The following is an 87076-nucleotide window of genomic DNA, read 5'->3' as shown; positions in this document are numbered from 1 at the left end:
TATTCGTTGACTGACCCACCGCATTCGCGAGCAAGCCCGCTCCCACAGGGATCCAGGGTTACCCGTGAATCAGGAAGGGAACAGCTCGCTCAGCTTCATCGCCAGCATCATGTCGCCTTCGGTGCGCAGCTTGCCGCCCATGAAGGCTTGCATGCCGTCAGTAGAGCCGTCGACGATGCCTTCCAGGGTTTCGCTGTCCATGACCAGGGTCACTTGGGCGTCCGGGTTTTCGCCTTCCTGCAGCTCGCAGGTCTTATCTTTGACGACCAGGGAAAAGTTCTTGGTGTCGTCGATACGGAAACCGAACACCAGGTCCAGACCGTCAGCGGCGGCTGGGTTGAACTTGGCTTTCATTGCTTCTACAGCTTTGGCTACGTCAGTCATGGTTTCGATCCTTTAGGGTGGAGTCCAGTGACCTTGGGGTCACGGTTGGCCGCAGTTCATCGGAAGGTGATGAGCTGCGGCGCCTTCAACAGTTGCAAGTGGGTATGGCTGTTGAAGGAAGCCAGTGCCACCTCGCGACCGCGGAATTTCAGCTGGTTGAGCGAGGTGTTAACAATTTGCCAGTTCAGTTCGAACGCCTGGGCGGCGGGCATTCGGGTAATCAGGTGGAGCAGGGCGGTGATGGTGCCGCCGGAGGTGAACACCGCGATCTTCTGCGTGTTTTCCGCCGCTTCAAGAATACGTTGCAGGCCGCCTTGGACACGCTTGACGAAACCCAACCAGCTTTCCAGCCCTGGCGGGTCATAGGTGCCGGCCAGCCAGCGTTCAATGATCAAGGCGAAGATGCGCTGGAATTCGCTGCGGTGCTGCGCGGCATTACGCAGGATCTCCAGGGCTTCGGGTTCGGTGGTGAGCAGGTCGGGGAGCAGGGCGCGGATGATCGCCTCGGCATCGAATTCGTTGAAAGCGCTGTCGACTTCCAGCACCGGTACCGGCAGGCCCAGGGCGCTGTATTGTTCGAAGGCGGCGGTGGCGGTGTGTTGCTGGCGGCGCAGGTCGCCGGCCACGCAGCGATCGAAGACCAGGCCCATGTCCACCAGGTGCCGACCGAGCACTTGTGCCTGCTCCACGCCGATGGGCGACAAGACGTCATAGTCGTCTGCACCGAAGGAGGCCTGGCCATGTCGAATCAAATAGATGCTGCCCACGTCCGTTTTCCCGGTACGTTGAAAGTCTGGCGAGGTTATGAGGATGCCTTCAAGCTGTCAATGAAAAAACATACGCTTGTTTTAAAAGTGCGTTGGAGGGCGCCTGGTGGCGGTTTGAGCACTGGCTCACAGCAAGCCCCGTCGGTATGCTGGGGTCATCCGCGCCTGGCGCACTGCACTTGTAAGGAGAACTATGGATTTTCTGGCCGAATACGCGAGCTTTCTGGCGAAGACCGTCACCCTGGTGGTCGCTATTCTGGTGGTATTGATCAGCTTCGCGGCGTTGCGCAGCAAAGGTCGTCGCAAATCCGCCGGCCAGTTGCAGGTCAGCAAGCTCAATGATTTCTACAAGGGCCTGCGTGAGCGCCTGGAGTCGAGCCTGCTCGACAAAGACCAGCTCAAGGCGTTGCGAAAATCCGAAGGCAAGGCTGAAAAGAAGAAAGGCAAACAGAAAGCCGAGGCCAAGCCACGGGTGTTTGTGTTGGATTTCGACGGCGATATCAAGGCTTCGGCCACTGAGAGCCTGCGCCATGAAATCACCGCACTGCTGAGCCTGGCCACGCCAAAGGACGAAGTGGTACTGCGTCTGGAAAGCGGCGGCGGCATGGTCCACAGCTACGGCTTGGCGTCTTCGCAACTGGCGCGTATCCGTCAGGCGGGCGTGCCGTTGACCGTGTGCATCGACAAGGTCGCAGCCAGCGGCGGTTACATGATGGCGTGCATTGGCGAGAAGATTATCAGCGCACCGTTTGCCATCCTCGGCTCCATTGGTGTGGTGGCGCAGTTGCCTAACGTCAACCGCCTGCTGAAAAAACACGACATCGACTTCGAAGTGCTGACCGCGGGTGAATACAAACGCACCCTCACCGTGTTTGGCGAAAACACCGAGAAGGGCCGCGAGAAGTTCCAGGAAGACTTGGACATCACTCACCAGTTGTTCAAGAATTTCGTCTCGCGTTATCGCCCGCAGCTGGCAATCGATGATGTCGCGACCGGAGAAGTGTGGCTGGGTGTTGCGGCGCTCGACAAGCAATTGGTCGATGAGCTGCAAACCAGCGACGAATACCTGGCCACCAAGGCCAAGACCGCCGAGGTGTTCCACCTGCATTATGCCGAGCGTAAGAGCTTGCAGGAGCGGGTTGGCTTGGCGGCGAGTGGCTCGGTGGACCGGGTGCTGTTGACTTGGTGGAGCCGGTTGACCCAGCAGCGGTTCTGGTAACCCGACGTTGAATGTTGGTAATCCCATGCGGGCATTGTAGTGAGCGGGCTTGTCCCGCGCTGGGTGGCGAAGCCGCCCCAAACCCAGGCACTTCAGTTCTAGCTGAAAAAACTCGGTGCCTGAGTTGGGGCGGCTTCGCCACCCAGCGCGGGACAAGCCCGCTCACTACATACCAATGCCCCACATTGGTTTGGCGTTGATGGTTAAGGCTCGAGTACCACCTTTAAGGACTTGTCGCCGCGCTCCATCACCGCAAACGCTTCCTTGAAGTCTGCCAGGGCGAACTTGTGGGTGACCACGTCGCGCATGTCGATCTTGCGGTTGCCGATAAAGTCGATGGCGCGTGGGTACATGTAGGGCCCCAGGTGCGAGCCGAGCACGTCCAGCTCCTTGCGGTCGCCGATGATCGACCAATCCACTGTAGCCTCGTCATTGAACACGCTGAACTCAACGAAACGCCCCAGCTTGCGCAGCATCGCCAGGCCCTGGTTGACCGCTTTGTGATGGCCGGTGGCTTCGATGTAGATGTCGCAGCCGTAGCCGTCGGTGATTTCACGGATCTTCGCCACCACGTCGACTTCGGCCGGGTTCCACACTTCGTCTGCACCCATGCGCAGGGCGAGCGCGGTGCGTTCGGGTTTCATGTCCAGCACGATGAGTTTTTTCGGGTTACGCATGCGCACTGCGCCGATGATGCCCAGCCCCAGCGTGCCAGCGCCAGCAACTACCACCACGTCATCGAAGTCGACATTGGCGCGCTCTGCAGCATGCAGCGAGCAGGCGAGGGGTTCGATCAGGATGGCTTCGTCCGGAGCAATGGCGTCCGGGACTTTGTGGATGATGCCTTCCTTGGTGAAAATCATGTACTGGGCCATGGCGCCCTGCACATTGTTCTGGAAGCCATACAGGTCGTGTTTCTGGCACATCCAGTACTGGCCGTGATTGCAGAAGCGGCAACCCCAGCACGGTACGATCTGCTCGGAAATGACCCGGTCACCGACCTTCACGCCGCGTTTTTCCGCGTCGGGGCCCAGGGCGACCACGCGGCACACGAATTCATGGCCGGGGATCATCGGCGGTTTCACATAGCGCGGTTGCTCGGCATCGCCCCAGAACGAAGGCGCGCCGCGATAGGTCTTGATATCGCCCATGCAGATGCCGCACAGCTCGACCTTGGTGAGGATTTCGTCGGGGCCGGGCACAGGTACATCGACGGTTTCCAGTCGATAATCTTCCGGGCCATAGCAGACCACTGCCTGCATGGTTTTCGGGATGACCGGGAATAGTTGTGCTTGCGAACGTTCGGTAACGGTGGACATGGCGGGCCTCGGGGCAAAGGTGAGCTCATCGCTCCTGTGCGCACACGGGAGCGATCAACCGGCAACGTTTTATTTGGCGCCGCTGACTTGCTTGTACAGCGCGTCGGCGTTGGCGTTGGTCACGGGCACCCAGGGCAGGATGTAGTTCTTCGCGGTGCCATCGGCCCATTTCACGTCTTTGGCGTAGCGCTCCCAGATCACCGATTGCGGTTTGTAGTCCTTGCCGGCGAGTGCGCGCAGGGCTACATCCAGCGCGCCTTGGGATTGGGCTTGGGCGTCTTGCAGGAAGGTGGTGACTTCGTCTTTTTTCGCCGCTTGGATCGCATCCGGCATGCCGTCGATGGAGGTGACCGGTACGTCCTTGGCGGTCAGGCCGTGGGATTTCAGTGCCTGTATGGCGCCTAGGGCCATGTCATCGTTTTGCGCGATCACGCCGTTGATGCCTTTGGGGTGGGCATTCAGCCAGTCTTCAGTGAGTGTCATGGCCTGGGCGCGGTCCCAGTTGGCGGTCTTTTTCTCGATGATCTTGATGTCCGGGTGCTTGCCCAGCACTTCCAGTTCGCCTTTTTCCCGATCGATCTGCGCCGACTGGCCGATCGGGCCCTGGATAATCACCACGTTGCCTTTGCCGTTGAGCTTGTCGACCATGGCTTGGGCCTGCAGGCGGCCGCCTTCCACGTCGTCGTTGCCCACATAGGGTACGGAGGCATCGGCTACTTTCGTATTGGAGGCGATGACTACCACGTCGTTGCTCATGGCTTGCTTCACTGTGCCCACGCCGGCCTTGGTGTCGATGGGCACGAACAGGATGGCGTCGTAGTGCTGGGTCACCATGTTTTCGATCTGGTTGTTCTGGGTCAGTGCGTCGTAGTTGCCGTCGAATACGGTCAGTTGCACGGTACCGTCTTTGACGGCGGGATGTTCCTTGAGCTCGCGCACCCAGTTCTGCATGAATTGACCCTTGAGGCCGTAGACCGCGGCGCCGACCTTGTAGGTCTTGCCGTCGGCAGCCAGGGCGATGCTGCTGGCGAGGAGGGAGAGGGCCGCAGCGGCGGCGAAGGTCGTACCAAGTTTCATGATGAGAACCCCAATTATTGTTGTAGTCAGTTGTTCATTCATTGCCTTGTTGTGATCATATGTTTATCAGATGAAAATCTGATCAGTCAAATGCTTTCCCATAAAACAACGAAATAGGCCTTTTTAGGGGGCTATAACGATTTCTGTTCGTGGCTTGGCACGTTACTTGTTATTTTTGGTCTGATATTAATTTCATTGTTCGATCATATGATCGTGCGAGTTTTTCCGGTTTTACAGATTTTGTAATAGTTTTGCGTTGTGGGAGATTTCGCTTTCGCCTGTACGATTCAGGTCCTTTTGTCATCGCAGGATTTGCATGAACACCCTCTCGGAGCCTCCCAGTCGTCTTTCCTCAAGACAACCGCTGCCGCTGTTCCCGCTGAAGCACCCCGTATTCCGACTGCTAGTCTTGTCCCGGTCCCCTGACCGTGCGTTGCCGTGTCTGGCATTCTGAAATTCGATTGAAGAGACTCTATAAATGGAATGGTTAGCGGATCCAACGGCCTGGCTCGGCCTGTTGACCTTGATTGTGCTGGAACTGGTTCTGGGCATCGACAACCTGGTGTTTATTGCGATCCTGGCGGACAAGTTGCCGCCGGAGCAGCGTGATCGTGCGCGCTTGATCGGTTTGTCCCTAGCACTGCTGATGCGCCTGGGCCTGTTGGCGAGTATTTCCTGGTTGGTGACCCTTACCCAGCCACTGTTCGAGGTGTTCGACAAAAGCTTTTCCGGCCGTGACCTGATCATGCTGTTTGGTGGTGTGTTCCTGCTGTTCAAGGCCACCATGGAATTGCACGAGCGCCTGGAGGGCCATGTCGCACAGCGAACCGGCAACGTGGCCTACGCGATGTTCTGGCCAATCGTGGCGCAGATCGTGGTGCTCGACGCGGTGTTCTCCCTGGATGCGGTGATTACCGCCGTGGGCATGGTGGACGAGCTGGCGGTGATGATGATCGCGGTGATCGTGTCCATCGGCCTGATGATCGTGGCGAGCAAGCCGTTGACCCGCTTCGTCAATGCACACCCGACCGTGATCATGCTGTGCCTGGGCTTCCTGATGATGATCGGTTTCGCGCTGACCGCCGAAGGCCTGGGCTTCCATATTCCCAAGGGCTACTTGTACGCGGCCATTGGTTTCTCGATCCTGATCGAAGTGTTCAACCAGATTGCCCGCGCCCGCCGCAAAAAATCGGCGCAAGGTGTGTTGCCGGTGCGTGAGCGCACTGCTCACGCGGTGATGCGTTTGCTCGGCGGCCGCAGCCTGGCAGTGGAAGAGGTGGGCGAAGACGTGGCCGATTTGCTTGGCGAGTCGGATGCTGCACAAGGTCCGCTGTTCGACCGACGTGAACGCGTGATGATCAGTGGCGTGCTGCAACTGGCCGAACGGCCGATTCGCACGCTGATGACGCCGCGGGCCAAGGTCGACTGTATCGATCTGGCGGACGATCCCGACACTATCCGCTTGAAACTGATGCATTCGTCCTATTCGCGCCTGCCTTTGATCCGCAACGGTGCCGTCGATGAGCCCTTAGGCTTTGTGCAAAAGAAGGAGTTGCTCAAGGAGTACCTGGCCGGCAACGAGCCCAACCTGGAGCACTTGGCACGCCGCGCGATCAACCTGCTGGAGAGTTTTTCGATCCTTAACGCCTTGGAGCAGATGCGTCAGGAGTCCACGCACATTGCGTTCGTGATCAACGAATTCGGTGACTTCATGGGGGTGTTGAGCATGACCGACATTCTCGAGTCCATCGCCGGTGAGTTGCCGGATGCCAGCGAGATCGAGGGGCCGGATATCGTCGAAGAGGGAGCGGGTTTCCGCGCCAATGGCGCGTTGAACCTTAACCACGTGCGCCAGCGCACAGGCTTCAACGCGGTTGCAACTGAGGATTATCAGACCCTGGCAGGCTTGGTGATCAGCCTGCTGGACCGCTTGCCGGTGGTGGGCGACAGCCTTGTGCATGAGGGCTGGCGCCTGACTGTCGCGGCGGTGGAGGAGCGGCGGGTCACGCAGGTTCGCCTGGAGCCCGCTGCCGGGCATAACGTCTGAAGATTTCTGTGAGTGTTTGCTCCTGGGTTTCCCAGGAGTCGAACCCCTTGAAGACTTCCATGACTTTGCCCTCCACGTGCGTGACCAGTGTGGGCGTGCTGTTGATTTCCAGTGGCAGCTTGGGGGTCTTGGCTGTCTCGAGCACCATGCTTTTTATAGTGGAGTCATAGGTGTCGGCGATGGGCTCGAAAAGCTTCACGGCCTTTGCGCACGGCGCGCAGTCCGGCATAACAAACAGTAAGAAAACGATCCGATTCGATGCCAGCACCGACTGGTAGTCCTCGATGCTGGTGATGACGTCTTTGGCGATTCCCATGGTGATCTCCCTATCGGCAGCGGTGTTTGGCCAACGCTAAGCCGGAAGGTCACTACCGTCTACTGTCAACCTTTACAGGTCCCCCTCACGTTCCACGCGTTCCCGCGCCTTGCGTGCCTGGCTCGCACATTTCTTGTATTCCAAGTTGTCCCTGGAGGCCTTCGCTTCGCGATAGCCGTGGTGATTCTGGCTCGTGTAGTGGGTGCTCAAGGCTTCGTTGAGCTTGCGCAGTTCTTCCTTGCAGTCACGACGATCGTTGCTGGCAGAGGCGCCGGCGGCCACCAGGAAGGCCAGCAAAAACAGGCTGAGACGTAGCTTCATCAGGGCGGGGTCCTTATCGGCATGAATGTGCCAAGGCTAGCCCAGGGCAGGGATTTTTCCAGGTTGGGCGTGCACTGCACGGGTGCGCGGTAACACTGTTATGGCGCACTCAAGTGGGGCCGATCACCGCTGTGTGGGGCCTTGGGTAGCACGCTCATTCCAAGTGATGGCGCAACGCCTCATCGCCGAAAACATTCATCCAACTGATTCCTAACGAATTTATTCCAAGCATATTTTTCTGTTAGCGCGTGTGGCACACTTTCTGCTGTCTATTCCGTTGTTACATACTAAGTTCCGGTATAGCGGAATACACAACTCCTGGAGTGCTTGTCATGCATCACCGACCTTCCGTGTTTAAAGCGTGTGTTTTTCTCTTCGCCGCATCGGCTTCCCTCGCCAGCCTCGTGCAAGCGGCGGACAGCAAGCTCGATAACGTGCTCAAGCGTGGGCACCTGATCGTGGGTACAGGCAGTACCAATGCGCCGTGGCACTTCCAGGGAGCGGATGGCAAGTTGCAGGGGTTTGATATCGACATCGGCCGCATTGTGGCCAAGGGTTTATTCAACGACCCGAGCAAGGTCGAGTTTGTGGTGCAGTCGTCCGACGCACGCATTCCCAACCTGCTGACCGACAAGGTCGACATGAGTTGCCAGTTCATTACCGTCACTGCCAGCCGCGCGCAGCAAGTCGCGTTTACCCTGCCGTACTACCGCGAAGGTGTGGGCCTGCTGCTGCCGAACAACAGCAAGTACAAAGAGATTGAAGACCTGCAGGCAGGCGGCGATGGCGTGACCGTGGCGGTGCTGCAAAACGTGTACGCCGAACAGCTGGTGCATCAGGCCCTGCCCAAGGCCAAGGTCGACCAGTACGACAGCGTCGACCTGATGTACCAGGCCGTGAACTCCGGCCGCGCCGACGCCGCCGCCACCGACCAGTCCTCGGTCAAATACCTGATGGTGCAGAACCCCGGCCGCTACCGCAGCCCGGCCTACGCCTGGAGCCCGCAGACCTACGCGTGCGCCGTCAAGCGTGGCGACCAGGATTGGCTGAACTTCGTCAACACCGCGCTGCATGAAGCCATGACCGGTGTGGAATTCCCCACCTACAAGGCCTCGTTCAAGCAGTGGTTCGGCGTTGATCTGCCGGAGCCGGCGATCGGTTTCCCGGTTGAGTTCAAGTAATTCGTGAAAGCCGGGGCGCCGCGAACGGCGCCCCATTCAGGTACTGTCGACCATGAACTATCAGTTGAACTTTGCCGCCGTCTGGCGCGATTTCGACACCTTGCTGTTGGGGCTCGGCCTGGGCCTGGAACTGGCATTGCTGTCGATCGCCATCGGCTGCGTGATCGGCCTGCTGATGGCGTTTGCCATGCTGTCCAGGCACCGTGCGCTGCGAATCTTCGCCTCGGTGTATGTGACGGTGGTGCGCAATACACCGATCCTGGTACTGATCCTGTTGATCTACTTCGCCTTGCCCAGCCTGGGCATCCGCCTGGACAAGATCCCCTCGTTCATCATCACCTTGTCGCTTTACGCCGGTGCCTATCTGACCGAGGTGTTCCGCGCCGGGCTGTTGAATATTCCCAAGGGCTTGCGTGAAGCCGGGTTGGCGATCGGTTTGGGTGAATGGCGTATCCGCGCCTACATCACCGTGCCGGTGATGCTGCGCAACGTGCTGCCTGCGCTGTCGAACAACTTCATTTCGCTGTTCAAGGACACCTCGCTCGCCGCCGCCATCGCGGTGCCGGAGCTGACCTATTACGCCCGCAAGATCAACGTCGAAAGCTATCGGGTGATTGAAACCTGGATGGTCACGACTGCGCTCTACGTGACTGCCTGTTACCTCATCGCCATGCTGCTCCGCTACCTGGAACAGCGCCTGGCGATCCGTCGTTAAGCGAGGTTTCCATGTACGAATCCCCAAGCTGGCTGCATGAGTTGTGGATCGCCCGGGAGACGCTCTGGGCGGGCTTCCAGGCCAGCGTGTATGTCTCGGCGTTGGCCATTATCTTTGGCACCCTGATCGGCATTGTCGCCGGGTTGATCCTCACCTACGGCAAATTCTGGATGCGTGCGCCGTTTCGTCTGTATGTCGACTTGATCCGTGGCACACCGGTATTTGTACTGGTGCTGGCGTGTTTCTACATGCTGCCGGCGCTCGGCTGGCAAATCAGCGCGTTTCAGGCCGGTGCGGTCGGGCTGACGTTGTTCTGCGGCTCCCACGTCTCGGAAATCGTGCGCGGCGCGCTGCAAGCCATTCCCCGTGGGCAACTGGAAGCGGGCAGGGCGATTGGCCTGACGTTCTACCAGTCCCTGGCCTACGTGCTGTTGCCCCAAGCGTTGCGCCAGATTCTGCCGACCTGGGTCAACTCCTCGACGGAAATCGTCAAGGCCTCGACCTTGCTCTCGGTAATCGGCGTGGCCGAGCTGCTGCTGAGCACCCAGCAAGTGATCGCACGCACTTTCATGACCCTGGAGTTCTACCTGTTCGCCGGTTTTCTGTTTTTTGTCATCAACTACGCCATCGAATTATTCGGGCGCTACATTGAAAAGCGGGTGGCCTTGCCATGAACCAACCTCAAACAACCCAACCGCTGCTGAATATCCGCGGCCTGCGTAAACAATACGGCGAAGTCGAAGTGCTCAAGGGCGTCGACCTGTCCATGCAGCGCGGCAATGTGGTGACCTTGATCGGCTCCAGCGGCTCGGGCAAGACCACGCTGTTGCGCTGCGTCAACCTGCTCGAAGAGTTCCAGGGCGGCCAGATCACCCTGGATGGCGAGTCTATCGGTTACAGCGAGATTGCCGGCAAGCGCGTGCGTCATCCTGAACGGGTGATCGCCCAGCACCGTGCGATGACCGGCATGGCGTTCCAGCAATTCAACCTTTTCCCACATTTGACGGCGTTGCAGAACGTTACCCTCGGCCTGCTCAAGGTCAAGAAAATGGGCAAGGACGAAGCCATCGCGCTGGCGGAAAAATGGCTGGATCGCGTGGGACTTCTAGAGCGTCGCAACCACTTCCCCGGCCAGCTTTCCGGTGGCCAGCAACAGCGTGTGGCGATTGCCCGTGCGATTGCCATGAACCCGAGCCTGATGCTGTTCGACGAAGTCACCTCGGCCCTCGACCCCGAGTTGGTGGGCGAAGTGCTCAGCGTGATCAAGGGCCTGGCGGAAGAGGGCATGACCATGTTGTTGGTTACCCACGAGATGCGTTTTGCCTATGAAGTCTCGGACAAAATCGTTTTCATGAACCAGGGCCGCATTGAAGAGCAGGGTACCTCGAAGGATATTTTCGAACGTCCGCAATCGCCGCGCCTGGCGGAATTTCTCAAGAACATTCGTTTTTAATCAGGAGCCTATTTTTATGAGCATCACTCGTTACGGTGCCGGCAGCACAGCCGGTGGTGGCCAGCCACGTCCTTTCGCCCGCGCGGTGGAAGCGGACGGTTGGCTGTACGTCTCAGGCCAAGTGCCTGCGGTGGACGGCGAAATCATCACCGGCGGGATCATCGAGCAAACCCGCCAGACGATGCGCAACGTGGTGGCGATCCTCGAAGAAGCCGGCTACGAACTCAAAGATGTCGTGCGCGTCGGCGTATGGCTGGAAGACCCCCGGGACTTCTGGAGTTTCAACAAGGTATTCGGCGAATACTTCACCCCGGAACACGCCCCGGCACGTGCCTGTGTGCAGGCGAACATGATGGTCGATTGCAAGGTCGAGATTGATTGCGTGGCCTACAAGAAAAAAGGCTAAATGCCCCCCACTCTTGAGACCACCCGAGATCAAATGTGGGAGCGGGCTTGCTCGCGAAAGCGGTGTGTCAGTAAATGCATCTATAACTGATCCACCGCATTCGCGAGCAAGCCCGCTCCCACAGGGGATATGTGTTGATAGCAACATTTTGACCGGACCGAAAACCGCCATGACCGAAGACACCATCAAACGCCGCGCCAAAGGCCTGGACCGTGCATTCGATATCCTCGACTTCCTCAAGGAAATCGGCCAGCCCCTGCGCCCGAATGATATTGCCAGCGGCATTGGCAGCCCCAAATCCACCGTCTACGAATTGGTCGCGTCCCTGCTTGAACGACGCATCTTGGAAACGGTGGGCAAGGACGGTCACGTCTACCTCGGCCGCCAACTGTACTTTCTTGGCCAGGCGCACCTGCGCCATTTCGACCTGACCCGCGAGGCCGACCACGCCTTGCAGGAGATCGTCAGCCTGACCCACGAAACCGCGCAGATGTGCCTGCTCAACGGGCGCAAATACACGGTGGCGCTGATGCGCGAAGGTGAGCGGCATTTTCGGATTTCCTCGGACATCGGCGAAAACGCACCGATCCCCTGGACCGCCTCCGGACGCCTGCTGCTGGGGCATTTGAGCGACCAGCAGATCATCGACCTGATCGATCCCGACGACTTCATCCTGCCGGATGGCCAGCGCTTGCCGCTGGAGACCTTCCTGGCGCAAATCCGTCAGGCCACCCTCGATGGCTTCTTTTCCTTCGACAGTGTGGCCGACACCTTTACCCATTGTTTTGCCGCCCCGGTGCGCGACGCCCAAGGCATCAGCATTGCGACCCTGTGCATCGTCGCCCCGCGCGCCGATGCGGTCAAAAACTACAACGACTATCGCCGGGTGTTGATCGACAGCGCCAACAACCTGGCCCGGCGCATCAACGAATAGGAGTTTTCCCATGTCTGCCATCAATGCCGTTGAAAAGGGCGCCGCCGCCGTCGGTGCCCACCTGGTCCGCGACGTCAGCTTGCCAGCCTTGGTGCTGCACCGTGACGCCCTGGAACACAACATCCGCTGGATGCAGGACTTCGTCAGCAAGAGCGGCGCCGAACTCGCGCCCCATGGCAAGACCAGCATGATGCCGGCACTGTTCCAGCGCCAGATCGCAGCGGGTGCTTGGGGCATCACCCTGGCCAACGCTGTACAGGTCCGTGCTGCCTACGCCGGCGGTGTGCGCCGTGTGTTGATGGCCAACCAACTGGTGGGCGCGCCAAACATGGCGTTGATCGCCGACCTGTTGGCCGACAAGGATTTCGACTTCCACTGCATGGTCGACCACCCGGACAACGTCGCTGACCTGGGCCTGTTTTTCGCCGCTCGTGGTTTGCGCCTCAACGTGATGATCGAGTACGGCGTGGTCGGTGGGCGTTGCGGTTGCCGCAGCGAGCAGGAGGTCCGTGATCTGGCCAAGGCGATCAAGGCCCAGCCCGCCCTGGCCCTTACCGGTATCGAAGGCTATGAAGGTGTGATCCATGGCGAGCACGCCATCAGCGGCATCCGTGAGTTCGCCGCCAGCCTGGTGCGCTTGGCGGTGGACCTGCAGAACAACGGCTCTTTCGACCTGCCCAAGCCCATCGTCACCGCGTCGGGGTCGGCCTGGTACGACTTGATCGCCGAGTCGTTCGAGGCGCAAAACGCCGCCGGCCGCTTCCTCAGCGTGTTGCGCCCGGGCAGCTATGTGGCCCACGACCACGGCATCTACAAAGAGGCGCAATGCTGCGTGCTCGACCGTCGCAGCGACCTCAGCGAAGGCCTGCGCCCGGCGCTGGAAGTTTGGGCGCATGTGCAATCGATGCCCGAGCCGGGTTTTGCGGTGATCGCCCTGGGCAAGCGTGACGTCGCCTATGACGCCGGTTTGCCGGTGCCACTCAAGCGCTACAAGGCCGGTATCCTGCCGGCGGAAGGTGATGACGTGGGGGCGTGCAAGGTCACGGCGGTGATGGACCAGCACGCATTCATGACCGTGGCGCCGGGGGTGGAGTTGCGTATTGGCGACATTATCTCGTTCGGCACTTCGCACCCGTGCCTGACCTTTGACAAGTGGCAAGTGGGTTGTCTGGTGGATGAGCAGTTGCAGGTGATTGAGTCTTTGCGTACTTGCTTTTAGACCGAGTTGCGGCCATCGCAGGCAAGCCAGCTCCCACATTTTGAATTGTGAATACCTTCAAATGTGGGCGCTGGCTTGCCTGCGATGGGGCCCTGAACAACACCCGAGAACCCGCCATGACCCCCGAACCCCACATCGCCCTCATCGGCGAATGCATGATCGAACTGCAACACCGCGCCGACGGCAGCCTGCACCAAAGCTTCGGCGGCGACACCCTGAACGCGGCGGTCTACCTGCGCCGCGAGCTGGGCGACACCGCTCACGTCGACTACGTCACCGCACTGGGCGATGACAGCTTCAGTGACGCCATGTGCCAACAGTGGGCGCAAGAAGGCCTGGGCCTGGGCAGGGTCCAGCGCCTGCCCGGGCGTTTGCCAGGTTTGTATTGCATCCAGACCGATGCCAATGGCGAGCGTAAATTCCTCTATTGGCGTAACGAAGCCGCCGTGCGCGAGTGCTTCACCACGCCTGCGGCCGAGCCGATCCTGGCCGCCTTGCCGGACTACGACGTGGTGTATTTCAGCGGCATTACCCTGGCGGTACTGGGTGAACTCGGCCGTGAGCGTTTGCTGCAAACCCTGATCGAAACCCGTCGACGCGGGGGCAAGGTGGTGTTCGACAACAACTACCGACCGCGCTTGTGGGCCAGTGTCGAGGCGGCACGGGCGGCGTATCACCAGGTGTTGGCCGAGGTGGATATTGCCTTGTTGACCGAGGATGACGAGCGCGCGCTGTTTGGTTATGCCGACAGTGAGCAGGTGTTCGCGGCGTATCCGGGAATTGCTGAGGTGGTGCTCAAGCGCGGGGCGGATGCGTGTTTGATCCGTTGTGCCGGGGAGCGCTTTGCCGTGCCGGCGCTGAAGGTGGAGAAGGTCGTGGATACGACGGCGGCGGGGGATTCGTTCAGTGCGGCGTATTTGGCTGGTCGGCTCAAGGGTGGGTCACCCGAGGAGGCTGCTTTGGCTGGGCATCGGTTGGCGAGCCGGGTTATCCAGGTGTCGGGGGCTTTGATTCCCAGGTGAATGGCCGCCTGCGGCGGTTCGGGAGCAAGCCCCCTCCCACAGTTGACAGCGTTTTAACTGAAAGAATGCAGTCGAATGTGGGGGCGGGCTTGCTCGCGAAAGCGGTCTAAAGCCAACCCCTCAATCCCGGTAAAACACCTGCACCAAGTGATACCCAAACTTACTCTTGATCGGCCCGTGAACCACCTTCACGGGCTTCTTGAAAATCACCGCATCAATCGCCCCGACCATCTGCCCAGGCCGCACTTCACCCAGATCTCCACCACGCTTGCCAGACGGGCAGGTGGAGTACTTCTTGGCCAGCACGTCAAACGCCTCGCCCTTGGCAATGCGTTGCTTGAGTTGTTCGGCTTCTTCGCTGGTTTTCACCAGGATATGACGGGCTTGGGCTTTCATTGATCTCTACCAGGTGTGCGACGGCGCGCGATTATGCCTGAACTCATTCGTCCACGCTGATCATGCTGCGGATTTTCGTGGCCAGCAGGTCGATGGAAAACGGTTTGGCAACCATGTCCATGCCGTCTTCCAGAAAGCCCTGGCGCTCAGCGGCTTTCTCGGCGTACCCGGTCATGAACAGGACCTTGAGACCGGGCCGCTGCTGACGGGCAATTTCCGCCAACTGCCGGCCGTTCATGCCCGGCAGGCCGACATCGGTGACCAGCAAATCCACGCGCAGGTCCGACTCCAGCAGCGGCAGTGCCGCCCGTGCGTCCGCCGCCTGGTGCGCGGTGTAGCCCAGCTCATCGAGCACATTGACCACCAGCATGCGCACCGCCGGGTCGTCCTCGACCACCACCACCGCCTCACCCTCCAGCGCCAACGGGGGTTCGCTTAGGTGCGGCGGCTGGCTGCTTTCCAGCGACGTACCGTACAGGCGCGGCAGGTACAGGCGCACACACGTGCCGTGGCCCGGTTCGCTTTGAATGGTCACGTGGCCGCCGGACTGCTGGGCGAACCCGTAGATCATCGACAGCCCCAGGCCGGTGCCCTGGCCGATGGGTTTAGTGGTGAAGAATGGGTCGAACGCCTTGGCCAGGATCTTCGGCGCCATGCCCGTGCCGTTGTCGCACACGCCCAGCATCACGTAGTCGCCAGCCTTGACCGGTTCAAGGGTGGTGATGTCGGTGCCGTCCAGGTAACTGTTGGCGGTTTCAATCAGGATTTCACCGCCATCGGGCATGGCATCGCGGGCGTTGATTACCAGGTTGAGCAAGGCGTTTTCCAGTTGGCTGGCATCGGTGTTCACCGGCCAGATGTCGTGGCCGAGTTGCACCTTGAGCGCGATATGCGCGCCCTTGGTACGCCGGAACAAATCTTCCAGAGACGTCACCAATTGGTTTGGGTTCAGCGGGCGTCGATCCAGCGACTGGCGGCGTGAGAACGCCAGCAAGCGATGGGTGAGGGCGGCAGCACGATGGGCGGACGACACGGCGGCATCGGTAAAACGCCCGATCTCATCACTGCGCCCGGCGGCGATATAGCGCTGCATCAGGTCCAGGCTGCCGATGATGCCGGTGAGCATGTTGTTGAAGTCATGGGCGATACCGCCGGTGAGTTGGCCGACCGCTTCCATTTTCTGCGCATGGCGCAGGGCGTCTTCGGCGCGCTCGCGCTCGTACATTTCGTTTTGCAGGCGCTGGTTGGCCTCGGCCAGCGCCTGGGTGCGCTGGGCCACGCGTTCCTCGAGGTTTTCGTTGAGGTGGCGCAGGGCTTCTTCGGTGAGTTTGCGTTCGGTCTCATCGATCACAAAGATGTAGAAACCATTCACCGAACCGTCATTGCTGAAGCGCGGCAGGTACTTCATTAAGGCATGCCGCGGCCGGCCGTCGCGGTGCGGTGTGACGGTCATGAAACTGCAGGCCTTGCCCTCGAGCGCGGCGGCAATCTTGTCCGCCCGCCCGGCATACACCTCGTCGCCGAGCACTTCGCGGATGGTCTTGCCGTACAGCTCCTGGGGCGTCCTGCCGTACCACTCCAGGTACGCACTGTTGTTCAGGCGGAAACGCTGTTCGTGGTCGACATAGCCGATCAGCACCGGCATGGCGTTGATGATCAGCTGCAACTCTGTCTGGCTTTGGCGCAGGGCTTGCTCGGTGTGCTTGCGTTCGGTGAGGTCCAATGCGGCGCCGAGGAACCGCGCCGGGCGGCCTTGATGGTCCTTGTAGCAACGGCCCCGGGCAAACACCCAGCGCACGTTGCCGTCGGCCTGCAGCAGGCGGTATTCCTCAGCGTATTCGGTGCCGAAGGTGATGCAATGCTTGATGCTGCGCGTCACCGTGCCGCGGTCTTCGGGGTGCACGCCTTGCAAGTAGTCGCTGATCGGCAGCAGGCCTGCATCGCTGGGGGCGACGCCGTGCAGGTAGGCGAAATGCGCGTCGGCAATAAAGCGGTCTTCGCCGATATCCCAGTCCCAGGTGCCTACGGCGTCAGTGGCCGCCAAGGCGAGTTGCAGGCGTTGTTCAGTGTTGTGCTGGGCCCGGCGGCGTTCGTTGGTTTCGATGGCGGTGACCAGGATGCCAGCCACCTTGGCGCTTTCATCGCGGACCGGGCTGTAGGTCAGGTCCAGCCAGATCTCGGTGTCGCGATTATTGCGTTGCAGCACGAAGCGCTGCTCGCTGAACGTGCGCACCTCGCCGCTGAGCACTGCGTCGTAGACCGGCGCGGCAAAGCTTTCCAGCTCCGGCCAGGTCTGGTGCGCGGGCTTGCCCATGGCGTCGGGGTGTTTGTTACCCGCCAGCAGCGCGAAGCCGTCGTTATAGAGTTGCGTGAGTTGGCTGCCCCACAGCAGCAGCATCGGCATCGGCGAGTGCACGACGATATCCACGGCAGTGCGCAGGCTTTGTGGCCAATCATTGGCCTCACCGAGTGGGCTTTGCGCCCAGTCCAGCCGCGCAATTAAAGCGGCGGCTTCGCTACCGGTGGATGTTCCCTTCATGATGTAAAAGCCCTGAGCGTAACGCTTTGAAAGATGACAACACCCATTATCCCGTGACTTGGGAATGAGTGACTACCCCCGAAAAATAGCATGCATTCGGGGTTTGTCTTCAAAACCGTGCGCCAAGGCTGAAACCTTTCATCCTTCAGCCAGTTCAGGGCGATCGCGAAACTGCTCCAGCGCCTGCGGGTTCGCCAGGGCGTCGGTATTCTTCACGGGCTCGCCGTGCACCACATTGCGCACCGCCAATTCGACGATCTTTCCGCTGATGGTGCGGGGGATATCGGTGACAGCGAGGATCTTCGCCGGTACATGGCGGGGTGTGGTGTTGGCGCGGATGACCTGGCGAATGTGTTGCTCCAGGGCTGCGTTCAGTTCGACACCGTCGTTGAGGCGCACGAACAGCACCACACGAACGTCGTCCTGCCAGCGTTGACCAATCGCCAGGCTTTCCAGCACCTGTGGGACTTTTTCCACCTGGCGGTAGATCTCTGCCGTGCCGATGCGTACGCCGCCCGGGTTGAGCACGGCGTCGGAACGCCCGTGAATCAACAGGCTGCCATTGGGCCGCTGTTCGGCGTAGTCACCCTGGGCCCATACGCCGGGGAACTGGCTGAAATACGAGGCGCGCAGTTTCTGGCGCTCCGGGTCGTTCCACAGGCCGATCGGCATGGCCGGGAAATGCCGGGTGCACACCAGTTCGCCTTTTTCGCCGATCAGTGGCTGGCCCTGGTCGTTCCACACCTCAATGGCCATTGCCAGGCTCTTGCACTGCATTTCGCCGCGCCGCACCGGCAACACTGGGTTGCCGATCACAAAGCAGGAGACGATATCGGTGCCGCCGGACATGGAGGACAGGCACAACTCGCCCTTGATCTCGCGATACACGTAGTCGTAGCTCTGCGGTGACAAGGGTGAACCCGTTGAAATCAGGCCTTTGAGGCTGCCCAGGTCGTGGGTCAGGCGCGGTTGCAGGCCGGACTTTTCCAGCGTGGCGAGAAACTTGGGGCTGGTGCCGAACACGCTGATCTTTTCCGCGTCGATCAGGTCGATCAGCCGCTCGGGGCCTGGATGAAAAGGCGAACCGTCATACAGCACCGCCGTAGCGCCGATGGCCAGCACCGACACCAGCCAGTTCCACATCATCCAGCCGCAGGTGGTGTAGTAGAACAGGCAGTCCTCGCGCGACAGGTCGGCGTGCAGGCCGTGTTCCTTGAGGTGGGTGAGCAGCACGCCGCCGGTCCCATGGATGATGCATTTAGGGATGCCGGTGGTGCCGCTGGAATAGAGGATGTACAGCGGATGATCGAACGGCACGGCGACGAATTCCGGCTCGCCACCGGCTTGGTAGAAGTCCTGCCACAGGGTGATGCTGGCGTGGGTGCGGTAGTCCTCGACTCGCGCCTGGGGCCGTGCATAAGGCACGATGATCAACTGTTCCAGGGACGGCAGGCGCTCGAGGATTTCATTGAGCTTGGCGGTCTGGTCGATGTCCTTACCGGCATAGCGGTAACCGGCGCAGGTGATCAGCACTTTGGGTTCGATCTGGCCGAAACGGTCGATGACGCCCTGGGTGCCAAAGTCGGGCGATGAGCACGACCAGATCGCGCCCAGGCTGGTGGTCGCGAGCATGCCCACCAGGGTTTGCCAAGTGTTGGGCATGCACGCGGCAACCCGGTCGCCCTGGGTGACGCCGGCAGCGCGCAGGCTTTTTTGCAGGCCGGCCACGTGGGCGGCCAGTTCGGCGTAGGTCAATTGCTCGCGCTGGCCATCTTCGCTGATGGCGACCACCGCCGGGTGATCGTCGCGGCGGCGCAGCAGGTGCTCGGCAAAATTCAGGGTGGCGCCGGGAAACCAGTGGGCGCTGGGCATCTCGGTGTCTTCGATCAGCACCGCCGTGGGCGGGCTGCGAAATTGCACGTCGAAGAACGCCACGATCGCCCTCCAGAAATCCGGGCGCTGGTCGATGCTCCACTGGTGCAACGCCGGGTAGTCGCTGAGCTCCACGCTGTAGCGTTCGTTGATGTAGCGGCGGAACTGGTCCATGCGCGTCTTGGCGATGCGTGCTGGGGAGGGTTGCCAGAGGATGTCGGACATACGCAAGTCTCTTATTCTTCTACAAATCTATCCAGCAAAATCGACCCAATGTGGGAGCGGGCTTGCTCGCGAATGCGGTGTGTCAGCCAGAAATTTGTTACTGACCCACCGCATTCGCGAGCAAGCCCGCTCCCACATTTAGATCTCCTGTGTGTGCACGATGGGGGTCTACTGTGCCAGCCAACCGCCGTCGATATTCCACGCCGCACCGCGCACCTGGCTACCCGCCTCGCTGCACAAAAACAGCACCAACTCACCCAGCTGCGGCGGCGTGACAAACTCCAGTGACGGCTGCTTCTCCGCCAACAAATCATGCTGCGCCTGCTGCGGGTCGATGCCATTGGCGGCGCGATCATCAATCTGCTTCTGCACCAGCGGCGTCAGCACCCAGCCTGGGCAGATGGCGTTGCACGTGACGTTACTGGTCGCGGTCTCCAGGCCGACCACTTTGGTCAGCCCGATCACGCCATGTTTGGCCGCTACATACGCCGCCTTGCCCACCGAACCGACTTGCCCATGCACCGACGCGATATTGACGATACGCCCCCAGCCCTTGGCTTTCATGCCTGGCAAGCTCAAGCGCGTGCTGTGGAACACCGAGGACAGGTTGATCGCGATGATCGAGTCCCAGCGCTCAGCCGGGAAGTCTTCCACCGCCGCGACGTGCTGGATGCCGGCGTTATTCACTAGGATATCCACGCCGCCGAATTCACGCTCGGCGTAGGCGATCATGTCGGCGATCTGCGCCGGGTCGCTGACGTCCGCCGGGTGATGGCCGACCTTGCCGCCAAACGCTTGCACTTGCGCGATCACCGCGCTGGCGTCGCCAAAGCCGTTGAGGATCAGATTGGCCCCGGCCTTTGCCAGGCTCAACGCGATACCCAGACCGATGCCGCTGGTGGAGCCGGTGACCAGGGCGGTCTTGCCGTTCAATGTCGTCATGAAAACCTCACACAATGCCGGTGGCGTAGAAAGTACCGATCACCACGAACACCGCGAGGGTCTTGATGATCGTGATGCCGAAAATGTCCTTGTAGGCTTCGCGGTGGGTCAGGCCAGTCACCGCCAACAGCGTGATCACCGCGCCGTTGTGGGGCAGGGTGTCCATGCCGCCGCTGGCCATGGCAGCCACCCGGTGCAGCACTTCAAGGGGGATATTGGCCGCATGGGCCGCCGAAATAAAGCTCTCGGACATGGCCGCCAAGGCAATGCTCATGCCGCCCGACGCGGAGCCGGTGATACCGGCCAGCAGGGTCACGGTAATTGCTTCGTTGACCAGCGGGTTGGGAATGCCTTTGAGCCAGTCTGCCAGTACCAAAAAGCCTGGCAACGAAGCAATCACCGCGCCAAAACCGTATTCCGAGGCGGTGTTCATCGCCGCCAGCAGCGCACCGCTGACCGCACTTTTACTGCCTTCGGCCAGCTTGCTTTTGATCGCCTTCCAGCCAAACACCAGCACCATGATGATGCCCACCAGCAACGCCGCCTGCACCGCCCAGATTGCGGTCAGCTTGGCGATGTCGGTGGTGACCGGTGTGCTCATGCCCGGCAGGCTGAGGCTGTGGGTCTTGCCGTACCACTGCGGGATCCAGTGGGTGAACAACAGGTTCATCACCCCCACCAGAATCAGCGGCGACAGCGCGATCCATGGGTTGGGCAGGGTCAGGTTTTCAGCGGTTTCGGGCTCGTTGCGCAGCTCGGCGCCATAGCCTTCGCCCGCGCGCTGGGCTTTGTTGCGCTGACGCGCCAGGTAGAGCATGCCGGCGCAGAACACGAAGATTGTGCCGATCAACCCCAGCCACGGCGCGGCCCAGGCGGTGGTGTTGAAGAAAGTACTGGGGATGATGTTCTGGATCTGCGGCGTGCCGGGCAGGGCGTCCATGGTGAACGAAAACGCACCGAGGGCGATGGTTGCCGGGATCAGCCGCTTGGGAATATTGCTCTGGCGAAACATCTCCGCCGCAAACGGGTACACCGCAAACACCACCACGAACAGCGACACGCCGCCATAGGTGAGCAGGGCGCAGACCAATACGATCACCAGCATCGCCTGGCGCGTGCCGAGCAAACGGATCGCGGCGGCGACAATAGAGCGCGAGAAGCCCGACAACTCGATCAGCTTGCCAAACACCGCACCGAGCAGGAACACCGGGAAATACAGTTTGATAAAGCCCACCATTTTCTCCATGAACACCCCGGTAAAGGCAGGGGCGACGGCGGACGGGTCGGTGAGCAGGACAGCGCCGAGCGCGGCGATGGGGGCGAACAGGATAACGCTATAGCCACGGTAGGCAGCCAGCATCAGCAGCGCCAGGGCTGCCAGGGCAATGATCACACTCATGGTGTGTCTCCATCGGATTGTTATTTTTGTGGGGTGAGGCTTTGGAGGAGGCCTATAGCGAGATGTGTGCCAAGATTTTAACTGATTGAAATATATAGATAATTCATGTTTTTTTGATGGCGATCTTGAACTGAGTCTCTATTTTGAGACAGATGAAGATCCAATGTGGGAGCGGGCTTGCTCGCGAATGCGGTGTGTCAGTCAAAGGATTCTTTACTGGTACACCGCATTCGCGAGCAAGCCCGCTCCCACAGTGTAATGTCTTTATATGTAGATCGGTGTCTCTTTATTGAGACTCGCTGATCCCCAGCGCCACCATTTTCTTATACAACGTCGACCGCCCAAGCCCCAGCCGCTTCGCCGCCTCCACCACATTCCCCTCACACGCCTCCAACGCCGCCCCGATTACCTGCCGATCAAATCGCTCCCGCGCCACACTAAAACTCTCCCCCTCGACCGGCACCACCGTACTGCCACGCTGCACCGGGGTGAACGTACCAATCGCCGCACGAATTTCCCGGGCATCCAACACCAAGTCATCACTCAACAACGCCGCGCGCTCCAGCACGTTACGCAGCTCACGGATATTCCCCGGCCACGCATGCTGCGCCAGCAACGCCAACGCTTCATGATCCAGTTCATGCTGGCTGCGCAGTTCCTCAAGGATCGCCTCACTCAACGCCGGGATATCCTCCAACCGCTCACGCAACGGCGGCACCTGGATTGGGAGCACATTCAGCCGGTAATACAGGTCCGCACGAAACTCACCGCGCTTGATTGCCGCTTCCAGGTCCATCGACGTGGCGGCTATTACCCGCACATCGCTGTGCAGCATCTCGTTGGAGCCTACTGGCTCAAATTCTTTTTCCTGCAATACCCGCAGCAATTTGCTTTGCAGCGGCAGGGGCATGTCCCCGATCTCGTCGAGGAACAGCGTGCCGCCTTGGGCGATCTGGAATTTACCGGGACGGCCCTTGCGGTCAGCACCGGTAAACGCGCCCGGTGCGGTGCCGAAGAACTCGGCTTCCAACAGGTCTGCGGGAATCGCCGCGCTGTTGACGCTGACAAAGGCCTTGTGCGCCCGCGTGGAGGCGCCGTGAATCGCCTGGGCGAGCAACTCCTTACCCGTGCCGGTTTCCCCCAGTAACAATACCGGCGATTCGGCACTCGCACTGCGCCGCGCCCGGCGTTTCACTTCAAGGCTGGCGGCGCTGGTGCCGATGAAGTGCGCGAAGTTGTATTTGCTCTGGCGCGAACGCAGCAATGAGCGGGTGGAGGCCAGCTCCTGTTGCATGCTCAGGTAACGTTCGATCAATGGCGACAGGTTGCGCAGCTCATCAAACAAGGCAAAACCAATCGCCCCGATCACCGCGCCTGCGTCGTTGTGGATCGGCAGGCGCATCACCACCAGCGGGCCTTTGGGCGTGTCCTGGATATCCAGCAGGATCGGCTGATCATTGCGCACCACCTGGCGCAGCAGGCTGTTGGAAATCACCTGTTCGCAGGGCTGGCCGATGGCTTCATCGGCGCTTTTCAGGCCGAAACGCTTGGCGTAACGCTCGTTCATCCAGACAATATTGGCGTCGCGGTCGACAATCACCGTGCCCTCGCTGGACTGCTCGATAATCTCGAACAGCGACTGGATGGCCAGGCCGCGAACCTGTTGGTAATCCTTGAGGTTATCGGTGATGTTCATGCTCATGCCACCCACACAAAATATAGATAGGATCGCGGTCCTGTGGGAGCTGGCTTGCCTGCGATGGCGCCCTTCAGATCGCTATCGCAGGCAGCCAGCGCCTACAGGGGAATGTGCGCCGCGGCTAAAAGCTCTTTGGTATAGGCATGCTGCGGCGAATCAAACACCTGGTGGCTCGCGCCGGCCTCCACCACCTTGCCGTCCTTGATCACGATCATGTCGTGGGCCATGGCGCGCACCACCGCCAGGTCATGGCTGATAAACAGGTAAGTCAGGCCGTATTTCTCTTGCAGTTCACGCAGCAGTGCCACCACTTGTTTCTGCACCGTACGATCGAGGGCCGAGGTGGGTTCGTCCAGCAGCATCAGCGCCGGCTTGAGCACCAGGGCGCGGGCGATGGCGATACGTTGGCGCTGACCGCCAGAAAACTCATGCGGATAACGGTGCCGGCTGGCAGGGTCAAGGCCCACGTCCTTGAGCACCTGAACCACCTGTGCATCGCGATCGGCCAGGCTGCACGGCGCGTGCACTTCCAGGCCTTCGCTGATGATCTGCTCCACGGTCATGCGCGGGCTGAGGCTGCCGTAAGGGTCCTGGAACACCACCTGCATCTGCTTGCGCCATGGGCGCATTTGCTGGTTATTCAGCGGGTCGAGGGCTGCACCCTGGAAGCGGATGCTGCCGCTGGAGTCGAGCAAACGCAGGATCGCCTGGCCCAAGGTGGATTTACCCGAGCCAGACTCGCCGACGATCCCCAGGGTCTTGCCGCGCTGCACGCTGAGGCTGATGCCATCCACCGCACGCAGATAGGTTTTGCGCCGAAACAGGCCGCTGCTCAGCGGGAATTGCACGCTCAGGTCGTCGACCTGCAACACCGTCTCGCGCTCATCGCTGCACAGCGCATCACCGGCCGGTTCAGCATCCAGCAGCAGGCGGCTGTAAGGGTGCTGAGGCGAATTGAACAGGGTCTGGCAGTCGGCCTGTTCGACAATCTCCCCGGCGCGCATTACGCACACGCGTTGGGCAATGCTGCGCACCAGGTTGAGGTCATGGCTGATCAGCAGGAGCGACATGCCCAGGCGTTGCTGCAAGGACTTGAGCAGCAGCAGGATCTTGCGCTGCACGGTCACGTCCAGGGCGGTGGTGGGTTCGTCGGCGATCAGCAACTCCGGCTCGCAGGCCAGGGCCATGGCGATCATCACCCGCTGGCGTTGGCCACCGGAGAGTTGGTGCGGGTAGGCCTTGAGCCGCTCCTGGGGTTTCTGGATGCCCACCAGCTCAAGCAATTCGAGGATGCGCGCCTGCGCCGCCTTGCCGCCCAGGCCCTTGTGCAGCAGCAGGGTTTCGCCGATCTGCTTTTCGATGCTGTGCAGGGGGTTGAGGGAGGTCATCGGCTCCTGGAAGACCATCGCAATGCGGTTGCCGCGCAGCTTTTGCAGGGTAGCCGCTGAGGCACCGATCAATTCCTGGCCTCGATACTTCACCGAACCTGTGGTTTGCGTACCGGCTTCGGGCAGCAATTGCAGGATCGAATGGGCCGTCACCGACTTGCCCGAGCCCGACTCGCCCACCAGCGCCAGGCATTCGCCGGGGCGCACATCCAGGCTCAGGTTGCGCACCACGGTCTGGCCAGTGAACGCGACGCTGAGGTCGCGGATTTCGATCAAGTTCATACGGGAGCACTCATGAACGGGGGTCGAAGGCATCACGCAATGCCTCGCCGATAAATACCAGCAGCGACAGGATCAGCGCCAAGGTGAAAAACGCCGTCAGGCCCAGCCACGGCGCTTGCAGGTTCTGTTTACCCTGGGCGATCAGTTCGCCCAGCGAGGCGCTGCCTGCCGGCATGCCAAAGCCCAGGAAGTCCAGGGCGCTCAAGGTCGAAATCGCCCCCGTCAAGATAAACGGCAGGTAGCTCAACGTCGCGGTCATCGCGTTGGGCAGGATATGCCGGCGAATGATCTTGCCGTCACCCAACCCCAATGCTCGTGCGGCCTTGACGTATTCCAGGTTGCGCCCGCGCAGGAACTCGGCGCGCACCACATCCACCAGGGCCAGCCAGGAAAACAGCGCCATGATCCCCAGCAGCCACCAGAAATTCGGCTCGACAAAGCCGGACAGGATGATCAGCAGGTACAGCACCGGCAGCCCGGACCACACCTCCAGAACGCGCTGGCCAATCAAATCCACCCAGCCGCCGTAATAGCCCTGCAAGGCACCCGCCGCAATGCCGATGGCGGCGCTGATCGCCGTGAGCGCCAAGGCAAACAGGATCGACACCCGTGCGCCAAAGATCACCCGCGCCAACACATCCTGCGACTGGTCGTCGGTGCCCAGCCAGTTCACCGTTGAAGGGGGGCTGGGGGCAGGGCGGGTCAGTTCGTAGTTGGGCGTGTCGTCGCTGAACGGGATCGGCGGGAACAGCATCCAGCCGCCGTCCTGCTTGATCAGCTTTTGCACGTAATCGCTGCGATAGTCGGCCTGGAACGGCAGCTGGCCGCCGAATTGCTGCTCGGTGTAACGCTTGAATACCGGGAAATACAGCTCGTTCTTGAAGCTCAGCACCAAAGGCTTGTCATTGGCGATCAACTCGCCGCCGAGGGTCAGGATAAACAGGCCGATAAACAGCCACAGCGACCACCAGCCGCGACGGTTCTTCTTGAACCGCTCGAAACGCCGACGGGCAACGGGAGACAAATTAAGCATCAGGCGTTCCTCGCGGCGAAGTCGATACGCGGGTCCACCAAGGTGTAGCAGAGGTCACCGATCAGTTTTATCAAGAGGCCGAACAACGTGAAGATAAACAACGAGCCGAATACCACCGGATAGTCCCGCGATACGGCGGCTTCGTAACTCATGCGGCCCAGGCCGTCGAGGGAGAAGATCACTTCGATCAGCAAGGAACCGGCGAAGAACACACTGATAAACGCCTGGGGAATGCCCGAGATCACCAGCAACATGGCGTTGCGGAATACATGACCGTACAGCACGCGTCTTTCGCTCAAACCTTTGGCGCGTGCGGTAACCACGTACTGACGCGTGATTTCATTGAGGAACGAGTTTTTGGTGAGGATCGTCAGCGTGGCGAAACCGCCAATCACCAACGACGTTACCGGCAATACCAGGTGCCAGAAATAGTCGGCGATCTTGCCCACGGTGCTCAGTGCTTCGAAGTTTTCCGAGACCAGCCCGCGCACCGGGAACCAGTTCAGCGAGGTGCCGCCGGCAAAAACCACGATCAGGAACATCGCAAACAAGAACGCTGGCATGGCATAGCCGATGACGATCGCGGTGCTGCTCCACACATCGAAGCTGCTGCCGTGGCGCACGGCCTTGCGAATGCCCAGGGGGATCGACACCAGGTAGGTGATCAGCGTTGCCCATAAACCAAGTGAAATGGTCACGGGCATTTTTTCCAGGATCAGGTCGATCACCGTCTTGCCGCGAAAGAAGCTGTTACCAAAATCCAACTGGGCATAGCTCTTGAGCATCAGCCACAGGCGTTCCGGCGCGGGCTTGTCGAAACCGTATTGTTTTTCGATGTCCTTGATCAACTTAGGGTCCAGGCCACGACTGGCGCGGGAACCGCTGCTGATGCCTTCGCCGGATGACCCGCCGACGCTACCGCCGCCGATGCCTTGCAGGTTGGCGATGGCTTGCTCAACCGGACCGCCGGGGGCGGCCTGTACGATCACGAAATTCACCAGCAGGATGATCACCAGCGTCGGGATGATCAGCAACAAGCGCCGCACGATATAGGCAAACATCAGCGCGCACCTCCGCGTTTTTTCAACTCGGCTGTCATTTGTTCATTCGTCAGTGGCGTGGGGCTGATTTCCCACCAGGTTTCCAGGGCTTCGTCGTTCTTCGCCTCGATGGCCGGGCGACCGAAGCGGTTCCACCACGCGGCCGAAGTGCCCGGTGGGTAGTAGTTGGGGATCCACAGGTAATTCCATTGCAGTACCCGGTCCAGCGCGTGGGCGTAGGTGAGCATCTGCGCCTGGGTGTCGGCCTTGACCAGGCCCTTGATCAAGGTGTCGACGGCCGGGTCCTTGAGCACCATGTAGTTATTGGCGCCGGGGTCATAGGCCGCCGCCGAGCCGAAGTAGTTGTACAGCTCCATGCCTGGCGACGTGGTAACCGGGAAGCCGATTACGATCATGTCGTAATCTCGCGTCATGATTCGGTTTACATACTGCGAGGAGTCGATACGGCGGATATTCAAGGTGATGCCGATCTGGGCCAGGTTGCGTTTGTACGGCAGCAGCAGACGCTCGAGGCCGTTCTGCGTATTGAGGAAGGTGAACTCCAGCGGCTCGCCCTCGGCGTTCACCAGTTTATCGCCTTCAGGTTTCCAGCCGGCTTCTTCCAGCAAGGCCAGGGCTTGCAACTGCTTGTCGCGGATCATGCCGCTGCCATCGGTCACCGGTGCCTTGAAGACCTGGGTGAAGACCTCGTCGGGAATCTGGCCGCGCAAGGGCTCAAGAATCGCCAGCTCTTCTTTGCTGGGTAACTGACTGGCAGCCAGCGGGCTATTAGAGAAGAAGCTCTGCTGGCGGATGTACATGTTGCGCATCATCTGCCGATTGGCCCATTCGAAGTCCCACAGCATCGCGAGCGCCTGGCGCACGCGGCGGTCCTTGAACATCGGCTTTTGCACGTTGAACACATAACCCTGGGCCGCTTGCGGCATCTGCTTGGCCAAATGAGCGCGTTGCAGGCGGCCATCATCGAGGGCCGGGCCGTTGTAGCCGATGGAATAACCGGTGGCGGAAAATTCGCGGTTGAAATCGTAGGCGCCGCCGCGCAAGACCTGGCGGGCCACTTCGGTGTCACCGAAATATTCCAGGCTCAAGTGATCGAAGTTGTACAGGCCGCGGCTGACAGGCAAGTCCTTGCCCCACCAATTCGGGTCGCGGGTAAAGGTGATGGTGCTGCCGGAGTCGATCTTGGTGATCGTGTACGGACCGCTGCCCAGTGGGGCCTCGTAACCGCCACCATTGGCGAAATCACGGGTTTTCCACCAGTGCTCGGGGAAGACGGGCAGGGTGGCAATGTCCAGGGGCAGGGTGCGGTTTTCATTGCTGGAGAAGTCAAAACGCACCTGGCGCTCGCCTTCGACTTCGACGTGCTTGACGTCGGCGAACAGCGTGCGAAAACGCAGGCTGCCCTGGGTCATCAACAGGTCGAAGCTGTAGCGCACGTCTTCGGCGGTGATCGGCTTGCCGTCGGCAAAACGTGCCTTGGGGTTGAGGAAAAAGCGCAGCGACAGGCCGTCCTCGGCGCGTTCCATTTTTTCGGCGACCAGGCCGTAGACCGTATAGGGCTCATCCAGGGAGCGCTGGGCGAGGGGCGCGTATAGCCAGCCGTCGACCTGGGAAACGCCGATGCCCTTGTCGATATACGGCAGCACATGGTCGAAACGCCCGATCTCAATGGCCGAGCGGCGCAGGCTGCCGCCCTTGGGGGCATTCGGGTTGGCGTAGTCGAAATGGCTAAAGCCGGCGGGGTACTTGGCCGGTTCGCCGTATACCGTCAGGTAAGGTTGGGGCGCCGCAATCACGGCGGTGCTGGCCAGCAGCAGGGCCAGGGTCGAGCTAAACAGGTAGGAAAAAGCCAATCGCATTGTCAGCCTTGAACGCCGTGTGAAGTAGAAAAAGGATTTGTACGCTAACGGCATCAGCGTCGCCAGTCATCACATGCACAACGGCCCACCAAAAGGCGGGCCGTTGTTTATAGCATCAGCGCAGACTGGATCAGTCCTGGCGGCTGGTGACTTCCAGCAGGTGGTAGCCGAACTGGGTTTTCACCGGGCCTTGCACGGTGTTGACCGGGGCGCTGAATACGACAGTGTCGAACTCTTTTACCATCTGGCCTGGACCGAACGAGCCCAGGTTGCCGCCGTCGCGGCTGGACGGGCAGCTGGAGTTGGCTTTGGCGATTTCTGCGAAATCGGCGCCGCCTTCGATTTGGGCCTTGAGTTCGTTGCACTTGTCTTCAGTGGAAACGAGGATGTGACGGGCGGTGGCTTTGGCCATGGGAAGTAACTCCTTGAGTAAAAAGGGTGAGCGTACCGGATTCAGGCGGTTATTTCCTGGCAAAGTTCCACTGGGTTTCGGGTGCTGCGCTAAACCTGAGTAAGCATCTATCCATTGTCTAGCTGCTTCGGCTTAGCGCTCATAAGCGTTCAAGGCAGGACGATATAGTCGTTTTGCTGGATGATGGGCCGATGCGGGCCTTGCACCAAGTGCAGGTAACGGCCGTCCACCAGGTCGATGGGGAGGCAGTCGTCTATATCCATCACGGCGTCAGTATGGGCCTGGGACCAGTGACGCAGCATCTGTTGCTTGCCTTTGCTCATCGCGTCCTGCTTGTTGCGTGCGACCACCAGCAGGTAGTGGTGAGCCTCGCCAAAACTGTTGGCTTCATACCCACCCAGGTTGATGAAGTACAGGTGCTGCGCGCCGGCAGCCGGTGCCAAGTGGCTTATCTCGACTTTCCAGCCGTCGACGCCGTCCACTGCCATCCACGAATCGATATGCACGCCCTTGGGGCTGCCGAACCAGTCAGCGCGTAATTGCGGGTAGGCCGCTTCCAGCGTGTCCGCCACAGCGAATACCACATCGTGCACTTCAATCTTTGCGCGTGGGTGCTTACCCCCGAGCATGACGACAAACAGCATTGCAGGTTCTTCCTGGCGACTTGGCAAAGGCTAACCATACTTCGATTGAACCCTTTTGTCCGGTCAATGCCACACTGTTAATCCGCGAACTTATCAGGAGGTTGTCATGCGTACCATTGATCTGGCGGGCGTTCCCGTCCCTGTCATCGGCCAGGGAACCTGGCGCATGGGCGAAAACCCCGACCAGCACCGCGCCGAAGTCGCGGCGTTGCAACTGGGCATTGATGAGGGCATGACCCTGATCGATACCGCCGAAATGTATGGCGAGGGTGGTGCTGAAACAGTCGTCGGCGAAGCCATTCGCGGTCGGCGTGACCAGGTGTTCCTGGTGAGCAAGGTCTACCCGCACAACGCCAGTCACAAAGGCGTTCCCCGTGCCTGTGAAGCCAGCCTCCAACGCCTGGGCACGGACTACATTGATCTATATCTGTTGCACTGGCGCGGCCAATATCCTCTTGAAGAAACCGTCGACGCCTTTGAGCGCTTGCGCGAAGCCGGCAAGATTGGCCGCTGGGGCGTCTCCAATTTCGACGTGGCCGACCTGCAGGAGCTCGCATCTCCAGCCTGCGCCACCAACCAAGTGCTCTACAACATCGAGGAGCGTGGTATCGAATTCGACCTGCTGCCCTGGTGGCAACAGCATCACTTGCCCTTGATGGCGTACTGCCCGATCGCCCAGGGTGGCGAGCTGTTGGCCAGCCCGACCCTCAAGCAGATAGCGCGGCGCCACGAGGTTACGCCCGCCCAGGTTTCCCTGGCCTGGGTGTTGCGCCAGGACGGTGTTATCGCGATACCCAAGGCCGTCACCCCCGAGCACGTGCGACTCAACGCAGCGGCCGCCAAGCTGGTACTGGATGAGCACGACCTGGACGCTATCGATCGCGTGTTTGGCGCGCCCAAGCGCAAGCACCCGTTGGCGATGGTTTAGCCAACTGGCAGGAACGGCGTCTTCCTTGGCGCCGTTCCTGTATCAATTCTCCCTAGCCCGCAACCGGGCTGCGCCAGTCATCAGACCCCGATGTCCCGGACACTTCATGGGTCCACACGATCTTGCGATACGTGAAGTACACATCTTCCAGGTGCGTGAAATGGGCGTTGTCCGGGTCCTGGCAATTGGGCATGCGTGACTGGATGTCAACGATGGTCGCCCCCTCCAACTCAATGGTGAAGTAGTGTTCCTGGGTGCCGGCCGACGAGGTGCGCAACCATTCCAGCCGACACTTGACCTCTTCGCCGCTGGTCAATGCGCTGAACAGCAATGGCGAAGACTTATCGAAGACCTTGCTGATCATCAAGGGCTTATGGACCCTCTGGCCCGTTGGCTGGCCCGACTGCGGATCGCGGGGAATGATCACCTGATGAGCAAAGGCCTGGACCAGGATCTGGTCCTCATGGCCTTCCTGATAAATGTTACCTACCGAGTCCTGGGTAAACGTGCCTGCCGTAATCAAACCTTGTTTGACACCGGTGATGGAGAGATACGCGGGTGTTGGCATGACGGGTTTCCTTGCCTGATTAATGAGGTAGTCCCAACCGATAAATGTGCCGGCTGGGCAAATACCTATAACAAGAAGCGTGCCTGAAAGTACGTCGCCCAATAAAATTAGGGGGGCAGCGTTATATGTGCATGGAATTTCTATGAGATAGGCGAGTTTTAATTGCTTTGGACGGTATTTGATTGCGCAGCGGTGCGCATTTAGTTGCTCAGATAGATCGCTTGGTAAAACTTACAGTTTTCGAAGAGGTCGAGCATCTACAGTTGTTTAAGTGCGCAAAAAGCTGCGCATTCGTCGATTTAGGATTTTTGTAGGAAAAGGATTAAGTGTAATTCCGTCGCTTGCTGAATGTTATAGGCGTGGCTAAGGTTTGGGAGCTTTGCAGGGGTTTCTGCAAAGTACAGATGGCTTTCTGATGTGCAGTTTTAAATGTGATTAGTTGGCCTTTTTGTCTCGGTTAGTTGCGCGCGGTGCCAAATGTCTTATTCGGACGAGCTTTGTGATTATTGGCTTGAAGTTGCACGTTCGCCGTGTACGCAAACACGTTTTGCGGGCAGCGATATGCGCTTTTCAAGTGAGTATGAAGTCTTGGAATCAGAGCTGGCCAAGGTGCAGTCGATTCATGGCAACGGCCAGCCCGATTGGCATAAGGTCCTGGAAACCAGCGAGATCCTGTTACGCCAGCAGTCCAAGGATCTGAAGGTGGCCGTCTGGCTGACCTGGGCGCTGCACCAGCGTGAATCCTTCCCAGGCTTACTGGCCGGGCTCGGGTTGCTGCGTTATCTCTGCGAGCATCATTGGTCGGCGGTCTACCCTGAAAAACCGCGCACCCGTGGCGCGGCATTCGGATGGTTGGTGTTGCGCCTTGAGCCCCTGTTTATGCAGGGCCCGCCGCTGCAGAACCAGCAGCCTCTATTCCGTGCCGTGCTTGAGCACCTGATATGCCTCGATGAGCTGTGGACCAAGCACTTGGGCGATGACGCGCCGTTGCTGCTGCCGATACGCAGGCAATTGGCCCAGCGATTGGAGCGGGCTGCGCAGGGCGACGCCCCGGCGGTGGGGTTGAATGGCGTCATTGCGCAGGTCAAGCAGGCGACCAGCCAATTGCTCAAACCCGAAGCGGTGGTGGACAACGAAAAAGACGCCAGCAAGTTGCTGCGTACGTTGCAGGAACAAGCCCGTTCCCTGTGTGCCTGGTGGTTGCGCCAGAACGCTACTGACCTGCGCGCGCTGCGCCTGAATCGAACATTGACATGGCTGGCACTCGCCAGCTACCCGGATGCCGATAATGAGCGGGTCACCGCCTTGCGCGGGCCAGCCCCCGACAAGCTCAAGCGTTACCACGAACGTTTTGCCCAAGGCCATCACGCCGACCTGGTGCTTGAACTCGACGTCAGTCTCTGCGGTGCGATGTTCTGGTTCGATGGGTTGCGCATGCTCTGGCAATGCCTGGAGGCCTTGCAGGCCGAACAGGCCATGACCGAACTGGAAGTGACCTTCGCTCTGTTGTTGCAACGCTTGCCTGAGCTGCCGGCCTTTCGCTTTCACGACGGCGCCCCTTTTGCCGATGCCGTCACGCGCGACTGGATCACGCTGCAGGTTGCGCGTCATCTACAAATGCCCGAATCACCTGCAGCGGTGGTTGATGCTGAAGCCGAGCCCTGGGAGATCGCCTTGCAAGGCGTGGCGCCCCGGCTGCTAAAGGACGGGCTCAAGGCCGCCATCCATGAACTCAAGCAAGGCATGCACGCCGCTCGCAGTGATCGCGCGCGTTTTTATTGGCGGCTGGCCCAGGCGCGCCTGTGTGTACAGGCCGGCAAACATGAGCTGGCGAAGATCCAGCTCGAACACCTCGACCACGAATTGCAACGTACGGGCCTGGAACGCTGGGAGCCGGAGCTGGCCCTTCAAGTCACCCAGCTTTTGTATCGCTGCTGCGATCTGCTGCCACAAAACCACGCCGTGCGCGAACGCAAGGAAGACACCCACCGCAGGCTGTGCCTCTTCGATCTGGAAGCGGTACTTGAATAGGCTTTCGAGCCACTTAAAAAGGAGATACACCATGGCCAAAGAAGGTTCGGTAGCCCCCAAGGAACGTATCAATATCACGTTCAAACCCGCCATCGGCGGCGCGCAGGAAGACGTCGAACTGCCATTGAAATTGTTGGTGCTGGGCGATTTCACCCAGCGTGAGGATGTGCGCAAGCTCGAAGATCGCAAGCCTATCGCGATCGACAAGAACACCTTGGATGACGTGTTGGCCAAACAGGCGTTGAGCTTGACGCTCAACGTGCCCAACCGCCTGCAGGAGGAGGCAGACGTTGAGGAACTGGCCATTCAGGTCCGCATTAATTCCATGAAGGATTTCAATCCCGCGAACCTGGTTGAACAGGTTCCCGAGCTGCACAAGCTGATGGCGTTGCGCGAGGCACTTATGGCGCTGAAAGGACCATTGGGCAACACCCCGAGCTTTCGCAAGGCTATCGAACAGGCCCTGGCCGATGACGAGTCCCGCACCCGGGTATTGGCGGAGCTGGGGCTGGACACCCCCGACACCTGACATTTTTCAGTAAAAGGACACTGACCACATGACTACACAACAGCACCCGCTACCTGCACCAACCGCTGACCAGTACAGCATCCTCGACAACATAGTTGCGCAGACACTACTGAGTGCGGACGACGAGGCGTATGGCATTGCCAAACGTGGCGTCTCAGCGTTTATCGAAGAGTTGATCAAGCCGCAAAACCGTGGCGAGCCCGTCAAGAAACGCTTGGTCGACCGCATGATTGCCGAGATCGACACAAAGCTCAGCCTGCAAATGGACGAAATTTTGCACCACCCGGACTTCCAGGCGCTGGAAGCCTCCTGGAAGGGGCTGCAATTGCTGGTCGACCGCACCAACTTTCGCGAGAACATCAAGATCGAGCTGCTGAACGTCTCCCGTCAAGACCTGCTGGAAGACTTCGAAGACTCACCGGAAGTGACTCAGTCCGGGTTGTACAAACATATCTACAGTGCTGAATACGGTCAGTTTGGTGGCCAGCCTGTGGGTGCGATTATCGCCAACTACTTCCTGTCACCCAGCGCGCCCGATGTGAAGCTGATGCAGTACGCATCCAGTGTGGCTTGCATGGCCCATGCGCCTTTTATCGCTGCCGCCGGGCCGGCGTTCTTCGGATTGGAAAGTTTCACCGGTTTACCGGACCTCAAGGATCTGAAAGACCATTTCGAAGGCCCGCAATTTGCCAAATGGCAAAGCTTCCGCCAAAGCGAAGACGCGCGTTATGTCGGGTTGACGGTACCGCGATTCCTGCTTCGTACGCCCTACGATCCCCTTGAATGTCCAGTCAAGACCTTCGCCTACCATGAAAACGTGGTCAACAGCCATGAGCACTACCTGTGGGGCAATACTGCCTACGCCTTTGCCACGCGCCTGACTGACAGTTTCGCGCGGTTTCGCTGGTGCCCGAACATCATCGGCCCGCAAAGCGGTGGGGCAGTGGAAGACTTGCCTTTGCATCACTTCCACAGCATGGGCGAAATCGAAACCAAGATTCCGACTGAAGTACTGGTGTCCGACCGTCGTGAATACGAACTGGCGCAAGAGGGCTTCATTGCCTTGACAATGCGCAAGGGAAGCGACAATGCCGCGTTTTTCTCCGCCAGCTCGGTACAAAAGCCGAAATATTTTGGCCTCAGTCCCGAAGGCAAGGAGGCCGAGCTGAATTACCGCTTGGGTACCCAGTTGCCTTACATGATGGTGGTCAATCGCCTGGCCCACTACCTCAAGGTCCTTCAGCGCGAGCAACTGGGGGCGTGGAAGGAACGCACCGACCTTGAACTGGAACTCAATAAATGGATTCGCCAGTACGTGGCCGACCAGGAAAACCCCAGCGCCGAGGTGCGTGGGCGGCGCCCCTTGCGCGCAGCGCGCATTGTTGTCAGTGACGTCGACGGCGAGCCCGGCTGGTATCGCGTCAACCTGAGTGTACGGCCGCACTTCAAGTACATGGGGGCAGACTTCACGCTGTCCCAGGTTGGCAAGCTCGACAAAGAATGAGCAGAGGCCAGGGAATGCCCCACCACCAAAATCTTTTCGAGCGCCTCGCGGCTGCCCCCGCATGTGGAGTGACATCCGTCGCCATCCATCTCGGGAAAATGCTCAGTATCCGTGCAGGCAGCGTACAGACGCTGCCGGACTACGGTTTGCCCGACCTCAATGATATGAATCAGAGCCTGCATGAATCATTGAGTCAGTCGCGTCTGTTGATCGAGCGATTTATCCGAGCCTACGAGCCGCGCTTGAAGCATGTGCGGGTCACAACACTGCCACGGGATCATGACCCATTGGCCCTGGCGTTCGCTATCGAAGCCACGCTGATGGTCAAGGGCATCCGCCAGCCCGTGGTGTTCACCGCGCGGCTATGTGACACCGGTCGTGTAGAGGTCATGCCGGATGTCGTTTAACCGTTATTACCAAAGCGAGCTCAGTGCGTTGCGGCAGCTTGGACGGCGGTTCTCCGAACGCAATCCGGCGCTTGCTCCCTTTCTCGCGGAGTCAGGCCAGGACCCGGATGTAGAGCGCTTGCTGGAGGGCTTTGCGTTTCTTACGGGTCGCCTGCGGCAGAAACTGGATGACGAGCTTCCAGAGCTGACGCATTCGCTGATGCATTTGCTTTGGCCGAACTACATGCGACCGATGCCCGCCTTCAGCATCCTGCAGTTCGACCCCTTGAAACATTCCGGCCCTGGTGTGTGGGTCGCGCGGGATACACCGGTCGAAAGCGCCCCAGTCAACAACGAGCGATGCCGTTTTCGTACCTGTTACGCCACGCAGGTTCTACCGCTGCGACTGAGCGCGCTGGAGTACAGCTGCCAAGCAGCGTGTGCGATTTTGAGCCTACGCCTGGACGTGAGCGACGAAGGGAATTTCAGTGAATCGACCTTCGATCATTTGCGCCTGCATCTGACGGGAGATCGCTACATCAGCCAGGAGCTATACCTGAGCCTGTTGCGTCATCTTGGCGGTATCGAGCTACTGCCTTTGGGCCGCGATGGCCAGCCGCTCGAGGGAGGTGATGGGCAGGCGATATCGCTGCGATTGAGCGCCGACCGGGTACAACCCGTGGGGTTCAGTGAGGAGCAGGCGTTGATTCCGTATCCGTCGAACACTTTTCGCGGGTATCGCCATCTGCAGGAGTACTTTGCCTTTCCCGACAAGTACCTGTTTGTCGATGTGGGTGGCCTGGAGGTACTGCGCAGTTTGCCCGGTGAATTACTCAAGCAAGTGTACGGGGTGGTGTTGCGCTTCGAATTGCGCAATCCATCGCGTGAGTCCCAGGTGCCTACCCTGGATAACGTGAAGCTGTACTGCACGCCCATCGTCAACTTGTTCACGCATGACGCCGTACCGATTCGCCTGGATGGCAAACAAGACGAATACCTGCTGATTCCCGGCGAGTATTCACGAGAGAACGCTGGCGTGTTTTCCGTAGACAGTGTCACCGGTTGGCAGCCTGGGGGGCTCGGATATCAGGCCTACGTACCCTTCGAATCCTTCGAGCATGATGGCGACACTGACCTTTCGCAAGGCGCACCGAGTTACAGCATTCGCCAACGGACGTCGGCGCAGCATGCGGGGCTCGATACCTGGCTTAGCTTTGGTAACGGACTGGCAGTGGAGCCACAGACGCTGTCGATCGAATTGACCTGCACCAATCAAAACCTGCCTCGGCTGTTGCAGGTAGGCGATATCAATCAGCCTTGCGAGCAGACGCCTGAGGGGTTGTCATTCCGCAATATCTGCGCACCGACAGCCAGTTTTTCTCCGCCCCTGGACCAGGATTTTCTGTGGCGGCTTATCAGCAACATGTCGCTCAACTACCTGTCATTGAGCGACATCAATGCCTTGAAGATGATCCTTCAAACCTACGACTTTCCTCGCTATCACGACCGGCAGGCACAGAAGGTCAGTGACAGAAGGTTGGGTGCGATGCGATCCGTCAGCCATACAGCTGTCGACCGATTGCAGCGTGGCTTGCCGTTTCGCGGCGTACGAATCGATCTGACCATCGACCCCCAAGGCTTTTTGGGGCAGGGCGAGGTATTCGTGTTCGCTTCGGTGCTCAACGAATTCTTCGCGCTCTACGCCAGCCTCAATGCCTATCACGAATTAAGAGTCATCAGCACACAAGGAGACGTGTACCTATGGTCACCAAGGATGGGGCAGCAGCCCCTGCTTTGACGCAACTGTCCCGGGTCATTCGCGAATATTCGCTGTTCCAGGCGGTTTTGCAGGTGATCGAGCGTCTGCGCGATGCTCATCCGTTATTGGACGACGACGCGCTGTATGACCTGTTGGACTTTCAGGCCAACCCAGGTCTTGGTTTTCCTGGTCACGATATTGACCAAGTGGAGTTTTTTATCGAGCACGAACAGTTACGTGCGCGTCTTCGCCTGAACGTGTTGGGCTTGTGCGGTGCGGGATCGCCATTGCCTGCGTTTTACGGCGAGCAGGCCTGTGCCGACGGAGTAGGGGGCGACACTACGCGAGACTTCCTGGACGTGTTTCACCACCGCTTGCAACGACTGATGCTGCCGATCTGGCGCAAATACCGTTATCGGGCGTGTTTCCAGGCGGGCGCGTGCGATGCCTTTTCCGAGCAGATGTTTGCGTTGATCGGGTTGAGAGGGCAGCAGATTCGCAATGCGGCGCAATTGGACTGCAAGCGGCTGCTGCCCTACCTGGGATTGCTTAGCCTGCGGGCACATTCGGCAGCCATGATCGAGACGGTGCTGCGCTACTACTTCAAGCACCGCCGTTTGTTCATCGAACAATGGGTCTTGCGCACGGTAGTGACGGCTGAGTCGCAGAAAAACCAGCTGGGTGTTGCGAACAGCGTGCTCGGCCATGACCAGGTGCTGGGAAGCCGTGTCGCCGACGGTAGTGGCAAGTTCAGGGTGCATCTGCAGGGCCTGGGCTGGCACCCATTCCATGGGTTTTTACCCACTGGCAAGGACTACCCGCTGCTGTGTGCGTTGGTGCGGCTGACGACGCGGGATCCTTTGGCGTATGACCTGCGCCTCGTACTGGCCAAGGAAGAAATCAGGCCGTTGCACATTGGCGAACACAACGTTTGTCGACTCGGCTGGACCAGCTGGCTGGCACATGAGTGCGCCGACGGTGTGGTTCTGGTGCCGAGCAACGCTCATTAGGGACGAATCATTATGATGAATGTGGATCTGCAACAACTTATCCAGACGTTGACTACCCGGACCCGCCGAGATTTGGAGCGCGCTGCTGAACGCTGCGTAATGCGCGGCGGCAGGGAAGTGCTGGTGGAAGACCTGCTGTTGACGCTGCTGGAGCATCACGACGGCCTTCTTGTACGGGCATTGGCGGATGCGGGCATCGAAGTTGGCGAGCTGCAAGCCACACTGCAGCCCAAGGGTGAGTCGAGTGCCTCGCGCAATCCAGTGTTTGCCCAGGCGCTTGTGCAGTGGCTCCAACAGGCCCTGATGGTTGCCCATCTCGAGCTGAGACAGAATGAGGTCGATCACGCCGCCCTGTTGCTGGCACTGTTGCGTCACCCGCTAAACCACGCAGGAAGTGGCTATCAGCGCTTACTAGGCCGGTTGGATGCGCAGCGTGTACATGGCTTCGTGTCGAGTCAGGCGCCTGAAATTCATCCTGCGCGGCAGGATGAATCATTGCTGGAACGCTTCACCCACGACCTGACACGCCAGGCCCATGAAGGGCGTATCGATCCGGTGTTGTGTCGCGATGCCGAGATCGGCCAGTTGATCGACATACTGATGCGCCGGCGCAAGAACAATCCAATACTTGTCGGCGAAGCCGGGGTAGGCAAGACGGCCGTTGTCGAAGGCCTCGCGCTGCGCGTTGCGAGCGCCCAGGTGCCGGAGCCTCTGCAGGATGTGAGGGTGTTGACTCTGGACATGGGCCTGCTGCAGGCCGGTGCAAGTATCAAGGGGGAGTTCGAACGGCGTCTCAAGGGCGTGATCGACGAGGTCAATTCCTCGGCAAAGCCCGTGATTCTGTTTATCGATGAGGCGCATACGTTGGTAGGCGCTGGTGCCCAGGCGGGTGCGTCGGATGCCGCCAATCTGCTCAAGCCGGCCCTTGCGCGTGGCGAGCTGCGTACCATCGCCGCCACTACTTGGTCGGAATACAAGAAATACTTCGAAAAAGATCCAGCATTGGCGCGGCGTTTCCAGCCTGTACGGGTTGGCGAACCCAGTGTCGAGCAGGCGATTTCGATCCTGCGCGGGCTGGTGTCGGTATATGAGCGCAGCCATGGTGTTTATGTGCGGGACGACGCGGTTGTGGCGGCGGCGAAAATGAGTGCCCGTTACCTGGCCGGGCGCCAGTTACCCGACAAAGCGGTAGATGTGCTGGACACCGCCTGCGCCCGCTTGAGGATCAGCCGGGAAACAGCGCCGCTCGCGTTGCAACGCCTGTACGCGGAGCAAGCAGAGGACGCGCGGCAGCTCCAGGCTTTGAGCCGAGACAGGGACGAAGGGCATCCCGTCGATGAGCAAGTCTTGCGCGCGCTCAGCCTGCGCACGGAAGCCGTGGAGTGCGAGCGGCAGCATCTGGAACAACGTTGGCAGGAACAGCAAATACTGGCGCAGCAGGTGTGCCCGCGCCTGGTGGCTGAGGTCATCAGCGCCTGGACCGGTATCCCGGTTGAGCAACTGGCACTTGAGCACAGTGCGCGGGTCCTGGGCTTTGCCGATGCGCTGCGTTCGCGCATCCTCGGTCAGGAACACGCGGTGCAGGCCTTGGATCGCAATCTGCGCGCCGTTGCCACAGGGCTCAATAAAGCCGACGCGCCGGTCGGTGTATTCCTGCTGGTCGGCCCAAGTGGCGTGGGCAAGACCGAGACTGCGCTCGCCCTCGGCGATCTGCTGTATGGCGGTGAGCGTTTTGTCACCACCCTCAACATGTCGGAATTCCAGGAAAAACACTCGCTGTCTCGGTTGATTGGCGCGCCACCCGGTTATGTTGGTTTTGGCGAGGGCGGAGTGCTGACCGAAGCCGTGCGCCAACGCCCGTATTCGGTGGTGCTGCTCGATGAGGTCGAGAAGGCCGATCCGGAAGTGTTGAACCTGTTCTATCAGATTTTTGACAAGGGCCTGGCCAATGACGGGGAAGGCCGGGAAATCGACTTCCGCAACACATTGATCCTAATGACTTCCAACCTGGGCAGCGAGCGCATCGGTGAACTGTGCGCAGGTGGTCAACGACCTGGCGTGCAAGTGCTGCAAGAGGCGATCCATCCGCTGCTGCGCGACCATTTCAAGCCTGCGTTGCTGGCCCGGATGCGCGTGGTGCCGTATTACCCAGTCACGGGTGAAATTCTGTATGACTTGGCAAGGCTCAAGCTGGAACGACTGGGGCAACGGTTGCAACTGCGCAAGCTGGCATTCAGCTATACGCCAGAGTTGGTTGCGCACATGGCCGAGCAGTGTATCCACGGCGACAGCGGCGCTCGTTACATTGACCAATGGATCGAACTCCATTTATTGCCGCAGGTGGTGGATCGGCTGCTGGCGGCCATGGCTCAGGGCGAATCCCTGGACCATGTGCATGCATACCTTGCGGGTAGCGGCTATCCAGTCTGTGAGTTCAGCCAATGAGGGACAACCGGTCCACCCAGATACCCCATCCCCTGGCCCACGCCGATGTGCTGCTTGGCTGGTTCATTCGCCTCGGAATTGATGGCGACGAAGCCACTTTGCCCGGCCTGTGCGTGACGGCGGTGGCGCAACTGAGCCAGTGTGAACTCAGTCAATTGTATTGGCGAGATGAATCCACTGGCCGACTTGAACTGATCGCCCAGCATTTACCCGGCGTGCTTGGCCATGGTGATCTGGTCTGCACGAAGGACTTCCAGCATGAGCAGGTGTTGCACTATGTGCTTAGCCATCAAACCGCCTTGAGCCTGGAAGACCTCGAAGGCAGCGTTTACGAATGCGGGTTCCTGCCTGCGATGGCGACACCTTGGCGGGCCCTGTCATGCGTGCCGTTGTTCAACCGAGGCAAGGCCATCAACGGCGTGCTGCTGTGTGCCAGCCCGTGCCGGAAAAATTTGCACGACTGCATCACCGCCCTGGGCCAACTGGGCAGTTTTGCCTTGATGCAACTGGCTTTGTTGCGGCGTAGGCGCTCCTCAGAGAGCCTCATCCGGTCAAGTGGCTGCACGCTTCCCTCACGTACGGCATTTGGTTTGATCGGCAGCAGCACGGCCATGGATGAGACGTATCGCCTGATCGGTAAGGTTCTGGATACCCCCTACACCGTATTGCTGCGCGGCGAGACGGGCACCGGTAAGGAGGTGGTGGCGCGAGCGATCCACTCTGCGGGGCCGCGCAGCGGCAAAGCTTTCGTGGTGCAGAATTGCGCAGCGTTTCCCGAAGGGCTGCTGGAAAGTGAACTGTTCGGCTATCGCAAAGGCGCGTTCACAGGGGCTGAGCGCAACCATGCCGGGCTGTTTGACACGGCGCACGGTGGCACGCTGCTACTGGACGAAATCGGCGATATGCCGCTGTCGCTGCAGGCCAAATTGTTGCGGGTGTTGCAGGAAGGTGAAGTCCGCCCCTTGGGCGCGAGTGCGGCACACAAGGTTGATGTGCGCATTATCGCCGCGACTCACCGTGACCTTGGCGCGATGGTGGCCCAAGGCAGTTTCCGGGAAGACCTTTATTACCGGCTGGCACAGTTTCCCATCGAGCTGCCGCCCCTGCGCGAGCGCGACGGCGATGTGTTGCTGCTGGCGCGGGAATTCGCGCTAAAGGCCTCTGCTGCGCTTGGACGCGAACCGGTGGCGTGGTCCAACGCAGCCCTGGATCAACTGTCGAGTCACACCTTCCCCGGCAATGTCCGTGAACTCAAATGCCTGGTGGAGCGTGCGGTACTGCTCTGTGATGACGGTGTGATCCTGCCGGCGCACCTGTCCTTGTCTGTGTCACCCACCAATGAGCCCATTGACGCAACGTTGCGCCAACGCCTGGAGCGGGTAGAGCGGGTATTCCTGATCGATTGCTTGCACAAGAACCGTGGCAATCGCACCCGTACTGCGCGTGAGTTGGGCGTCGCACGGCGCACGCTGCTCTACCGGCTGGCGCGCCTGAAGATCCCCGTTGGCGATGTTCGTGAGGAGTGCTGATTTGGGAGCGTGTAGGCACCTTACTTTCATGGGAGATACCTGATGCCTTTTCATCCGTGGCAAGCCCTGGTGCTTGTGCTGTGTTTGCTGAGCGGCTGCAACGCCAATTATGTATTTGATGATGCCGACTACCGTCCGCTGGGTGATCCCCAGTCGGTCCGTCGTGGGCAGTGAGCAGAAAGGAGCGCTGCTATGCAATTAGTGTTTGAAGTCTGCAGTACCGCAAGCGGCGCGCCGCCTGCTCGCAAGACGTTTGATGGTGTCGGCGGTGTGATCGGCCGTGGGACAGGTTGTGACTGGGTCATCCCTGATGCCAGTCGCTTGATTTCCAGCCACCACGGCTTGGTCAGTTATCGAGAAGGTTGCTATTTCCTGACCGATATCAGCAGCAACGGTATCGGTGTGTCAGGAGGCGTGGAGCGTTTTTGCAAGGGCCAGGCCCGGCTGATCAGTGATGGAGATGTGTACCAGTTGGGCAGGCTGGATATTCGCGCCCGCCTGATGGCACGTGACCGGCAGGCTTTGGCTCGTGATGACGCGATTCCAGACGATGCGTACCTGGGGCTTGACCCTCTCGAAACACTGGACCGCGATCAACTTCACGACGATTCATCCGCACAGCAGGACGCTTTGCGCACGTCAACGCCGACAGCCGCCCAATCGCTATGTCAGGGGACTGTGGACCGCGATCACTTGGTCATACCGACGTGGGCTGAGCCGACCAGGGAGGTGATATCTCCCGAACCCATCACAGCCGCACCTGCCGCGCTGGAAACTTTCTGGTCGCAGTTCGCGCAAGCGTTGGGCCTGCAGGTGGACACGCTTGATACGCAGGGTCGCGAAGCCCTGGCGATCAGGGCGGCGGGCCTGCTCAGGCAAACCATCGAAGGCTTGCAGCAAAGCCTACGAACCCGTGACGAACTTAACAGTGAGATCAATGCGGCGTTGGCCGGCCCGCTGCTCAATACCCATAACCCACTGAAAACGTGTGCCGACAGCCACGCAGCCATGACGTTGTTGCTGGGCGCTGATGAGTCGAATCGCCTCTCCGCCGAGCAGGCAGTCGCTCAGGTGTACCGCGACTTGCAAGTTCACCAACTGGCCTTGGTCGTGGCTTGCCAGGCCGCCGTACGGGGTGCATTGACAGCCTTTGCACCTGGGCACCTGCTGCTGTGCTTCGAACGTGAGGGTAAGCCTCCCAGGTTCCTTACTGATGGTGCCCATTGGCGAGCGTACCAGCGCCACTATCGACGGCTGACTGTCGAGGAACCTTTGGGCGAGCAGTTGCTGCGTAATGACTTTTCCAAGGCCTACGAGGAGCAGGTGCGCCTGGTCTCTACCTTGCACGCCGGTTACCCAGGATGATGTCCATGTATCGAGTCGCTGTTACATCAATGCTGTTAGCGCTTGCCCTGGTGGCCGGCTGTAGCAGCCTCTCACCGTTTTCAACCCTGACCAAACTGGACCTGACATTGACGGCCAGCGACGAGGTCAATCCTGACCTTCACGGGCGTCCGTCACCGGTGGTGGTGCAACTGCTTGAGCTGCGGCACCCCGTGGCCTTTGAAAACGCCGATTTTTTCAGCCTCTACAGCCGGGCCGAGCAGACACTGCCCAAAGATTGGGTGAGCAGCGAGGAGTTGGAATTGCGGCCCGGCGAACAGATGACGCTCAAGCTCAGCGTTGAGCCGCACAGCCGTTATGTCGGCGTGCTGGCAGCCTATCGCGACTTGCCTCACGTGCAATGGCGGTTGGTGTTGCCCGTGGGCCCGGGGCAACTGACCCGTGCCGAAATCGTGCTGGACCAGAAGGGTATCCAAATGGCAGCGCCTCACATTGACAGGGCGGAGGATTGAGATGCAGATCCATAACGTTAAGCGATCTCAAATTGTTGGGCACCGCGACGTTCATTCTGGCGGCCACCGCCCAGTGCGATACGGAGGAGCTGCGTCATCGTCTACCGGCGCATCTCAAGATCGGTCCCGTGGAGCGTATCCGCGAGCTGGTGAACCTGCACCTTGCCGGCATCAAGGTCACACCGCTGCCGGTGGCGCCGAGGCAGATCCCGTTTCATGCCGGCAAGACCTATTTCATGCTCGAACTCAGTCCCCGTGACATCGCGCAGTTGGAGCAATCGGGTGGTTTTGCCTTCCACGCCAGCGGCGAATTCGCCGAGCTGGAACTCAACTTCTGGGCTATCAGGAACTGAACACCATGACTATGGACAGTGAATACCCGCAGGACGAAAAAACCGTGCTGCTTGACCGCGACGGGCTCGGCCCGGCGCAGGGGCCAGTTACGGACTTCCCATCGCCGCCCCGCTTCGAGCAACTGGAAGACCGAATGATTTATGCCGCCCACCTGCAGGGGGCACAGAACTTCAAAATGGGTTCCAACATCCTGATGGCAGCGGCCTCGGACCTTCTGTCGCAGGTTGTCCAGCTCAAGGTCAGTTCCGGTCGGGACAGCCTGCAGGGGCTCAATGACCAGCTTTCAGCGGGCGTCAACGCGTTTGAGACCCATGCCTTGCAGCTGGGGGCAGAGCACAGTCAGGTGATGTCGGCGCGTTATGTGCTGTGCAGCGTCATTGATGAGGCTGTCGTCACCACGCCGTGGGGCAGTCGCAGCGACTGGTCAAAGAGGAGCCTGTTGAGCCGTTTTCACAACGAAACCTTCGGGGGCGAAAAGTTTTTCCAGTTGTTGGAGCGTTTGTCCCGCGACCCCGTCAAGCATGTGGCCATGCTGGAGCTTATGTACCTGTGCATGGCGTTGGGGTTTGAAGGCAAATACCGCGTCATGGCGCGTGGAAGGGCGCAACTGGAAACGTTACACGATGCTGTTTACCGCCAGATCAGGCATGTGCGAGGTGACCGGCTGCCGGTTTCCCTGTCGCCAGCGGCGGGTAGGGCATCCCGGGCACCGATACGCATCGTCTCCGCCACGTGGGTCGCGATATGCGTACTGGCCGCTTTGCTCGTGATGTATTCAGGGTTTGCCTGGGTGCTGGGCCAGGCGCGCATCACGACGCTGCAAGCTTCTCAATCTTCGGTGTCAGGCCTGTTTCAGACGTCCTCTTAACGCAGGGAGCAATGAATGGACGCATTCTTCAAGGGCGTGGGTACGGTACTGCGCAAGAGTTGGGTATGGAGCTTGTTGCTGGTGTTTTCCAGTGCGCTGCTGGTGTGGTTTTTCGGGCCTCTGCTGGCGGTGGATGACTACCGATTCTGGCAAGGCTCGACGTCCCGTCTACTGACCATCAGCGTGTTGCTGCTGTTATGGGGGCTGGCAATGGTCGTGGTGGGGGCGCGCCGTACCACGCAACTGAATCAGCCTGAGCACCATGAGCGTCATCAACGGCAGGAATTGATCAACAACGAAACAAGACACGTGCGCGAGCGCTTCAAGGAGGCGTTGCAGACGTTGAAAGTCTCCCGTCGCTACGGTGAACGCAGCGAGCGTTGGCGTCATGCGTTGCCCTGGTACCTGTTGATTGGCGAGCAAGGCAGTGGCAAGACCTGCCTGTTGGCTGCCAGTGGCTTGCAATCTCCGCTCGACCGAGCTGAAGCGGCGACGCCAGGCATGACCCCATACTGTGACTGGTATTTTGCCGAAGAAGCCGTAATGGTCGAGACGGCTGGCCGGTACTTGGGCCAGCCAGACCATTCAGTCGATGCGGCGGGATGGTCGACACTGCTGGGTCTGCTCAAGTCCTGGCGCAGGGCGCGGCCGCTCAATGGCGTAATAGTGACGTTATCAGTCAATACACTTTTAAGTAGCAATGAGCACGACTTGGAGCGCCACGCACGTCATGTGCGTACCCGCCTGCATGACATCCAGCAGACACTGCATGTGGACGTGCCGGTGTACCTGGTGTTGACCCAGGCCGATCGATTGGCGGGGTTTGTCGAGTTCTTTGATGCGCAGCAGGGCGACGCTGCAGAAGATGTCTTGGGTGGGGGCCTGGTTGCAGGTGCGGACGGCATCGACATCGCCCAGGTGAAAGAATCGTTCGAAAACCTGTTGCAACGCCTGGGTGCGGAGCTGATCCCGCGCTTGCATCAGGAGCGAAACATGGAGCGTCGAGGCCGGATGCTCGACTTTCCCCGGCAGGTCGCACGCCTCGGTGATCACCTGTGCCTGTTTATCGAGACTGCGTTTTCCGCCCATCGCTTCCAGCGCATCAACGGCCTGCGCGGGTTCTACCTGACCTGTGCGAAGACCGGCGATGTGCGCCCTCACTTCGTCCAGGGCCTGTTCAATCGCGTGATCTTTGCCGAGGCCAATCTCGCCGGTTTGCATACCTCTGAGCGGCAGCGTCTACGTCGGCGTCATGGGCTGCTGGCGCTGGCCGCCTCTCTGGTCATCGGGACGGCAGCGGCGTTATGGGCGCACAGTTACGCGTTCAACCATCAGCGGCTGACGCAACTGACGGAGTTGAGCAAAACCCAGCCCTCCAGCCAATACCGTTCGGACGAGGGCCTTGCGTTGCTGGCGTTGCTGGACAGTCGCCTGGCTGCAACAAAAGTATTTGCACCGCTGGCGCAGGTCCGATGGGTTGATCGGGCAGGGTTGTATCAGGGAGAAATAACTCGTCCGATGGTGGTCGGCGCCTACGAAGAAGCCTTGCGCCAGCAACTGCTGACCCATGTGACCATGTTGCTCGAAGGGCAGGTGCGAGGCAGCCTGCATGACCGCGAGCGGTTGCTGGACAACCTGCGCGCCTACCTGATGCTCAATCTGCGGGAGCGGCGTGATGCCGAGTGGCTGGCAGAGCATATGGCAGGCCAGTGGTCGGGGGATGCTTCGACGCATAAACGTTTGAGTGAACACTTCACGCGGCTCCTTGAACAACCGTTTTTGGCGCCTTTGAATGATGAGTTGATCGCTCAGGCTCGCTTGGTATTGCGCGGTGAGTCGCTGGCTGAAGTGGTCTATCGGGCGCTGCGGGAACAAGCGCGGAACCTGGAACCGTACCGCCTGGCCGAAGGTCCGGCGTTCTCCAGGGGCGAGCCCCCCATACCGGGTTTCTATACCAAAAAATACCTGCAGTTCTTCGAGAAACAGGGCCATCAGTTGGTTAATTCCATTGCTCAGGATAACTGGGTGCTTGGCGAAGGCAGTGACCTCAGTGCGATGGATCTACGCAGGTTGATGCAGGCGTTGGAGCAACGCTATTTCAGTGAATACGCCGATGCCTGGAGTGACGCCCTGGGGCGGGTCAGGCTGTTGGAAAGTTCTAGTCTGAGACAAGGTGCGGAGCAGCTTGCAAGCCTGACCTCCGCTCAGTCGGCATTGGTGCAAATGTTGCAGCAGGTTCGCGAAAACACACGCTTATCGCCGAGCCTGGACCGACTTGATGCAGCAAACCAGCAGGTCGGTGAGTTGGGCGCGGCAGCCACCAGCGTGCTGACCAGAACGTTATCGCGCCAGGCGCAGCCTGATCCTGCCCGGCGTGCGTTGCAGCGCCGCTTCGAGCCTTTGCATCAGTTGCTTGATGAAGAGCAGAACCCTGGGGCCGAGTTGACGCAGACCTTACGCTTGATCGATGAGCTGCAACTGCAATTGTCGACACTGAACCGGGAGAGTTCGCCGGAGCAGGCTGCTTTCAGAATGGCCAGGCAACGCATGGACGGGCAGCAGCCGCTGTTGGGCAATCTGCGTGACGCGGCTGTCCGCTTGCCGCAACCGCTCAGGGGCTGGTTCGAAGGGGTGGCCGACCAGAGCTGGGGCCAGTTGCTTGATGGCGCGTATGGGTATGTGAATCAGCGTTATCAAAGTGAGATCTATGGTTTCTATGCGAAGGCTATCCAGCGCCGATACCCCTTCGATGCTCACGCCGGCAGCGACGTTGCCCTTAGCGATTTCCAGGAGTTCTTCAAACCACGGGGCGCCATGGCGCGCTTTTATGAGGGTTACCTGCGGCCATTTGTCAGTGTCGAGGGCTCCCGTTATCGCATGCGGGCCCTGGAAGGCCGCAGCCTGCCGATGGCGCGCTCGCTCCTCGACCAACTGACCAAGGCACAGACCATTCGCCAGGGGTTTTTCACTGAGGACCAGGGTGATTGGGCCGTGCGTTTTACGCTGGCGCCCTACAGCCTGGACCAGGCCGTCAGCCGGGCGACGCTGCGAGTGGGCGACCAGCAGCTGGAGTACCGTCACGGCCCAATCGTGCCGATGGCGTTTCATTGGCCGAACGAGGCAGAAAGCGGTCGCAGCAGCCTGGTGCTGGAGCGCGGTGCGGAGCGGCCCCTTGGGATTGAAAAAGACAGTGGCGCCTGGTCGTTGTTCCGGTTTTTCGACCTGATGCAAAGCGAGCCTGCCAGTGGAAGGAATGCGCAGATACTCAAAGCCGACCTGGCCGGCCTGCGTGCTAATTACCTGCTCACCAGTCAACGCAACCCAAGCCCGTTCCAGATGGCGACATGGCGCACCTTCCGCCTGCCGGAGCAACTGTGAGCAGGGCGCACCCTTGGCGAAGTGCCGGGCGCACGGCGCAAGGCAAGCGCCGTGCGCGCAATGAGGACGCGTTCCTGGATTGCCCGCAAGGTGGTTGTTGGGCGGTCGCCGATGGAATGGGTGGCCATCAAGCAGGCAATGTCGCCAGCCAATGGGTGGTCAGCAGCCTTGCTGCGCTGCCGGGCCAAGGCGGCTTCGATCAACGGATCGGGGCTGTGCAACGCTGCCTGAGAGGCCTCGACAGTCAGTTGCAACCTGCCGATGGCGTGGCGGGCATCATGGGCAGTACGGTGGTGGTGCTGTTACTCGAACACGACCGTGCGGCCTGTATCTGGGCAGGAGACAGTCGATGCTACCTTTGGCGTGGGCAGCGCCTGTACCAGCTCTCGCGTGACCACTCCCTGCAGCAACACCTCATGGATAAGCAGCAACTGAGTCCAGAAATGGCCCAGGCTCATCCAGGCGCAAGGGCGTTGACCCGTGCAGTTGGAGCCCGGCAGCCACTGAGCCTCGAGATACTGGAACTGCGTACCCATCCCGGAGATGTGTTTTTGTTGTGCAGCGATGGTCTGTACCAAGGGCTCAGCTGCAGGGAACTGGGGAGGGCCATGAGTGCAGGTACGCCACGGCAGGTGGTGGAGCAGCTATTCAGCGACGTATTGCGGGGGCCGGCGCGGGATGACCTCACCGCCGTGGTGGTCCAGTCATGAGCGCGGCGGCAGGTCCGCCTAACCTGCTGGCGGGGCGCTATCAGCTTGAACGAATCCTGGGTACCGGGGGCATGGGCGTGGTCTATCGGGCCCGGGACCTGATGCATGAGGCGTTCGGCGAGCCCGACTGCCGTGTGGCGCTGAAGCTGTTGGGCGAGACCCTTTCTGCCTCCGACGACGCTCATGTGTTGCTGTACAGCGAATTCGCCCTGACCCGAAGTCTGCGCCATGACCATGTGGTACGCGCATTTTCATTCGAGGTAGACACCACGCACCAACTGGCATTTTTCACTATGGAAGTGATGCCGGGCCTGACCCTGGATCGCATGCTCCCGGAGTGTCCGCAGGGGCTGGCATGGCAGGAGCTGCAACCCATGGCCCTGCAATTGCTGGATGCACTGGCCTATACCCATCGGCAAGGCGTCCTGCATGGGGATGTGAAACCGGCGAATATCATGGTGGGGGAGCAAGGGATACGCTTGTTCGATTTTGGCCTGGGCCATGCCGAGGCGCAGGCAAAAGCTGGGTTGCCGAGCTTGAGCCGCAGTCGCCTGAATGCCTGGACGCCGGCGTATGCGGCGCCTGAGCTGATAGCGGGAGGGGGGCCGTCGGCCAGTGCCGATTTGTACGGGGCTGCCTGCGTGCTCTATGAACTGGCCGAAGGCCGCCGCCCCGGCGAACGCCAGCAGAATCAGCGACTGCGTCGGCCCAGGCAACTGCCCAGGCACTGTTGGCCTTCGTTGTGTTCAGCATTGGCGATGGACCCCGAGCAGCGAACGGTAGGCGTCGCCGAGTTGCGCGATGCGTTGGCGGGCCGGCGTCGTTGCTGGTTCCTGAGCTAGTGCGTCAACCGGGGAGGTCATGCAGCTGGCAGTACTCGCTCCAGCCCAGGCCCGCCATCTGCGCCACTTCCCTGTGCACCTCGAGGCGCTGGGCTTCGAAGGCTTCGGCGGACTCGGAGGTCAGTTTGAGGGTCAATTCCCAGGCAAACAGGCCTTGGCGTTCGGCTTCCGCTTCGAAGGCTTCATGCAGCCGCTCGGCGCGGTACTGCGCCAGGGTTTCGCCCTTGGCCTGGGCGGCCAGCGGGTTCAGGGTATTGAGTTCGGTGGCCACATCGGGGTGTTCGTTGAGGAACCTGTCCAGTGCTAACTGGTGGTTATCGCCAGGTGGTGACAAAGGCTTGCTCCAATCAAGGGCCGGATTCCGGTCGGTGGGATGCACAGAGGCGACGCGCGCGTTTGCGCAGCCGGCGGTGGGTCCAGGCGCGTATGGGGTTGAGTAAAAACAATAACAGATACGCGCTCAGCACGAGGGCCAAGTCCACAGAGCTATTGTTGGGGGACCCCGTCGCCCGTTCAATAACGCCCCTGCTGATCAACAGCAGCGCGACGCCGAACACCCACAGCAGCACGTTGAAAAACAGCGGGTGCCCCTTCATTGGCAGCTTACTTTGCATAGCCAGCTTATCTCCCTGGTGCCTGCTTCCTTTGCAACAACCTTCCTTGATCAGTTGCGCCCCCGGCGCCGCGAGCCTGCACCCATAAACACACAGGCAGTAAGTATTGAAGCAGACTCCGCGATGGGCCCAGCTTAGAAAAGTCAATTATTTGGAAATATTCAGCGAATTTCCTGTCATCCATTGTTGAAAAAACACCCGGAGGAATGGCAAAAAGCTTTCGCTCACTGTGCCTGGACGTGTAGCGTTAGCCCGTGTTTACGGCGCTGCCTTCCAGGGACAGTGGGCGATGGGCAGAGGGATGGGTCATGGCGCAAACGCTGTTCAAGCTTTTCTTCACCCAACGTCTGGCCGCCTTGGCCAGCACGGAGTCGCTGCGAGCGATCCGCGAAGGGTTGTTGTGGATCCTGCCGTGCCTGCTGGTGTCAGCGAGCTTTCTGATCCTGTCTGAATGTGCTCGCGTGCTTGGCTTCGACCCGCAGGTGGTGGCGTTCCTCGCCGGCCTCCACAATCAGATCAGCTCCGTCATCCCACTGCTGGTGGCCGCTTCCATTGGCTACATGCTGGCGATCCAACATCGCCTGCCGCAGCTGCCGGTGGCATTCCTGTGCCTGGCTCATGTGGTAGTGGCGACGTTTGTCCTGCGGGAGTACCCGCGCGCCTCGGCCACCTTCGTACTGTTTATCGCGATTGCCTCGCCGCTGTTGAATGTGCCGGCGATTGCCTGGCTGCACCGTTACCGCTGGACCCGAGTGGTCAACGAAGACCTGGTGGGGCACAACCTGCGAGGTACGATCAACATGGTGGTGCCGGGGGCGATCACTGCCTTGGCGTTGGTGGCAGTGCTGTCCTTGTTGTTGCAGGTGCCCTATGTGGCCCAACTCCAAGGGCCGCAGGTACTCAATGCGTTGGAATCGCCCTACGGCAGCGGCCTGTTTGTGACATTGATGAATTCGCTGCTGTGGTTTTTCGGGATCCACGGTGTGTACGCCATGCAACCGTTGTTCGATGTGCTGGACCAGGCCGTAGTGCTGAATAGCACGGCGTCGGCAGCGGGCGAGCCCATCAAGTATGTGTTGAACAGCGGCCTGTTGGGCAGCTTTGCGTTTATCGGTGGTTCGGGCGGTGCATTGTGCCTGTTGCTGGCGATCCTGCTGTTCTCCAAGAGCCAGTCCATGCGCCTGTTGGCGGTGGCGAGTGTGCCGCTCTCACTGTTCAACGTCAGTGAAGTGCTGCTGTTCGGTTTACCGATCATTCTCAACCCGCGCTTGTTCATACCGTTTCTGATCGTACCGGCGTTGAACGCCACGGTGGCGTTAACCGTGGTGCAGATGGGCTGGGTGTCGCCGGCAGTGGTCAGCGTACCGTTCACGGCGCCTGTGCTGCTCAACGCCTATCTCAGCACCCACGGCGACCTGGCGGCGGTGGCGCTGCAACTGGCACTGCTGGCCCTGGGCACGCTGGTGTATGCGCCGTATGTGCACGCGATTCATCGCCAGGCCACTGAGGGCGGCACGGTCTACCTCAAGTCCCTGGACATGACCTTCCGTGGCCTTGAGGAAAAGGGCCGGTTGCGCGAGTTGGACCCGGTGCTCGCTTCGCACAAGACCTTGGCGCGCCAGGCCACTGAGCTGAGCCGCATCCAGCAGATCAGCGACTACGAGTTCTACCTCGAATTCCAGCCGCAGGTCTCGACTCGCACCGGCCTATGCACCGGCTGTGAGGCGCTGATGCGAGCCCGTGATGCCCAGGGCACGGTGCATTCGCCGTGGGAGTTCCTGCAATGGCTGGCCCAGGCGCAGTTGATGCCGGACGTGGATGTGTGGGTGGCATCCCAGGCGGTTCGCCAATACCAGAAGTGGCAAAAACTTGGCTTTGCCTTGCCGATGACCATCAATATTTCCAGCGCGACCCTGACCGACGCTGCCTATGGCGAGCGCCTTGTGGAGATTCTGGCCCAGGCCCACGGGCAGGTATCGGTGGAAATCACCGAGGACGCGCTGGTCAGTGATATCCAGGCCACGCGCCAGACCATCCAGAAGCTGCAAGCCATGGGTGCCAAGGTTTACATCGATGACTTCGGCACCGGGTTTTCGGCCTTGAGTTACCTGCACCAGTTTCCGGTGGACTTCATCAAGATCGACCGCAGTTTCGTGGTGGCCCAGCATGATCCCAAGGGCGCTCAGGTCATGACCGGCATGTTGCGTTTTTGTGAGGCCCTGAACTTGGGTGTGGTGGTGGAAGGGGTAGAGACTGCCGAGCAGTTGGCCTTCCTGAACACCGGCGCCGAATTGATTATCCAAGGCTGGTATTTCAGCAAGGCGCTGCCGGGCGATCAGTTGGAAGGCTTTGTGCGAGCGCGTGCCGCGTTAGCCGAGGGCTAATAACCGCGCTGGGTCTGCTCGATTTCCTCGACCAGGCTGTCTATTCCAGCCAGACGAGCCCGGTTGTCATGGTCCCAGGGGTGAAAACCGGGTTTGAAATAATGCAACCACGGCACCAGCATCCGTGGGAAAACCCCCTTGGGCCCATACAGAAACTTCAGCATGCGCCAGAAGCCTTTCAGGTGCCCCCCCGATTTGCGGTCGGCAATCAGCAGGCGCAGGTGGAAATCGAATACCACCAGCCAGAAGAGCAACGTGGTGGTCAGCATGGTCCCGGTGCGTAGCAAGTAACGCTTGGGGCCGGGCTTGATCACGCGGTTCCACACGTCGAAGGCTACGGCCTTGTGTTCGGTTTCCTCCAGGGCGTGCCAGTACCACATCTGCTGGTAGCCTTTGAGTGAATGGCCGAAACGTGTCGGGTCGCTCAGGAGTATTTCCGCCAGCATCGCGGTGTAGTGTTCAAGCGCAATGGTCACCGCGAGGTTGAAGGACGGCGGCAGGTGTTTTTTCTGCAGGTCGAGGATGAATTTAAGCCGTCGGTCCAGGGTGTGTGCCGGCAATCCTGCCTCTTGCAGCAGGTTGTTGTAGGCCACGTGCTCACGGCTGTGCATGGCCTCCTGGCCGATAAAACCCTGGACCTCTTTCTTCAGTTCAGGGTCATCGATGTGCTGGCGGTAGTGGCGCACGCTGTCCATGAAAAACAGCTCGCCCTGGGGGAACAACAGCGACAACGCGTTGAAAAAATGCGTGATGAACGGACCCTGTTCATGCCAGTCCTTGATGCGCTCGGCGGGCAGGTCAAAATGGATGTCACGGCGGATCGGTAACATAGTGCATGCTCCTGTTCAGAGACGGGGCTCGTCGTTGGTTTCAAACACCGGCGTGCGGGCTTTTGGGGCCATGCGCTGGCTGGCGAATACCACTAAGGCTTGATAGGCCGCCGGCAAGCACCGGGCGAGCAGGTCGAGGAAATACGCGTCACGGCCGATCAGCACACGACGCTTGTTTTTGCGCACGCCTTGCAGGATCACTTTGGCGGCCTGGTCGGCGTCGGTGATGAACAGCTTCTCGAAGTCGGCGCGGGCCTGCTGTTCGCTGTGGATCAGGAAACCGGTCATGTTCGCGTCGATACGGCTGCTGCGACAGATATCGGTACGAATGCCTCCCGGGTGTACGCAGGTGGCAGAGACGCCGCAGCGCTGCATATCCAGCTCTTGGCGCAGGGATTCGGTAAAGCCGCGCACGGCAAACTTGGTAGCGTTGTAGCCACTCATGCCGGGTTGGGCAAACAGGCCGAATACGCTGGAGGTGTTGACGATATGGCCGTCACCCGAGGCTTTCAGATACGGCAGGAACGCCTTGGTGCCGTGGACCACACCCCAGAAGTTGATGCCGACAATCCATTCCAGGTCGGCGTAGTCCACACCTTCCACCGTGCTCGACAGCGCCACCCCGGCATTGTTGAACACCAGGTTGACCTGGCCGTGTTCGGCAACGCAGCGCGCGGCCCAATCCAGCATGGCCTGGCGGTCGGAAACATCCAGCACCTGGGTGGTGATCAACACGGGGGCCAGGGTCGAGGTCTTGATCAACGCCTCGGTCTGTTCCAAGCCCTGGCTGTTTTTGTCCGCCAGCGCCAGGTGGCAGCCTTCCCGAGCCAGGGCCAGGGCGAGGGCGCGACCCATGCCGGATGCCGCGCCGGTAATGGCCGCTACGCGACCGTTGAATGACTTCATGACAGGCTGCCTTCTGCGGTGGAGTGGGGCGCCGGCACTGGACGGCTGGGCGCGTTGACCGGTAGCAGGTCGGCCACATAGTCCTTGAGCGCAAACTGCCGGGTGACCTGCTTGAAGCGCCAGGTCGAGCCGGGCCATAGGGTGGTGTTCTTGCCTGTGCGCGGGTCGAGGTACCAGCTTTGGCAACCGCCGGTGTTCCAGATGGTGCGCTTGAGCTTGTCTTGCAACTGTTGGTTGTAGGCGCTTTCGACACTGGGTTTGACGTCGACAGTGGCGATGCGATGCCGCTGCATGTGCTGGAGTGCGTCGAGGATGTAGGTGACCTGGGCTTCGATCATCAGGATCATCGAGTTATGCCCCAGGCCGGTGTTGGGCCCGACGATCAGGAACAGGTTGGGATAGCCCGGCACGGTGGTGCCCTTGTAGGCGTGGGCGCCGTCCTGCCAGGTGTCCATCAGGTCCACACCACCGCGCCCGATGATGCAATCGCGGGGCAGGGGATCGGTGGCTTGGAAGCCGGTACCGAAGATCAGGCAATCGGCCGGGTGCTTGATGCCGTCGGCGGTGATCACACCGTCAGCTTCAATGCGCAGCACGTTGTGGGTGACCACCTCCACATTGCTGCGCGACAACGCTGGGTAGTAGTCATTGGAAATCAGCACGCGCTTGCAGCCGATGGTGTAGTCCGGGGTCAGCGTTTTGCGCAGGGAAGGGCGAGCCACTTGTTTATGCAGGTGGCGCAAGGCGATTTTCTGCACCATCTTCATCAGCCGTGGGTGCAGGGCAAATCCGACCACGCGGCCTTCCAGCGCCCAGTAGAAGGCGCCGCGCACCAGGCGCTGAGTGAAGGGCAGGTGCTTGAACAGCCAGCGTTCGAAGGGCGAAACCGCGCGGTCGGGCTTGGGCATGATCCACGGCGGGGTGCGTTGGAACAGGTCCAGGTGAGCCACCTGCGGCGCGATCTGCGGCACGAACTGAATGGCACTGGCGCCGGTGCCGATCACCGCCACGCGTTTGCCCTTCAAGGAATAATCGTGATCCCACTGTTGGGAGTGAAAGCGTTTGCCCTTGAAGCTGTCGAGCCCTGAAATATCCGGCAGCGCCGGGCGCGACAAGCCGCCCATACCCGACACCAGCACCCGCGCACTGACCTGACGGCCATCGCTGAAGCTCAACTGCCAGCGTTGCTGTTGGTCGTCGAACACCGCGCGTTTGAGGCCCATGCCGAAGCGCAGGTAGGGCGCCAACCCAAAGCGCGTGGCGCATTGTTCCAGGTAAGCGCGGATCTCTGCCTGCGGCGCGAACTGTCGCGTCCAGTCCGGGTTGGGCGCAAAGGAAAACGAATACACATGGGACTGCACATCGCAGGCGCAGCCTGGGTAGTGGTTGTCCCGCCACGTGCCGCCGAGGGTGTCGGCCTGTTCGGCAATAAAGAAGTCGGTGAACCCGGCCTCCTTGAGCTTGATCGCCATGCACAGGCCGGCAAAGCCTGAGCCGATGATGGCAATGTCGATTGAATCACTCTGGGCATTCATAAGCAGTCCTTCGTGGGCATCGGGTGTGCTCGCTTTCTTGTTTTGTCTTTTAGATAGAACACCATTGCAAAGAAAAATTGAATTACTTATTTTAAAAAAGATTTTAAATAATCTACCTGAAAATATCGCCTACGCTAGTCCCAGGTTCCTCATGTGCGAGTTGTCCGACGGACAGGCACGAAGTTTAGGTCCAGGGTGTGGACGATGGCTGAGGCCTTGATCAATTCCGGTCGGGTCGCCAGCAGTAGGGATGCAGAGGACCGAGCTATGGCTGTTGAATGGGTTATCGCTGCGGCTGTGTTTATAGGCGTGAGCGCTGCTTTGTGGGGGTTCAGTGCCTGGATGACGCGGCGTATCGAAGCTGCCGTTCCGAGCAACGGGCGCTATATGGAAGTGAATGGCGAGCGCTTTCACTATTACGAGGAGGGCAAGGGCCCACCGCTGTTGATGATTCACGGGCTGATGGGCAGCAGTCGCAACCTCACCTATGCCTTGTCCGGCCAGTTGCGCGAGCACTTTCGAGTGATCACGCTTGACCGTCCGGGGTCGGGCTATTCCACGCGCCATAAAGGCACCGCCGCAGACTTGCCGGCCCAGGCGCGGCAAGTGGCAGCCTTTATCGACACGCTGGGCCTGGAAAAACCGCTGGTGCTGGGGCATTCCCTCGGTGGCGCGATTTCACTGGCGCTGGCCCTGGACCATCCCCATGCCGTGTCTGGCCTGGTGTTGGTGGCACCCCTGACCCATCCCCAACCCACATTGCCCCTGGTGTTCTGGTCACTGGCGGTACGACCGGCCCTGCTGCGGCGTTGGGTTTCGCACACCCTGACCGTGCCAATGGGCCTGCTCACACGCCGCTCGGTGGTCAAGGGCGTGTTCGCTCCGGACACTGCCCCAGAGGATTTTGCTACCCGGGGCGGCGGGCTGCTGGGCATGCGGCCCGACAACTTCTATGCGGCGTCCAGCGAGATCGCGCTGGTCAACGATTACCTACCGGACATGGTCAAGCGCTACCCGCAACTGACGCTGCCGATCAGCCTGATTTATGGCGCGCGTGACAAGGTCCTGGACTTTCGCAAACACGGGCAGGCCCTGGCTGACAGGGTCCCCGGCCTGAAGCTGCAGGTGGTGGAAGGGCGCGGCCATATGTTGCCGATCACCGCCACGGCGCGGGTGGTCGAGGCGGTAATGCAATTGGCCAAGCGTGCCCGGCCGCCGGAAACCGCCGCGATCCTGCATCCGCCATTTGCCTTGGCAAACAAATAATCGTGGCCTCCACTGCGCGGTGGACGGTCCGAAATGCTTGCCCTAGAGACCTGACCAAACGGCAGAAAAACAGACTGCCCAGTCACGCGGAAAAGGCCTCGAAAAAGTAGTTGACGACCTATCGATTCCGCGCTATTTCTTTAAAAAAATATTTCAATGTTTATTTTGAAATGATTTTTGAAATGCCTAAGAGCGAATAAAAATGAAAAAAACGCCTTTTATCGCATGGTTGATTTCTCGGAGCATTCAGCGCTCCCCGAACCTTTTTTCTGCCTCCCTGCCACGGAGGTTGCCATGAATCAGACTCTGGCAGCCCCAAGCGTATGGACCGACGGCAAGCGTCACCTGTGGTGGCTGGGCATCATGCCCCTGGCCACGCCATTGCTCTCCGGTGCCCTGGCCATTTCCACCGGTATCCAGCAACTCTGGTGGGTTGGCGTGCTGGTGATCTTCGGCCTGATCCCGCTGATCGACGGCTTGCTTGGTGAGGATGTGAGCAACCCGCCCGAATCCGCCGTCAGCCACCTCGAATCCCAAAGCTATTACCGCTGGATCGTCTACACGGGCGTGCTGTTCGTCATTTCATCGGTGGTGATCACCGGTTGGCTGGCCGCCGGCGGTATCGACTGGATCATCCGGGGTGGTTTGTTGCAAGCTGCCGCGAACCTGGAACCGTCCAACTGGTTGTCCCACGCCGCCAGCTACATCACTGCGCGCACTCAGCTGCATGGCGAAGCGAGCTGGTTCACCTACCTGGGCATGGCCATGTCGACAGGTGCCGCTACCGGCATCGCGATCAACACGGCCCACGAACTGGGACACAAGCCCAACGCGTTGGAAGTGTTCCTGGCCAAGGTCACCCTGGCCCCGACCTTCTACGGCCACTTCTACACCGAACACAACCGTGGCCATCACGTACGTGTGGCTACACCGGAAGATCCAGCCAGTTCGCGCCTGGGGGAGAGCTTCTGGGCCTTCCTGCCCCGCTCGGTATGGCTCAGTGCCCGTTCGGCGTGGAACCTGGAGCGCGAACGCCTGCGCAAGCTCGGCTTGCCCGCCTGGCATTGGCAGAACGGCGTACTCAGCGCATGGATGTACAGCGTGGTGCTGTGGGGTGCGATGATCGCGTGGTTGGGCGTGTCAGTGATCCCGTTCCTGATCATCCAAGGCATCTACGGCTTCTCGCTGCTGGAAGTGGTGAACTACGTCGAGCATTACGGGCTTAAACGCCAGAAGTTGCCCAATGGTCGTTATGAGCGTTGCTCACCACGGCATTCATGGAACAGCAACCGTATTGTCACCAATATCTTTCTGTTCCAATTGCAGCGGCACTCCGATCACCATGCCAACCCAACCCGTAGTTATCAGTCGTTGCGCCACTTTGATGAGTCGCCGCAACTTCCCTACGGCTATGCGAGCATGATTGTCTGGGCCTATGTGCCTTACTTGTGGCGCCGTCGCATGGACCATCGAGTGCTGAACCATTATGCCGGGGATATCACCCTGACCAATCTTCAACCTTCACAACGCTTGAAGTATCTGGAGAAATACAGCGGCAGTGCCAAGCCGTTCTGAGGTGAATTAAAACATGTGTTGTGCGCTCGGGATCTGTGCATCGCGCAGGTCTCTATCGCCCAGGATTCTCCAAATGAGTTGCAAAAAAACAGTGTTTGACCCGAACAAAAATAATTTAAAGGGAAGGACGTACACTATGCAATCACCTGCCAAGTTCACCACCCATATCGTATTGGCCGCGCTGGGCCTGATCGTCTATCACCAGGCTCAAGCTGCGCGCATTGAGCCTGCCGGCAGTGCGTTTACCGCCCAGGGCCCCATCAGTTTTTCCAAAGGTGCGCTGATCAGCGCCGACTGCACCATCAAGGTCGCCGGCAAAGTGGCGGCCGACGGCTCATCGGTGAATGTCGACAAAGTTGAATTCGATGGCGGCCTCAAATGCAGCCGAGTCGAAGCCATTAACCTGCCCTGGGTATTAGTTGCCAAAGACACCAAGAGTGGTTCTATGTCGAAAATCAGCGTGGATGTTCATGCCTTTGGTTTAGGCGGCAAGTGCGGGCCTTCTACCGCCGAGGGAACATGGGATAACGCCACCGGTAAGTTGGAAGCCGCGAATGTACCGATTGGCGAAGACTGCACAATCAAGACGGTGTCGATCAAGATGCCACCGAACTTCAAAGTGGTTGAATAAACATTAAATGTTGTTGCGGTAATTGAATTGAGATTTGGCTGGAAAGGGAAGTTCTGCAGTTTCACCGTGACCTCTCGATCATGGCCATTACCCCCTGGCGAATGACTCGCCATAACATGTGAGGAAAAACAATGAAAAGCTTGAAAACCCTCGTATCGTTGTCTGCTTTGGCTGTTTGCATGGGTGCTGCTTCCATGGCGAACGCTTATAGCATCGCTCCGGTTAACACCAGCTTCACCGCGCCAGGCACCATCTCGGTGAAATCGCCATCCTCCTTCCAAGCCACCGTTAATTGCGGTGCGACGTTCACCGGCAATGTTGATGCGACGGGCGTTGCAAAAATCACGGGCGTGGCGGTGACCGGTGGCGGGCTGTGCGCCCTGCCCAAGATCACTGGTTTGCCCTGGACTTTGACCGCCACTGGCCCGGCTGCCGGTTCTGTGACCAACGTCGGTTACACCATCGCCAGCTCGATTCTGTACCCGGCCTCCAATTGCGGCCCGTCCACCATTACCGTGGGCTACAGCGGCGGCGTGCTGTCGGCAGCCAACCAGACGCTGAGCGGCAGCTGCACCGTGGTGAGCCTGAGCGTGACACCAAGCCCTGCGCTGACCATCGTGCCTTGAGAGCCGCTTGAGCACACAGGGTTGATCACCCATTGAAAACTGGCGCCTGAACCAGGCGCCAGTTCATGAATAGCCAGGCAGCAAGACGAACCGGCGGGACCGGCTCAGATAACAATAAGGAGTGCCGCATGAATAATAAGAAACAACATGTGCAGGTTTTGCTGGGGCTGGCGCTGATAGGAGGGGCGATTGTGATCGCACCCGTGCAAGCCGGCGGTTTTTCAACGCCGACCTACGGCGCGCCAGGTTGGGGTCGGGCTTTTGCGGGCGGCTCGCTGTTCAAGAATGACCCGAGCTCGGCGTACAACAACCCAGCTGCCATGGCTTTTGTAGAGCATAACGTTGCGCAATTTACCGTCGACTATGCGCGTATCAAGATCAAGTACAAGGGCGATGCCTCTGATTATGCAGGTAACCCGATTTCCAGTACTCCGTTGGACGCAGGAGGGTTTCCCGACCTCGCGGCGACCACTGCTAACAACAACGACGGCGGGCAAGGCGGGTTTACGGCCTGGTTGCCAACCGGTTTCATGGTGATGCCCCTGGGGGATCGGTTCGCTTTCGGCCTGAGCCAGGTCGTTCCCCAAGGCATGCGCTCCACCTGGGATCAGGATTCGAAACTGCGCGACTTTGCCGTGGACACCAAGATCGAAACGGTGGGTTTGACGGGGTCCCTGTCGTTCAAGGTCAATGATCAATTCTCCATCGGTGGTGGCGTGATCGTGCAGCACAGCAAGGGCTTCGTAAGCCAGAACGTCGACTTGCTATCTGCCGCTGCCGTGTCGGATTCCGTCCTGGGCGGGGTCACGTTTCCATCGGATGTCGGTAGCGCATTGATGCGTGTCAAGGTCGACAATATCTCGGCTGGCTGGTTTACCGGCGTCGTGTGGAAACCCACGGACCGAGATACGTTGGGCTTGAACTACCACGCCAAGATCAAAAACAAAATGACCGGTAAATACAATATTTACGCCGATCAGTTTTCCTACAACCTCATGACCCAGCCGAGCCCTTTCGGCGGTAGCGGCACACTGGTTAATACGGCTTATCCCGGCCTTGAACTGGCGCCGGACGGTGCCCATGCCAGTGTCCAACTGGACATTCCTGCCACTGCGGGCCTGGATTGGGTGCACCAGTTCAACGACCGATTCACCCTGGGCGCCAGCGTGACCTGGACGCAGTGGTCGTCGTTTAAAGACCTTACGCTCAAGTCGGGAGGCGCGACGATCGTCTCCATCCCCTACAACTATAAAGACACCTGGATGTACTCGGTCGGCGGCGATTTCCGCGCCACCGATGAATTGACCCTGCGTGCCGGTGTGGCCATCGACCAGACACCCACCCGCAACTCCACCCGTGACCCACGGATCCCGGATGGGGACCGCACCTTTCTGTCGTTGGGCGCTGGGTACGATGTCAAAGCGGTCAAGGGTTTGAGTCTCGATGTTGCGTACTCCCACCAGTTCGTTCAGGAGGTCAAGCTGAAGACCCAGAACGTCGATCGCCTGGGTGGCGCCAGCCTCAACGGCAAAGCCGAGTCGTCGGGCGATGTCGTCAGCTTATCGGCAACCTACGCGTTCTGACGTTTGCGGAGGCCGATGGAAGAAGGCATCAAGCGCATCTTGCTGCCTTCAACCAGCGGTTCGTCCTCAATTCAGCGACAGCGAACTCTTCTCATATCAACATTCCTGCTGCCCCATGCCTCTCGCATCTTATCGCTAGCAACTTGTTGCAGTGTTGCTCCGAGCCCATCCTAATCCGACACGCAATTACCCTTCGTAGCGCTGCTCTGAGGAGCCGCCACAACTTCCCTACCGTGACGCAAGCCAAAGTATCTGGAGTGGGTTACGCAATCACGCTCTGAATAAAACGCTGATTTCCATCGCTCAGATTTTTCCTATTTCGGCGCATGCTTAGTTGTATGAAAGTTGCTATGTCCGAATAAAAATAATTTTGAGGGAAGAGTGCTGGCGATGCAATTACCTAAAGTATTCTGCCCTCTCTGCCTAGGTTCCCATGGGGCTGTTCACTTATCGCAAGGCCGTGCCCGCTTGGCAGCGCCTACTGCACTCTCACACACCATTACCGAATGAATTGATTCTAGCTATGTATAGATCATTGATTTGAAGTTTGGCCGGATCAAGGGGTTTCGCTATGTTCCTTTAACTTCTCGATCCTGGTCATTACCCCGGCGAATAACTCGCCTTTATATGTGAGGAATATAATGATGAACTTTAAAACCCTCGTGTCGTTGTCTGCCCTGGCTATTTGCATGGGGACCGCTTCCATGGCCAATGCGTACAGCATTACCCCGGTAAACACCAACTTCACTGCACCCGGCACGATCTCGGTGAAATCCCCGTCTTCCTACCAAGCTGCTGTTAACTGCGGGGCCACCTTTACCGGCAATGTCGACGCCGCCGGCGTTGCAAAAATTACCGCTGTAGCCATCACCGGTGGTGGTCTGTGCAGCCTGCCCAAGATTACCGGCTTGCCTTGGACATTGACGGCGACGGGGGCCACGGCGGGTTCTGTGACAAATGTCGGGTACACCATCGCGGGTTCTATTCTGTACCCGGTCTCCAATTGCGGTGCTTCCACTATCACAGGCAACTACAGCGGCGGTGTGTTGACGGCGACCAATCAACCGCTGGCCGGCAACTGCACGGTAGTGAGCCTGAGTGTCAAGCCAACGCCAGCGTTCACCGTTGTGCCTTGAGGGTGGCTTGAGCACACAGGGCTGATTGCCCGTTAAAAGACAGGCGCCTTTCACCAGGCGTCTGTTGGTTTAGCTATATGAGATGGCATTAGGAATACCGTATGAATGACAAGACACGACCGGTACAGGTTCTCCTGGGGTTGGCGTTTATGGGCGGGCTGATGATTGCCGCACCTGTGCACGCCGGTGGTTTCTCCACCCCGACTTATGGTGCGCCTGGCTGGGGCAGGGCATTTGCCGGTGGTTCGCTGTTCAAGAACGATCCGAGCGCTGCGTACAACAACCCAGCTGCCATGGCGTTCATAGACCGTAACGTTGCGCAGTTCACGGTCGACTACGCACGCATCAAGATCAAATACACAGGCGCGGCCTCTGATTACGCAGGCAACCCAATTTCCAGTACCCCGCTGGATGACAGCGGTTTCCCTGATCCCACAGCGACTACCGTGAACAACAACGACGGTGGCCAAGGAGGTTTTTCCGCTTGGCTACCGACGGGTTTCATGGTGATGCCGCTTGGTGACCAATTTGCCTTCGGGCTGAGCCAGGTTGTACCCCAAGGCATGCGATCCACCTGGGATGAAGACTCGAAACTGCGCGGTTTTGCAGTGGATACCAAAATCGAAACCGTGGGTTTGACGGGGTCATTATCGTTCAAGGTCAACGACGAGTTTTCCATCGGTGGCGGCGTGATCGTTCAGCACAGCAAGGGCTTCGTCAGCCAGAACATCGACTTGCTGTCGGCAGCGGCGGTGTCCGATTCCATACTCGGCGGCACTCCTTTCCCATCGGACGTGGGCGGCGCGTTGATACGGGTCAAAGTCGACAATATTTCAGCAGGCTGGTTTACCGGCGTCGTCTGGAAACCTACGGAGAAAGACACCCTGGGTCTGAATTACCACGCCAGGATCAAGAACAAGATGACCGGCAAATACAACATTCATGCCGATCAGTTTTCCTACAACCTTATGACCCAACCGAGCCCATTTGGCGGCAGCGGTACGCTGGTGGGCACGGCTTATCCGGGACTTGAGCTGTTTCCGAACGGTGCGCATGCCAGTACCCAGCTGGATATCCCTGCCACCGCGGGCCTGGACTGGGTGCACAGGTTCAATGATCGATTCACACTGGGGGCAAGCGTGGTTTGGACGCAGTGGTCGGCGTTCAAGGACCTGACGCTCAAGTCCGGTGACCTCACGATCGTCTCTATTCCCTACAACTACCAGAACACCTGGATGTACTCCCTGGGTGGAGACTTTCGTGCCACCGATGAACTGACCTTGCGTGCGGGCGTGGCCGTCGACCAGACGCCTACCCGTAACTCGACCCGTGACCCGCGGATCCCGGATGGTGATCGCACCTTTCTGTCCGTTGGCGCCGGGTACGACGTAAAGGCAATCGAGGGCCTGACGCTTGATATTGCCTATTCCCATCAGTTCGCTGAGCAGGTGAAGTTGAGGACCCAAAACGTAGACCGGCTGGGCGGCGCGAGTCTCAATGGCAAGGTCAAGGCGTCCGGCGATGTCATCAGCCTGTCGGCGACCTACACGTTCTGATGTTTCGCTGGGTGATCCGCTCAGCGTGTTGATGGACCAGGCGGCCCGCTCGGCCGTCATTTTTTTGCCCTAGCGTTAAATAATTATTTCAAAACAAAATTTGAATATAGTTTTCGAATTTTGTAGTGTGGCGTTACGCCGCAGGTCATCCGACCCGGCGCACGTAGGCCGTACCCTGAATCAAGTAGAGGTATCTCCATGGTTATCTGGTTACTGGTGGGTTTCGCAGCAGCGATTGCCCTGGCATATCGACAAGCTGCCGCCACCCTGTGGTTGGGTGCCGGCCTGGTCTGGCTGGCGGCGGGTTACCTGTTCAACGTGGTTGCCGGATTCGGTACCACCGTCGCGGCCGTGCTGGTGGTGTTGCCCGCGTTGCTGATGACGATCAAGCCCCTGCGCCGCACCTTGCTTACCAGCAAGGCCCTAGGCCTGTTTCGTACGATCATGCCGGCGATGTCCGACACCGAGCGCGCCGCCATCGAGTCTGGCACTGTGTGGTGGGACGCCGAGTTGTTCAGCGGCAAGCCCAACTGGCAGCGCCTGTTGCAAGCTGCTCCAGCCAGTCTGAGCGCCGAAGAACAAGCCTTTCTCGACAACGAAGTGGAAACCCTGTGCGACATCGCCAATGACTGGGAAACCACCCAGGTGTGGCAGGACATGTCACCCGAAGGCTGGCAGTACACCAAGGATGCCGGGTTTCTCGGCATGATCATTCCCAAGCAATACGGCGGCAAAGGGTTCTCCCACTACGCGCACTCGCAAGTGGTGATGAAGTTGTCGACGCGCTGTTCGGCGGCGGCGATTTCGGTGATGGTGCCCAATTCCCTCGGTCCGGCGGAGCTGCTGTTGCATTACGGCACCGATGCCCAACGCAATTACTACCTGCCGCGTCTGGCGCGGGGCGAAGACATTCCGTGCTTCGCGCTGACCAGCCCCTATGCCGGCTCTGATGCGGGGGCGATTCCCGACCTGGGCATCGTCTGCAAAGGCACCCATGAAGGCGAGGAAGTGCTCGGTTTTCGTGTGACCTGGGACAAGCGCTACATCACCCTCGGCCCGATTGCCACGGTGTTGGGCCTGGCATTCCGCGCTGAAGACCCGGACGGCTTGCTCGGTGCTCCCGGCTCACTCGGCATCACCTGTGCACTGATTCCAACGTCCCATCCCGGCGTGAACAGCGGTCGCCGTCATTGGCCATTGAATGCTGTGTTCCAGAACGGTCCTACCACCGGTAAGGATGTCTTCATCCCACTGGAATGGGTGATCGGTGGCCGCGAGCAAGTCGGCAATGGCTGGCGCATGTTGATGGAATGCCTGGCAGCGGGGCGGGCGATTTCCTTGCCGTCGGCCAACGTCGGCCTGGGCAAGGTCGCGGTGCGCGGCACCACGGCCTACGCTGCCATGCGTAAACAGTTCGGCTTGCCGATCGGAAAATTCGAAGGCGTGCAGGCGCCACTGGCACGCATGGCCGGGCACCTGTATGCCTGCGATGCGGTGCGTAAAGTCTCGGTAGCGTCCCTGGATGCGGGTGAGAAACCTTCGGTGATCTCGGCCATCGCCAAGTACCACGTCACCGAGCGCGCGCGCATCATCGTCAATGACGGCATGGACATCGTTGCTGGCAAGGGCATCTGCATGGGGCCGAATAACTTCCTGGCGCGTGCCTATCAGCAAAGCCCCATCGCCATTACCGTGGAAGGCGCGAACATCATGACGCGCTGCCTGATCATCTATGGCCAGGGGCTGATTCGTTGCCATCCCTATGTGTTCCGCGAGATGGAAGCAGCGAGCAACCCGGACCGGCGCAAGGCGCTGGAAGACTTCGACAGCGCGATGTTCGGCCATGTGAGCTTTGTGCTGGCTAACACCGTACGCGCGGCAGTGCATTCTCTGACAGCGGGGCGGCTGATATCCGTACCGGCCAAGACCGACCCCGCGTTGGCGTCCTACTATCGCCAGGCCAATCGTCTGTCGGTGGTGCTGGCGTTGATTTCGGACGTTTCCATGGGCGTACTGGGCGGTGCCCTCAAGCGTAAGGAAAGTATCACCGGGCGCCTGGGGGATATTCTGTCGCAGCTGTACATTTTGTCCTGCGTGCTCAAGCGCTTCGAGGATGACGGCCGGCCCCAGGCGGACCTGCCGTTGGTGCACTGGTCGGCCCAGGATGCATTGCTGCGGGCTCATGAAGCGCTGGCCGAGGTACTCGATAACTACCCGTCAAAAGCGGCGGCGGCCGTGGTGCGGGCGTTGACGTTCCCGTTCGGTATCCCGTTGCGCAAACCTTCGGACCGTCTGCTGGCCCAGGTGGCGGATGTGGTGCAGACACCAGGCGAAACCCGCGACCGCTTGCTGGCCAATTCCTACATCCCACGTCCGGAAATCGACAAATTGGCCTACGGCGAACTGGGCTTCCGCCTGTTGCCGCAGGTGGAGCTGATCGACGCCCGACTCAAGCCCGCCGTCAAGCAGGGCTTGATCGAACCGATGCCGATCTCAGCCACGGCCTTCACCGTCTGGCGCGTCAAGGCGCGGGCGCTGGACCTGATCAGCGACGACGAAGACACCTTGCTCGGTCGCTATGTGGAATACGCCGACCACGGCATCCAAGTGGATGACTTCCCGCAGGACTTCGGGTTGCTGGAGGCGTTGCAGCGGCGCAAGCAAGCGCTGGAGCCTATGCCAAAGCGCCGAACCGCCCAAGGTGAAAGTACCTCGGTGAATTAGGAGAAACACGATCCAAATGTGGGAGCGGGCTTGCTCGCGAATGCGGTGGATCAGTCGCTGCATCGGGTGACTGAAACGGCGCATTCGCGAGCAAGCCCGCTCCCACACTGATCGGGTTTACAGCCAAGACAGCGTTGTGAGTAGAACTACCTATGAGTGACAGCTACCTTTCTTTCGTCAATTCCCCTTGGGGCCGTCGCCTGGCCCAGGCCGTTGGTCTGCCGCAACCCTTGGCGCTGCAACGTCATCGCAGCGGCCAGCAAGGCCTGGCCAACCCGGTGATCCTCGCCGGGGCAGGGCGCCTGGCCTTTGAGGTGCAGCGGATTTTCGCGGCCACCGACACCGTCACCGCCACCCCGGCCTCGCTCAAGGCGCCGTCCACGGTGAACGTGCAGGGCGCGGTGTTTGACGCCAGCGCCGTGGCCGACCTGCAGCAACTGGATGAGCTGTATGTGTTCTTCCATGCCAACGCCAAGCGCCTCGGTCAGCACGGCCGCGTGGTGGTACTCGGTACCGCGCCGGAACACTGCCAGGACTTGCCCCAAGCCATCGCCCAACGCGCCCTTGAAGGGTTGGTGCGTTCGCTGGCCAAGGAGTTGCGCCGGGCGATCACCGTGCAACTGATCTACGTGGCGCCGGGCGCCGAAGACGCACTGGACAGCAGCCTGCGGTTCTTCCTGTCGCGCCGGTCGGCGTATGTATCGGGGCAGGTGGTGCGCCTGGAAAAACCGGTGGACGGCCAGGTTCCCGTCAACTGGGACAAACCCTTCGCCGGCCGCCGCGCGCTGGTCACCGGCGCTTCCCGTGGCATCGGTTTGGCGATTGCCCAAGTGTTGGCGCGCGACGGTGCCCATGTGGTGTGCGTGGATGTACCGCAGGCCCAGGCGTCGCTGCAACACGCGGCGGAGAGTGTCGGCGGTTCGGCGCTGCCCCTGGATATCACTGCAGCGGATGCCGGCGCACTGCTGCAGGCCCATGTCAGTCAATACGGCGCTTTTGACGTGGTGGTGCACAACGCCGGGATCACCCGCGACAAAACCATCGCCAAAATGACCGAGACGGCGTGGCGCAGCGTGCTGGCGGTCAACCTTGAGGCGCCCCTGCAACTCAGCGACGCGTTATTGCAAAACCAAGGGTTGAACCCCGGTGGGCGCATCGTGTGCGTGTCGTCGATTTCCGGCATCGCTGGCAACCTCGGGCAAAGCAATTACGCCACTTCCAAGGCCGGTGTGATCGGCCTGGTCCAGGGCCTGGCACCGCGTGCGGCGGCGCAGCACGTCACCGTGAATGCGGTGGCGCCGGGGTTTATCGAAACCCAAATGACCGCGAAGATCCCGCTGATGATTCGTGAAGCGGGGCGGCGCATGAATTCGCTGTCCCAAGGCGGGCAGCCGATCGATGTGGCGGAGACCATTGCCTGGCTGGCGCACCCTGCGTCTGGCGGGGTCAACGGCCAAGTCGTACGCGTGTGCGGCCAAAGCCTGCTGGGAGCCTGAGCCATGGACTACGTGACACAGATTATCGACCCACCGCCATCACGCACCCGCTTGCTGCTGGACGGCGTGCGGGCCTTGCGCAAGCCAGCGCTCGACGGTGCGCCTGTATTGCCCAAGGAACGCCTGGTGCGCTCGGCAGTGGAGTTATCCGCCGCTGGCATTGCCGCGTATGGCCGTGCCTGTGGTTTTCGCCGCGAGCAAGGCGTGCCGCTGTCTTATCCCCATGTGTTGGCGTTCCCGCTGCACCTGATGCTGTTGACCCGCCCGAGTTTCCCGTACCCGGCCAGCGGCATGGTGCACCTGGCGAATCGTATTCGTCAGCACCAACGCCTGCACGAAGGCCAGGCCTTGCGCCTGGAAGTGTATTGCGAGCGCTGGGTCGCGCATCCCAAGGGGCAGGCGTTGAGCATCGCGACCCGTGCCTACAGTGCTGGCACCCTGGTATGGGAGAGCGACAGCCTGTACCTGCGCCGGGATGTCAACGACCCGGTCGGCGAGCCCTGGGACGACGCGTTGCCGTTGCAGGAAGAAGGGTTGTTGCGCACTCAACGTTGGGTGCTGCCCGCCGACCTGGGCCGGCGCTTTGCCAAGGTCTCGGGGGATTTCAACCCGATCCACACGTCGGTGATCGGCGCGAAAATCTTCGGCTTTCGCCGTGCCATCGCCCACGGCATGTGGACCTTGGGCCGCGCCCTTGCCGCGCAGCAACCGCCCGGTGGGCTGGACCAGGCCGAGGCGCATTGCGATTTCAAGCTGCCGATCTTCCTGCCCGGCCAGGTCGCGCTGTGGAACCGTCCGGCAGCGGGCCCTTGCCGTGAGTTTGAAGTCCGCAATTTCGCAGGTGACAAGCCTCACATGCGTGGACTGTTCGTCTGGAAAGAGAGCCTTAAATGACTGATTACAGCTTCAACCGAGCTCCGGTTCGCCGCGTCGCGATTATCGGCGGTAACCGCCTCCCTTTTGCGCGCTCCAACACGGTGTACGCCCACGACAGCAACCAGGATCTGCTGGTCGCCGCCTTGCAGGGGCTGGTCGACCGCTACAACCTGCACGGCCAACGCCTGGGTGAGTTTGCCGCCGGGGCGGTGATCAAGCATTCGCGGGATTTCAACCTGGCGCGTGAGTCGCTGCTGTCCACCACCTTGTCCCCGGACACCCCAGCCTACGACGTGCAGCAAGCCTGTGGCACCGGCCTGGAAGCCGCATTGCTGGTGGCGAACAAGATCGCACTGGGCCAGATCGAGGTGGGCATTGCCGGGGGTTCCGACACCACCTCCGACGCCCCCATCGGCATCAACGAATCCCTGCGCCACACCTTGCTCGCGGCCAACCGCGCCAAGGGCATGGGCGACAAGCTGAAAGCGCTGCTCAAGGTTCGGCCGTCGATGTTTTTCAAGCCCTTGCTGCCCCGCAATGGTGAGCCACGCACCGGCCTGTCCATGGGCGAACACTGCGAGGAAATGGCCAAGCGCTGGCAGATCAAGCGCCTGGCCCAGGATGAGCTGACACTCACCAGCCATCAGCGCCTGGATGCCGCTTACAAACGTGGCTTCTTCGACGACCTGATCAGCCCCCATCGCGGCCTGGCCCGGGACAATAACCTACGCGCTGACGCCAGCCTGGAGAAACTCGCCGGGCTGTCACCCGCTTACGACCGCCAGAACGGCACGCTCACCGCAGGCAACTCCACGCCGCTGACCGATGGCGCTTCGGTGGTGTTGCTGGCCAGCGAAGAATGGGCAGCCGAGCACGGCTGGCCAGTGCTGGCTTACCTGCGGACCGGCGAAACGGCAGCCGTGAACTTTGTCGACGGCACCGAAGGCCTGCTGATGGCCCCGGCCTACGCGGTGCCACGCATGCTCAAACGTGAAGGCCTGAGCTTTAATGACTTCGACTTTTTCGAGATCCACGAGGCCTTTGCCGCCCAGGTGCTGTGCACGCTCAAGGCCTGGGAAGACGCCGATTATTGCCGCGAGCGTCTAGGCTTGGACGCGCCGCTGGGCCCCATTGACCGGGCGAAAATGAACGTCAACGGTGGCTCGCTGGGCTGCGGTCACCCGTTCGCCGCCACCGGAGGCCGGCAATTGGCAGCGCTAGCCAAGATCATCCATGAGAACGGCGGCGGGCGCGGCCTGATTTCCATCTGTGCGGCAGGCGGACTGGGCATTACCGCCATCGTCGAAAAGTAGCTCTATCAAAAACAACAACAAGGAGACTGCCATGAACGCTGTAAGCCTGGAACAAACCGAACGGATCTGGCTTGACGCTTACCTGCCTGGCGTCCCGGCGGATATCGATGCCGCGATTGAAGATTACCCATCGTTGCGCGAGGTGTTCCTCGAACACTTGGAGAAATTCCACGAGCGTGTGGCGTATGTGAGCATCGGCACCGAAATGACTTACGCCGACTGGCAGGTGCAAGGCATTGCGTTCGCCGCCTGGTTGCAGGGCCAGGGTGTGCAAAAGGGCGACCGCGTGGCGTTGATGATGCCCAACTGCTTGCAGTACCCGATCTGCCTGCTGGGTACGATCCTGGCCGGCGCGGTGGTGGTCAACGTCAACCCGCTGTACACCTCCCATGAACTCAAGCATTTGCTCAAGGACAGCGGCGCGCAGACCGTGGTGATCTTCGAAAACTTCGCGCATACCCTGGAAAAAGTCATTGCCGGCAGCAGCGTCAAGCGCGTGGTCATCGCGGCCATCGGCGACTTGCTCGGCACCTTCAAGGGCGCGGCGATGAACTTTATCCTGCGTAGCGTGCAAAAGCAGGTGCCGGCGTTCAATCTGCGCGGCTCGGTGCGGTTCAATCAGGCCTTGAAACAGGGGCGCGGGCTCAATCATTTTCCGGTGGAAATGCACCTCGACGACCTGGCTTTCCTGCAATACACCGGCGGCACCACCGGCGACGCTAAAGGCGTGATGCTCAGCCATCGCAACATCATCGCCAATCTGCTGCAGGCCAAGGCCTGGGTCGGTGACCAACTGGACCAGCAAAAGCAGGAAACCAACGTCACCTTGCTGCCGCTTTACCACATTTTTTCGCTGACGGTGAACTGCCTGATGTTCATGTGCCTGGGCGGGCGCAATATCTTGATTGCCAACCCGCGGGACGTGAAGCGGGTGCAGATGATCCTGCGCAAGGAGCGCTTCAACGGCATTGCCGGGGTCAACACGTTGTTTAATGGCTTGCTGGAAAACAAGGCGTTTTGCGCGCGGGACTTTTCCGACTTGCGCATGGTGATCGCGGGCGGCATGGCCACCCACACCGCCGTGGCCAAGCGTTGGAAGGAAGTCACCGGGCTGCCGATCATCGAAGGCTATGGCCTCACCGAGTGTTCGCCGGTGGTGAGCATCAGCCCGATCAATATTGCGCGCATGCGCGAGATGGAATTCACCGGCAGCATCGGCGTGCCATTGCCGTCGACCTGGGTGCGGTTTATCCGTGAAGACGGCGAGCTGGCCGAGATTGGCGAGCAGGGCGAACTACAGGTGCGCGGGCCGCAGGTGATGCAGGGCTACTGGAAACGCCCGGAAGCCACCGCCGAGGTGCTGGATGCCGAGGGGTGGCTGTCGACCGGCGATATCGGTGTGATGGACGAGCGTGGCTATATCCGTCTGGTGGATCGCAAGAAAGACATGATCCTGGTCTCGGGCTTCAACGTGTACCCCAATGAAATCGAAGACGTGGTGGCGTTGCACCCAGGGGTGGCGGAAGTGGCGGCGATTGGGGTGGAAGATGGCGTGACGGGGGAAAAGGTCAAGATCATCGTAGTGCGCAAGGACCCGAACCTGACGCAGGAGCAGATCCTGGTGCATTGCCGGGAGTATCTGACGGGGTACAAGGTGCCCAGGTATGTGGAGTTTCGGACCACCGAGTTGCCCAAGACCACCGTGGGTAAAGTCCTGCGCCGCGCCTTGCGCTGATTCGAAGGTTTAGGTGATCCAAATGTGAGCTGGCTTGCCTGCGATAGCGGTGTACCCGTTACACCGCCATCGCAGGCAAGCCAGCTCCCACAAAGTTCTGTGGTGGATTTTAGAGTGAGTTCACGGCTACCCAGCGTTCTTCCTTGGCCGCCAGGCGAATCGCCGTCGCCAAGCGCTCGACCTCCCATGCCGCCTCAAAGTCAGTGCCCTGCGCACCCTGGCCAGCCACAGCCAGAATCAACTCCTGCACCTCCAGCGTCTTCAACTCGTTGTACCCCAACTGGTGCCCCGCAGCCGGGCTGAACGCCGCATAGCCGGGCAGGGCGGGACCGGCCAACAGACGCTGGAACCCGTCCTGGCCGACACGGTATACGCGCAGTTCATTCAAGCGCTCCTGATCGAACGCCAGCGTGCCTTTCGTCCCGCTGATCTCGAAGCTCAGGTGATTCTTGTACCCATGCTTGAGCCAACTGCTGCTGACCGTGCCGCGCGCGCCGTTGGCGAACCGCAGCAGGGCATACACCTGGTCATCCACGGCGATGGATTTCAAGTCGGTGCTGTCTTTGACGGCAGGGCGCCGGGCGTGGACGGTCTGGGTATCGGCGCACACGCTGACGACATCCCCCACCAGATAGCGCGCCATCGACAGCAGATGGCTGCCCAAGTCCGCCAGCGCGCCGCCGGCATGTTCCACTTCGCAGCGCCACGACCAAGGGGACGTCGGGTCGGCCATAAAGTCTTCGCTGAATTCACCCTGGAAGCTGATGATTTCGCCCAGCTCGCCATTGGCAATCATCTGCCGGGCCAAGGTGATCATCGGGTTGTGCTGATAGTTGTAGCCGACCCGCGTGACCACGCCAGCCGCACGGGCGGCGCGGCGCATGGCGTCGGCCTGCTCCAGGCTGACCGCCAGGGGTTTTTCGCAGTAAACCGCCTTGCCTGCCGCGATGGCGGCCATGGCCATGGGGTAGTGCAAATGGTTGGGGGTGGTGATGGCCACTACATCGACCCTGGAATCATTGATCAGCGTCTGCCAGTCGCCGTGGGCCTCGGCAAATCCCCACGCCGTGGCGCAGCGCTGTGCGCGTTCGGTATCGGCGTCGGCCAGTGCAGCCAGTTTGAGGGTAACTGGCAATTCGAATACCGCGCGGGCGTTATTGAATGCCAGGGCATGGGCGCGGCCCATGAAGCCTGTGCCGATCAAGCCGATTCCGAGTTCGCGCATTGCCGTGGTCCTTTGCATTATTGTTTTGAGAGGGTGTATTAATGGAATAAAAATTCTCTAAATTCAATAGATGGAATAAAAATTCATTAGGCTGCCGAAGATCACCCCAGCGAATGCAGCTATATTCAGGCCATGGGGAAACGGCGTCAGTTAACAAAAGATAACGTAGCGCCGATTGTCAGACGATTCGAAAGCCCGATAGGATGGCCCCTGCTTCCTCCAGGCGCTCTAGATTGCAGGTTTCAAGGCCCCGGAAGGCAGGCGATAACAATAATAAATGGGAGAAAGGTCTATGAGTGAGCCTGTCATGGGTTGGGTTGTTTGCCGCCCACGCGCCGCACGCAAGGTTGCGTTGTTGGCCACAGCGCTCTCGTTGCTGGTCGGTGGTGTGTTGTCCACGTCCGCACTGGCAGCCAGCGATACCACCGCAACACCTGCGTTTGCGATTGAATCCCCCAAGGCCGCCAAAGGCCTGATGATCGACGTGGTCCATGCCGGCAAGCGCCTGGTGGCCGTCGGTGATCGCGGGCATATCCTCTATTCCGACGACCAGGGCAGCACCTGGACCCAAGCCAAAGTCCCCACCCGGCAACTGCTCACGGCGGTGTTTTTTGTCGATGAAAAGCAGGGCTGGGCGGTGGGCCATGATGCGCAAATTCTCGCCAGTTCCGATGGCGGTGCCACCTGGACTCAGCAATACCAAGACCTCAAGCGCGAAGCCCCGTTGCTCGACGTGTGGTTCAACGACGCCAGCCACGGCCTGGCCGTCGGCGCCTACGGTGCGTTGATCGAAACCACTGACGGCGGCAAAACCTGGAACGACGTCAGTGACCGCCTGGACAACGAAGACCAGTTCCACCTCAACGCCATCGCCCATATCAAGGACGCCGGCCTGTTCATCGTCGGTGAGCAAGGCAGCATGTTCCGCTCCAGCGACGACGGCCAGACCTGGGAAAAACTCGAAGGCCCTTATGAGGGCTCGCTGTTTGGCGTAATCAGCACCGCCCAGCCGCAGACCCTGCTGGCTTATGGCTTGCGCGGCAACCTTTACCGCTCCACGGATTTCGGCAGCACATGGGAACAAGTTGAGCTGAACGCGGCGCGGGGAGCGCTGGAGTTTGGTTTGTCGGGCGCGACTTTGCTGGATGACGGTTCCATCGTTGTCGTCGGCAACGGTGGCAGCGTGGTGGTCAGTCATGACGATGGGGCGACCTTCAGCGTGTTCAATCGTCCGGACCGTATTTCGCTGTCGGCCGTCACGGCGGCAGGCAACGGCAACTTGATTCTGGCCGGGCAGGGTGGCGTTCGTGTTGCCATGCCCACCGGCGCTGAACCGACAAAACAATAAGAAGGCGGGCAAAGAATGAGCAGTCATCACAACGATAAAGCGACCTTTCTTGAGCGCCTGATCTTCAACAACCGCCCGGCAGTGATCGTCATCTGCCTGCTGGTGAGTATTTTCCTGTTCTGGCAGGCGACGTTGATTCGCCCGTCCACCAGCTTTGAAAAGATGATCCCCCTCAAGCATCCCTTCATCGAGAAGATGATGGAGCACCGCAACGACCTGGCCAACCTGGGCAACACGGTGCGCATTTCGGTGGAGGCCAAGGACGGGGACATCTTTACAAAGGAGTACATGGAGACCCTGCGCCAGATCAACGACGAAGTGTTCTACATCTCCGGCGTCGACCGTTCGGGCCTCAAGTCGCTGTGGAGCCCCAGCGTACGCTGGACCGAAGTGACCGAAGAAGGCTTTGCCGGTGGTGAAGTGATTCCGCAGAGCTACAACGGCTCGCCGCAAAGCCTTGATCAACTGCGCAACAACGTGCTCAAGTCCGGCCAGGTCGGGCGCCTGGTAGCCAACGATTTCAAATCAAGCATTGTCGATATCCCGCTGCTGGAGTCTTACCCGGATCCGCAGGACCAAGGCAAGTTGCTGGCCCTTGACTACCGCAAGTTCTCCCATGAACTCGAAGACAAGATTCGCGACAAGTTCGAAGCGCAGAACCCTAACGTCAAGATCCACATCGTCGGTTTCGCCAAGAAGGTCGGTGACCTGATCGATGGCCTGGTGATGGTGGTGCTGTTCTTTGGCATCGCGTTCGTTATCACGCTGATTCTGCTGCTGTGGTTCACCAACTGCCTGCGCAGCACCGTTGCGGTGTTGAGCACGACATTGGTGGCGGTGGTCTGGCAGCTCGGGTTGATGCACTTTTTCGGTTTCGGCCTTGATCCGTATTCGATGCTGGTGCCGTTCCTGATCTTCGCCATTGGTATTTCCCACGGTGTGCAGAAGATCAACGGTATCGCCCTGCAATCCAGTGAAGCGGACAACGCGCTGACCGCCGCCCGCCGTACCTTCCGGCAACTGTTTCTGCCAGGGATGATCGCGATCCTCGCCGACGCGGTGGGCTTCATCACGCTGCTGATCATCGACATTGGCGTGATCCGTGAACTGGCCATCGGCGCGTCCATCGGCGTGGCGGTGATCGTGTTCACCAACCTGATCCTGCTGCCGGTGGCGATTTCCTATGCTGGCATCAGCCAGCGCGCCATCGCCAGGAGCAAAAAGGACGCGCACCGCGACCACCCGTTCTGGCGCCTGCTGTCGAAATTCGCCAGCGCCAAAGTGGCGCCGGTCTCGATCCTGCTCGCGCTGGTCGCCTTTGGCGGCGGCCTCTGGTACAGCCAGAACCTGAAGATCGGTGACCTGGACCAAGGCGCGCCGGAACTGCGCCCGGACTCGCGCTACAACAAAGACAACAATTTCATCATCAGCAACTACTCAACCAGTTCCGACGTATTGGTGGTGATGGTCAAGACCAAGGCCGAAGGCTGCTCGCGCTATGAAGCCATGGCGCCCATCGACCAGTTGATGTGGAAGATGCAGAACACCGAGGGCGTGCAGTCGGCGATCTCGCTGGTGACCGTGTCCAAGCAGATGATCAAGGGCATGAACGAGGGCAACCTGAAATGGGAAACCCTGTCGCGCAACCCGGATGTGCTGAACAACTCCATCGCCCGTGCCGATGGCCTGTACAACAACAACTGCTCCCTGGCGCCCGTGCTGGTGTTCCTCAACGACCACAAGGCCGAAACCCTCGACCGCGCGGTGCATGCGGTGCAGGACTTCGCCAAAGAAAACAACAAGGATGGCCTGGAATTCATTCTCGCGGCGGGTAATGCCGGGATCGAGGCAGCGACTAACGAGGTGATCAAGGAATCGGAGCTGACCATCTTGATCCTGGTGTACCTGTGCGTGGCGACCATGTGCATGATCACCTTCCGCTCCTGGGCGGCGACCCTGTGCATCGTGCTGCCGCTGGTGCTGACCTCGGTGCTCGGCAACGCGCTGATGGCGTTCATGGGTATCGGCGTCAAGGTCGCGACCTTGCCGGTAGTGGCCTTGGGCGTGGGGATTGGCGTGGACTACGGCATCTACATCTACAGCCGCCTGGAAAGCTTCCTGCGTGCCGGCCTGCCGCTGCAAGAGGCGTACTACCAGACGCTCAAGTCCACCGGTAAAGCCGTACTGTTCACCGGTTTGTGCCTGGCGATTGGCGTGTGCACCTGGATCTTCTCGGCCATCAAGTTCCAGGCCGACATGGGCTTGATGCTGACCTTCATGCTCCTGTGGAACATGTTTGGTGCGCTGTGGCTGCTGCCGGCGCTGGCGCGGTTCCTGATCAAACCGGAGAAGTTGGCGGGGCAGAAGGGCAATTCTTTGTTTGCTCACTGACCGATATAGACCATTGCCGCAAGGCACTGCGGGGGAATTGACCTATCATGTGTCTTTTCCCCCGCAGTGACTTCACATCATGACCGACGCAGCACCCAACCTGAGCACCGACCTGAAAGACAGCGACATGCTGATCATCAACGGGCTGCACGCCTTCGACTTCACGTTCGATCATCACTTGCAGATCGAAAGCATGGACGGCCGGGAACTCAAGCGTTGGACGTTCAGTCCAGATCAACTGAACGCCGCCACCTTTGATAGCAGCTTGCAAAGCTGGCTCTTGAGCAACGAAGACGGTGAACACCGTCTGGTCTGCCTGAGTGCGATCAAGGGCGACAACAACAACGACGAGGATGAAGCGGATGATGCGTAAATTCTGGCCCCTGCTGATGGCCGGCAGCGTAGGCGCGATGTCGGTGCAAGCCGCGCCGGCCGACACCTATGAACTGTTGGTGGGCAGCTACACCGCTGGCACCAGCGAAGGCATCTACCGCCTGCAATTCGACAGCCGTACCGGCACGTTCCAGGGCGCGCCGGTGTTGGCGGCCAAGGCCGCGAACCCGTCGTGGCTGACGGTTTCCAAGGACCAGAAGCACCTGTTTGTGGTCAACGAAAACGGGCCGGGCCAACAGGATGCGGTAGGCCGCGTGAGCAGCTACAGTATTGATCCTCAGAATCATCAGCTGACCTTGATCAACCAGGTCCAGAGCCTGGGCAACGAGCCCACCCATTCCAGCGTGGCCGCCGATGGGCGCTACCTGTTTGTGGCCAACTACTCGGTAGTAGAAGACCCGGGCGGAAGCCTGGCGGTGCTGCCGGTGGATGCCGAGGGCAAGCTGTCAGCCCCGGTGCAACTGAGCGGCCACCCGGCCAGCCGCGTTAACCCGGAGCGCCAGGCGTCCAACCATGTGCATTCGGTGGTGTCGTCGCCGGATGGCAAATACGTGTTCGTGCAGGACCTGGGCGCGGACAAGGTGTTTGCCTATCACTACGATCCCAAGGCCAATCATGAACTGCCATTGACCCCGGCCACTCCGGCCTCGGTGCAACTGCCGCCGGGCAGCGGTCCGCGTCACTTGTTGTTCAGCGCTGATGGCAAACATGCCTGGCTGACCACCGAGATGAGCGCGCAGGTCGCGGTGTTTGACTACAAAGATGGCCAGCTGACCCAGACGCAACTGGTGGACTTCGCCGCCGGGAAACCGGTACCGGACAAGGCTGGCGCTGCGTTGCACGCGTCCAGTGATGGCAAATTCCTCTACGTGAGCAACCGTGGCACGGCCAATCAGTTGCTGGTGTTCAGCATCGACCCGGCTACCGCGCACCTCAAGGAACTGCAACGCCGTTCCGTGGAAGGCGACCACCCGCGCGAGTTCAGCCTGGACCCGAGCGGCAAGTTTTTGCTGATCGCCAACCAGAAAAGTAACGAAATCGTGGTGGTTGAACGCGACCCCAACACCGGTCTGCTGGGTAAAACCGTGCAGAAACTGGCGATCGACGCCCCCAGTGACCTCAAGTTCCTGGTGCGTCAATAAGCCACAGGCCCCGCACTGCGGGGCCTGACCCGGTGTATTAATTCTATTAATAGCGGCTACTGTTTCAAAGCATTTCTAAGGTTCAACCCTCGGGCGTAAGTTGGGTTCCAAGGCCTTCCCAGGCCACCCAACCAAACGAACACAAGGGTTACCGACATGAACTTGAATCTCTTCTCCATCATTGCCGCTTCCGCTGTTTCCGCCACTGTCGCCCTGCCAGCGGCGGCCAGCGTGGAAGTTTCCGGCAAAAAATCCAGCACCAGCGCCTACACCCAGAAATACCTGCAACAAAGTGCCAACTTCTACGCCGCACTGGATCACAAGACTCAGCAATAACCTGCACAAAAGCAGACGCCAAACCACTGGAACGAAGCCTGGCTCGTTCGAGTGGTTTGGCGTTTGTGCATCTGCAGAATAAAAATGATTGATATCACATTGCCATGTGTTTAAATTTGACGCTCAAATATTGACGCATTTATTCCTGGAATCGACAGCATGGCACTCCGACTCGCCGCACTCATCCTGGTTCTCTACTCCGCCCCCATCCTGTCCTCCGTACAAGGGGTGGACGGTGAGCCGGAGATTGCCCGTGAGCGGTTACTTAACCTGGTTGAAGGCTAAACCGAATCCCAGTAGTGAGCGGGCTTGCCCCGCGCTGGGCTGCGAAGCAGCCCCAAAACCAGGCGCCGAGGAATACCTGACACCGTGCGGCGTTTTCGATGGGGCCGCTTCGCAGCCCAGCGCGGGGCAAGCCCGCTCACTACAGAGCCCTATCGGGTCAGGTCTTTGCCATTACGGCAATGAACAGCGGCGATTGCAGGAAGCGCTCCAGCCACTGCTGTAACCGGGGATACGGTGCACCGGCAAACCATTCCCGATCCACATGGGCGAACTGACGCACAAACGGCGCCAGGGCCATGTCTGCCAGGCTTGGGTGATCGGCGAATAAGTACTCGCGATTCGCCAATAATCCCTCAAGTGTGCGCAAGAACACCTCGCCCTCGGCCCGATAATGTTCCATCGGTTGTTCCGGGTAGCGTTCGGCATACTTGTATCGATTCAAGTGATACTTGAAGCCCACATCGTTCTCGGCAATCAACGCCAATACCGCCGGGTCACCCTGCAGCAGCCAATCATCCGGGTCGTGCTGCGCCAGCGCCCACTGCATGATCGCCAGGCTTTCATCGATCACCACGCCATTCACACTCAACACCGGCACCGTGCCTTTGGGTGACAGCGCCAGCATCTCGGCCGGCTTGGCCTTGAGGCTCACTTCGATAATGCGCACGGGCACGCCGCAATAGCGCAACGCCAGGCGCGCGCGCATCGCATACGGGCAGCGTCGAAACGAATACAGCAGCGCCTCGCTCACTTGACCTCCAGGGTGCTCAAGCCATTGCCCTGGCGCTTGACCTGGATCTGCACCGGAATGCGCTCGTGCATTTCCTGCACGTGGGAGATCACCGCCACTTTGCGGCCCTGGGCCTGCAAACCGTCCAGTGCGTCCATCGCCAACTGCAGCGACTCGGGGTCCAGGCTGCCGAAGCCTTCGTCGATAAACAGCGACTCGATCTTCAACGTGCTGGAGGCCATCGACGCCAGGCCCAGCGCTAGCGCCAGCGACACCAGGAAGGTTTCACCACCGGACAATGAATGCACCGAGCGCAGTTCATCGCCCATTTCCGTGTCCATGACCAATAGGCCCAGCATGCTGCCGCCGCGCTTGAGACGGTAGCGGCGCACCAATTGGCGCAGTTGCACGTTGGCGTGGTGCACCAGCAGGTCGAGGTTGTAGGCCTGGGCGATCTTGCGGAAGGTGTCGCCGGTGGCTGAGCCGATCAGCGCATTCAGGCGTGCCCAGCGTTGCCATTCGTCATAGGCCTTGGCGATCTGTTCGGCGAAGGCCTGATTGGCATCCTGGCGGCGCTGGTCTTCGGACTGGCGCGCGCGCAATTCGGCGCAGGTTTTTTCTCCCTCAGCCAACTGTTGGTTGAGCGTAGCCAACGCGCTGTCCAGTGCTTCGGCTTCAAGGTTGCCGTTGTGCAGGGCTTGGTGCTCGGCCAGGCGTTGCTCGCGTTCTTGCAGCAGGACCTTGGCTTGTTCAACGGCTTTTTCGCTGTGCTGCAACTGCTGGCGCAATTGGCTGACCTGGGCGTCATCGTAGGCCAGCAAGCGGTTGAGGCCATCGTTATCGAGCTCCGGGTGCCGGGCTCGCCACTCGCCGAGGCGTGTGTCCAGCGATTGCTGTTCGGCCTGTAACGCTTGCTGGCGCTCCTGCTGGGCCTTGAGATCGGCGGCCAACTGGATCAATGCGTTGTGGATCTCTTGCAACTGCTTGTTGGCGTCGGTTTCACTCTGGCGTGATTGGGTCACGGCCTGATCCAACTGCTGTTGCCAGTGTTCGGCACTGCCGTGCTCGCCAAGCAACGCGCCGAGTTTTTCCTGAGCTGCTTGTTGCTGGGCGGCCAACTCGTTGACCTGCTGATTCAGCGCATCGAGTTGCTGCTGGCGGTGCTGCTGATGCGTCTGTTCTTTCTCGATCGCTTGTTGGCGTTCTTGTTGCTCGGCCAGCTCATCACGTTGATGGCCGAGCTGTTCAAGGCGCTGGCTGACCTGTTGGTCCAGCTGCATGAAGGTTGCGGCCGGCTCGGCACGCAAACCGTCCAGGGTGTCGGCGGGCAACAGGCTGGCGAAGGCATTCAGTTCCTGCTCAAGACGTTCGCGGTCGCTGGCCAGCTCGCGTTGCTGATCCACCAGCAATTGACGGGCCTGCTGGCTCGCTTCCTGGGCGGCTTGCAGTTGTTGCTGCAGACGCCCGGCGTTTTGTTGCAGGTTGAGCAGGGCACCTTGGCGTTGTTCGTCCTGGGTGATGCTTTGGGTCAGTTGGCCCAGTTGTTGATCAAGCCAGGCGCTGCGTTTGGCCGCCTCCTGGTTGAACAATGCTGCTGAAAGTGGGTGTGCGTCCAGGCTCGGCTTGAGTGCGTGCTGTTGTGTCGCCAGCTGCTCCTGCTGTTGCAGGTATTCCTTTTGCTGGGCGATCAAGCCACCGACTTCGCCGCGCAGCTCGGTGAGTTTTTCCTTGAGGGTGTCGACGGCTTTCTGTGCCGAGGCCTCCTCGTTTTCGTCATGGCGACCGAGACTTTGCAGCAGCGCTTCGGGCTGGTGGTACGGATGCACGTGGCTGCCGCACACCGGGCAGGGCTGGTCGTCCTGCAACTGCTCGCGCAATTCTTCGACACTGGCACTGCGGGCCAGGCGCTGGCGCTCAAGCAGTTGCTTGGTCACCGTCAGGGTTTGTTCGGCAACGGTCAGCTCCGCCTTGGTTTGCAGGCCGGTCTGGTTCAGTTGCTCGCGTTGCTGTTGGGCGTCGGCAAGCTTCTGCGTCAGTACGTTGGCCTGCTGGTCCAGCTGCTGCTGGCTGTCCCACAGGCGCGTCAGGTCTTCAAAGGCGCGTTGCTGTTTGCGATTGTCTTGCAGCAGGCTGGCCAGCAACTGGATTTGCTCGGCCACGGCATGCGGCTCGGCACCGGCCTCCTGATACAGCAGGTCCAGAGCCTCGCGTTGTCCGGTGAACTGTTCGGCTGCGCGGGCCGCGCGTTGTTCCAATTGCGGCAGTTCGGCCTGGCCTTTGTTCAGGCGATTGCCTATCAACATCAGCTGTTGCAAGCGATCGCGGTAGGCGGTCCAGGCGTCGCTCAAGGGGGCGAGGGCGGCGCTGCGATCAAGTTCGGTGGCCAGGCGTTGGAGGCGTTCGGCGACTTGGCTTTGCTTTTCCAGCAGACCGTTAAGCCGGGCCTGGCCTTCGGTGCAGGCGTGTTCGTGCTGCTGTTTGTCCTCGGCGCGCTTGGCCAGCGCTTTGGTCAAGTGGGCGAGGGTGCTCTGCTCTTCAAACGCCTGGCGCAGCAAAGGCACGGCATCGGCCTGGTTTTTCAGCGCCTCGGCCAACGCGGTTTGCGCGGTGGCTTGCTGTTGTTCGGCCTGCGTCTGGCGACTATGCAGTTGGCCCTGTTGTTCGATATGCAACTGAATCTGCACGGCCAACGGGGCAAGCACGCTGTTGAGTTCGGCTTGGCGGGCGAACTGATGACGTTGCGGCGCCAATTGCTCCAGGCGACTCAGGTCCTGGCGTTGCGGGCCCTGGGCATCCCAATCAGCCTGTGCCCGTTGCAGCTGTTCGGTGGCGGCGAGCTGGCGCTCCTGCCATTCGCGCAGTTCCTTGAGCCAGGTGTGTTGCAGCTCCAACTGCTTGAGTTGGGCCTGTTGGTTCTTGAGCTGGGCGTTTGCGGCGTCGAATTGCTGATCCAGTTCGGCACGTGCTTCAGGGGCCAGGGGCACCACGCCGGTGGCTTGGTCCTGCAACTGCTTGTGCGCGTCCCTGGCGTCTTTGGCCTTGTCGAAGGCGCGTCGGCCAAGCTGGGTGTAGAGGGCCGTGTCGGTGAGCTTTTCGAGCAGTTCGCTGCGCTCGTTATCGTTGGCCTTGAGGAAGGCACTGAACTCGCTTTGCGCCAGCAATACGGCGCGGGTGAACTGCTCGAAGTTCAGGCCCAGGGCCAGTTCCAACTGGGTCTTGTATTCGGTTTTCTGGCTGGCCAGCAGTTGGTCGCTGTCCAGGTCGATCAGGCTCTGGCGGCTGTTCTGCAACTTGCCGCTGGCCTTGTCGCGGGCGCGGTTGGCTTCCCAGCGCGCACGGTAGCGACGGCCGCTGACGCCGACAAAATCCACTTCGGCATAACCACCCCCGGTGCCGCGACGAATCAAGGTGCGCGGGTCGCCAATGGAAATATCGCTGTCGGCATCCGGCATCTTCGCCTGGCCGGTGTCGCCCAGGCGCGGCACAGCGCCGAACAGCGCCAGGCACAACGCATCCAGCAGGGTGCTTTTACCGGCGCCGGTCGGCCCGGTAATCGCGAACAAACCCGCGCTGGCCAGCGGCTCTGCGGTGAAGTCGATCTCGAACGGGCCCGCCAGGGAGGCGAGGTTTTTCAGGCGGATGGCGAGGATCTTCATGGCTGTTGCTCCTCCTGTTGCACTTCCTGGAGCAGCACAGCGAAATCCTTCAAGGTCTGTTCATCCACTTCACTGCCGTAACTGTCCTGCCAGGCGCGGCTGAACAATTCCTGGGGCGTGAGCTGGTCGAGTTCGATCAGGCGGTCTTCGTCCGTGTTGTCGCTGCCGCGCTTACCGGCGTACTCGGCGGCGATGCGCACCAGGCGCACGGCTTTGCCTTGCAGGGCGGTTTCGATTTGCTGGCGCAGGTCGGGTTGCGGCTCGTCCAGGCGCACGCGCACTTCCAGCCAGGGATGGCGCTGGGTTTCAGCGAGCAGGTCGACGTCCGGCAACTCGGCCAGGGCCTTGAGGATATCCGCCAGCGGCGCAGCCTCCAGGCGTTGCAGGTCAACCGAACGCGGGATCAGCAGTGGTTCGACACTCACTAGGCATTGGCCCTGGAACGTCACGTCGAGGATCTGGTGTTTGTAGCCGATTTCGGAAAATGACAACGGAATCGGCGAGCCGCTATAGCGAATCCGCTCTTCGCCATTGACCTTTTGCGGCTTGTGCAAATGGCCGAGGGCGACATAGCCGACACTTTTATCGAACAGGCTGGCCGGCAGCGCCTCGGCATTGCCGATGATCAGGCTGCGCTCGGAGTCTTCCGACACCGAGCCTCCGGCCATGTGCGCATGGCTGATGGCAATCAGCGCCTGGCCTTTTTTACGCTTGGCGTTGGCGGCGGCGATCAGCCATTCATGCACTTGGCCGATACCGCGCAGGTAGTCGTCACCCAGGTGTGCACCGGTGACTTCCGCCGGGCGCAGGAATGGCAAGGCCAGGCACCAGCCGGCAATCTTGCCCTTGGCATCCGGCAGTGGGATCAGCAGGCGTTCGGCGTCGAGTTCGCCGTCATCCAGCCACAGCACGCGACCGAGCGCATGGGTGCGCAGGCGACGCATCAGTGGTGCGGGCAGTTCGATGCGCGAGCCGGAGTCGTGGTTGCCGGCGATCATCACGATGGTCAGCTTGGGGTTTTGCTCGTGGGCGCTGATGATAAAGTCATACAACCGTTCCTGGGCCTTGAGCGGCGGGTTGACCGTGTCGAAGATATCGCCGGCGATGAGCAGCACATCCGGGCGCTGGGCGTTGAGTTGGCCCAGCAGCCACTCAAGGAAACAGGCGTGTTCGAAGTCGCGTTCCTGGCCGTGGAGGTTTTGGCCAAGGTGCCAGTCGGAAGTGTGGAACAGACGCAAGGCGAACTCCGTGAATAAACAGAAAAGTGAATAGCCGCCATGAACAGAGAAGGGCGGTGAAAAGGAAGGGAGTTTACCTGTAATGCGAACCCGGTGCCTGCGGGCGAAGGAGATCAACTGTGGGAGCTGGCTTGCCTGCGATGGCGGTGTGTCAGTCAAAAATGAGCTGACTGATCCACCGCCATCGCAGCATAAGTATCTACATATCTTTATTCCCCCCCAGGCGTAGCAGCTGTCGAGCCCCTGCGAGGCTGCGTCAGCGGTGTGTCAGACAGGCCGCAAACGCAGCCTCGCTGGGGCTCGACAGCTGCTACGCACTATCACAGTGAAAATGTGTAGATACCTTTGGCCATCGCAGGCAAGCCCGCTCCCACATTTTGATTTGTGTGGCGTCAGGGATGTTGCCGTTACTTGGGATACAACGGCGGCAGGCTGGTGGTGTCGGCGGCCGGATCCAGCTCACGCTCAGCCACCGGGATGGCCTTCACCGCACGCCACAGGTCTTCACCCAGCCAATAATGGCCGCCCTCGCTGTAGAGCGCGCCGTTCAACCCATCCAACGCGTCCGACAGCGGTACAAACCGCGCGGCCATGTCCGCCAGGGTTTCCGGCTGTTGCCGGGCCCAGGCGTCGAGGGCTTGGCGGGTGGCCTGGGGGTCGTTGGCCTGGGTGGCGCGCTTGAGGTCGTCGAGCAGGGTGCGCGGGCTCGGGCCGGTTT

At 60.0% G+C, this 87076-nt stretch carries 73 protein-coding genes and 2 pseudogenes; 46 read left to right on the top strand and 29 right to left on the bottom strand.

Annotated elements, in window-relative coordinates:
• Nucleotides 1-69: 69 nt before the first annotated feature.
• Together BFP95_RS00370 and BFP95_RS00365 are read right to left on the bottom strand one after the other, a co-directional pair.
• Complete coding sequence (locus BFP95_RS00370; RefSeq protein ID WP_065880674.1) at nt 70-384, bottom strand: SCP2 sterol-binding domain-containing protein; 315 nt, start codon at nt 382-384, stop codon at nt 70-72.
• A gap of 56 nt (nt 385-440) precedes the next feature.
• The gene (locus BFP95_RS00365) at nt 441-1151 is read right to left on the bottom strand and encodes a histidine phosphatase family protein (RefSeq protein ID WP_065908909.1); all 711 of its coding nucleotides are present in this window, start codon (nt 1149-1151) and stop codon (nt 441-443) included.
• Nucleotides 1152-1344: 193 nt separating this feature from the next.
• On the opposite strand from BFP95_RS00365, the gene sohB reads away from it, so the two are divergent.
• The gene (sohB, locus tag BFP95_RS00360; protein WP_049712929.1) at nt 1345-2370 is read left to right on the top strand and encodes a protease SohB; all 1026 of its coding nucleotides are present in this window, start codon (nt 1345-1347) and stop codon (nt 2368-2370) included.
• A gap of 203 nt (nt 2371-2573) precedes the next feature.
• Here the strand turns inward: sohB and BFP95_RS00355 are convergent, their stop codons facing one another.
• Nucleotides 2574-3689, bottom strand: coding sequence for an MDR/zinc-dependent alcohol dehydrogenase-like family protein (locus tag BFP95_RS00355; RefSeq protein WP_065880677.1), 1116 nt, complete (start codon nt 3687-3689; stop codon nt 2574-2576).
• Nucleotides 3690-3758: 69 nt separating this feature from the next.
• The gene (locus BFP95_RS00350; protein ID WP_065908907.1) at nt 3759-4766 is read right to left on the bottom strand and encodes a substrate-binding domain-containing protein; all 1008 of its coding nucleotides are present in this window, start codon (nt 4764-4766) and stop codon (nt 3759-3761) included.
• 478 nt (nt 4767-5244) lie between these two features.
• On the opposite strand from BFP95_RS00350, the gene BFP95_RS00345 reads away from it, so the two are divergent.
• The gene (locus BFP95_RS00345) at nt 5245-6813 is read left to right on the top strand and encodes a TerC family protein (RefSeq protein ID WP_065908902.1); all 1569 of its coding nucleotides are present in this window, start codon (nt 5245-5247) and stop codon (nt 6811-6813) included.
• On the opposite strand, the gene BFP95_RS00340 is transcribed toward BFP95_RS00345, so the two are convergent.
• Nucleotides 6770-7129 (bottom strand): thioredoxin domain-containing protein, encoded by a 360-nt coding sequence (locus BFP95_RS00340; RefSeq protein WP_065908900.1) that lies wholly within the window; start codon nt 7127-7129, stop codon nt 6770-6772. The two genes, BFP95_RS00345 and BFP95_RS00340, sit on opposite strands and share 44 nt — an antisense overlap.
• Before the next feature lie 72 nt (nt 7130-7201).
• A complete protein-coding gene (locus BFP95_RS00335; protein WP_065872033.1) occupies nt 7202-7450 on the bottom strand; it encodes a hypothetical protein in 249 nt (82 codons plus the stop codon).
• A 332-nt stretch (nt 7451-7782) separates the two neighbouring features.
• Here BFP95_RS00335 and BFP95_RS00330 point away from each other — a divergent pair, with 332 nt between their 5' ends.
• From BFP95_RS00330 to BFP95_RS00295, 8 genes are all read left to right on the top strand, one after another.
• Nucleotides 7783-8631, top strand: a complete 849-nt coding sequence (locus tag BFP95_RS00330; RefSeq protein WP_065908896.1) for a transporter substrate-binding domain-containing protein — start codon at nt 7783-7785, stop codon at nt 8629-8631.
• A 52-nt stretch (nt 8632-8683) separates the two neighbouring features.
• Nucleotides 8684-9346, top strand: a complete 663-nt coding sequence (locus BFP95_RS00325; protein WP_065908887.1) for an amino acid ABC transporter permease — start codon at nt 8684-8686, stop codon at nt 9344-9346.
• 11 nt (nt 9347-9357) lie between these two features.
• The gene (locus tag BFP95_RS00320; protein ID WP_065872031.1) at nt 9358-10020 is read left to right on the top strand and encodes an amino acid ABC transporter permease; all 663 of its coding nucleotides are present in this window, start codon (nt 9358-9360) and stop codon (nt 10018-10020) included.
• Nucleotides 10017-10799: an amino acid ABC transporter ATP-binding protein gene (locus BFP95_RS00315; RefSeq protein WP_065908885.1), complete on the top strand. Its 783-nt coding sequence runs from the start codon at nt 10017-10019 to the stop codon at nt 10797-10799. Before BFP95_RS00320 ends, BFP95_RS00315 begins: the two co-directional genes overlap by 4 nt.
• 16 nt (nt 10800-10815) lie before the next feature.
• On the top strand, nt 10816-11205 hold the full coding sequence (locus BFP95_RS00310) for a RidA family protein (RefSeq protein WP_010210958.1): 390 nt from the start codon (nt 10816-10818) through the stop codon (nt 11203-11205).
• 169 nt (nt 11206-11374) lie between these two features.
• Complete coding sequence (locus BFP95_RS00305) at nt 11375-12139, top strand: IclR family transcriptional regulator (RefSeq protein WP_065908881.1); 765 nt, start codon at nt 11375-11377, stop codon at nt 12137-12139.
• A 10-nt stretch (nt 12140-12149) separates the two neighbouring features.
• Complete coding sequence (locus tag BFP95_RS00300; protein ID WP_065872028.1) at nt 12150-13358, top strand: amino acid deaminase; 1209 nt, start codon at nt 12150-12152, stop codon at nt 13356-13358.
• Nucleotides 13359-13474: 116 nt separating this feature from the next.
• A complete protein-coding gene (locus BFP95_RS00295) occupies nt 13475-14380 on the top strand; it encodes a sugar kinase (RefSeq protein ID WP_065908879.1) in 906 nt (301 codons plus the stop codon).
• A 120-nt stretch (nt 14381-14500) separates the two neighbouring features.
• Here the strand turns inward: BFP95_RS00295 and BFP95_RS00290 are convergent, their stop codons facing one another.
• The 12 genes from BFP95_RS00290 to BFP95_RS00235 form a co-directional block, all read right to left on the bottom strand.
• On the bottom strand, nt 14501-14776 hold the full coding sequence (locus BFP95_RS00290) for a peptidylprolyl isomerase (RefSeq protein WP_003174397.1): 276 nt from the start codon (nt 14774-14776) through the stop codon (nt 14501-14503).
• Between the two features lie 43 nt (nt 14777-14819).
• The gene (locus BFP95_RS00285; protein WP_065908877.1) at nt 14820-17315 is read right to left on the bottom strand and encodes a PAS domain-containing protein; all 2496 of its coding nucleotides are present in this window, start codon (nt 17313-17315) and stop codon (nt 14820-14822) included.
• 138 nt (nt 17316-17453) lie between these two features.
• Nucleotides 17454-19412 (bottom strand): acetoacetate--CoA ligase, encoded by a 1959-nt coding sequence (locus tag BFP95_RS00280; protein ID WP_065872025.1) that lies wholly within the window; start codon nt 19410-19412, stop codon nt 17454-17456.
• Between the two features lie 168 nt (nt 19413-19580).
• A complete protein-coding gene (locus BFP95_RS00275) occupies nt 19581-20354 on the bottom strand; it encodes a 3-hydroxybutyrate dehydrogenase (RefSeq protein WP_065880684.1) in 774 nt (257 codons plus the stop codon).
• A 7-nt stretch (nt 20355-20361) separates the two neighbouring features.
• On the bottom strand, nt 20362-21753 hold the full coding sequence (locus BFP95_RS00270; RefSeq protein WP_065908875.1) for a GntP family permease: 1392 nt from the start codon (nt 21751-21753) through the stop codon (nt 20362-20364).
• Nucleotides 21754-22039: 286 nt separating this feature from the next.
• Entirely contained in the window at nt 22040-23449 is a 1410-nt protein-coding gene (locus BFP95_RS00265) for a sigma-54 interaction domain-containing protein (RefSeq protein WP_065908912.1), read from the bottom strand.
• Nucleotides 23450-23550: 101 nt separating this feature from the next.
• Nucleotides 23551-25122, bottom strand: coding sequence for an ABC transporter ATP-binding protein (locus BFP95_RS00260; RefSeq protein WP_065908872.1), 1572 nt, complete (start codon nt 25120-25122; stop codon nt 23551-23553).
• A 10-nt stretch (nt 25123-25132) separates the two neighbouring features.
• Complete coding sequence (locus BFP95_RS00255) at nt 25133-26155, bottom strand: ABC transporter permease (RefSeq protein WP_065908870.1); 1023 nt, start codon at nt 26153-26155, stop codon at nt 25133-25135.
• Nucleotides 26155-27216 carry a microcin C ABC transporter permease YejB gene (locus tag BFP95_RS00250; protein WP_065880686.1) on the bottom strand — a complete coding sequence of 354 codons (1062 nt, stop codon included), beginning with the start codon at nt 27214-27216 and terminating at the stop codon, nt 26155-26157. Before BFP95_RS00250 ends, BFP95_RS00255 begins: the two co-directional genes overlap by 1 nt.
• On the bottom strand, nt 27216-29075 hold the full coding sequence (locus BFP95_RS00245; RefSeq protein WP_065908867.1) for an extracellular solute-binding protein: 1860 nt from the start codon (nt 29073-29075) through the stop codon (nt 27216-27218). The genes BFP95_RS00250 and BFP95_RS00245 overlap by 1 nt, the downstream gene beginning before the upstream one ends.
• 130 nt (nt 29076-29205) lie before the next feature.
• Complete coding sequence (locus BFP95_RS00240) at nt 29206-29487, bottom strand: peptidylprolyl isomerase (protein ID WP_010210937.1); 282 nt, start codon at nt 29485-29487, stop codon at nt 29206-29208.
• Nucleotides 29488-29636: 149 nt separating this feature from the next.
• The gene (locus tag BFP95_RS00235) at nt 29637-30131 is read right to left on the bottom strand and encodes a DUF1543 domain-containing protein (RefSeq protein WP_065908864.1); all 495 of its coding nucleotides are present in this window, start codon (nt 30129-30131) and stop codon (nt 29637-29639) included.
• Between the two features lie 106 nt (nt 30132-30237).
• On the opposite strand from BFP95_RS00235, the gene BFP95_RS00230 reads away from it, so the two are divergent.
• A complete protein-coding gene (locus BFP95_RS00230) occupies nt 30238-31059 on the top strand; it encodes an aldo/keto reductase (RefSeq protein WP_049712952.1) in 822 nt (273 codons plus the stop codon).
• Between the two features lie 52 nt (nt 31060-31111).
• Here the strand turns inward: BFP95_RS00230 and BFP95_RS00225 are convergent, their stop codons facing one another.
• Entirely contained in the window at nt 31112-31627 is a 516-nt protein-coding gene (locus BFP95_RS00225; RefSeq protein ID WP_012724698.1) for an Hcp family type VI secretion system effector, read from the bottom strand.
• Between the two features lie 477 nt (nt 31628-32104).
• Here BFP95_RS00225 and tssA point away from each other — a divergent pair, with 477 nt between their 5' ends.
• From tssA to BFP95_RS00145, 16 genes and pseudogenes are all read left to right on the top strand, one after another.
• Nucleotides 32105-33658, top strand: coding sequence for a type VI secretion system protein TssA (tssA, locus tag BFP95_RS00220; protein WP_083224180.1), 1554 nt, complete (start codon nt 32105-32107; stop codon nt 33656-33658).
• A gap of 31 nt (nt 33659-33689) precedes the next feature.
• Complete coding sequence (gene tssB / locus BFP95_RS00215) at nt 33690-34187, top strand: type VI secretion system contractile sheath small subunit (RefSeq protein ID WP_065872017.1); 498 nt, start codon at nt 33690-33692, stop codon at nt 34185-34187.
• 28 nt (nt 34188-34215) lie between these two features.
• A complete protein-coding gene (tssC, locus tag BFP95_RS00210; protein WP_065908861.1) occupies nt 34216-35691 on the top strand; it encodes a type VI secretion system contractile sheath large subunit in 1476 nt (491 codons plus the stop codon).
• Between the two features lie 14 nt (nt 35692-35705).
• A complete protein-coding gene (gene tssE / locus BFP95_RS00205; RefSeq protein ID WP_065880689.1) occupies nt 35706-36098 on the top strand; it encodes a type VI secretion system baseplate subunit TssE in 393 nt (130 codons plus the stop codon).
• The gene (tssF, locus tag BFP95_RS00200) at nt 36088-37875 is read left to right on the top strand and encodes a type VI secretion system baseplate subunit TssF (RefSeq protein ID WP_065908860.1); all 1788 of its coding nucleotides are present in this window, start codon (nt 36088-36090) and stop codon (nt 37873-37875) included. Before tssE ends, tssF begins: the two co-directional genes overlap by 11 nt.
• On the top strand, nt 37839-38846 hold the full coding sequence (gene tssG, locus BFP95_RS00195; RefSeq protein WP_065908857.1) for a type VI secretion system baseplate subunit TssG: 1008 nt from the start codon (nt 37839-37841) through the stop codon (nt 38844-38846). Before tssF ends, tssG begins: the two co-directional genes overlap by 37 nt.
• A gap of 12 nt (nt 38847-38858) precedes the next feature.
• Nucleotides 38859-41291, top strand: coding sequence for an AAA family ATPase (locus BFP95_RS00190; RefSeq protein ID WP_065908855.1), 2433 nt, complete (start codon nt 38859-38861; stop codon nt 41289-41291).
• Nucleotides 41288-42820, top strand: a complete 1533-nt coding sequence (locus tag BFP95_RS00185) for a sigma-54 interaction domain-containing protein (RefSeq protein WP_065880693.1) — start codon at nt 41288-41290, stop codon at nt 42818-42820. Before BFP95_RS00190 ends, BFP95_RS00185 begins: the two co-directional genes overlap by 4 nt.
• Before the next feature lie 42 nt (nt 42821-42862).
• The gene (locus BFP95_RS00180; RefSeq protein ID WP_065880694.1) at nt 42863-42994 is read left to right on the top strand and encodes a type VI secretion protein; all 132 of its coding nucleotides are present in this window, start codon (nt 42863-42865) and stop codon (nt 42992-42994) included.
• Nucleotides 42995-43012: 18 nt separating this feature from the next.
• Nucleotides 43013-44185, top strand: coding sequence for a type VI secretion system-associated FHA domain protein TagH (gene tagH, locus BFP95_RS00175; protein ID WP_065908852.1), 1173 nt, complete (start codon nt 43013-43015; stop codon nt 44183-44185).
• Between the two features lie 5 nt (nt 44186-44190).
• Nucleotides 44191-44676: a type VI secretion system lipoprotein TssJ gene (gene tssJ / locus BFP95_RS00170; RefSeq protein ID WP_065908850.1), complete on the top strand. Its 486-nt coding sequence runs from the start codon at nt 44191-44193 to the stop codon at nt 44674-44676.
• A 17-nt stretch (nt 44677-44693) separates the two neighbouring features.
• Nucleotides 44694-45029: pseudogene (tssK, locus tag BFP95_RS00165) on the top strand (type VI secretion system baseplate subunit TssK); the annotation flags it as partial.
• 5 nt (nt 45030-45034) lie between these two features.
• A complete protein-coding gene (gene icmH, locus BFP95_RS00160) occupies nt 45035-45898 on the top strand; it encodes a type IVB secretion system protein IcmH/DotU (protein WP_175405966.1) in 864 nt (287 codons plus the stop codon).
• Nucleotides 45899-45913: 15 nt separating this feature from the next.
• Nucleotides 45914-49276, top strand: a complete 3363-nt coding sequence (gene tssM / locus BFP95_RS00155) for a type VI secretion system membrane subunit TssM (protein ID WP_065908848.1) — start codon at nt 45914-45916, stop codon at nt 49274-49276.
• Nucleotides 49273-49986 (top strand): PP2C family protein-serine/threonine phosphatase, encoded by a 714-nt coding sequence (locus BFP95_RS00150; protein WP_139113176.1) that lies wholly within the window; start codon nt 49273-49275, stop codon nt 49984-49986. The genes tssM and BFP95_RS00150 overlap by 4 nt, the downstream gene beginning before the upstream one ends.
• Nucleotides 49983-50828, top strand: coding sequence for a serine/threonine-protein kinase (locus BFP95_RS00145; protein ID WP_065908845.1), 846 nt, complete (start codon nt 49983-49985; stop codon nt 50826-50828). Before BFP95_RS00150 ends, BFP95_RS00145 begins: the two co-directional genes overlap by 4 nt.
• A gap of 4 nt (nt 50829-50832) precedes the next feature.
• Here the strand turns inward: BFP95_RS00145 and BFP95_RS00140 are convergent, their stop codons facing one another.
• Both BFP95_RS00140 and BFP95_RS00135 read right to left on the bottom strand, forming a co-directional pair.
• Nucleotides 50833-51162, bottom strand: a complete 330-nt coding sequence (locus BFP95_RS00140; RefSeq protein WP_065872012.1) for a DUF6388 family protein — start codon at nt 51160-51162, stop codon at nt 50833-50835.
• Nucleotides 51163-51175: 13 nt separating this feature from the next.
• The gene (locus BFP95_RS00135; protein ID WP_065880700.1) at nt 51176-51442 is read right to left on the bottom strand and encodes a hypothetical protein; all 267 of its coding nucleotides are present in this window, start codon (nt 51440-51442) and stop codon (nt 51176-51178) included.
• A 308-nt stretch (nt 51443-51750) separates the two neighbouring features.
• Between BFP95_RS00135 and BFP95_RS00130 the strand changes: the two genes are divergently transcribed.
• Nucleotides 51751-53826 (top strand): EAL domain-containing protein, encoded by a 2076-nt coding sequence (locus tag BFP95_RS00130; RefSeq protein WP_065872010.1) that lies wholly within the window; start codon nt 51751-51753, stop codon nt 53824-53826.
• On the opposite strand, the gene BFP95_RS00125 is transcribed toward BFP95_RS00130, so the two are convergent.
• Genes BFP95_RS00125 through BFP95_RS00115 form a run of 3 tightly spaced genes read right to left on the bottom strand, consistent with a single transcriptional unit; the run spans nt 53823 to nt 57097 of the window.
• Nucleotides 53823-54656, bottom strand: a complete 834-nt coding sequence (locus BFP95_RS00125) for a metal-dependent hydrolase (RefSeq protein WP_065872009.1) — start codon at nt 54654-54656, stop codon at nt 53823-53825. The two genes, BFP95_RS00130 and BFP95_RS00125, sit on opposite strands and share 4 nt — an antisense overlap.
• A gap of 15 nt (nt 54657-54671) precedes the next feature.
• Nucleotides 54672-55562, bottom strand: coding sequence for an SDR family NAD(P)-dependent oxidoreductase (locus BFP95_RS00120; protein WP_065890861.1), 891 nt, complete (start codon nt 55560-55562; stop codon nt 54672-54674).
• Complete coding sequence (locus tag BFP95_RS00115) at nt 55559-57097, bottom strand: flavin-containing monooxygenase (RefSeq protein ID WP_065880702.1); 1539 nt, start codon at nt 57095-57097, stop codon at nt 55559-55561. The genes BFP95_RS00120 and BFP95_RS00115 overlap by 4 nt, the downstream gene beginning before the upstream one ends.
• Nucleotides 57098-57364: 267 nt before the next feature.
• On the opposite strand from BFP95_RS00115, the gene BFP95_RS00110 reads away from it, so the two are divergent.
• The 12 genes from BFP95_RS00110 to BFP95_RS00055 all read left to right on the top strand — a co-directional run bounded on the left by BFP95_RS00110 (nt 57365) and on the right by BFP95_RS00055 (nt 73614).
• The gene (locus BFP95_RS00110; RefSeq protein WP_065880703.1) at nt 57365-58363 is read left to right on the top strand and encodes an alpha/beta fold hydrolase; all 999 of its coding nucleotides are present in this window, start codon (nt 57365-57367) and stop codon (nt 58361-58363) included.
• 294 nt (nt 58364-58657) lie between these two features.
• Entirely contained in the window at nt 58658-59938 is a 1281-nt protein-coding gene (locus BFP95_RS00105; protein WP_065890863.1) for an alkane 1-monooxygenase, read from the top strand.
• 136 nt (nt 59939-60074) lie between these two features.
• Complete coding sequence (praA, locus tag BFP95_RS00100) at nt 60075-60569, top strand: alkane oxidation protein activator PraA (protein WP_065872004.1); 495 nt, start codon at nt 60075-60077, stop codon at nt 60567-60569.
• Nucleotides 60570-60700: 131 nt separating this feature from the next.
• Nucleotides 60701-61195 (top strand): alkane oxidation protein activator PraB, encoded by a 495-nt coding sequence (gene praB / locus BFP95_RS00095; RefSeq protein WP_065872003.1) that lies wholly within the window; start codon nt 60701-60703, stop codon nt 61193-61195.
• A gap of 128 nt (nt 61196-61323) precedes the next feature.
• Nucleotides 61324-62778 carry an outer membrane protein transport protein gene (locus BFP95_RS00090; RefSeq protein WP_065872002.1) on the top strand — a complete coding sequence of 485 codons (1455 nt, stop codon included), beginning with the start codon at nt 61324-61326 and terminating at the stop codon, nt 62776-62778.
• A gap of 641 nt (nt 62779-63419) precedes the next feature.
• Complete coding sequence (praB, locus tag BFP95_RS00085; protein ID WP_065872001.1) at nt 63420-63914, top strand: alkane oxidation protein activator PraB; 495 nt, start codon at nt 63420-63422, stop codon at nt 63912-63914.
• A 101-nt stretch (nt 63915-64015) separates the two neighbouring features.
• Entirely contained in the window at nt 64016-65470 is a 1455-nt protein-coding gene (locus BFP95_RS00080; RefSeq protein ID WP_065872000.1) for an outer membrane protein transport protein, read from the top strand.
• Nucleotides 65471-65668: 198 nt separating this feature from the next.
• Nucleotides 65669-68194, top strand: a complete 2526-nt coding sequence (locus tag BFP95_RS00075) for an acyl-CoA dehydrogenase (protein WP_065871999.1) — start codon at nt 65669-65671, stop codon at nt 68192-68194.
• A 152-nt stretch (nt 68195-68346) separates the two neighbouring features.
• Complete coding sequence (locus BFP95_RS00070) at nt 68347-69690, top strand: 3-oxoacyl-ACP reductase (protein ID WP_065871998.1); 1344 nt, start codon at nt 68347-68349, stop codon at nt 69688-69690.
• Between the two features lie 3 nt (nt 69691-69693).
• On the top strand, nt 69694-70584 hold the full coding sequence (locus BFP95_RS00065) for a MaoC/PaaZ C-terminal domain-containing protein (RefSeq protein ID WP_065871997.1): 891 nt from the start codon (nt 69694-69696) through the stop codon (nt 70582-70584).
• Entirely contained in the window at nt 70581-71879 is a 1299-nt protein-coding gene (locus BFP95_RS00060; RefSeq protein ID WP_065890866.1) for an acetyl-CoA C-acetyltransferase, read from the top strand. Before BFP95_RS00065 ends, BFP95_RS00060 begins: the two co-directional genes overlap by 4 nt.
• A 31-nt stretch (nt 71880-71910) precedes the next feature.
• Entirely contained in the window at nt 71911-73614 is a 1704-nt protein-coding gene (locus BFP95_RS00055) for an AMP-binding protein (RefSeq protein ID WP_065908842.1), read from the top strand.
• A 109-nt stretch (nt 73615-73723) separates the two neighbouring features.
• Here the strand turns inward: BFP95_RS00055 and BFP95_RS00050 are convergent, their stop codons facing one another.
• Nucleotides 73724-74839 carry a Gfo/Idh/MocA family protein gene (locus BFP95_RS00050; protein ID WP_065908838.1) on the bottom strand — a complete coding sequence of 372 codons (1116 nt, stop codon included), beginning with the start codon at nt 74837-74839 and terminating at the stop codon, nt 73724-73726.
• 307 nt (nt 74840-75146) lie between these two features.
• Between BFP95_RS00050 and BFP95_RS00045 the strand changes: the two genes are divergently transcribed.
• From BFP95_RS00045 to BFP95_RS29895, 6 genes are all read left to right on the top strand, one after another.
• Nucleotides 75147-76187, top strand: a complete 1041-nt coding sequence (locus BFP95_RS00045) for a WD40/YVTN/BNR-like repeat-containing protein (RefSeq protein ID WP_175402979.1) — start codon at nt 75147-75149, stop codon at nt 76185-76187.
• Between the two features lie 15 nt (nt 76188-76202).
• Nucleotides 76203-78578, top strand: a complete 2376-nt coding sequence (locus BFP95_RS00040; protein WP_065890870.1) for an efflux RND transporter permease subunit — start codon at nt 76203-76205, stop codon at nt 78576-78578.
• Between the two features lie 79 nt (nt 78579-78657).
• Nucleotides 78658-78951 carry a DUF5629 family protein gene (locus BFP95_RS00035; RefSeq protein ID WP_065871991.1) on the top strand — a complete coding sequence of 98 codons (294 nt, stop codon included), beginning with the start codon at nt 78658-78660 and terminating at the stop codon, nt 78949-78951.
• Nucleotides 78941-80113 (top strand): lactonase family protein, encoded by a 1173-nt coding sequence (locus tag BFP95_RS00030; protein WP_065880709.1) that lies wholly within the window; start codon nt 78941-78943, stop codon nt 80111-80113. The genes BFP95_RS00035 and BFP95_RS00030 overlap by 11 nt, the downstream gene beginning before the upstream one ends.
• A gap of 156 nt (nt 80114-80269) precedes the next feature.
• Nucleotides 80270-80449, top strand: coding sequence for a hypothetical protein (locus tag BFP95_RS00025; protein ID WP_016980181.1), 180 nt, complete (start codon nt 80270-80272; stop codon nt 80447-80449).
• A gap of 159 nt (nt 80450-80608) precedes the next feature.
• The gene (locus BFP95_RS29895) at nt 80609-80734 is read left to right on the top strand and encodes a hypothetical protein (protein ID WP_256530428.1); all 126 of its coding nucleotides are present in this window, start codon (nt 80609-80611) and stop codon (nt 80732-80734) included.
• Nucleotides 80735-80891: 157 nt separating this feature from the next.
• Here BFP95_RS29895 and BFP95_RS00020 read toward each other — a convergent pair whose 3' ends face one another.
• From BFP95_RS00020 to BFP95_RS00005, 4 genes and pseudogenes are all read right to left on the bottom strand, one after another.
• Nucleotides 80892-81485 (bottom strand): glutathione S-transferase, encoded by a 594-nt coding sequence (locus tag BFP95_RS00020; protein WP_065880710.1) that lies wholly within the window; start codon nt 81483-81485, stop codon nt 80892-80894.
• Nucleotides 81482-85120, bottom strand: coding sequence for an AAA family ATPase (locus BFP95_RS00015; RefSeq protein WP_065908832.1), 3639 nt, complete (start codon nt 85118-85120; stop codon nt 81482-81484). The genes BFP95_RS00020 and BFP95_RS00015 overlap by 4 nt, the downstream gene beginning before the upstream one ends.
• Nucleotides 85117-86358: an exonuclease SbcCD subunit D C-terminal domain-containing protein gene (locus BFP95_RS00010; protein WP_065871987.1), complete on the bottom strand. Its 1242-nt coding sequence runs from the start codon at nt 86356-86358 to the stop codon at nt 85117-85119. The genes BFP95_RS00015 and BFP95_RS00010 overlap by 4 nt, the downstream gene beginning before the upstream one ends.
• A gap of 407 nt (nt 86359-86765) precedes the next feature.
• Nucleotides 86766-87076: pseudogene (locus BFP95_RS00005) on the bottom strand (protein BatD); the annotation flags it as partial.

The organism is Pseudomonas sp. 58 R 12 (assembly GCF_900005865.1).
In the GTDB taxonomy this organism is placed as follows: domain Bacteria; phylum Pseudomonadota; class Gammaproteobacteria; order Pseudomonadales; family Pseudomonadaceae; genus Aquipseudomonas; species Aquipseudomonas tritici.
Note: the sequence above shows the minus strand (reverse complement) of the source record. Positions and strands in the feature narration are given on the sequence as shown.

Excerpts from the sequence above, each read along its gene's own strand:
- BFP95_RS00370 (WP_065880674.1), bottom strand. The coding sequence starts at position 384 with ATGACTGACGTAGCCAAAGCTGTAGAAGCAATGAAAGCCAAGTTCAAC.
- sohB (WP_049712929.1), top strand. The coding sequence starts at position 1,345 with ATGGATTTTCTGGCCGAATACGCGAGCTTTCTGGCGAAGACCGTCACC.
- BFP95_RS00355 (WP_065880677.1), bottom strand. The coding sequence starts at position 3,689 with ATGTCCACCGTTACCGAACGTTCGCAAGCACAACTATTCCCGGTCATC.
- BFP95_RS00350 (WP_065908907.1), bottom strand. The coding sequence starts at position 4,766 with ATGAAACTTGGTACGACCTTCGCCGCCGCTGCGGCCCTCTCCCTCCTC.
- BFP95_RS00345 (WP_065908902.1), top strand. The coding sequence starts at position 5,245 with ATGGAATGGTTAGCGGATCCAACGGCCTGGCTCGGCCTGTTGACCTTG.
- BFP95_RS00340 (WP_065908900.1), bottom strand. The coding sequence starts at position 7,129 with ATGGGAATCGCCAAAGACGTCATCACCAGCATCGAGGACTACCAGTCG.
- BFP95_RS00335 (WP_065872033.1), bottom strand. The coding sequence starts at position 7,450 with ATGAAGCTACGTCTCAGCCTGTTTTTGCTGGCCTTCCTGGTGGCCGCC.
- BFP95_RS00330 (WP_065908896.1), top strand. The coding sequence starts at position 7,783 with ATGCATCACCGACCTTCCGTGTTTAAAGCGTGTGTTTTTCTCTTCGCC.
- BFP95_RS00325 (WP_065908887.1), top strand. The coding sequence starts at position 8,684 with ATGAACTATCAGTTGAACTTTGCCGCCGTCTGGCGCGATTTCGACACC.
- BFP95_RS00320 (WP_065872031.1), top strand. The coding sequence starts at position 9,358 with ATGTACGAATCCCCAAGCTGGCTGCATGAGTTGTGGATCGCCCGGGAG.
- BFP95_RS00315 (WP_065908885.1), top strand. The coding sequence starts at position 10,017 with ATGAACCAACCTCAAACAACCCAACCGCTGCTGAATATCCGCGGCCTG.
- BFP95_RS00310 (WP_010210958.1), top strand. The coding sequence starts at position 10,816 with ATGAGCATCACTCGTTACGGTGCCGGCAGCACAGCCGGTGGTGGCCAG.
- BFP95_RS00305 (WP_065908881.1), top strand. The coding sequence starts at position 11,375 with ATGACCGAAGACACCATCAAACGCCGCGCCAAAGGCCTGGACCGTGCA.
- BFP95_RS00300 (WP_065872028.1), top strand. The coding sequence starts at position 12,150 with ATGTCTGCCATCAATGCCGTTGAAAAGGGCGCCGCCGCCGTCGGTGCC.
- BFP95_RS00295 (WP_065908879.1), top strand. The coding sequence starts at position 13,475 with ATGACCCCCGAACCCCACATCGCCCTCATCGGCGAATGCATGATCGAA.
- BFP95_RS00290 (WP_003174397.1), bottom strand. The coding sequence starts at position 14,776 with ATGAAAGCCCAAGCCCGTCATATCCTGGTGAAAACCAGCGAAGAAGCC.
- BFP95_RS00285 (WP_065908877.1), bottom strand. The coding sequence starts at position 17,315 with ATGAAGGGAACATCCACCGGTAGCGAAGCCGCCGCTTTAATTGCGCGG.
- BFP95_RS00280 (WP_065872025.1), bottom strand. The coding sequence starts at position 19,412 with ATGTCCGACATCCTCTGGCAACCCTCCCCAGCACGCATCGCCAAGACG.
- BFP95_RS00275 (WP_065880684.1), bottom strand. The coding sequence starts at position 20,354 with ATGACGACATTGAACGGCAAGACCGCCCTGGTCACCGGCTCCACCAGC.
- BFP95_RS00270 (WP_065908875.1), bottom strand. The coding sequence starts at position 21,753 with ATGAGTGTGATCATTGCCCTGGCAGCCCTGGCGCTGCTGATGCTGGCT.
- BFP95_RS00265 (WP_065908912.1), bottom strand. The coding sequence starts at position 23,449 with ATGAACATCACCGATAACCTCAAGGATTACCAACAGGTTCGCGGCCTG.
- BFP95_RS00260 (WP_065908872.1), bottom strand. The coding sequence starts at position 25,122 with ATGAACTTGATCGAAATCCGCGACCTCAGCGTCGCGTTCACTGGCCAG.
- BFP95_RS00255 (WP_065908870.1), bottom strand. The coding sequence starts at position 26,155 with ATGCTTAATTTGTCTCCCGTTGCCCGTCGGCGTTTCGAGCGGTTCAAG.
- BFP95_RS00250 (WP_065880686.1), bottom strand. The coding sequence starts at position 27,216 with ATGTTTGCCTATATCGTGCGGCGCTTGTTGCTGATCATCCCGACGCTG.
- BFP95_RS00245 (WP_065908867.1), bottom strand. The coding sequence starts at position 29,075 with ATGCGATTGGCTTTTTCCTACCTGTTTAGCTCGACCCTGGCCCTGCTG.
- BFP95_RS00240 (WP_010210937.1), bottom strand. The coding sequence starts at position 29,487 with ATGGCCAAAGCCACCGCCCGTCACATCCTCGTTTCCACTGAAGACAAG.
- BFP95_RS00235 (WP_065908864.1), bottom strand. The coding sequence starts at position 30,131 with ATGCTGTTTGTCGTCATGCTCGGGGGTAAGCACCCACGCGCAAAGATT.
- BFP95_RS00230 (WP_049712952.1), top strand. The coding sequence starts at position 30,238 with ATGCGTACCATTGATCTGGCGGGCGTTCCCGTCCCTGTCATCGGCCAG.
- BFP95_RS00225 (WP_012724698.1), bottom strand. The coding sequence starts at position 31,627 with ATGCCAACACCCGCGTATCTCTCCATCACCGGTGTCAAACAAGGTTTG.
- tssA (WP_083224180.1), top strand. The coding sequence starts at position 32,105 with ATGTCTTATTCGGACGAGCTTTGTGATTATTGGCTTGAAGTTGCACGT.
- tssB (WP_065872017.1), top strand. The coding sequence starts at position 33,690 with ATGGCCAAAGAAGGTTCGGTAGCCCCCAAGGAACGTATCAATATCACG.
- tssC (WP_065908861.1), top strand. The coding sequence starts at position 34,216 with ATGACTACACAACAGCACCCGCTACCTGCACCAACCGCTGACCAGTAC.
- tssE (WP_065880689.1), top strand. The coding sequence starts at position 35,706 with ATGCCCCACCACCAAAATCTTTTCGAGCGCCTCGCGGCTGCCCCCGCA.
- tssF (WP_065908860.1), top strand. The coding sequence starts at position 36,088 with ATGTCGTTTAACCGTTATTACCAAAGCGAGCTCAGTGCGTTGCGGCAG.
- tssG (WP_065908857.1), top strand. The coding sequence starts at position 37,839 with ATGGTCACCAAGGATGGGGCAGCAGCCCCTGCTTTGACGCAACTGTCC.
- BFP95_RS00190 (WP_065908855.1), top strand. The coding sequence starts at position 38,859 with ATGATGAATGTGGATCTGCAACAACTTATCCAGACGTTGACTACCCGG.
- BFP95_RS00185 (WP_065880693.1), top strand. The coding sequence starts at position 41,288 with ATGAGGGACAACCGGTCCACCCAGATACCCCATCCCCTGGCCCACGCC.
- BFP95_RS00180 (WP_065880694.1), top strand. The coding sequence starts at position 42,863 with ATGCCTTTTCATCCGTGGCAAGCCCTGGTGCTTGTGCTGTGTTTGCTG.
- tagH (WP_065908852.1), top strand. The coding sequence starts at position 43,013 with ATGCAATTAGTGTTTGAAGTCTGCAGTACCGCAAGCGGCGCGCCGCCT.
- tssJ (WP_065908850.1), top strand. The coding sequence starts at position 44,191 with ATGTATCGAGTCGCTGTTACATCAATGCTGTTAGCGCTTGCCCTGGTG.
- icmH (WP_175405966.1), top strand. The coding sequence starts at position 45,035 with ATGACTATGGACAGTGAATACCCGCAGGACGAAAAAACCGTGCTGCTT.
- tssM (WP_065908848.1), top strand. The coding sequence starts at position 45,914 with ATGGACGCATTCTTCAAGGGCGTGGGTACGGTACTGCGCAAGAGTTGG.
- BFP95_RS00145 (WP_065908845.1), top strand. The coding sequence starts at position 49,983 with ATGAGCGCGGCGGCAGGTCCGCCTAACCTGCTGGCGGGGCGCTATCAG.
- BFP95_RS00135 (WP_065880700.1), bottom strand. The coding sequence starts at position 51,442 with ATGCAAAGTAAGCTGCCAATGAAGGGGCACCCGCTGTTTTTCAACGTG.
- BFP95_RS00130 (WP_065872010.1), top strand. The coding sequence starts at position 51,751 with ATGGCGCAAACGCTGTTCAAGCTTTTCTTCACCCAACGTCTGGCCGCC.
- BFP95_RS00125 (WP_065872009.1), bottom strand. The coding sequence starts at position 54,656 with ATGTTACCGATCCGCCGTGACATCCATTTTGACCTGCCCGCCGAGCGC.
- BFP95_RS00120 (WP_065890861.1), bottom strand. The coding sequence starts at position 55,562 with ATGAAGTCATTCAACGGTCGCGTAGCGGCCATTACCGGCGCGGCATCC.
- BFP95_RS00115 (WP_065880702.1), bottom strand. The coding sequence starts at position 57,097 with ATGAATGCCCAGAGTGATTCAATCGACATTGCCATCATCGGCTCAGGC.
- BFP95_RS00110 (WP_065880703.1), top strand. The coding sequence starts at position 57,365 with ATGGCTGTTGAATGGGTTATCGCTGCGGCTGTGTTTATAGGCGTGAGC.
- BFP95_RS00105 (WP_065890863.1), top strand. The coding sequence starts at position 58,658 with ATGAATCAGACTCTGGCAGCCCCAAGCGTATGGACCGACGGCAAGCGT.
- praA (WP_065872004.1), top strand. The coding sequence starts at position 60,075 with ATGCAATCACCTGCCAAGTTCACCACCCATATCGTATTGGCCGCGCTG.
- praB (WP_065872003.1), top strand. The coding sequence starts at position 60,701 with ATGAAAAGCTTGAAAACCCTCGTATCGTTGTCTGCTTTGGCTGTTTGC.
- BFP95_RS00090 (WP_065872002.1), top strand. The coding sequence starts at position 61,324 with ATGAATAATAAGAAACAACATGTGCAGGTTTTGCTGGGGCTGGCGCTG.
- praB (WP_065872001.1), top strand. The coding sequence starts at position 63,420 with ATGATGAACTTTAAAACCCTCGTGTCGTTGTCTGCCCTGGCTATTTGC.
- BFP95_RS00080 (WP_065872000.1), top strand. The coding sequence starts at position 64,016 with ATGAATGACAAGACACGACCGGTACAGGTTCTCCTGGGGTTGGCGTTT.
- BFP95_RS00075 (WP_065871999.1), top strand. The coding sequence starts at position 65,669 with ATGGTTATCTGGTTACTGGTGGGTTTCGCAGCAGCGATTGCCCTGGCA.
- BFP95_RS00070 (WP_065871998.1), top strand. The coding sequence starts at position 68,347 with ATGAGTGACAGCTACCTTTCTTTCGTCAATTCCCCTTGGGGCCGTCGC.
- BFP95_RS00065 (WP_065871997.1), top strand. The coding sequence starts at position 69,694 with ATGGACTACGTGACACAGATTATCGACCCACCGCCATCACGCACCCGC.
- BFP95_RS00060 (WP_065890866.1), top strand. The coding sequence starts at position 70,581 with ATGACTGATTACAGCTTCAACCGAGCTCCGGTTCGCCGCGTCGCGATT.
- BFP95_RS00055 (WP_065908842.1), top strand. The coding sequence starts at position 71,911 with ATGAACGCTGTAAGCCTGGAACAAACCGAACGGATCTGGCTTGACGCT.
- BFP95_RS00050 (WP_065908838.1), bottom strand. The coding sequence starts at position 74,839 with ATGCGCGAACTCGGAATCGGCTTGATCGGCACAGGCTTCATGGGCCGC.
- BFP95_RS00045 (WP_175402979.1), top strand. The coding sequence starts at position 75,147 with ATGGGTTGGGTTGTTTGCCGCCCACGCGCCGCACGCAAGGTTGCGTTG.
- BFP95_RS00040 (WP_065890870.1), top strand. The coding sequence starts at position 76,203 with ATGAGCAGTCATCACAACGATAAAGCGACCTTTCTTGAGCGCCTGATC.
- BFP95_RS00035 (WP_065871991.1), top strand. The coding sequence starts at position 78,658 with ATGACCGACGCAGCACCCAACCTGAGCACCGACCTGAAAGACAGCGAC.
- BFP95_RS00030 (WP_065880709.1), top strand. The coding sequence starts at position 78,941 with ATGATGCGTAAATTCTGGCCCCTGCTGATGGCCGGCAGCGTAGGCGCG.
- BFP95_RS00025 (WP_016980181.1), top strand. The coding sequence starts at position 80,270 with ATGAACTTGAATCTCTTCTCCATCATTGCCGCTTCCGCTGTTTCCGCC.
- BFP95_RS29895 (WP_256530428.1), top strand. The coding sequence starts at position 80,609 with ATGGCACTCCGACTCGCCGCACTCATCCTGGTTCTCTACTCCGCCCCC.
- BFP95_RS00015 (WP_065908832.1), bottom strand. The coding sequence starts at position 85,120 with ATGAAGATCCTCGCCATCCGCCTGAAAAACCTCGCCTCCCTGGCGGGC.